Genomic DNA, 114,258 nt, shown 5'->3' with positions numbered 1-114,258 from the left:
GCGATGACGACACCGATGACGACCTGCTGCCAGAACGCGGAGACGGACAGCAGGTTGAGGCCGTTGCGCAGCACCGCGAGGATCAGCGCGCCGATCAGCGTGCCCGACGCCTTGCCGGTACCGCCCGCGAGCGAGGCACCGCCGATGACGACGGCGGCGATGGCGTCCAGTTCGTAGCCCTGCGCGGCCTGCGGCTGCGCGGAGGAGAGCCGGGAGGCCAGCACGATGCCCGCGGCGGCGGCGAACAGGCCGGAGAAGGCGTAGATGGCGAGCTTCTGCCGCTTGACCCGCAGCCCGGACAGCCGCGCGGCCTCCTCGTTGCCGCCGATGGCGTACATGGAGCGGCCGATGTAGGTCCGCCCGAGGACGAACGCGGTGATCAGCCCCATCACGATCATCACCAGCACCGGCACCGGCAGCCACCCGCCGAGCGTGTCCCCGAGGTGCGAGACCGACTCCGGGAAGGCGATGGGCGAGCCCTGCGAGATGACCAGCGACAGACCGCGCCCGACCGACAGCATGGCGAGCGTCGCGATGAACGGCGGCAGCTTCCCGTACGAGATCAGGAAACCGTTCACCAGACCGCAGGCGATGCCCGTCGCGACGGACAGCAGTACCGCGAGGGCGACCGGTATCCCGGCCTCGGTGGCGCTCCAGGCCAGCACGGTGGCCGACAGCGCGGCGACCGAGCCGACCGACAGGTCGATGCCCGCCGAGACGATGACGAAGGTGACACCGAAGGCGAGGATCGCCGTCACGGCGGCCTGGACGCCGACGTTGAGCAGGTTGTCGGCGGTCAGGAAGTCCCCGGAGAGCGCCGACATGGCGACGACGAGGACGATCAGCGCGGTCAGCGCGCCGTTCTCCAGCAGCAGGCGGCGCACACCGCCCGAGGCGCCCTGCGCGCCCGGCTTGCTCTTGAGCGTGTCAGTGGCCACCGGTGGCCTCCGTTCCGTTGCTGTGGGGGGAGTCGCTGTCGGGAGAGTCGCCGTGGGCGGACTCGCTGCCGGCGGAATCGCTGTGGGGCGTACTGACGGCGAGCGCCATCACGGCGTCCTGCGTGGCCTGTCCGGCGGGCAGTTCCCCGGCCACGCGCCCCTGCGCCATGACCACCACGCGATCGCTCATGCCGAGTACCTCGGGCAGATCGCTGGAGATCATGAGCACGGCGGCACCGGCGGCCGTCAGTTCGTTGACGAGCTGGTAGATCTCGACCTTGGCGCCGACGTCGATGCCGCGCGTCGGCTCGTCGAGGATGAGCACCTTGGTGTCCGCCAGCAGCCACTTGCCGATGACGACCTTCTGCTGGTTGCCGCCGGAGAGGGTGCGCACGTGCTGGCCGAGACCGGCCATCCGCACACCGAGCTGCCCGGCGATCCGCTCCGCCGACGCGTGCCGGCCCTTGAGGTCGACGAGCCCCGCGCGGGAGGTGGTCCGCAGGGTGACGAGCCCGAGGTTCTCCTCGACCGACGCGTCCAGGACGAGACCCTGGCCCTTGCGGTCCTCGGGTACCAGCCCGATCCCGGCGGCCATGGCGGCGTTCACGTCGTGCCGCCGCAGCGGCGCGCCCGCGACGTGCACGGTCCCGGCGTCGTAGGGGTCGGCGCCGAACACCGCGCGCACCACCTCGGTCCGCCCGGCGCCGACGAGGCCCGCGATGCCGACGACCTCACCGGCCCGCACCTCGAAGCCGACGTCGTGGAAGACACCGTCCCGGGTGAGCCCCTCCACCTTGAGCAGGGCCTCACCGGTGTCGGTGCGTTCACGCGGGTACTGCTGCTCGATCGACCGCCCGACCATGAGCCGTACCAGCTCGTCCTCGGGGGTGGAGGCGGGCACCTGGCCGACGCTGCGCCCGTCCCGTATGACGGTGACGCGGTCGCCGAGGGCGGCGATCTCCTCCAGGTGGTGCGTGATGAACACGATCCCGACGCCGTCCTCGCGCAGCCGCCGCACGATGGCGAACAGCTTCTCGACCTCCTCGGAGGTCAGCACGGCGGTCGGCTCGTCCATGATGAGCACGCGCGCCTTCAGGCTGAGCGCCTTGGCGATCTCGACCATCTGGAGCCGCGCGATGCCGAGTTCCCGCACGCGCGTGCGGGGCGACACGCTCAGGCCGACCCGCTTCAGCAGCACCTCGGCGTCGGCGTCCATCTTCTTCCGGTCGATCATTCCCAGGCGGCGCGGCTGCCGCCCCAGGAAGATGTTCTCGGCGACCGTCAGATCGGGGACGAGGTTGAACTCCTGGTAGATGGTGGCGATCCCGAGGCGCTCGGAGTCCTGCGCACCGTGGATGCGCACCTCCTCGCCACCGGCCAGGATCCGTCCGGCGTCGGGGGTGTAGGCGCCGGAGAGCATCTTGATGAGGGTGCTCTTGCCCGCGCCGTTCTCACCGAGCAGCACGTGCACCTCGCCCCGGCGCAGGTCGAAGTCGACGCTGTCGAGCGCGACCACGCCGGGGAAGGTCTTGCGGATGCCCTCGATGCGCAGCAACTCGTCCGGACTGCGGCTGCTCACGGCGTACTCCTTCGTACGGGGGACGGGTGTTCCTGTGAATTCGCCTCACCGCAGGAGCGGCGGACGACGAGCCGCGCGGGGAGGGTGACGGACTCGCCGGTCCGCCCCTCGATCCGGTCGACTAGCGCGCGGACGGCGGCCCGCCCGAGATCGCCCGTGGGCTGGGCGATGGCGGTGACCGGCGGATCGGTGTGCACGAACCACGGGATGTCGTCGAACGCGGCCAGCGCGATGTCCTCGGGGACCCGAAGACCCCGCGCCCGTACGGCGTCCAGCGCGCCGAGCGCCATCAGGTTGTCGGCGGCGAAGACGACCTCGGGCGGCTCGGGCAGGTCGAGGAAGCCCTCGGTGACCCGGCGGCCGCTGTCGGCCTGGAAGTCGCCCTGCCCGATGTAGGCGCCGGGGAGGGGCAGCTCGTACGCGCCGAGCGCCTCGCGGAAGGCGTCGACGCGCTCGCGTCCGGTGGTGGTGGCGGCGGGCCCGGCGATGATCGCGAGCCGGCGGTGCCCGAGCCCGTACAGGTGGGCGACGAGGTCCCGTACGGCGGCCCGCCCGTCCGACCTGACGACGGGGACGTCCACGCCGGGGATCCACCGGTCGACGAAGACCATGGGCGTCCCGGCCCGCGCGGCGGCCAGCATGTGCGGGGAGCCGCCGTCGGTGGGGGAGACGAGGAGCCCGTCGATCCGGCGGTCCAGCAGCGTCGTCACGTGATGGTCCTGGAGATCGGGCCGCTCGTCGGCGTTGCCGATGATGACGCTGTAGCCGAGGGCGCGGGCCTCCTCCTCGACGGAGCGGGCCAGTTCCGTGAAGTACGGGTTCATGACGTCGCTGATGACCAGGCCGAGGGTGCGGGTCTGGTCGGTGCGCAGGGACCGGGCGACGGCGTTCGGGCGGTAGCCCAGCGTCTCGACCGCGGCCAGTACGCGGCGGCGCGCGGCGGCGCTGACCGACGGGTGGCCGTTGAGCGCGCGCGAGACCGTCGCGACGGAGACGCCCGCCTCGGCGGCGACGTCCTTGATGCTCGCCATCGCCGTTTCCACCTCCTCGTGGAATCGATTACACGGAGGATTGGAAACGATTACAGGAGCTTGGGGCAAGGGGTGGTGCCGCGCCGAGACCCAATCGTGACCGGGTCTCGGCGCGGCTGCCGGGAGCCTCGGCGGCCTCCTCAGCGCTTGAGCGTGAAGGTGAAGTCGCCGCTGAGTCTGGCGCCCAGCCGGACGGCCGAGACGGCCTTCCCCTCCGCGGCCAGCCTTTCGACCTCGGCCCGGGAGAGACCGCACCCTTCGGCGATCAGCCGCACCGGCCGGACGGGGATCGGGGCGGCGAAGCGGACCGAGACGTCGATCACCTCGCGGTCCAGGTGGTCCGGCCCGCCGGTGTCGAGGCGCCAGGCGCCGGCCCAGTCGAGGGCGACGCGATTACGGCGCCGGACGCCCGGATCCTGGAGCAACTCCGCCGCCAGCGCGGGGTCGTTGCCGTGCAGCCGGTCCAGCAGCCCGGGCCGCACGGAGCGCACGCGCGTGCGCTCGAAGACCGTGAGCTTCGCGGTGTCCCCGCAGATGGTGCAGAGCACGAGGAGCCAGGCGTCGATGAGCTTGTGGTGGGCGTTGGCGCGGAACTTGCCGTTCGCCCGGAAGCGCCCGCCCCCGCACGCGTGGCAGCGGCGGAGGGCGAGCGGCAGGCAGGTGGGCATGACAACCCAGTCGTTGAGCACAGGAGTACACCGGTTTCAGTGTGAGAAGTCCGCAGCGGAAAGCAGCACGGCGCACAGGTGCGACGCGCGACAGATCAGCACTCGGGGTGTCTCACGCGGTGTACAACGGCCCGCCCTTCACCGGACGACTCGGTCCGGCAGGAGGGTAGTTGTGCACGGCGGCGCCGCTCCACCGGTTTTCGCCGGGGGAGCGGCGCCGCCGTCCGGGTCCGTCAGTCGAAGGCCGCGTCGAACATGCCGGCCTCGTAGGAGCCGCCCGCCTGGTGGGTGATCACGGCGAGCCGGTTGGCCGCGTTGATCATGGCGACGAGGCAGACCAGCGTGGCGATCTGGTCGTCGTCGTAGTGCTTGCGCACCTGGGCCCAGGTCTCGTCGGACACGCCCTGGTGGGCGTCGGCGAGCCGGGTGCCCTCCTCGGCGAGGGCCAGCGCCGCCCGCTCGGCCTCGGTGAACACGGTGGACTCGCGCCAGGCCGCGACCAGGTGGAGCCGGACCGCGCTCTCCCCGGCGGCCGTGGCCTCCTTGGTGTGCATGTCGATGCAGTGCCCGCAGCCGTTGATCTGGCTGGCCCGCAGCGCGACCAGCTCCTGCGTCGACTTCGGCAGCGACGCCTGCTGGAGCAGCGGCGCAAAGCCCGCGAACCGCTTGGCGAACCGGCCGCCGATCTCGTTCTCGAACAGGTTGAATCGGGTTTCCATGACCCCGTCCTCACTCTCGGTGCCGCGTTGACGCACACAAGACGCCGCCGCCCCGGACCCTGTGACGGGGCGCGGGTGTGACGTGGAACACCGGCCGGGGATGTCACAGACCGGCGGTGGCCGGCGTCCTGTGCGCGTGACACCGTCGAAGGCGAACGAGCGGGAGCAACTGGTCATGAGCGAGTACGGCAGCCACGAACAGGACGCGACGACCGGGGCGGGCGCCGGGGACGGACGCACGGACCCCGCCACCGAGGCCTTCGTCGCCCACCGCAACCTCCTCTTCACCGTCGCCTACGAGATGCTCGGCTCGGCCGCCGACGCCGAGGACGTCCTGCAGGAGACCTGGTTGCGCTGGGCGGGAGTCGATCTCGGCTCGGTGCGCGACCGGCGCGCATACCTGGTCCGGATCACCACGCGCCAGGCACTGACCCGGCTGCGCACGCTCGGCCGCCGCAAGGAGTCCTACGTCGGCGAGTGGCTGCCCGAGCCCTTGCTCACCACGCCCGACGTGGCCGAGGACGTCGAGCTGGCCGACAGCGTCTCGATGGCGATGATGCTGGTCATGGAGACGCTCACGCCGACCGAGCGGGCGGTGTTCGTGCTGCGCGAGGTGTTCGCCCTGGAGTACGACGAGATCGCCGAGGCCGTCGACAAGACCCCGGCCGCGGTCCGTCAGACCGCGCACCGGGCCCGCGCGCACGTGGCGGCCCGCCGGCCGCGCGGCGCCGTCCCCCGGGCGAAGGCCCGGGACGCGCTCGCCGCGTTCCAGCGGGCGGTCGAGACGGGGGACCTCCAGGGCCTGCTCGACATCCTCGCTCCGGACGTCGTCCTGCTGGGCGACGGCGGCGGCATCAAGCAGGCGGTTCTGCGACCCGTCCTGGGCGCCGACAAGGTGGCCCGTCTGATGCTCGGCGGCCTGGTCAAGCTGCCCGTCGCGATGTCGATGCAGCCGGCCCAGGTCAACGGCCACCCGGCCCTGGTCATCCGCCTCGACGGCGAACTGGACACGGTGATGGCGGTGCGCTTCGACGACGGCCGCATCTCCGGCCTGTACGCGGTGCGCAACCCCGAGAAGCTGACGCGCATGGAACGGGAAACCGCCCTGCACCGCTGACCGGGCGCCGGCCCCTACTGGGGCTGGGGCAGCGTGTCCCCGGTCTCCAGCACGGCGCCTCACGCACCGCAAAGTCCACCTTCACGCCCCCGCCACGACCACGGCACCCGGGACGTCCCCGGCCGGTCAGGACAGCACGGGGCTCGTGCCGCCTGCGCTCGATCCTGAGGCCGGTGAGGTCGTCGCCGGTCAGCAGGGCGAAACTCACGGCAACGCGAGCTTCTCCTACGACGCGGGCTCCCGGGGCAAGGCGCTCATCGTCGCGGTCATCTGCCGGGGCACCGGTACCGTCAAGGTCTCGGTGCCGGTGCTGGGAACGGGCTTCCCGCTCGAGTGCAGCACGGCGGAGCCCGCCGTGACCTACAACCAACTCGTCATGAACGCCGCCCACAAGGCCGGCACGGTGGCGGTCACGGCCCCGTCGACCGTGACCTGGGCCCTCACGGTCGGCCGCGGCGATGCCGCTGAACAGGAACCCTTCACCACGGGGTGACGTCCGCCATCCGCACGGCACACCGACGGCTGGTCCGCTCGATGGGACCGGCCGTCGGTGTGCGTACCTGACGCCCGCAGTCAGCCGCGGCCGGCGCCCTCCTCGATGGGGCGTCTCTCGGACGGGCACAGCACGGGCCCCGTTTCCGGCATCCCCTCGACTGGTGCCGGTGCTGACTCCTTGGCCCGCTCCCGTTCGTGAGTGGGAAGGCCGCGTGCGGCTACGCGCCGCGCGGGGCTTCACGCAGGTCCGTTCAGGCACATCTCCGGTGAGCCGGCCACGCCGGTCAAGCTCGGCGGTACGTGTGCAGCGGCGTCCTTGTCGGCGACAGCCGCGAAACGGTTGGCGACGCCGGCCGCGATGAACGCCCAGACCGTCCTCGAAGAGGAGCAGGTGTCGCAGGTCACGGCGGTCCAGGCGGCAGTGAAACGGGTGTCCGGTCAGCGGTCCATCCACGCCGGCAGCCATACGTCGTCCGGGGTGCGCTGCCTTGAAGAGCGCAGATGGTCGCGCAGTGCGGTCAGCACGGGGTGCCGGTCTCCGGTCCGGGACAGCAGCATGTGCGCGTACACCGGGGTCGGTTCGCGCAACGGGATGCGGCGCAGGTCGTGGGTCTGGGGCCACAGGTACCGGTCCCCGCTGCCGACGAGGGTGGCCAGCGAGGCCAACATCGGCCGGATCGCGGGCGGCCTCACCGGGTGGCCGCCCGCCCGCGCTTCCTGCCACACGGCTTGAGGTGGCCCATCGCAGGGCTGAAGCCGGCAGCGCCCGGCTACGACCGCTCCCGGGAACCTGTGGACGACCTCACTCCCCGGTGGCCCGCGCGAAGGTCATGAACGCCGCGCCGCTGTCGAGCACGGTGTGGCCGGTGAGGTGCCAGCCGCGCGGATCGAACGTGGCCTTGTCGGAGAAGAGCGGGATTCCGGCGCCGATGGTCAGCGGTGCCATCTTGAGGATGAGCCGGTCGATCTCGCCGTACAGGGCGCCGGCCAGTTCCGCGCCGCCGATCAGCCAGATGTCCTTGCCGTCCTCCCGCTTCAGCTGCCGCACCTTGTCCACGGGGTCGCCGGCGACCAGTTCGACGGCCGGGTCCGGGCTCTCGGTGAGGGTCCGGGAGAAGACCAGGTGACGCAGGTGGGGGTAGGCGTCGGTGATGCCCGCCTTGAGGCCGATCTCGTAGCTGCGCCGTCCTTCCAGGACGGTGTCGAAGTGCGTGCCGGGCGCGGTGACGGACAGCGCCGCCCGGGCCTGGACGGGCAAGGTCTCCGGGTACTCCGTCACCAGGTGCCGGATGTAGTCCTCGGGGATCGGCCAGAAGCCGTCCGAGCCCGTGGGGTCGGCGCCGTCCGGGCCCGCGATGAAACCGTCCAGCGTGGTGGCGATGTAGTACACGAGCTTTCGCACGCGGTGCTCCTTCGTTCGGGTCTGCGCGATCGGATCGGAATCAGGAGGGGTCCGGTGCGGCCCATTCGACGAGCTGGACGACGACCCCGTTGGGGTCGGTGACCTGGAACAGGCGCTCTCCCCACGGCTCTTCGCGCAGCGGCATCGTGATGTCGACGCCCTCGGAGCGCAGTCGCTTCTCCTCCGCTTCGAGGCCGGTGACCGTGAAGGCGAGGATCAGTCCGTCGGCGTGCCGGTCACGCTGGTCGGGCGGCAGGACGTCGATGCCCCGCCGGAGCAGGACGATGTCGACGGCGGCATCGTCACGGGTGAGGGAGACGAATCCCTCGGCCGCGGCCTGCTCCTGGTAGCCGAGGTGCTCGGTGAAGAAGCGGCGGGAGGCCGCGACGTCTTCGACCGTGAGCGAAACGGTGGAGGCGGTGATCCTCAAGCGGGGTTCCTTCCCTGGAGGGCTGATCTTACGTCGGTAGTAAGATTACTTCCATACGCTCAATGCTGTAAACCTATTTTTGCTACGGAGGTAAGATTCGCCTCATGGAGACGAGGACGAGCCACCCGGCGAGTGCCACCGCAGCCGACGCCACCGCCCCACCGGGCCTGCGCGAGGCGAAGAAGCAGGAGACGCGACAGCTGATCTCCGACCACGCGACCCGGCTCTTCATCGAGCAGGGCTTCGAGGACACCACCATCGCCGAGATCGCGGCGGCGGCCCGCGTCGCGAAGAAGACGGTGACCAACTACTTCGCGCGCAAGGAGGACTTGGCCCTCGACCACCAGGACGAGTTCAGCGCCACGCTGGCGCGCACCGTGGCCTCCCGCCGCCCCGGGGAGTCCGCCCTCGCGGCGCTTCGCCGTGCCTTCGACGCCTCTGTCGCGGGGCGGGACCCGGTCGCCGGATTCGCGGGCCCCGAGTTCTCCCGCATGGTCGACGACAGCCCCACGTTGTCGGCGTGCCTGCGCACCCTGCACGACCGGCGCGAGCAGGCGCTGGCCGAGGCCCTCGCCGAGGCCGTCGGCGCACGTCCGGACGACATGACCGTCCGCACCGTCGCCGCGCTGCTCGGCGCCGTGCACCGCGTCCTGTTCCAGCGCATCCAGGACCTCACCCTGGCCGGGCACACACACGACGAGATCGCCAAGACCGTCGCGAAGGAAGCGGCACGCGCCTTCGGCCTTCTCGAACCGGCCATCCACGACTACGCGATCGCCTGAGGCCGGGAGCGCCGACCACTCGGCCTGTCAGTGGCTCCCGGTAGCCTCCTTCCAGGACTCGGAACGGGGACGCGAAGGGGCAGGTGGGGCGGTGTCCGGCGCGGGAAGTGGTGCGGACCGGGGGAGCCGGCCGGGCCTCGCCGAAGTCACCGGCGTCCTGGAACGCATCACGTACGCCAACGAGGAGAACGGCTACACGGTCGCCCGTGTCGACACCGGCCGCGGCGCCGGTGACCTGCTCACCGTCGTCGGTGCGCTGCTCGGTGCGCAGGCCGGGGAGTCCCTGCGGATGGAGGGACGCTGGGGGTCGCATCCCCAGTACGGCAAGCAGTTCCACGTGGAGAACTACACGACCCTCCTGCCGGCCACGATCCAGGGCATCCGGCGCTACCTCGGTTCGGGCCTGGTCAAGGGCATCGGGCCGGTCTTCGCCGACCGGATCACACAGCACTTCGGGCTGGACACGCTCACCATCATCGAGGAGGAGCCCAAGCGGCTCATCGAGGTCCCCGGCCTCGGACCCAAGCGGACCAAGAAGATCGCCGACGCCTGGGAGGAGCAGAAGGCGATCAAGGAGGTCATGGTCTTCCTCCAGACCGTCGAGGTGTCGACGTCGATCGCGGTCCGCATCTACAAGAAGTACGGCGACGCCTCCATCTCCGTCGTGAAGAACCAGCCGTACCGCCTGGCCGCCGACGTGTGGGGCATCGGCTTCCTGACCGCCGACAAGATCGCCCAGTCCGTCGGCATCCCGCACGACAGCCCGGACCGGGTGAAGGCGGGGCTGCAGTACGCGCTCTCGCAGGCGACCGACCAGGGGCACTGCTATCTCCCCGAGGAGAGGCTCATCGCCGACGCGGTGAAGCTGCTCCAGGTGGACACCGGCCTCGTCATCGAGTGCCTCGCCGAACTGGCGGCCGAGCCGGCGGAGGACGGCGACGACCCCGGCGTGGTGCGGGAGCGGATCCCCGACCCGGAGGGCGGCGACCCCGTCACCGCCGTCTACCTCGTCCCGTTCCACCGCGCCGAGCTGTCCCTCTCCGCGCAGCTGCTGCGCCTCCTGCGCACCGACGAGGACCGGATGCCCGGCTTCCGGGACGTGGCCTGGGACAAGGCGCTCGGCTGGCTCGGCACCCGCACCGGCGCCGACCTCGCGCCCGAGCAGGAGGCGGCCGTGAAGCTGGCGCTCACCGAGAAGGTCGCCGTCCTCACCGGCGGACCCGGCTGCGGCAAGTCCTTCACCGTCCGCTCGATCGTCGAGCTGGCCCGCGCCAAGAAGGCGAAGGTGGTGCTCGCCGCCCCGACCGGCCGGGCCGCCAAGCGCCTCGCCGAGCTGACCGGCGCCGAGGCGTCGACCGTGCACCGCCTGCTGGAGCTGAAGCCGGGCGGCGACGCCGCCTACGACCGGGACCGGCCGCTCGACGCCGACCTCGTCGTGGTCGACGAGGCCTCCATGCTCGACCTGCTCCTCGCCAACAAGCTGGTGAAGGCCGTGCCGCCGGGCGCGCACCTGCTCTTCGTCGGTGACGTCGACCAGCTGCCCAGCGTCGGCGCGGGGGAGGTGCTGCGGGACCTGCTCGCCGACGGCGGCCCCGTCCCGGCCGTCCGGCTCACCCGCGTGTTCCGGCAGGCGCAGCAGTCGGGCGTGGTCACCAACGCCCACCGCATCAACGGTGGGCAGCACCCCGTCACCGACGGCATGAAGGACTTCTTCCTCTTCGTCGAGGACGACACGGAGGAGGCCGGCCGCCTCACCGTGGACGTCGCCGCCCGCCGCATCCCCGCCAAGTTCGGCCTCGACCCGCGCCGGGACGTGCAGGTCCTCGCTCCCATGCACCGCGGACCGGCCGGCGCGGGCACGCTGAACGGACTGCTCCAGCAGGCCGTCACCCCGGGCCGCCCCGACGTGCCGGAGAAGCGGTTCGGCGGCCGTGTCTTCCGGGTCGGCGACAAGGTCACCCAGATTCGCAACAATTACGAGAAGGGTGAGAACGGCGTCTTCAACGGCACCGTCGGCGTGGTCACCTCACTCGACCCGGTGGACCAGCGCCTCACCGTACTGACGGACGAGGACGAGGAGGTTCCGTACGAATTCGACGAACTGGACGAACTGGCCCACGCCTACGCGGTGACCATCCATCGTTCCCAGGGGAGCGAGTACCCGGCGGTCGTCATCCCCGTGACCACCGGCGCCTGGATGATGCTCCAGCGGAACCTGCTGTACACGGCGGTCACCCGGGCCAAGAAGCTGGTCGTCCTCGTCGGTTCCCGCAAGGCGATCGGACAGGCGGTGCGCACGGTCTCGGCCGGACGGCGCTGTACGGCGCTCGACTTCCGGCTGGCGGGCCCTCGCCCTTGAAACCTTCCGGCAAACCTCCTGGCCCGTGTGAAAAAAATGATCGATCAAACGAGTCGCAAAGGTCACAGAGCACTTCCGGAAGGAGGAAAGAGGGGGCAGGATGAGCAAGTTGGCGGCACTGAGTGCCGCCGATAGGCCCGATGGTCGACCCCGAGTGCACTCTCCTGAGCCAAGTGGGGGATGGTAGAGACAGTCAGGGCACCTCGAAGATGAGGCACTACGTCGGTGAGGGAAGACGTGAGCGAGCACACCAACAACTCGGTAGTACTGCGGTACGGCGACGACGAGTACACCTACCCGGTGATCGACAGCACCGTCGGTGACAAGGGCTTCGACATCGGGAAGCTCCGCGCCCAGACCGGTCTGGTGACGCTGGACAGCGGCTACGGCAACACCGCCGCCTATAAATCCGCCGTTACCTATCTGGACGGCGAGGCCGGCATCCTCCGGTACCGCGGCTACCCGATCGAGCAGCTGGCCGAGCGCTCCTCCTTCGTGGAGGTCGCCTACCTGCTGATCAACGGCGAGCTGCCCACCGTCGACGAGCTGACCTCGTTCAAGAACGAGATCACGCAGCACACCCTGCTGCACGAGGACGTCAAGAACTTCTACAAGGGCTTCCCGCGCGACGCCCACCCGATGGCCATGCTGTCGTCGGTGGTCTCGGCCCTGTCGACCTTCTACCAGGACAGCCATAACCCGTTCGACGAGCGCCAGCGCAACCTTTCCACCATCCGGCTGCTCGCCAAGCTTCCGACGATCGCGGCCTACGCGTACAAGAAGTCGATCGGCCACCCGTTCGTCTACCCGCGCAACGACCTCGGCTACGTCGAGAACTTCCTGCGGATGACCTTCTCCGTCCCGGCGCAGGAGTACGAGCTCGACCCGACCGTCGTCTCCGCCCTGGACAAGCTGCTGATCCTGCACGCGGACCACGAGCAGAACTGTTCGACCTCCACGGTCCGCCTGGTCGGCTCCTCGCAGGCGAACATGTTCGCCTCGATCTCCGCCGGCATCAACGCGCTCTGGGGCCCGCTGCACGGCGGCGCCAACCAGTCGGTGCTGGAGATGCTGGAGGGCATCCGCGACGCCGGCGGCGACGTCGACTCCTTCATCCGCAAGGTGAAGAACAAGGAGGACGGCGTCCGCCTGATGGGCTTCGGCCACCGGGTCTACAAGAACTTCGACCCGCGCGCCAAGATCATCAAGGCCGCCGCGCACGACGTGCTCTCCGCCCTCGGCAAGTCCGACGAGCTGCTGGACATCGCCCTGAAGCTGGAGGAGCACGCGCTCTCCGACGACTACTTCGTCTCGCGCAGCCTCTACCCGAACGTCGACTTCTACACCGGTCTGATCTACCGGGCCATGGGCTTCCCGACCGAGATGTTCACGGTCCTGTTCGCCCTCGGCCGCCTTCCGGGCTGGATCGCCCAGTGGCACGAGATGATCAAGGAGCCGGGTTCTCGCATCGGCCGCCCGCGCCAGATCTACACCGGCGTCGTCGAGCGCGACTTCGTCCCGGTCGAGGAGCGCTGAGCCGCAAGGCACCCCCGCACGCGCACCAGGAGAGTCCCGCACCGCCCAGAGCGGTACGGGACTCTCTCGTGTCCGGAGTGTGCGCGCACCGGGACGTCCCTGTCCCGGAACAGCAGAAGGCGCCCTGGCGCCGGTCCCCCCACGGGCCGACGATCCAGGGCGCCTTCCCATGTCCCGGTGCGGATTCCCCCCACGGGATCCGGCCGGGCGTCTGTGAGGACAGCGCCTGAATTCGCTGTGTCGTGCTCGTACGTGTCATGCGTTCGTACGTGTCGTGCGGTCTGCCGGGACAGCGCACGCCCGGGAGGGCCGCTCAAAGCTTCCCGGTGTACGTGTCCCGGCAACGCAGCTCTGGGAAAGTCCCCCAAGACATCCCCAGATGCCAGGTGGCGCCCCCCAAGACGCTCCCTGACATCGCCAACTTAGACCTTCGAACCCCTTCGATGGTTACGTTCGCATCACTGTGATCTGCGTCTCTTGCATATGCCGCATATGTCCCTTACAGGCGCAAGGGCCCCGATACGTCGACCGGGACTCCAGCGTAAGGAAGATGCGCGAGCCTTGTGAAGAGCTTATGTGAGGTACGTGCCGGACTCCAGAGGGGCCACCGCATCGAGACCTCAGTGAAACGCCCGCAGCCGCAGGCTGTTGGTGACCACGAACACCGAGGAGAAGGCCATCGCCGCCCCCGCGATCATCGGGTTCAGCAGCCCGGCGGCGGCCAGCGGCAGCGCGGCCACGTTGTAGCCGAAGGCCCACACGAGGTTTCCCCTGATCGTCGTGAGGGTCCGCCGGGACAGCCGGATCGCGTCCGCCGCCACCCGCAGGTCGCCGCGGACCAGCGTCAGGTCGCCCGCCTCGATCGCCGCGTCCGTCCCCGTGCCCATCGCCAGCCCCAGATCGGCGGTGGCCAGCGCGGCCGCGTCGTTGACGCCGTCCCCGACCATGGCGACCGTACGGCCCTCGGCCCGCAGCCGCTCCACCACGGCGACCTTCTCCTCGGGCAGCACCTCGGCGATCACCTCGTCGATGCCGACGGCGGCGGCGACGGACTCGGCGACGCGCCGGTTGTCGCCGGTCAGCAGCACGGGCGTGAGGCCCAGCCGCCGCAGCTCGGCCACCGCCTCGGCGCTGGTCTCCTTGACCGCGTCCGCCACGGCGAGGACCCCGCGCGCCGCGCCGTCCCAGCCGACCACGACGGCCGTACGGCCCCTGCTCTCGGCCTCGTCCCTGGCGCGGGCCACCTCGGGCGGCAGCTCGTCGTGGAGGCGCCCCACGGTCACCTCACGGCCCTCCACGCGACCGCGCACGCCGCGCCCGGGGACGTTCACGAAGTCCCCGACGTCCGGCAGCGGGCCGACCCGCTCCTCGGCGCCGGCCGCCACGGCGCGGGCGACCGGATGCTCGGAGGCGTGCTCGACGGCGCCCGCGAGCCGCAGCACCTCCTCCTCGCCGGTGCCCTCGGCGGCGTACACCTCGTGCAGGGACATCCGGCCGGTGGTGACGGTGCCGGTCTTGTCCAGGACGACCGTGTCGACCCGCCGGGTGGACTCCAGGACCTCGGGCCCCTTGATGAGGATGCCGAGCTGGGCGCCCCGGCCGGTGCCCACCATCAGAGCGGTCGGCGTGGCCAGACCCAGCGCGCACGGGCAGGCGATGATCAGTACGGCGACGGCCGCGGTGAACGCGGCGACGGTGTCCCCGGTCGCCCCCAGCCACCCGCCGAAGGTGGCGGCCGCGATCAGCAGCACGACGGGCACGAAGACCCCGGACACCCGGTCGGCCAGCCGCTGCACCTCGGCCTTGCCGCTCTGCGCGTCCTCCACGAGCCGCGCCATCCGGGCCAGCTGGGTGTCCGCGCCGACCCGGGTCGCCTCGACCACCAGCCGGCCCCCGGCGTTGACCGTGGCGCCCGTGACGGCGTCGCCGACGCCCACGTCGGCCGGGACGGACTCGCCGGTCAGCAGTGAGGCGTCCACCGCCGAGGCGCCCTCGGTCACCGTCCCGTCGGTGGCGATCTTCTCGCCCGGCCGGACGACGAACCGGTCGCCCACCGCCAGCCGGGCCACCGGTATCCGCACCTCGCGGCCCTCGCGCAGGACGGCGACGTCCTTCGCGCCCAGCTCCATCAGCGCCCGCAGCGCGGCCCCGGCCCGGCGCTTGGAGCGGGCCTCCAGCCAGCGCCCGAGCAGGAGGAAGACGGTGACCCCGGCGGCGGCCTCCAGGTAGATCGCGGAGGCGCCGTCGGTGCGGGAGACGGTGAGGTCGAAGCCGTGCCGCATGCCCGGCATGCCCGCGTCCCCGAAGAACAGCGCCCACAGCGACCACCCGAACGCCGCGAGCGTGCCGAGCGAGACCAGCGTGTCCATGGTGGCCGCACCGTGCCGGACGTTGGTCCAGGCGGCGCGGTGGAAGGGCAGCCCGCCCCAGACGACGACCGGCGCGGCCAGGGTGAGCGAGAGCCACTGCCAGTTGTCGAACTGGAGCACCGGGACCATCGCGAGCAGCACCACGGGGGCGGCGAGCAGGGCGGAGACGATCAGGCGTCCGCGCAGTGCGGCCGACTCGGGATCGGCGGCGGGCCCGGACGCCGCCGCGCCCTCGGGACTCTCGGGCTCCGGCGGCGGCGCGGGCTCCTCGGCGGTGTACCCGGTGCGTACGACGGTGGTGATCAGGTCGGCGACGCTGGTGGTCGCCGGGTGGGTGATCCGGGCCTTCTCGGTCGCGTAGTTCACCGTGGCGGTGACGCCGTCCATGCGGTTGAGCTTCTTCTCGACCCGGGCCGCGCAGGCGGCGCAGGTCATCCCGCCGATGAGCAGCTCGACCTCGGCGAGGTCGGGTTCGGCGGCCTGGGCGGTCGTGGCGGTGTCCGCGGTGGTGCTGGTCATGGTCCGGGCTCCAGACGGGCCGGCCGGACCGTGCGCGGCCCGGCCGGAGGGACGGTGGCTGCTGCGGGGCGCCGGGGCGCCGGTGCTAGGCCCGGCCGACGAGCTCGAAGCCGGCCTCGTCCACGGCGGCGCGTACGGCGTCGTCGTCCAGCGGTGCCCCAGAGGCGACGGTGACCTCGCCCGTGGACGCGACGGCCTGTACCGAGGTGACGCCCGCGATCTCGGAGATCTCGCCGGAGACGGCTCCCTCGCAGTGTCCGCAACTCATTCCGCTCACCTTGTAGACGGTGGTGACGGAGCCCTGGGTGTCGGTCTGGGCGGTCATGTCGTTACTCCTCGTCGGGGTGTGCACGGCGGTACCCGTGGTCCGCGTGGACCACTTACCCCCACTGTACCCCTAGGGGGTATAGAAGCGGACCTCGCCCGGGCTCACCCGGCCTCACCCGTCACCCGCGACGCCTCCGTGCGCGGCCCACTCGTGGTCGAGGACCGCCATCAGGACGTCGTCCACCCACACGCCGTCGCGCAGGGCCGCCTCCCGGCGTATCCCCTCCACCACGAAACCGGCCTTCTCGTACACCCGGCGGGCCCGCTGGTTGTGGGCGTAGACCTCCAGCTGGACGCGGTGCAGGCCGACCCGCTCGAAGGCGTGGCCGACGATGAGCCGGGTCGCCTCGCTGCCCAGACCCCGGCCGCGGCCCTGGGCCCCGATGAGGGTGCGGAAGGTGCAGCTGCGGGCGGCCGGGTCCCAGTCGTACAGGACGACCTCGCCGACGAGTTCGCCGGTCGCGCGGTCGGTGACGGCGAGGTCCAGGCGGTCGGGGTCGGCGGTGCGCACGCCGTACCATGAGCGCAGCCGTTCCCGGGTGATCTCGGTGCCGGGCTCGAACGTGAAGCGGACGACCTCGGGGTCGTTGACGATCTCCCACATCACGTCCGCGTCCCGCGCGGTGAACGGCCGCAGGACGGTCCGCTCGCCGGTGAGGACGGGTTTCGCTGAGAAGTCCATGAGCGGCACTGTGCCCCACGCGGCGGTGGGGCACAGAACGGTTTTCTCCCGCGCGGCCCGGCCCCGCTACCGGTTCCGGTTGCGCGGCCGGGACGCCACCCAGGCCCGGATCGTGTCCGCGTACCAGTAGGGCTTGCCGCCCTCCACGTGGTCGGGCGGCGGCAGCAGTCCGTGCTTGCGGTAGGACCGCACGGTGTCGGGCTGCACCCGGATGTGGGCCGCGATGTCCTTGTAGGACCAGAGCCTTCGGTCGGTCACTAGTCGCACCTCCCCGCGCGCGCCGCGGCGGTGGCCGGGGACGGCCACCGGGGGGAGCCGGGCACTGCGCTGGCGATCACCAAGCGTGTGCCGGGTGAACGACTGGGAGTGATGGCCGGAGAGGGTCCGTGCGCGCTTGTGACGGAAGGTCCGTGGGGGCGCGACAGTTGTGACACGACGGTGGTACTTGTGACACGGTCGTGGCCGGCTCAGTAATATCCGCCGCTTTTCGGCTTGTTGGGAAACAGCGGGCGGGGGCCCCTTTCCAACTGCGTTCGAGCGGCGAGGGGGCCTGAAGACTAGTGCCCGAGGGTGGCATCGAAGGCGGTACCCATAACTCTGCTGGGATCCCTTGCGTTTCACGGGGTGCGGGTGAGTGCCCGCGCATCGTCAGGAAGGCAAAAACCCATGGGACTGGCTACCCGAAACGGTGTACTCGCCGCCGCTGCGTCCGGCGTGATGGCGCTGGCACTACCGGTGTCCTCCGCCCTCGCGGCCGACGGAGCCGGCGCCGACGCTGCGGCGGGCGGCTCGCCCGGGCTGCTCTCCGGCAACGCCATCCAGGTCCCGGTGGAGGTGCCGGTGAACATCTGCGGCAACACGGTGGACGTCGCGGGGTTGCTCAACCCGGCCGCGGGCAACTCCTGCGCGAACAAGAACGGCGCGAAGACCGGTAGTTCGCGGGGCGGCAACGGATCGGCCGCCTCCAGCGGCAGTTCCCAGGAGAACGGCGGAGAGGCGGCCTCCAGCGGGGCGTCGGCTCAGAGCCACACCGCCGATTCGCCCGGGCTGCTCTCCGGCAACGGTCTTCAACTCCCGGTCGACCTGCCGGTGAACGTGTCCGGGAACAGTGTCAGTGTGGTCGGCCTGGGCAACCCGGTCTTCGGAAACGAGTCGGTCAACGGCCGCGACGACCAGGCCCGCCCGACCCCGAACACCCCGGCCCCGAAGCCTGCCGCCCCGGAGCGTGCGGTCCCGGGCAACCCGGCCCCGGAGACGCCGGTCCACGCCTGGACACAGCCCGGCTCCGAGTCGGCCGCGCCCGTGCTGGCTCACACCGGAGCGGACCTCACGGTCGGCGCCGTCGCCGGGAGTGCCGCGCTTCTCATCGCGGGTGGTGTCCTGTACCGCCGCTTCCGCCCGGACCCCACCCGCTGACCCGGACGCAGCACCGAATGGGCACCGGAAGGGATGTCGAATCCTTCCGGTGCCCATGGCGTGTTGCGGCCGCACTGACCCCGGCGCTTGGCCGGGGGAGACGTCAGAGCGCCTGGCTGTTGCAGCCCATGTCGGAACCGAGGTGGTTCTGCTGTGCGCCCGGGTTGCCTTCGCCGTTCAGGATGTTGCCCGCCAGGCCGGTGAGGGCGCCGACGCTGCCGAGCACCTCGATGTTCATGTCGTGCGAACGGCACTCGGTGCCCTGCGTGATGTCGAGGTCGCTGCCCCAGTCATTGGCGACGGCAGTGGTGGCGCTGAGGGCACCGACGCTACCGAGCAGGGCGCTCACGAGGACTGCCTTCTGGAACGTACGCATGGGTTCTCCGTTGGTCGAGCGGATGGGGTGTCAGAACAGAGGAGTGACGATTGCGGGCGGCTGCGCCGGAGGGCCGTCAGCCGAGTCGGGGGAGCCCCAGCTGGCCGAGCGGGGGCGCCGCGACCTGTCCGAGGCCGACCGGCGACAGCTGCGGTGCGTCCGCCGGCGAGATGTGCGGGTTGAGGATCGGGTTCACCTGGGGGTTCACCTGCGGGTTCAACTGGGGGGCGACCTGCGTCGGGGGCTCTGCCCCGAAGCCTTGGGGCATGGCCACCTGGGGGGCGACCTGCGGCATCACCTGTGGCACGACCTGCGGCACGACCTGCGGCTGCGTGGGGGCGGCCTGGGGCGCCTGCACGGGAGCCGCCTGCATGGGGGCCGCCTGCGGCTGGTAGGGCGAGGTGGAGGCCTGTGCCGTCCCCTGCGAGGAGGCCGCGGCGTAGGCGTGACCCGTCTGCTGGGGTGCCGGCTGAGCGTACGGCTGGGGTGCCGGCTGCGGTGCTGGCTGGGCGTACGGCTGGGGTGCCGGCTGAGGCGCCGGCTGAGCGTACGGCTGGGGTGCCGGCTGGGCGTACGGCTGAGGCGCCGGCTGCGGTGCTGGCTGGGCGTACGGCTGAGGCGCCGGCTGGGGTGCCGGCTGAGCGTACGGCTGGGCGGTGGCCTGAGCCGTTCCCTGCGTCCCGGCCGCGGCGTAGGGGCCGCTCGGCTGGGGCGGCGGGGCGGCGTGCGTGGCCGGGTAGTCAGGAGCCGATGCTGGAGTGGCACCGACTTGTCCGACGGGTGCGGCGTGGCTGGCGCCGGCGCCGGCGGCGGTCAGACCGCCGGCTGCTGCCACCACGAGCGCGACCTTGTGAAGCTTGCGCATGAAACCCTCGGCCCTTCGATACCTGAACTGGAAATCCACTGAATTCAGCGCGTCACGCGTGCAGTTCGGCGCGGTACTCGCACCGCATCGTCAGCAGCGGTCACAGTGAGCAGCACACGGACTTTGCGTCGGAGTCAGCAGCGAATCCCCTTCTCCCCTGCTCAGGTCCACGGCCGCTGCCCTCCCCACGGGGAACGAGGGTTTCCTCGTCCTGGTCACGGCACATGGAAGTCCGTCACCCATTTGCCGCTGTTTGAAAAGGAGTTGGTGGCAGGCCCGTGCGCCTTTGCGTCAAACGGGTGACGGCAGCGCGTCACCCGTATCCGGGCTCTCGCCCACCTCGTTCCGCACGGGGCAGGAACGACGGTTCATCGCAACCGTCCAAGGCAGCAGAGCAGCTCAACTGCACTGCCGCATCCGGCATTTCGCCAAGTCCGTGCACAGGTCAATGAAGGGCCAAAGGATTTCATGCGCAAGCTTCACCACGTCGCGCTCATCGTCGCAGCGGCCGGCGGTCTGACCGCCGCCGGGGCCGGCCCCAGCGCCGCTGTGACTCCGGTCGGCCACAACGGGGCTGTGCCGACGCCGGTTTCGCAGCCGGACGCCCAGGCAGCCTCGGCCAGTTCGGCGCAGGCGTCCGTGCAGTCGTACGGCTCGCCGGCGCCGCAGCAGGCGGCTCCCCAGCGAGGTACCACGGTCAGCCCGCAGGTCAACCCTCAGCTGAACCCGCAGATCAGCCCCCAGGTTTCTCCGCAGGCCCCGCAGCCGAAGCAGGGTGGTCCGGTGCAACAGGCCAACCTGTTCCGTCCGTCCCAGGAGTGCAGCCCGCAGAACCTGCTCGCCGCCAATGTGCCGGTCGCGCTGCTCGCCGCCTCCCAGACCCGGGGCGTCGACTGCACCCAGGCCAACAGCCAGGCGAACTCCCTGGCCAGCGCGCAGGCGCAGTAGGGCAGTCGGCGGCCGGGCGTCGGGGGCCCGGCAGTGCGCGATACGTCTTTTGGGTGCATTTACCACTTCGCATCCAAAACGGCGCGTCGTTGCACTTTTTGTTCTTATGTCGCATTAATCTCCTGTAACTGTACAAAGTCGATCTCTCCCGGATCGCACCCACTCACCTCACCGGAGATGAAATGCGCAAGCTTCGCAACGTTGCCGTCCTGGTCGCCGCGCTCGGCAGCATCGGGCTCGTGGGCGGCACGGCCCACGCCGACCAGGGCCATGGCGGCGAGGGCGACAAGTTCAAGATCTCGCAGAGCTCCCAGTGCCGGTCGCACGACCTGAACCTCGACGTCCTCGGCCAGGTCGGCATCCTCAACGGCCTGCTGGGCAACGGCCTCAACGGCGAGGGCAACCCGGGCGCCCAGTCCACGCACCTCGGCTCCACCATGGGCTGCAACAACAGCGCCTTCTGACCTTCCGGGCCGACGCCACGGCGTCGGTCGGCGAACGGTCCCGGCACCGGGCCCTCAGGGCAGGGCGCCGGGACCGTTTTCGCATCGGCCTTCGCTGCCGTAGTAAAGCCGATTGTTCTCCACCTCACTCCACCGGAGATGACATGCACAACCTCCGCATGGCCGCCGTCCTCGTCGCCGCGTTCGGGAGCGCTGGGCTCCTGGGTGTCGGCACAGCCCATGCCGACCAGGGCGGCAACGGCGGTTACACCATCAGCCAGAGCAGCAGCTGTGGGTCGCACGACAGCAACATCGACATCCTCGGTCAGGTGGGCATCGGCAACGGCCTGGGCGGCAACCTGCTGAACGGCGAGGGCAACCCGGGCGCGCAGCAGACTTCCCTGGGCTCGACGATGGGCTGCAACAACGCGGTCGGCGGCTGAAGGCCGGCCCACAGACGTGGGCTGCGGGCGTCCCGGTTACGGGGCGCCCGCTTTTGCATGGGCGGAGCGCCCCTTTGGCGCCGGCGCTCGTTCGCGTCGCCATGGCTGCGGGGGGGGGCAAAGAAAATGCCGGGCCGGGAATGATCCCGGCCCGGCATTCGCCGGCAGCGCTCATGCGAAGTGCGGCTTCTTGAACCCCTTCGGCAGCTTCGCCGTGTTGGAGCAGTCCACCACCGGCCCGGCGCCGGCCGACCCTCCGTCGCCGAGCAGCTGGTGCTCCTGGAACACCACGTTCGGCCGGTCGATCGTCGAGCAGCGCTGATCCTGCCTGAGGACGTGCTCGCCGTCCTTGTCGACGCGAGTCTCGCTCTTGCGGACGCAGACCCCGTCCCTGCTCTCGCAGTCACCGGCGCCTCCGTCCGCGTACGCGTGCCCGGCGCCGGCACAGAGGGCGGCGAGACTTCCGACGATCCCCGAGATGACGGCGATCTTCCGCGGAGTGAACATGTGCTGCATTCCTTTACCGGATAGGGCCCGGGCGCTGGTTGCCGTTGACCGGTGTGCGCCCGGGCCCGTGAAGGTGTCGGAACCGATCAGTCGGCGCCTGGACGCGCTGTCAGCTGCGACCGGCGGCCGAATTGGCCGCAGCCCGGACGCGCGCACTGATCAACCGTGGCGTGTCCGGGCTGCGTTCGCCACGGGCCGGTGAGCCCGTGGCGGCACCGAGAGTATGAACTCCCGGTAACGTCTTTACTGGCCTTCGCCCTCGTGGCCGTACTGCTCGGGCCCGGCGTGCCGCTCCTGCTCCGGCGCGGCCTGCGGCTCAGCCTGAGGTGCGGCCTGAGGCTCAGCCTGCGGCGCGGCCTGAGGCTCAGCCTGCGGCGCGGCCTGAGGTGCGGCCTCAGGCTGAGCCGGCGGCGCGAAGTAGTAACCGCCGCTGACCGCCAGCGCGTTGGCCGACGAGTTGGCCACGGCGGTGACCGGCGCGGGCGCGTCGCCCTCACCGGCGAAGCTGGCCCCGGCACCGAACGCCGACAGCCCCGCAACCGCCATGGCTACGACCGCGGCACGCTGAAACTTACGCATGAGTGACCTTTCCGTACTCGGGCACGAAGCCCGGCTTGACTACTGAGCGTTAGCCTATACACGCATTTCGTCATATGTCGGGATCTGTGCCTTACGCGCCGTGTCGACCCATGCGTCGTGTCGCCCGCTCAGGCGCGATGCCTGCCGGAAGGGTCACCCATGCAGGACTTGGGACTGCAGGCCGAACGGTCCCTGTCCGCTCTCGACCTCGTCGGTCGCTCCCGTGGTGGTGGGGGAACAGGTCACCTTGGGCCCCAGTTGCAGCTGCCCCTGGCCCAGGGCGGCAGGCAACGTGAGGGGCTGCACCGGCGTGCACGTCTCCTGGTGGGGGACTTCACCGTCCTCGGAGAGCTGGCCGTGGATCCGCTGACTGCAGGTGAAGCCACCCAAGAGGTCGCGAGTGCAGGCTCCCGGGTCCTTCGCGGCGTGCGCGTGGGCGAGGCCGGCGCAGGCCATGGCGAGGCCGCCGGCGAGCACCGTGACCGCCGTCATCTTCTTCCCGCTGAACATGTGATGCGCTTTCCTTCGTAGGAGTGCCCCGGTGTGCCCGGACACCGGGCGGGCCGGGCTCAGCCGGAGAAGTCGTTGTTGTACTGGTCGCAGGTCGTGTCCAGGGTCCCGGCGATGCCGAGCACGCCGATCGGGATGTCGTTCTGGGACACCGTCTGCGGGCTGCACTCCTGGTAGGGGCGGTAGAGGTCGTACACCTTCGGCGCGTTGTCGGAGGTGTCGGCGACGGCGGTGCCGGCGCCGGCGGCGGACAGGCCACCCGCCGCCGCCACTGCTGCGATCACGACATGCTGAAGCTTGCGCATAAGACCCTCGGATTTCCGCTCGTACAGAGAGGCTGATTGCCTACCGTGACTGGCCGAACGCTATCAGTAATCAAGGGCCTTCCATGCCGCCCGTCCCTCTCGGGAGACAACGAATTGACGGTGTCACCGGGTGGCGGTAAATCCCCGTATTAAAAGCTGGGTTGCTCTGCAGTAGATGCATTCACATCGTGTGAATTGACTGTCACGTGCGTCCTGGCGCCGCACCAACACCGCTCAAAGACAGTGGCGTTGTGTCAACGGGGCGCCGGCTGGGCGGCGGAGAGGCGTCATGTGTGGGCACGGACGCGATCACGTCCCGCAGCCTCTCGACGTACCGGCGCACGTTCTTGTAAGCGATGTCGGTGTCCGGGTAGCGGCAGGCGAACCACAGCCCTTCGTGCAGCCGGTTGACCCATACGCACACCTGGTCGCCGTACGAAACCCTGATCAGCCCGTACGCCTTGCTCTCGGTCCAGCGGGACGATCCGGGGAGCAGGCGGGCATCCACGTACGACACGATCGAGTACAAGTCGGGCGAGGTCGGGCGGAAATCCGCGCCCAGCAGCGGCAGTACCCGGGCCAGCGGAATGCGCGCCAGCGACCGGTTGGCCCGCAACTCGGCGCGAACCGTCTCCAGCGCCCCGCGGAAGTCCCGCGCCGCGGGCACCTCGATGGGCGCGCCACCGACGTACCAGCCCACCGAATCCGACCACGCCGACTTCAGCCGGGTATGGAACGGCACGACCGTGCGGTAGACGGGTTCGCCGCCGAGCTCGTGGACGATCAGACTCGTCGCGGCCAGGATCCCCACCAGGCTGCCGCCGTAGGGCCGGCAGTACGCCTCGAACGCCGCGGCCGCGTTCGCGTCGACGAGCGGCTCACACACCAGTTTCTGCGCAGGCAGCACATCACCGGGCCGCAGGCCGAGGTCGACGGGGAACGCCGGCAGCCGCCCACCGCATCGGCCGATGAATTCCCGCCAGCGCGCGACGATCGCATGGGTGTCGCCGATCCCGTCCGCGTCCCTCCGCTCCTGCCGGCAGAAATCTACATAGCTCCCCCTCGGCATCCCGGCCACGGGCCGCCCCGTGAGACCCGCCGTGTACAGCTCGTGGATCTCCTCCGGAATGCGCTGCAGGGAGTAGGCATCCACGTTCGTGTGATCGAAAGCCATGTACACGCTCGTGGAATCGTCCCGGACGACCGCGGTGTAAATCAGGTTCGGCCAGCGAAGCGCGTCCGCTGCCGTGTCGAATCGGTTCTGCAGATAGCGGACCAGCGCGCCCGCGTCCGCGAAGTCACCGACCACCTCGCGCCGCAGCGAAACATCGCCCTCGCGCAGCGTGAACCGCTGCATCTCGTCACCGGCCCACCTGAAGCCGCTGCGCAGCGTCTCATGGCGCAGCGTCCAGCCCCGCAACGCCCGCTCCAGCACATCGAGATCCACCCGGCCCGGCAGATCGAACGCCGCCCCCAGCCACGTCGGCACGAACAACCCACCCTCACGCACCGACCGCGCTGTCCTGATGTGCGACTCCTGGATGTACGCCGGCGGCCGCGGGTCCGGCGCCAGTGACGCCATGGCCCCCACGGTCGCCTCACTGAATGTGAACTCGACCAGCCGCCCCGGCCGCACCTCACACCGCTGAATGTCGCAAACTCGCATGACGGCGTCTCCATTCGCAGAAGACACCAGCTTGATCAAGGCGGCGCCCCGTACACGCGACGACCACTGTGTCGCCCGCATTCCAGTACAACGAGCGACGCTCCGAACAACGAGCCGAATCGTCCGCGGCGAGCGCCCACGGTGCCCCGCCCTGCCGTACGCCCGCGACATGTGTCTACGCCCGCACCCAAACCGCAGACACTGTGTCGGGCGCGTGGGAAGGCCCACGCCTGGTGAGATGGAGACATGGCCGAGACCGCGACCGGACCGTCCGTGGTCAAAGGCCCTGAGCTGTACGAACGGCACGTCTGTACCCGTCGCCGCCATCTGTGAAGGAGTTCTCGGTCATGACGAACATCGTCAACCACTGGATCGGCGGCAAGTCCGCCGAAGGCGCCTCGGGCACGTACGGGCCGGTGACCGACCCGGCCACCGGCGCGGTCACCACCAAGGTCGCCTTCGCCTCGGTCGACGAGGTGGACGCCGCGGTCGCCGCCGCCAAGGAGGCGTACCTGACCTGGGGCCAGTCCTCGCTGGCGCAGCGCACCTCGATCCTCTTCAAGTTCCGGTCGCTGCTGGACGCGCACCGCGACGACATCGCCGCGCTGATCACCGCCGAGCACGGCAAGGTGCACTCCGACGCGCTCGGCGAGGTCGCCCGCGGACTGGAGATCGTCGACCTGGCCTGCGGCATCAACGTGCAGCTCAAGGGCGAGCTGTCCACCGAGGTCGCGACCCGCGTCGACGTGTCCTCGATCCGCCAGCCGCTCGGTGTGGTCGCCGGCATCACGCCGTTCAACTTCCCGGCCATGGTGCCGATGTGGATGTTCCCGCTCGCCATCGCCTGCGGCAACACCTTCGTGCTCAAGCCGAGCGAGAAGGACCCGTCGGCGGCCGTCAAGATCGCCGAGCTGCTGTCCGAGGCCGGGCTGCCGGACGGCGTCTTCAACGTCGTGCACGGCGACAAGGTGGCCGTGGACCGACTCCTGGAGCACCCGGACGTCAAGGCCGTCTCCTTCGTCGGCTCGACCCCGATCGCCCGCTACATCCACACCACCGCCTCCGCCAACGGCAAGCGCGTGCAGGCGCTCGGCGGCGCCAAGAACCACATGCTGGTGCTGCCCGACGCCGACCTCGACGCGGCGGCCGACGCGGCCGTGAGCGCGGCCTACGGCTCCGCGGGCGAGCGCTGCATGGCGATCTCCGCGGTCGTCGCGGTCGGCGCCGTCGGCGACGAACTGGTCGAGAAGATCCGCGAGCGCGCGGAGAAGATCAAGATCGGCCCCGGCAACGACCCGACGTCCGAGATGGGCCCGCTCATCACCAAGGCGCACCGCGACAAGGTCGCCTCCTACGTCGAGGGCGCGGCGGCCGAGGGCTGCGAGGTCGTCCTGGACGGCACCGGTCACACGGTCGACGGCCACGAGGACGGCCACTGGATCGGCATCTCCCTGCTCGACCGGGTGCCGACCACGGCGAAGGCGTACCAGGACGAGATCTTCGGCCCGGTGCTGTGCGTGCTGCGCGCGGACACCTACGAGGAGGGCGTCGCCCTCATCAACGCCTCGCCGTTCGGCAACGGCACCGCGATCTTCACCCGGGACGGCGGCGCGGCCCGCCGCTTCCAGCTGGAGATCGAGGCCGGCATGGTCGGCGTGAACGTCCCGATCCCGGTCCCCGTGGGCTACCACTCCTTCGGCGGCTGGAAGGACTCGCTCTTCGGCGACCACCACGTCTACGGCAACGACGGCACGCACTTCTACACCCGCGGCAAGGTCGTCACCACCCGCTGGCCGGACCCGGCCGACGCCCCCGCCGGCGTGGACCTGGGCTTCCCGCGCAACCACTGAGGCACTCCCCGGGAAAGCCCGGGGGAAGCCCCGTACGGCCGTCCGTTATTCGGACGGCCGTATTTTTTTCCCTCCGTCCGCAACGGATCCCGCGCACCCGGTATGGCCGCTGGGCCTATGCATCTGATGCCGTTTTCGAAAGCTTTGCGCGTCTCAGACGACGGATTCCGTAGATGAACAGCCATTGACGCACTGGTTTCCGTCGGTATTCCATCTTGCCGCGGGAGCGAACCGGAGGCGGTGGCGCTCCGCCGCGCACCGTGCCGCACGAGTCGATCGGAAACCGCGTATGACCGACACGCTCCGTCCCGCCCAGACCGCCGCGACGGCACCCGAGGACCTCGGGGACCATCCGGACCGGTCGCGGACGCTGAAGCGGTCCATCGGGGTCGTCGGCGGCACGCTCCTCACGCTCTCCTGCGTGACCCCCGCCTCCACGCTGTTCGTGGTGGTCCCCGACCTGTTCGGCTCGCTCGGCACCGCCACCGCGCTGACCATCGCCGTCGGCTCCCTCCTCTGCGTCGCCGTGGCGTTCTGCTACTCGGAGCTGGGCACCCTCATCCCCAGCGCGGGCGGCGAGTACGCCATGGTGTCGACCCTCGCCGGTCGGCTGGCGGGCTGGCTGGTCTTCGTGCTGTCCCTGCTGGTCGTCATGATCGTGCCGCCGGTGATCGCGATGGGCACGGCCGACTACCTCGCCCCGGTCGTGCACCTCGACCCGTCCCTCGCGGGCGCGGGCGTCATGGCGCTGGCCACCCTCGCCGGCCTGCTCGACCTGCGGGCCAACGCCTGGATCACCGGCGTCTTCCTCGTCCTGGAGGTCATCGCCGCGGCCGTCGTCGCGGTGCTGGGCTTCGCCCACGGCGAGCGCGGCCTCGGCAGCCTCGCCTCCATGGAGGTGGGCGGCGCGGACGGCGGCGCGGACCCCGTGACGGGGATGCTGGTCGTCTCCGGGCTCGCCATCGCCCTCTTCGTCACCCAGGGCTTCTCCACCGCGGTCTACCTCTCCGAGGAGTTGGAGGACCCGCGCCGCAACGTCGCCCGCACCGTGCTCGCCACGCTCGGCATCTCCGCCGTGATCATCCTCGTCCCGGTCGTCGCCATCACCCTCGGCGCCTCCGACCTCGCGGAGCTGACCGGCGGCGACATCGGTGCCATGGTCACCGCCTGGTCCAACTCCGCCGTCGGCACCTTCGTCAGCCTCTGCGTGGCCCTCGCCATCATCAACGCCGGCATCGTGATGGTCATCCAGAACTCGCGCGTCCTGTTCGCCTCCGCCCGCGACAAGGCGTGGCCCGCGCCGGTCAACCGGCTCTTCGCCAGGCTCGGCCGGTTCGGCTCCCCGTGGGTCGCCACCCTCGCCGTCGGCGTGCCCGGCGCCGCCCTGTGCTTCGTCGACCTGGACACCCTGTACGGCGTCACCGGTGTCTCCGTCACCGGCATGTACCTGCTCGTGGCGGTCGCCGCCCTGCTCGCCCGGCGCGGCGTCCACCGGCACGCGCACGCGTGGCGCATGCCCCTGTGGCCGGCGGTGCCCCTCCTGCTCGTCGCGGTCCTCGCCTACGTCCTGACCCAGCAGGAGGCGGCCCACCTGCTGTGGACCGGGGGCATCACGGCCGTCGCCACCCTGTACTGGGCCCTGTACCTGCGCCCGCGCCGGGACACCCGCTGGCTGGTCTCCGTCCCCGACGACGTAGGGGACCCCGCCGGGCCGTGACCCGGCCTACCGCGCCCGCGGTACGCGCCACCGCGCCCGTACGTCCCTGGGAGGGGCGGTGGTTCACCCCCGGGAGGGCCTCGGTTGTCGGCGGCTGCCCGTACCGTTGACGCATGGATCTTCGACTGCCCCGCGTGCGAGGGCTGCTACGGGGGCCGCGGCGGATACTCTCCGCCGCGGCCGCCGTCGTCGTGCTCGCCGGTGCCGGGACCTGGACGGCCGTCGCCGGCGACGACCCGCCCCCGGTGCACCGCGCCGACCGGGTCGTGGAAGTGGGCGACGGAGTGCGCCTGGACACCTCGTACTTCACGGCCGGCTCCGACGGCCGTCGCCCCGCGGTCCTGCTCGCGCACGGCTTCGGCGGCAGCAAGGCCGACGTCCGGGACCAGGCGGAGCGCCTCGCCCAGGACGGGTACGCGGTCCTGACGTGGTCGGCGCGCGGCTTCGGCAGGTCGACCGGGAAGATCGGGCTCAACGCCCCGGACGGCGAGGTCGCCGACGTGTCCCGGCTGATCGACTGGCTCGCCGGGCGGCCCGAGGTCCGGCTGGACGGCAAGGGCGACCCCCGCGTGGGCATGGCCGGGGGCTCCTACGGCGGCGCCGTCGCGCTGCTCGCCGCCGGGCACGACGACCGCGTGGACGCCATCGCCCCCGCCATCACGTACTGGAACCTGGCGGACGCCCTCTTCCCGAACGGCGTCTTCAAGAAGCTCTGGGCCGGCATCTTCGTCAACATGGGCGGCGGCTGCGAGAAGTTCGAGCCCGCGCTCTGCCGCATGTACCAGCGCGTCGCCGAGAAGGGGGAGCCGGACGCCGCGGCGGTGAAGCTCCTCCAGGCGCGCAGCCCGCAGGCCGTCGGCGACCGGATCGACGTACCCACACTGCTGGCCCAGGGCCAGACCGACTCGCTCTTCCCGCTCGGCCAGGCCGACGCCGCCGCCAAGGCGATCCGCGCCAACGGCGCCCCCGTGGACGTCGACTGGGTCTCGGGCGGCCACGACGGCGGCGACATGGAGACCGACCGCGTCGAGGCCCGCACCGACGCGTGGTTCGACCGCTACCTGAAGGGCGACGAGTCGGCCGGCACCGGCCCCGCCTTCCGCGTCTCCCGCACCGTCGGCACCGGCAGCGGCGACGGCGAGCCCCGCCTGGAGGGCGTGAGCGCCGACTCCTACCCCGGCCTCGGCCGCGAGCCGCGCGCGATCGAACTGCGCGGACGCGAGCAGACCTTCGAGAACCCGGCGGGCGCCGCCCCGCCCGCCGTCTCCGCCCTGCCCGGCATCGGCGGCTCCGGCGGTCTCTCCCAGCTCTCCTCGCTCGGCGTCGGCATCTCCCTCGACTTCCCCGGCCAGTACGCGGCCTTCGAGTCGGCGCCCCTGCGCGAGGACCTCCAGATCACCGGCTCGCCCACCGCGACCGTCCGCGTGCAGTCCACCGCCGAGGACGCCGTGCTCTTCGCCAAGGTGTACGACGTCGGCCCCGGCGGCGCCCAGCAGGTGCTCCCCTCGCAACTGGTCACGCCGCTGCAGGTGGCTGACGCCAGGGCCGGCAAGGACGTGACGGTCACCCTGCCCGCCGTCGACCACGAGGTGGAGCGCGGCCACAAGCTGCGCCTGGTCCTCGCCTCCACCGACCTCGGCTACGCCTCACCGGCCGCCCCCGCCACCTACACCGTCTCCCTCGAGGGCGGCCTGTCGGTACCGACTGCCCTCGGTGACACCGGTGCGACGGCCGGGCTGCCCGCCTGGGTCTGGTGGGCGCCCCTCGCGGGAGCCGCCGTCGCCGCGGCCCTGCTGCTGACCGCCCGTCGCCGCACCTCGGCCCCGCCCCCCGACCCCGCGCTGGCCGACGTACCCCTCCAGATCACCGGCCTGACCAAGCGGTACACCAAGTCCGCCGACCGGTACGCCGTACGGGACCTGTCCTTCCGCGTGGAGAAGGGCCAGGTGCTCGGCCTCCTCGGACCGAACGGCGCGGGCAAGACGACGACCCTGCGCATGCTGATGGGCCTGATCGCGCCGGACGGCGGCGACATCCGCGTCTTCGGCCACGCCATCGCGCCCGGCGCACCGGTGCTCTCCCGGGTCGGCGCCTTCGTCGAGGGCGCGGGCTTCCTGCCCCACCTGTCCGGCCGGGAGAACCTGGAGCTGTACTGGCGGGCCACCGGACGCCCGGCCGAGGACGCCCACCTCGACGAGGCCCTGGAGATCGCCGGCCTCGGCGACGCGCTCGCCCGCGCGGTGCGCACCTACTCCCAGGGCATGCGCCAGCGCCTGGCCATCGCCCAGGCCATGCTGGGCCTGCCCGACCTGCTGATCCTGGACGAGCCGACCAACGGCCTCGACCCGCCCCAGATCCGCGAGATGCGCGAGGTGATGATCCGCTACGCGGCGGCCGGACGCACCGTCATCGTCTCCAGCCACCTGCTGTCCGAGGTCGAACAGAGCTGCACCCACCTGGTGGTGATGGACCACGGCCGGCTCGTGCAGGCCGGTCCGGTCGGCGAGATCGTCGGCTCCGGGGACACCCTGCTGGTCGGCACCCGCACGCGCGTGGACGCGCCCCTCGCCGAGAAGGTCGCCGCGCTGCCCGGAGTGGCCTCGGCGGCCGTCACCGACGGCGGCCTCCTGGTCCGCCTCGACTCCACCGGCACCGCCCGCGACCTCATCCCCGAACTCGTCCGCCTGGACGTGCCCGTGGAGTCGGTGGGCCCCCACCGGCGCCTTGAGGACGCCTTCCTCACCCTGATCGGAGACTCGGCATGAGCACGCTGGCCGACCGCGCCGAGCCCACCGGCGCCCAGGAGGTCGCCGAGGGCTACCGCGCGGGCCGCACGCTGCCCGTCCGGGTCGAAATGGTCCGGCAGCTGAAGCGGCGGCGCACCCTCGTCATGGGCGGCATCCTCTTCGCCCTCCCGTTCGTGCTCCTCGTCGCCTTCCGGATCGGCGGCGAGCCGGGCGGGTCGAACAACCAGGTCAGCCTGATGGACTCGGCCACCGCGTCGGGGGCGAACTTCGCCGCGGTGAACCTGTTCGCCTCCGCGGGCTTCCTGCTCGTCGTGCCCGTCGCCCTGTTCTTCGGGGACACGGTCGCCTCCGAGGCCGGCTGGTCCTCCCTGCGCTACCTGCTCGCCGCGCCGGTACCCCGCGCCCGCCTGCTCTGGTCCAAGCTGGTCGTCGCCCTCACCCTCAGCCTCGCCGCGATCGTCCTGCTGCCCCTGGTCGCCCTCGCCGTCGGCACCGCCGCCTACGGCTGGGGCCCGCTGGAACTGCCCACCGGCGGCAGCCTGCCCACCGGCACCGCCGCCGAGCGCCTCGCCCTCACGGTGGCGTACGTCTTCGTCTCGCAACTGGTCACCGCCGCGCTGGCGTTCTGGCTCTCCACCAAGACGGACGCCCCGCTCGGCGCGGTCGGCGGCGCGGTCGGCCTGACCATCATCGGCAACGTCCTGGACGAGGTGACCGCCCTCGGCGACTGGCGCGACTTCCTGCCCGCCCACTGGCAGTACGCCTGGCTGGACACGGTCCGCCCCGAGCTGGACTGGACCCGCCTGATCCAGGGCACCTCGCTCTCGGTGACGTACGCGCTGGTCCTGTTCGCCCTGGCCTTCAGGAACTTCTCCCGCAAGGACGTGGTCTCCTAGGCCGACAGGCCCGGCCGTACTTCGGTCCGGTCACCGGAGGGTCACCCACCGGTCTCGCCGGCACGCCGCCGTGCCCACTTCGAGACGCACCCGTGACGCCCCGTCCCGCACGTTCCGCCCCGCTCCGCCGTCACAGTCACGTACGTCGGTCAACGGAACCAGGGGGTAGGGACGATGAAGCGGTACCGGACACGAAGGCCGGTCGGCGCGCTGCTCGCGCTCACGGCGGCGGGCGGCCTGCTGCTCACCGGCTGCGGGGGAGGGGACGACGCGGCCCAGGGGGCGAAGGACACCGCCGCCGACTCACGGGGCGGCGGCTACGCGCCCGCGCCCGACGGCCCACGCGGCGGCACATCCACCGGGGAGGCCGGGGAGACGGAAGGCAACGGCGACTCCCGGGAGGTCGCCCCCGACCCCGATCACCTCTCCACCTTCGCCCTCGACGTGGACACCGCCTCCTACGGCTACGCCCGCCGCACCCTCTCCGAGGGCCGGCTGCCCGACCCGTCGACGGTCCGGCCCGAGGAGTTCGTCAACAGCTTCCGCCAGGACTACGACCGTCCCGACGGCGACGGCTTCACGGTGAGCGTGGACGGCGCCCGCACCGAGGAGGAGGACTGGTCGCTGGTCCGCGTGGGCCTCGCCACCCGCACCGCCGAGCAGCGCGGCGAACGCCCGCCCGCCGCACTGACGTTCGTCATCGACGTCTCCGGCTCGATGGGTGAGCCCGGCCGTCTGGACCTCGCCCAGGATTCCCTCGCCACCATGACCGACCAGCTGCGCGACGACGACTCGGTCGCGCTCGTCACCTTCAGCGACGAGGCCGAGACGGTGCTGCCGATGACCCGGCTCGGCGATCACCGCGGCCGGGTCCACGACGCGATCGACAGCCTGGAGCCGACCGAGTCCACCAACCTCGGCGCGGGCGTCGAGACCGGCTACGACACCGCCGTCGAGGGCCGCCGCGGGGGCGCCACCAACCGCGTCGTCCTCGTCTCCGACGCCCTGGCCAACACCGGTGACACCGACGCGGACACCATCCTCGAACGCATCGCGGACGAGCGCCGCGAGCACGGCATCACCCTCTTCGGGGTCGGCGTCGGCAGCGACTACGGCGACGCCCTGATGGAACGCCTCGCCGACAAGGGCGACGGCCACACCACGTACGTCTCGGACGCCGAGGACGCCCGCGAGGTCTTCTGCGAGCAACTCCCGCGCCACATCGAGCTGACCGCCCGCGACGCCAAGGCCCAGGTCGCCTTCGACCCGGAGACGGTCGCCGAGTTCCGCCTCGTCGGCTACGACAACCGGCAGGTGCCCGACGAGGACTTCCGCGACGACCGCGTCGACGGCGGCGAGGTGGGCCCCGGCCACACCGTCACCGCGCTGTACGCCGTGCGCACCCGGCCCGGCGCCGACGGACACCTCGCGACGGCCACCGTCCGCTGGCTCGACCCCGACAGCCGGACCCCGCACGAGGAGTCCGGCGACGTGGAGACCGACGCCCTCGGCGACTCGGTCTGGGAGGCGGACCGTGGCCTGCGGGTCACCGCGACCGCCGCGTACTTCGCGGACGCGCTCCGGTCCTCGTCCTCCTCGTCCTCCTCGTCCTCCTACGACGGCGACACCCGACACGGCTCCCTGCCGGGCGCGCCCGGCCTCGGTGAACTCGCCGAGCGCGCCGGCTCTCTGGCCGGCCGTACCGAGGACGAGGACGTCCGGCGACTGGCCGAGGCGATCGGCACGGCGAACCGGCTGACCTGAGGCGCCTCGGTCCGGCCGCACCCATTGACCTATGCTTACTCTTGAGTAAGTTTACTCAGGAGTAAGCAAGTCTGGGTGCGCACGACACAACGCCAGCCGATCAGCGACCGGGAGCCGACATGGGCGTACGCAAGGACCTGAAACGGGCGAGAAACCGCGGTGGCCCGGTGTCCCGCGCGAGCACCGAGACCGTCAGGGACGCCTACGGTGCCGTCCGCGAGGCCCGCACCGCACCCCTCGCGCCCCGTCCCGCCACCGGCAGCACCGCCGACATCCCGTTCACCAACGCCGCCGAGGCCCCCGACGCGGTGGTCCTGCGTCGCGAGGAGAACGGCGCCTGGCGGCCCGTCACCGCGGCCGGGTTCGCCCGCGAGGTGACCGCGGTGGCCAAGGGCCTGATCGCGGCCGGCCTGGAACCGGGCGGACGGGTCGCCGTCATGTCCCGCACCCGCTACGAGTGGACCGTCCTGGACTTCGCGATCTGGGCGGCCGGCGGCCAGACCGTCCCCGTCTACGCCACCTCCTCCGCCGACCAGGTCGAGTGGATCGTCCGCGACTCGGGCGCCCGGCACCTCGTCACCGAGACCGCCGCCAACACCGCCGCCGTCCTGGCCGGCACCGCCGCCCACCCCGAACGCCCGCGCGTCTGGGAACTCGACGCGGGCGCGCTCGCCGACCTCACCGCCCTCGGCCTGGGCGTGAGCGACGAGGAGGTCACCAAACGCCGCACCGCCCTGACCCCGGACGCGGTGGCGACCGTCTGCTACACCTCCGGCACTACCGGCCGCCCCAAGGGCTGCGTCCTCACCCACGCCAACCTGCACGCCGAGGCCGCCAACACGGTCGAGCTGCTGCACCCGATCTTCAAGGAGGTCACCGGCCAGACCGCCTCGACGCTCCTCTTCCTGCCGCTCGCCCACATCCTGGGCCGCACGATCCAGATCGCCTGCCTGCTGGCCCGCATCGAGATCGGTCACTTCCCGAGCATCAGGCCCGACGAACTGCGCCCCGCGCTCAAGTCGTTCCGCCCCACCTTCCTGGTCGGCGTCCCGTACCTCTTCGAGAAGATCCACGACACCGGCCGGGCGACCGCCGAGAAGATCGGCCGCGGCGCCTCCTTCGAGCGCGCCCACCGCCTCGCCGTCCGCTTCGGCGGCGCCCACCTGGAACGCTTCCTCGGCCGCGGCAAGGGCCCCGCCCTCGGCCTGTGGGCCGGCTGGGCCCTGTACGACCTGCTGGTCTACCGGCGGGTGCGGGCCGAACTGGGCGGCCGCATGCGCTACGCCATCAGCGGCGGCTCCCCGCTCGACCGCGACCTCAACCTCTTCTTCTACGCCGCCGGAATCATGGTCTACGAGGGCTACGGCCTCACCGAGACCACCGCCGCCGCCACCATCGTCCCGCCGCTCGGCCCCCGTCCCGGCACCGTCGGTCCGCCCGTCCCCGGTACCTCCGTGCGCATCGCGGACGACGGCGAGGTGCTCGTCAAGGGCGGCATCGTCTTCGGCGCCTACCGGGGCAACCCGGAGGCCACCGACGCGGCCCTCACCGACGGCTGGTTCGCCACCGGCGACCTCGGCTCCCTCGACGACGACGGCTACCTCACCATCACCGGCCGCAAGAAGGACCTGCTGGTCACCTCCGGCGGCAAGAACGTCTCCCCGGCCGTCCTGGAGGACCGCCTGCGCAGCCGCCCGCCCGTCGCGCAGTGCCTCGTCGTCGGCGACAACCGCCCGTTCGTCGGCGCCCTGATCACCCTCGACCCGGACGCCGTCGCCCACTGGCTGTCGGTGCGCAAGCTGCCCGCCGACACCCCGATGTCCGAGGTCGTACGGGACGAGAGGATGCGGGCCGATGTCCAGAAGGCCGTGGACCACGCCAACGCGGCGGTCTCCCGGGCCGAGTCGATCCGCGCCTTCCGGCTGGTCGAGGGCGAGTTCACCGAGGAGAACGGGCTGCTGACCCCGTCGCTGAAGGTGAAGCGGCACGCGGCCGTCGCGGCGTACGCGGACGACATCGAGGCCCTGTACGCGCCGCCCGGGCGCTGACACGCGAAAGGGGCGGACCGCCGTTGTGCCCGGCGGCCCGCCCCTCGGCCGATGTCAGCCCTTGCCGCCCTCGCCGTTCGCCGACAGGATCGACACGTCCTCCAGCAGGTGGGCCAGCGCACCGTCGCGCTTGGTCTGCGTGGAGTTCTCCGCGCACTGCTGGTTCAGGTCGTCCGACAGGACCGGGATGTCCTGGATCGGGACCAGTCCGACGACGCTGACCGGGATGTCGCTGACCGCGATGCACGGCTTGTTGAACGACCCCTGGATGAGCGCCATCTGCGGGCTCATGTTGCCGTGGGTCGCCGAGTTGCCGAAGTACTGCGAGGCCCCGTTCCCGTTGGCCGAGACGGGCCCGCTGTCGTCGCCGATCGCCATCGCCTGCGGGGCCGCGGCAGCGGAGGCGCCCATGACGGAGGCGGCGATCGCCGCGTAGGCGGCTACCTTCTTGATCACTGGCCAGTCCTTTCTGAGGAAACCCCGTCCACCGGAGCGCCCTGGTCAACTCCACGAGTCCGGCCGGGTTTCTCCCGTTCACTCGGTCGGCGGACACGGGAAGTCTGTACGGCTCCTTGATTCCACCGGTATTCCGGCGATCCGAGTGACCTGTTCCGGGATCCGGTGGGGGCCCAACCGGGTGAACGCCCGAAACCAATCATCGCGCACCGGGTTGATGAGGCCGTAGGACAGTGCGTCGCTACGACGAAAGGAACACGAAGTGCTCAAGAAGGCAATGGTCGCCGCGGCGGCTGCCGCTTCTGTGATCGGCATGTCGGCTGCGGCCGCTCCTCAGGCTCTTGCCATCGGGGACGACAACGGGCCGTCCGTGGCCAACGGCAACGGCGCCAAGTCGGCGTTCGGCAACTCGGCGACCAAGGGCGACATGAGCCCGCAGCTGTCGCTGGTCGAGGGCACGCTGAACAAGCCGTGCCTGGGCGTCGAGGACATCAACGCCGCCGTCATTAACCTCGTGCCGGTCCAGGACATCAACGTCCTGTCGGACGACCTGAACCAGCAGTGCGCGGACAACTCCACGCAGGCCAAGCGGGACGGCGCCCTGTCGCACGTCCTGGAGGACCTGTCGGTTCTGTCGGCGAACGGCGAGGGCCGGGACTGAGTCCCCTCCCGCCCAGCCCGGGTGGCCCGCTGACTTCCCCGTGGGCCGCCCGGTCGTTCCGGGGCCGGGGTTTCGCCGAGAAGCGGTTGACGTCGTCGCTCTTCTGGGGGAATGGCCGGGCCGTGTCGTGAGGCATCCGAGTGAATTTCGGGGTGTCCCACGTTCGGTAGTTGCTCCGGCCGTCAATTCCTCGTTTGCAGGCTGCAGGTCATGGTGCGAGCCGTCAATGCTGTGCTCGCGCGGCTTTTCGGCCGCCATTCAGGCATGACCGCAGAGAAGGGAAATTTCATGAAGAAAACCGCTGCCGTCGTCGCGGGCGCGATCATGGCTCTCGGCATGGCCGCCCCGGCCTTCGCCGACGCCGACGCCAAGGGCGCCGCGATCGGCTCCCCGGGCGTCCTGTCCGGCAACGTCGTCCAGGTTCCCGTCCACGTTCCCGTCAACGTGTGCGGCAACAGCATCAACGTCGTTGGTCTGCTGAACCCGGCGTTCGGCAACGAGTGCGAGAACGACTGACGTCGTTCCGCACCGACCGGCTGCGTCACGGCCGGCCTTGGCCAGCTTGTTTTGGTTCGGGGCCGGCTCTTCCCCTTTCCGCAGCCTGTCCTCCGGATGGTTCTCCAGCCACCTCTACAAGCAGGAAGACAACGAGAGTGCGACAGACTCTGAGCAGGGGGATGGTCGCGGCTGCCGCCGCGACGGGCATCCTTTCCCTGTGCGGCAGCCCCGCCCTGGCCGACTCGCAAGCGGACGGAGCCGCCAAGAACTCGCCGGGCGTCGCGTCCGGCAACGCCCTCCAGGCCCCGGTCGACGTACCGGTGAACGTCTGCGGCAACACGGTCGACGTGATCGCGGCGCTCAACCCCGCCTTCGGCAACGAGTGCGAGAACGACTCGGACGAGCACAAGAAGAGCGGCTCCGGCGAGGACACGTCCGTCCCGTCCGACACCGACGCATCCGACACCGACGCTTCCGGCACCGGTGGGAGCGGCGCCGACGCGAGCGGCACCGCCGTGGGTTCGCCGGGCGTCGGCTCCGGCAACGCCGTGCAGCTCCCGATCGAGGTGCCGGTCAACCTCTGCGGCAACACGGTCGACGTGATCGCCGCGCTCAACCCGGTCTTCGGCAACGAGTGCGAGAACCGCTCGGAGGAGCCCCCCGGCTACGGCGAGGAGGAGCCGCCGCCCCCCACCACCCCGCCCACGGACGAGGAGGAGCCGCCCCCGCCGCCGAGCGAGGAGGAGCCCCCGCCGCCCGCCGAGGAGGAGAAGACTCCGCCCGCCCCGCAGACGGAGCAGCCGCCCGTCCTGGCCGAGACCGGCAGTGAGGGCACGCTGGGCGCCGCGGCCGCGGGTGCCGTGCTGATCGCCGGCGGAGCGATTCTGTACCGCAGGGGCCGGGCCTCCGCCACGCGCTGACCCCCGCTCCACCCCGACGCCCCCGGTCGGCCCGCATGGGCCACCGGGGGCGTCGTCGTGGCCGAGTCCCGCGTCAGTGGCTGCCCGCCCGGTCGCCCCCCGGGTGGTCCGGCTGTCCCGCACGGTCGGCCCGCGGGGCACCCGCCTGGCGAACCACGCGGGCGCGGGCAGGGGCCTCGTTCGCCGGGCGCGCGCGCCGGCTGCGCGCGCGGTCCAGCACCCGGCCGGTCACGTGGCGTCCCCACAGGGTCCACAGGGCCCGGCCCGGCGCCCGGTCGTCGGGGGCGTGCCAGGCCAGCTCCCGCCCGCCGGGCATCGGCCGCAGCGCGCTCAGCGGCGCGTAGTTCTCCACCACGAAGGTCCGCCCCGGCCGCGGCACCCCGTCCGGCAGGGCCCGGTCGGTCAGGTCCAGGTGCAGGGCCCGTACGACGTCCAGCCCGGCGGAGTCGGTGAAGAGCCGGAACTGCGCGCCGGGACGCGGGTTGAAGTCGAGCAGGTGGTAGCCGCCCGTCGCACCGCAGCGGCGGAAGTCGAGGTCGAAGACGCCCCGGTAGCCCAGCTCGCCGGTGACCCGCTCGGCCAGCGCCTGCACCTGCGGGTTGGGCGTCCAGCGGCCCACCGCGGTCAGACCGGCACCGCGCGGCCTGGCCCGGGTCTTGCGGCCCGGCCCGCCCGCCCGGACCGTGCCCGAGCGGTCGGCGTACCCGTGGAAGAACCAGTCGCGGTCCGGCCCCGGCGGCAGGAACGCCTGGAGCAGCAGCCGGCTCCCCGCCTCCTCGGCCCGCCGGTACAGCTCCCCGGCCTCCCGTGCCGAGCGCACCAGCACCGTGCTGCGCAGCCCGCCGCCCGGGGGCACCAGCCAGGGACGGCTCCACTTCGCCACCACCGGCAGACCCAGCCGCCACGCGGCCCGCGCCGCCTCCGCCGGTCCGTCCGGGACCAGTGTCTCGGGGTGCGGCACGCCCAGGGAGGCGCACACCCCGGCCAGCTCCGCCTTGTCGGCGACCCGTCCGGGCAGGTCGCCCGGCTGGTCCGGCAGCAGAAACGCCGGCGCCAGCTCGGCCCGCGCCCGGCCCACCGCCACGGCACACGCGTCGTCCATCGGAATCAGTACGGCCGGACGCTCGATCCGTGCCGCCACCCGGCGCAGGGCCGCCGTGATGTCGGCGGGCGACGCGCCGGGCGGCGGGGGAGTGTGCAGCTCCGTCACGTAGCGGGAGGTCCGGACGGGGCTGCGCGCGCAGTCCGCGACGACGTGCACGTCCACTCCCGCCCGACCGAGCGAACGCACGGCGCCCAGCGTTCCGTGGTGAAAGGGATTCCGGTCGGTCCGCAACAGAACGGCGGGGACGCGGGTGTCGAACAGCGACACGGGAAACTTCCTTCGTCTTCGAATCGGTTCACCGGTGCGGGCGATCGGCGCACTCGAAAGCCGTAGCGGCGGTGGCGTGATGGCATTTCATATGACTGAGTGTCAGTGACGGAGCGGAATTCACGGCGAGGAATGGAGCCGGTATGGCCGTACGGCATTCACGGAACCGGTCCACGCGGCCGGCGGGCATCGCGGCGGCGGTCGCACTGGCGGCGCTGGTGGCCGCGGCGGGCCCCACGGCCGCCGTCGAACCGACCCCGCCGGCACCCGCGCCCGCGGTCCCGGCACCCGGAGCCCCGGCGAAGAAGCCCGCCGCCGCCCCCGCGTTCGGCGCGTACCTGGACTACGGTCCGCGCGGCGTGGCCCGGATGGCCGGCCTCAGCCAGTGGCTGGGCGACGCAGAACTGCGCGTCGGCCACACCTATCTGCCCGGCGACCGATGGAGCAACATCGAGGGCGCCCCCACCTTCCTCGACGCATGGGCCGACTGGCGCACCCGCAAGGCGGACCGGATGTTCGTCCTCAACGTGCCCATGATGGAACGCAACGAGGAGGGGGTCGGCGACGACGAGGTGCGCGCACTGCTGCGCCGGGGCGCCGCCGGGGAGTTCGACCACCACTACCGCGCCCTCGCCGAACGGCTCGTCGAACTCAAGGTCCCGGACACGGTCCTGGTGCTCGGCTGGGAGATGAACGGCATCACCTACACCCACCGGTGCGGGCCGGACCCGGAGGCCTGGAAGACGTACTGGAAGCGGATCGTCACCACCATGCGGGCGGTGCCCGGCCAGAAGTTCCGGTTCGACTACACGCCGAGCCGCGGCCGGGACGCCGTCCCCTGGACGACGTGCTATCCGGGGGACGAGACGGTCGACATCATCGGCATGGACTCCTACGACCAGCCGCGCGGAATGAAGTTCGACGAACAGGTGAAGGAACCCTACGGACTCCAGGCGCACGTCGATTTCGCGAAGAAGCACGGAAAGCCCATCTCCTATCCGGAATGGGGACTGTTCCGCAACGGCGACAACGCCGAGTACATGCGGCGCATGCTGGCCTGGATGGACGAGCACAAGCCCGTCTACAACACGGTCACCGACTACTGCCCGCACGGCGTGTGGCAGTGCGACGACAATCCCCGCTCCACCGCCGTCTACCGGTCCGTGCTCTTCGGCCGCACCGACGAGCCCGCACCCGGGACCCCGGAGCCCACCGCGCCCGCGACGCCCACCACGCCGCCCGTGCCCGCGGTGCCGGAGACCACTCCGCGACCGCCGGCCGGCTGCTCGCCGCTGGAACTGGGCGACTGGGTCGAGTACTGGCTCGGCGGGAAGCTCTGCATGCGCCTCGACTGGTACTCGCGCGACAAGTAGCCGTACGCGCCGGTGGCGGCCGGGCTCGTCAGGTGCCGCCGCCACCGTCGCCCTCCTTCCGCTCCGGGCGCCGCAACAGCGCCTTGCCCCGCCGTCGCGCGGCGGCGTCACCGAGGGCCGCCGCGAGCAGCGGGGCGGTGCGCCGGCGGGCCAGCAGCAGCCGCTGGTTCGACACCGCGTCCGGGCGCCAGTGGTGCTTGTAGGGCTCGTTGCCCCGCAGCAGGCTGAGCGTGCCGCGCCCCGGCTGCCGGGTGTGCTCGGCGCACGCGTCCAGCAGCATCACCGCCACGTCCGCCCTGCGCTCCCGCAGCCGGGGGTGGGCGCCGTACAGGTAGCCGCCGGCCAGTCCGCGCGACAGCAGCGTCACGTCCACGGCCACCACCTCGTCGTCCATCCGGAACTCGGTGACCACCGCGTCCCCGGCGCACACCATCGGCCGTACCGCCCGCACCAGGTGGTCGCGGAACCGCGGCTTGAGGTGCTCGCCGGTCACCTTCCGGTCCTGCCACTGCAGCCGGTGCAGTTCGAGCAGCCGCCGCAGTGCCGCGTCGACCTCGTCGGGCAGGACCGTCCGGCTCTTGACGCCGAGCGAGTCCAGCCGGCGCAGCTGGGCACGGACCCGCTGGCGGGCCTTGGCCGAGGGCAGCCGGGCGACCAGTTCGTCCATCGGGAGGGCGGGCAGCTCCAGGCAGAGCGAGTCGGCCAGTCGGCGGCGGGGACCGCGCCAGCGCTCGTAGACCCGTTCGGCGGCGGCGCCCGGCCGTACCTCGCGCAGGTCGACCAGTGCGGTGCGCGCGGCGCGGGACAGGCCCTCGGTGAGCGCGGCCACCGCGTCCGGGCCGCGCTCGTCGTCCAGGAGGACGTCGCCGTAGTCGGAGATCGCCCCGCCCAGCGGCACCAGGGCGGGCACCGGACGCCGTACGAGCGTCAGCGGTGCGGCGGCGACCAGGTCGCGGCCGTCGCGGGCCAGCACCAGCCGCAGCCGGCCGCGCGCGCCGTACGAACGCCACCACGCGTGCAGCCAGGCGTGGCTCTGGAACGGGGTCGCGGACGCGCACCGGGCGTGGAGACGCGCCCACTGCGGCGCCAGGTCGGCGAAGTGCGCCTCGTCGGTGACCAGTTCGGTCGTGCAGCCGGCCGGGGGCGCGGTCGTGCGCGCCCTCGTGTCCGTCACAGCTGCCCGCGGACGCCGGCCGCCGAGGCGGGTCCGGGCACGGCCGCCGTCGCACGGCCGCCGTCCGCTGCGGCACGGCGCGGGCGGGCCAGCAGCGCCAGCCCGCCGAGCAGCCCGCCCGCGCTCGCGCCCACCAGGCCGGTCACCGCGGCGGACGCGGAGGACGTCTCGGTCGGCTTGGTGGCCCGTGCGAACTGCCGCAGCTCCACGTGGGTGTCGTCGACGGAGGCCGCCGCGTGCTGCGTCAGCGCGCGGGCGACCGCGTTGGCCATGTCGGCGGCCTCCTCCGGGTCGGCGGAGGTGGCCGTCACGGAGACCATCGGCGCGTCCGGCGAGGTGGCCGTGCGCACGCTCTCCTCCAACCGGGCCATCGGCACGTCCGCCCACATCTGCGCGTCCCCGAGCACCGCGAGCTGCGTGGCGACCCGCCCGTAGGCCTGCGCGAAGCCCAGCGCGGACGCCGGGTCGGACTTGTCGGTGGGGACGGCGACGACGTAGCCGGTCGCCGTGTACTGCGGGGTGGTGAGCAGGCCGTAGCCGGCGCCGAGCAGCCCGCCGGCCAGGACACCGGCCGCCAGCGGCGACCAGGGCGGCAGCGACCGCAGGCGGTTCCGGACGCGGTGCAGGGCGGCCCGTGCGCGGCGCGGGCGGGCGGGCGGCCCGGCCTCGGGCTCCGCCGAGGGCTGGGCCGGGGACTGGGTGAGGGGCTCGGTCATGTGGAACTGACTCCCTGGGGTGCCGGGGACAACGGGTGCGTGAGGGTGGTCGCGTACACGTCCATCAGCCGGGCGGCGCTGCGGGTGACGCAGTAGTGGCGGGCGGCCTCGGGAACCGTGCGCGGCCCGGGACCGGGCCCGGCGCCGGTCCGGACCTCGGCGAGAGCGCGGGCGAAGTCCCCGGCGCCGCCGGTGACCCGCCGGGCGGTGGGCGCGTGCCCGGACGGCAGGTCCTCGATCGCCGGGCAGGACGCGTACAGCACCGGCAGCCCCGACGCGAGGCCCTCCACGACCGCCAGGCCGAAGGCCTCCTCCGGCGAGGGCGACGCGAGGACGTCCATCGCGGCGGCCAGCGAGGGCAGGTCGGGCCCGGGGGAGCCGTCGGGGACGTAGGGGCGTTCGCCGGTGAGCAGGACGCGGTCGGCGACCCCGGCCTCGCGGGCGGTGCGGCGCAGCACGTGCTCCTCGGGGCCGCCGCCGACCAGCAGCAGCCAGCAGTCGTCCGGGAGTTCGGCCAGGGCCCGGACCAGGACGTCGAACCGCTTGGCCGAGGTCAGCCGGCCGACGCCGCCGATCACGTACGCGCCCTCCGGCAGACCCAGGCGGCGGCGGGTGCGCAGGCGCTGGACCGGATCGAATCGGAAGCGGGCCAGGTCGATGCCGTTGGGCACCACCTCGATGCGGGGCGCGGGCACCCCCCACCGCTTCAGCCGGTCGGCGACGGTGGGGGAGACGGCGACGGTGGCGCTGCCCAGCCGCTCCCCGGCCAGGTACAGGGCGCGGACGCCCGGGGTGAGCGGGCGGCCCTCCATCTGGGAGTCGCCGAGGGAATGTTCGGTGGCGACGACGGCGCGTACCCCGGCCAGTCGGGCCGCGAGCCGTCCGTACAGGCAGGCGCGGTAGAGGTGGGTGTGCACCAGGTCGTAGCCGCCGGCGCGGATGAGGCGGGCCAGCCGGGGCAGCGCGGCCAGGTCGCGGTTGCCGGTCATGCCGAGGTGGACGACCCGGATGCCGTCGGCCAGCAGTCCGTCGGCGACCGGGCCGGGGTTGGTGAGCGTCACGACGTCGCAGTCGACCGGCAGATGCCGCAGCAGCAGCCGGAGTTGCTGCTCGGCGCCGCCCACGCCGAGACCGGTGATGATGTGCAGCGCCTTGAGGTCCGGCACGTCAGACCCCCGCCACGGGACGGCGGCGCAGACGGTGCAGCCGCGTCTTCAGCAGCAGCCGCACGGACGTGTCGTTCTGCCCCACGTGCACCCGCGGCAGCGCGTACGGGCCGGTCAGCGGACCGGGGTCGATGGCGCAGGCGTAGCCGTACCCGGCGGTGCGCACGGCGTCGGCGGCGCGGGCGTCGACGGTGCCGTACGGGTAGCAGAAGCCGGTGACGGGAGCGCCGGTCAACTCCGTGAGCAGCGCCCGGCTCTCGGCGGTCTCGGCGCTCAGCGCGGCGTCGTCCGCCCGGGTCAGGTCGATGTGGGTGAGTCCGTGCGAGCCGATCTCGACGCCCTCGGCGGAGGCGTACCGGATGCCGTCGGCGGTCAGCAGTGGCTTGCGCGGGCCCAGCGGGTCCCAGGCGTTGATCCCGCCGAGCCGTCCCGGCAGGACGAACAGGGTGGCTCCGCACCCCCAGCGGCGCAGGCACGGCAGGGCGTGCTCGACGAAGTCGGCGTACCCGTCGTCGAAGGTCAGCCCCACCAGGTCCCGGCCCTCGCCGCGGGCCCGGGCGGCGAGCAGTTCGCTCATCGACACACCGCGCAGCCCGCGCCGCCGCAGCCAGCCGAGCTGCGCGTCCAGCCGGCCGGGCGTGACCGTGACGCGGTACGGGTCGTCCGTGGCGTCGCCGACGGAGTGGTACATCGCCACCCAGGGGACGGAGCCGGGGCGCGGACGGGCGCCGGTACGGGTGTCAACGGGATCTACGGAAGCCGAAGCGGCCATGCGGAATCCTTCGTGTGACGGAGCGGACGGACAGGAGGGCGGGGCGCACGCCCTGGACGCCCAGCACCAGGCCGAGCAGGGCGAAGACACCGCCGACGGTCACGACGCCCGCGGTGAGCGCGAGGGCCGCGCGGACGCCGGTGGAGAGGATGGGGGAGGTGGCGAGGCCGGTCACCGCGCCCGCGGCCCACGCGCCCGCGCCGGTCGCCGCGGCGGCCGCCAGCACCGGCCGGGCCAGGTCGCCCAGGACCCGCCGGACCCGGACCGGGACGCTGCGCGGACCCATCCCGGCGAGCAGCAGGGCCCCGGTGACGGTGATGCCGGCGGCGTTGGCGGCGGCGATGCCGGTCACGCCCCACGGGCCGACGGCCCAGGCGCCGACGCCGGCGGTGGCCGCGATGCCGACGGCCATCGCGCCGAGCGGGTACCAGGAGGCGCGGCCCGCCGAGAAGTAGGACCGGGCCAGCGCGCCCACCACGGTCTGCCCGAGCAGTCCGAGGGCGTACACGCGCATGACGCCCGCGGTCGTCGCCGTGTCGGCCGCCGTGAAGGCGCCGCGCTGGAAGAGCAGTTCGATGATCTGCGGTGCGCAGGCCACCACCGTGGCGGCGCCCAGCAGCACCAGGCAGGCCGCCAGCGCCACGTCCCGCTCGACCCGCTCGCGGGCCCGTTCGGTGTCGCCGTCGGCCATGGCGCGGGCCACCACCGGGAAGGTGACCGTGCACAGCATCAGCGACAGCGTCATCGGGATCTGCGCCACCTTCTGCGCGTAGTTCAGGTGCGAGATGGCACCGGCGGGGAGCCCGGAGGCGAGGAAGCGCTCGATGAGGATCTGCGACTGCCGGCACACCGCGAAGAGCAGCACGGTGGTGAACAGGGCGAGGGCGAGCGGACGGGCCGGGTCCCCGGCGTCCGCGAGCCGCTCGCCCGTGTCGCGGCGCCGCAACTGCCGCAGCAGCGACGGCATCTGCGCCGCCACCATCAGCAGACCGCCCGCCGCGACCCCCACCGCCGCCGACCGCACCCCCCAGCGCCCGCCGAGCACGAACATCGCCGTGATGATGCCGGTGTTGTAGGCGACGTAGATCGCCGCGGGCGCCAGGAACCGGCGGTGCGCCCGCAGCGCCGCGCTGCAGTACCCGGCGAGCCCGAAGCTGACGACGCAGGTGGCGGTGAGCCGGGTGCAGTCCACGGCCAGGGCGTGATCGTCCAGGCCCGGCGCGAGGGCCCGGACCAGGGCGGGAGCGCAGACGACGACCAGCGCGCCGACCACGACGAAGGCCGGCAGCAGCCGGGGCAGGGTGGCGGCGACCAGTTCGCGGACCGGGTCGCCCAGGGCGCCCCGCGCGCGGCGGGCCAGGGCCAGGCTGAACATCGGGACCAGCGCGAAGGCCAGCCCGTCCTCGATCAGCAGCGTCGCCGCGAACTCCGGCACCGTCCACGCCACCAGGAAGGCGTCCGTCTCGCTGCCCGCCCCGAACAGCCGGGCCAGCGCCTGGTCCCGGGCCAGCCCGAGCACCGACCCGGCCACCGACAGCACGGCGGTGAGCAGCGCGGCCCGGGCCAGGAAACTCCGGGAGGACCGGGTCTCGGCCACCGCGGCGTCCGGATCGGGCGGGGCGGTCCGGGCCGGCGGGACCGACGTCCCGTCCGCCGCGCGCGGCGGGGTCGTCCTCACCGCTCCGCCACCCGCTCACTCGTCGCGGACCCGAGCGCCCACCAGGCCGCCAGCCCGAGGCAGACCGCCGTCAGTACCGTCGAGGGCCCGCCGATGTCGGCGTACGCGAAGTCGGTCAACTGCCACACCAGCAGCCCGCAGGCGACCAGCCCGCAGTCCTGCCCTGCCGCCCCGGCCCGCCGTACGGCACGCAGCCTCCGCAGCCCCAGGACGAGCAGCGCCAGCCAGCTCCCGGCGAGCGCGAGCAGCCCGAGCAGGCCCTGTTCGGCCAGCACCAGGAGGTACATGTTGTGCGGGGACAGCAGCGGCTGCCGTTGGTAACCGGCACCGGCGCCGTCGGTCTCGCTGCCCGAGGACAGCGCCAGGGAGGCGTGCGAGTCGCGGTGTTCGGGGAACCCCTTCAGCCCCACGCCGGTCAGCGGCCGCTCGCGCCACATCCCGGCCGCCGCCGCCCACATCGTGTAGCGGTCGGTCACCGACTGGTCGGGGGCGTCGGTGACCTGCGTGATGCTGCCGACCCGCTCCTGGAGCATCGCCGTACCCACACCCAGCCCGCCCACCAGCACGACGCCCGCCGCGACCGCCGCCGCGCCCACCGCCAGCGCACGGCGCGCTCCGGACAGCAGGAGCTGCGCCGCGCAGGTCACCGCCGTCGCGATCCACGCGCCCCGGCTGAACGACAGGGCGAGCGGCAGCAGCAGGGCGAGCGCGCACCCGGCGGCGAGCAGCCGGTGCCGCACCGGCGTACGCCCCAGCGCCAGACCGACCGCGCAGACCAGGCCCAGGGAGACCACGGACGCCATTCCCATCACGTCCTGCGCCCCGAAGGTGCCCACCGCCCGGATCGGCTCGCCCTGGTAGGAGGCACCGGTCCCGGTCACGTACTGGTGCACGCCGACCGCCCCCTGCCACACCGCGAGGCCCACCATCGCCCAGGCGAGCAGCCGTACGTCGTCCCGTTTCCGCAGGAGCAGCAGGACGGCGGCGGGGACGAGGACGAAGACCTGGAGGTACCGGCCCAGCCCCTCGAGCCCCGCCCCCGGCGAGACGGCGCCCACGGCGGCGACGGCCGGGCCCAGCACCGGCAGGCCCAGCACCACGGCCGCCCTGCGGGTCAGGGGGCGCCGCCGGTCCCGTACCAGCCGAAGCGCGCAGTACAGCACCACCAACGCGGAGACCGCGTCGGCCGGATGCGCGTCCCCGATGCCGCCCCCGCCGTCCGGCGCGACCGGCAGGGCGAGCAGCGCGACCACCGCGACCACGGCCAGTACGGGCGGCAGCCGCCGCACGCGCGCCGTCGGCCACAGGGGAAGGGCTTGAGCCACCTGGGTCAGCTCCCCGTGGGACGCACGAGCGCGACGGCGGTGCGCAGCAGGATGCAGACGTCCTGCCACAGCGACCAGTCGTCGATGTAGGCGTTGTCGAAGCGGGCCCGGTCCTCGATGGAGGTGTCGCCGCGCAGTCCGCTGATCTGGGCCAGGCCCGTGATGCCCGCGGGGGCCCGGTGCCGGGCCGCGTAGCCGGGGTAGGTCTGGCTGAACTGGGCAACGAAGAAGGGTCGTTCGGGGCGCGGGCCGACCAGGCTCATGTCGCCCCGGAAGACGTTCCACAACTGGAGCAGCTCGTCCAGCGAGGTGCGCCGCAGGAAGCGGCAGAACCACGGCATCCGGCGCTCGTCCGCCACGCTCCACCGGGTCGCCGACTCGTGCTCGTCGGCCGGGCGGTGGGTGCGGAACTTCAGCAGCGTGAACGGTCTGCCGTCCTGGCCGATGCGCTCCTGCCGGAACAGCACGCCGGGCCCGCCGACCATCCGCAGCACCGTCGCGCAGGTCAGCAGCACGGGGCTGAGCAGGAGCAGGAGCAGCCCGGACACGGTCACGTCCAGCACCCGCTTGCCGGCGCCGGCCGGTCGCCGGGCGCCCGGCTCCAGGCGTCGGCGGGAGAACCCGGCGAGCCGTTCCCGGCCGTCCCGCGCGGGGAGGTCCGCGTCCAGCTCCCACACCACGCAGCCGGACTCCGCCAGCGCCCGCAGCAGCGGTTCCTGCCGGGTGCGTACGGAGGGGTGGACGGTCAGGATGTCGCGTACCCCGTTCTGCACGACCGCCCGCCGCACCTCCTCGCCGGTGGACAGCACGGGCAGACCGCTGGTGCCGCCGGGTTCGTCGGTGACGACGCCGACGGGACGGACCCCGCAGCGGGGGTGGCGCAGCAGCGCCGAGGCCACCCGCTGCGCGGTCGTGGCGGGACCGACGACCAGGGCCGCGTACGGACGGTTCGCCAGCGCCGTACGGTGCCGCCGGTGCACGGCGCCCCGCCCGGCGCAGCCCGTGGCCGCGTGCAGCAGGAAGCCGAGGAGCAGGGTGGGCGCGGACAGCGCCTGCGGCGGGTCGTACGCCGCGACGAGTGCCGCCAGCGCCAGCCAGACCACCGCGATCCGCCCGCAGAGGGCGGGCAGGTCGTCCAGCACCCCCGTGGGCCGCCGGGCGGGGTCCGGGCGCGGGCGCAGCAGCAGCGAGGCACCGACCAGCAGTGCCGTCAGCAGCGGTTGGTACGGGGTGCCGGTCAGGGCCAGCGACCCCGGCAGCGCCGCCGTGCCGTCCGCGACGAGCAGCGGCAGGGGTGAGTCCGGCCGCGACGCGGTGCGCCCGGCGGGCAGCCGGAAGCCGGCGGGGCGGGTACGCGGCGGCAGGACCGCGACGGGGGACGGGCCTAGGTCGTGCGCCTGGCCGGCGGGGGTGGGGACGGTGCTTTCCGCGGTCACGGGTGGGTGGACTCCCTGCACTCGATGGGCACGACGGCCGGCCGGCCCATGGCTGTGGACCGGTCGTCGGGGAGGAGACGGGGGGCGTCGGACGGTCCGCCGCGGCGGAGGGGCGGGTCTGCGGTGGCCGGGTCGTCCTGCGGGAGGGACGGGTCCGGGGCTGCCGGGTCGTCGTGCGGAAGGGGCAGGTCCGCGCCTGCCGTCCCGCAGTCGTCGGCGACGTGCGTCCCGGTCGTCCGTGCGCCCCCCAGAAGGGCGCCGTACACCGCCGCGACCGCCGCGGCCGTGTGCCGTACGTCGTGCGCGGACCGCACGTGCGCGTGTCCCCGGCGGCCGAGCGACGCGCGCAGCGGCGCGTCGAGCAGCAGGGCCGCGACCGCGCCGGCCAGCGTCGCGGGTTCCTCGGGCGGCACCAGGCAGTGGGGCTCCAGAGCGGGTGGCAGACCCTCGCGGGCCCCGTCCACGTCCGTCACCACCACGGGCCGCCCGCAGGCCATCGCCTCCAGCGGGGCCAGCGCCATTCCCTCCCAGCGCGACGGCAGGACGACCAGGTCGGCGGCCCGGTACCAGGCGGCGACGTCGTCCACACCGCCCGCGAAGACCACCGACGTCCGGGCGCCGTCCAGGAAGCCGTACGCCGAGGCCCGTGCGGTGAGCGGACCGCGGTCCGGGCCGTCGCCGACCAGGACCAGCCGGGCGTCCGGCACCCGCGCGAGGACGGTGCGCCACGCGGCCAGCAGGACGTCCTGGCCCTTCTGCCGGCACAGGCGCCCCACGCAGACCACCAACGGGGCGTCCGGGCCGATGCCGTGCCGGAACCGCACGCCGTCGGGATCGGTCGGGTCCTCGGGCGTTCCCCCCGTGGGGAAGCGGTTGGTGTCGATGCCGTTGGGGATCACCGTCCAGCGTCCGCGGACCCCGGCCCGTACCCCGCGCCACCGCTCCGCCTCGCTCACGCACACCGTCCGCGCCGCCCATCGCGCGCCCCACCGCTCCCAGTACAGAGCGAGCGCCCCGGCGGGGCCGCCGACCGCCTCGAACGACCAGGCGTGCGGCTGGAAAACGGTCGGGATCCGCCCCCGCACCGCGAGCCGCGCCGCGAGACCGGCCTTCGCGCTGTGCGCGTGCACCAGGTCCGGGCGCACGGCCCCGGCCACCCGGGCGAGCCGGCGCACCTCCGGCACGAGTGCCGGGCCCGGCGAGCGGGTGGCCGGCCAGTGGTGTACGTCGGCGCCCAGGGCATGGAGGCGGTCCGCGAGGTGCCCGTCGGGGCAGGCGACCGCGACATCGAGTCCGGCGGCGAGCTGGGCCCGCGTCAGGTCGGTCACGACCCGGGCGACCCCGCCGTCCACCGGTTGGGTGACATGCAGAACCCGTGGCCGGGAGCCGGTCGGTGCCAGGTGCATGCGCGTTTCCTCGTTCACGGAGACTGCTCGGGACGTGCGGGAACGCGTCTGACGGCGGGGCGTCGGCCGCGACCCGGCGTACGCCGGCGCACGCCGCGTCCCGCTGCCAAACGAGCCGGAAACCGGCAGGTCACCGCCGCGTCGGGAGTTCTCGGAGAGTGCCTTCGGCCGATGTCCCTGGGTGGTGCGACGGGGAGGCGTCGATGGAGTGGGGAACGAAGTGGGACTCTAGTCGCTATCCGTACTAATACGGTGAAAGCGGTTAAGTGTGTTGGATTTGTGAATACCGGTCTTTCTCCAGATCACCCCTTTGGCGGCACAACCCACGTGGATGCCACGCGTTGACACTGCGCCGGGCAGCCGCCCGGATGTGTGTGACAACCCCAAGGAGCACTTCTCCATGTCGCGTATTGCGAAGGGCCTGGCCCTGACCTCCGTCGCCGCCGCCGCGGTGGCGGGCACCGCCGGTGTCGCCGCTGCCGACAGCGGCGCGAAGGCCGCCGCCGCCCACTCCCCGGGCGTCCTGTCCGGCAACGTGGTGCAGGTCCCGGTCCACATCCCGGTCAACGTCTGCGGCAACACCGTCGACGTCATCGGCCTGCTGAACCCGGCGTTCGGCAACGAGTGCGAGAACGACTGACCAGGCTCGCGCCTTTCCGTACCGGCCGTCCGTACCGCGGTTCCTCCGCGACCGGGCGGCCGGTCCGCGTTTTCGTGCGGACGGCGGAGCGCTGCCCCGAATGGGGGGTGCGGACGCCGACACGGTGTGCGGACCTTGACAGGGCGTCTCACCAGGTAAGACGCAGGCGACGGGAAATCCGGGCGAGTACGTGCGGTCACCGATCGGTTGCAGAGCGCCAGGGGCGCTTTCACGGTGGGCACAAGATCCGACGCACCACCGAAAGGAACCCCCCATGCGTCTGCCCGCACGACGAATCGCCACCACCGCTCTCTGCGCCGGCGTGCTGATCGGCCTCTCGGGGCCGGCGGTGATGGCGGCCGATGGCGAATCGGCCCGGGAACGCACCCACGCGGTGTCCCAGGCACCCCTGCCCGACCTGGCGGAACTGCAGAGCCAGGTCGCCGACCTGGCCGGCCTGGGCGGAGTGCTCACGCCCGTCACCGACCTGCTCAACGCCGTACTCAAGGCCGACAACGGCCGGCTCCCCGCCGCCGACGCCGACCAGTTCGCCGCCGCCGTCAAGGACGCGCTCGCCAAGGCCGAAGCGGCCGGCGCGGACGCCGACGACGCGGACGCGGACGACACGGTGAACCTGCCCGGCACGACCACCCCGGCCCAGCCGCCGGCCGTGACCGCGCCGCAGGCCGGGAACCCGGTCACGCTGCCGGCGCCCGTCGTGGCGGAGGACCAGACCGCGGCGGCGACCGACCTGACGGCCACCGCCTACGCCGACCTCCAGAAGCGGATCGACGCACTGGTCAAGGCCACCACCGCCGGCAACGCCGAGCAGGTGAGCCCGGCCGTCGACGAGGTGATGACCGGCATCGTCAACGTCGTCGCCGCCACGCTCGTCGGCAACGGCATGCCCGCCGCGGACCTGGCCGGTCTGCCCGCCCTCCCGGCGGCCCCGGAGGCCACCACGCCGGAAGCCGCGGCCCCGGCGAACCCGCTGCCGGCCAACCCCTCCTGACGCCCCGCGCGTCCCCGGGCCGTCGCGTCACCCTCTTCCGGGGTGGCGCGACGGCCCCTTCTGTATTTCCGCCTTTCTGTCCTTCTGCCTTTCGAGGGTCCGGAGATCTCATATGTCTTCCGGACGGTGGAGTTTCCGTGCCCGGTACAGGTCGTTGGAGAGGGCGTCAGTATTTCCTCCGGTGACACGCGTCGCCGAAGAAAGGAACACGATGAAGTCCCTCAAGGCCGCCGCGGTCGTCGCCGGTTCCCTGGTCGTCGCCGGCTCCGCCGTGCCCGCGTTCGCCCACGACGCCGACACCGCCCGGTCCATGCCCACCAGCCTCAACGGCGCCGTGAACGCGCTGACCGCCGAGCCCATCGACGTCATGCCGCTCAAGCACCAGTCGAAGGCGCTCGACACCGAGAACAAGGACTCCGTGCTGCACACCGTGAAGGGTGCGACCACCGACCTGAACTCGAAGAGCCGGCGGCTCGGGGGCCTCCCGCTGGGCGGCTGAGCCCCGGGCCGATTTCCGCGTGCGCTCTTCCCGCCCGTTCCTCCCGCCTTCCCGCCTTCCCGCATTCTCGAAAGGGACCGTGCCTGACATGAAGTCGACCACCAGACGAACCCTGGCCGCCGTCGTCACCGGAGTGGCGGCAGCCGTGGGCGTGTCCGCGGCCCCCGCCGTCGCGGCCGACGCGGTCCCCGTGCCCGTGCCCCTGGGCGGCGCGGAGACGGCCCTCGGCATGGAACTGCCGGAGGTGGCCGGCGAACTGCCCGTGCCGACGGTGGGCGCACCCGAGGGGCCGCGCTACGTCGAGGGCCGGCTGCTGCCGGAGCGGACACTGCCGCAGTTGCCGGTGCACGGCGGGCTGCCGGGCGCCGACCTGCGCCAGCCCGTGCCGCACGTCCTCGGCGACAACTTCGACCATGCCGCCTTGGACGCCCCCGCCGCCGAGCTGCGCACCCTGGCACCCGGTCTGTCCCCGGACGCGCCGCTCACCGCGCCGCGCGCCGACGCCTTCGGCCTGCCGGCGGCCAAGCTCCCGGAGGCCGGCGTGGCGGCCCCCGTCGTCCAGACGGTCCCCGTGGCCGACCTGGGCGTCGGACCGGGGCTCTAGCCCGCTCGGCCTGGCACGCGCCTGGGCCGTCCGTGCTCCGACTGGCCCCGCGAGCGGTGACCGAGTGGCCCGTCGGCCGGTTAGTGGTGCGGACCACCGGAACCGGACGAGGAGCGAGCCATGGCCGTTGACGCGGGCGCGGCAACGAGCGACGCCGAGCAGGAGCAGGAGCAGGAGCAGGAGCAGGAGCAGGATCGCGGGGCGGAGAGCCGGGCGAGAGGCGGCCCGGCGCGAGGCACTCGGCGGCAGCTGGTGCGAGGGCTGCTCGCCCCGGCTCTCGCGGTCACCCTGACGCCGCTGGTCGCCGCCTCCCGCCCCGAGCCGCACACCGCCGGGCCGGCAGGGAGCGGCGCCTTCGACGAGACCTACCGGGGGCGCCGGATCCGCGGCGTCTGGTCCGCCGCGGGGCGCGCCGTCGGCGCCGGCACCTGGCACGTCACCGTGGACGGCCGCCCGCTGCACCTGATGCGGCGGGCCGACGGCAGCTGGCTGACCATGATCGACCACTACCGCTCGTACCCCACCCCCCTTTCCGCGGCCCGCCGCGCCGTCGACGAACTCGGCCCCGGCGAGCACCTGCGCGGCACGCCGGCCGCCGAGGGGCACGACCCCCACGGGCACGACCACCGCTCCGGGGGACGGCATGGCGTACACGCGTAGGGACGTCAGCACGCTGACCCGCACCGAGCGGCGACGGTTCGTCAAGGCGCTGCTGGAGATCAAACGGCGCGGCGAGTACGACGAGTTCGTCCGCATCCACATCGACTACTACGTCTCGGACGGCGAGGACGGGCTGCGTACGGCGCACATGGCGCCCTCCTTCCTGCCCTGGCACCGCAGGTTCCTGCTGGACCTGGAGCAGGCGCTGCGCCGGGTCGACTCGTCGGTCACCGTGCCGTACTGGGACTGGACGAAGAACCGCAGCACCACGGCCCCGCCCTGGACCGCCGACTTCCTGGGCGGCACCGGGCGACGCTCCGACCACCGGGTCACCACCGGGCCGTTCGCGTACGCCGAGGGCAACTGGACGCTGAAGGTGAACGTCACCGACACCGAGTACCTCACCCGGGACCTCGGGCGGGCCGGTGATCCCCTCAAGCTCCCCGCCAGGAGCGACCTGGAGTGGGCCCTCGACGACCCGGTGTACGACACCGCGCCCTACGACTCCACGGTCCGCAAGGGGTTCCGCAACAAGCTGGAGGGGTGGGGGACGGGCCGCGGCAGCGTCTCCTGGCGCAACCACAACCGGGTGCACCGGTGGGTCGGCGGGGCCATGGTCGGCGGCGCCTCCGTCAACGACCCGGTGTTCTGGCTGCACCACGCCTTCGTCGACCTCCAGTGGTCCCGCTGGCAGGCCCGTCACCGGGGCGCCCGCTACCTGCCCGCGAACCCGCCCGGCCGGGGCAACGCGCAGCGCGGACGGATCGTCGCCCGGCACGAGCGGATGCCGCCGTGGAACGTGACCCCGGACGAGCTGGAGGACGTCGGCCGGATCTACCGTTACGCCTGACGGATCTACCGTTACGCCTGACGGATCAACCGGTGTACCTGAGGGATCCACGGGAAGAGCCCCGGCCGGGACGGCCGGGGCTCTTCGGGTGCCTACGGGACTCAGCCGCCGTAGCCGCCGCTCTTCTTGCTGTGCTTCTTGCCGTTCTTGTCGCTGGTGTCCTTCTTCTTGTCGCTGGTGTCCTTCTTGTCGTCGTCGCCGTTCTCGCAGGCGTTGCCGAACGCCGGGTTGAGCAGAGCGAGGATGTTGACGGTGTTGCCGCACAGGTTCACCGGCACGTGCACCGGGACCTGGATGACGTTGCCGGACAGGACGCCGGGCGAGCCGATGGCAGCGCCTTCGGCGCCCGCGTCCGCCATGGCCAGGCCGGTGCCGCTGAGCACCACGGCGCCGGCGCCGAGAGCGACGCCGGCAGCCTTCGCGATGCGAGACATCACGTTTCTCCTTCTGACTCGGGGTACACGGCGACAGGACGCGCCGCCGCGCGGCCGGTTCAACGCACCTGGTCGAAGCGGGTCACGGGGAGAATGTGAGGATCACCCTTTTTGCAGAGAGGCAAGGGACGGCGAGGGAGGGCGGGCGGCGGCGGAAAACCAGTGCCGCTCCCGAGCGGACGTCCACTAGCCTCCCCGCCATGTCGAACGACCTGCCCGACGCGTCCATCGATCCCTCTGATCCCTCCGGGCCGTCCGCGCTCGCCGCGCTGCCCGGCCTCTTCTCCGAGGAGAGCAGGGTGCGCGCCTTCGCCGCCGTCGCCCTGGGTGCCGGCGGCAGCGCGGAGGTGGCCCGGATGGCCGGACTGTCCGCGAAGGAGACGGCGGGCGCGCTGCGCCGACTGCGGGAGCAGGGCGTGGTGGTGCCCGGGGACGGCGGTGAACTCGTCGTCGCCCGCCACCGATTCAGGGAGCTGGCCCGCGCGGCCCGCCCTGCGGCGGACCCGGCCGGTGCCCCCGTACCGGCGGCCGACGGCGACCGCACCGGCATGATCCTTCGGACCTTCGTGAAGGACGGGCGCCTGGTCCGCCTCCCCGCCCGCTGGACGCGCAAGAAGGTGGTGCTGCGGCACATCGCCGAGCGGACCTTCGCCCCCGGGGTGGAGTACCCGGAGCGCACCGTCGACCAGAAGCTGCGGGTGTGGTGCGAGGACGGCGAGGTCGACCATGTGACGCTCCGGCGCCATCTGGTGGACTTCGGACACCTGCGCCGGAGCGGCGGAATCTACGCGCGCCCGGCGGAATCCGACCGGGTGGGAACCGCCTGAGCGTCTGGAGCGGGGGTCACGGGCAGGCGGCGTACGGGGGAGCCGTCGAGGTGGGCCCGGATCGCCTCCACGGCCTGGCCGTAGTACGTGGCGTAGTTGGCCTGTGAGACGTAGCCCAGGTGGGGCGTCGCGAGCAGGCGCGGGGCGGTGCGCATCGGGTGGCCGGCGGGCAGCGGCTCGGTGTCGAAGACGTCGACGCCCGCGCCGGCGATCCGGCCCTCGTGCAGCGCGGCGAGGAGGGCGTCCTGGTCGACGATCGCCGCGCGCGAGGTGTTGATCAGATAGGCCGTCGGCTTGAGCAGGGCCAGTTCGGCGGGGCCGAGCAGGCCGCGGGTGCGGTCGCCGAGCGCCAGGTGGACGGAGACGAAGTCGGCGTCGCGCAGCAGCGCCTCCTTGGAGGGGGCGAGTTCGACGCCCACCTCGTCGGCGCGCTCCCGGGTGAGGTTCCGGCTCCACGCGCTCACCCCCATGCCGAAGGCGAGGCCGACCCCGGCCACCCGGCTGCCGATCTTGCCCAGGCCGAGCAGGCCCAGGCGGCGGCCGTGCAGGTCGGCGCCCACCGTCTGCTGCCAGGGGCCGCCCTCGCGCAGCCCGTTGCCCTCCCGCACGATGCCGCGGGCCAGGCCGAGGATCAGCGCCCAGGTCAGTTCGACGGGCGGGGCCGAGGAGGAGGCCGTGCCGCACACGGTGACGCCGTGCGCCTCGGCGGCGGCGTAGTCGATCACGCTGTTGCGCATGCCGGAGGCGACGATGAGCCGCAGCCGGGGCAGCCGGGCGATCAGCGACGCGGGGAAGGCCACGCGCTCGCGCAGCGTGACCACGATGTCGAAACCGGCGAGGGCGGCGGCTAGAGCGTCCTCGTCGCCGAAATGGGTGTCGAAGGACACGACGTCCACGTCGTCGGCGACCGGGGACCAGTCGGCGATCTCGGTCGCCACCCGCTGGAAGTCGTCGAGTACGGCGCAACGCAGTCGCACGTGGTCCGGTCCCCCTCGCCAAACGGGCAGTGGCGCCCCCGGCAGGACTCGAACCTGCGGCCAAGCGCTTAGAAGGCGCCTGCTCTATCCACTGAGCTACGGGGGCCTGGTGTGGTGGCCTCGTTCGTGGTGCCCGGGTGTGGGCGGGTCCGTGACGTTGCCGGGGACAAGGATAGGGCTCCCGGCTCCATGTCCCTGATGCTTCCCCTCCGTGGCTCGATGTGGAGGTTCGGTGAAGCGGTTCTGATAATCGCAGGCAGGTGCGAATCGTGCATCGCTTTTGGCCGCTCGCGCATCGGGTGTTGTCCACTCGTTATGCCTGGACTGCGCTCACGTCCCAGTAGTGGCTTCCGTCCGGAGTGTCCGGTCGGCGCGCAGACATGCTCATATGCTTCAGAATTCCCCTAAAATTGGGCATTCTTCACATGTGGTGACCTTGGACGTACGGCCTCAGCTGCTCGACGCACTCTCCGCGCTGCGCGACCGTGTCGCGGCCGCACGCTTCCCGCTGCCCCTGGCGGGTGCGCCACGCGCGCGTGCCAACCGCGACGAGCTGCTCGCCCAGCTCGACGACTACCTGATGCCCCGGCTGAAGGACCCCGAAGCGCCCCTGCTGGCCGTGGTGGGAGGGTCCACCGGCGCCGGCAAGTCCACCCTGGTGAACTCCCTCGTGGGGCAGCGGGTCAGCGAGGCCGGCGTGCTGCGGCCCACGACCCGCACGCCGGTGCTGGTGTGCCATCCGGAGGACCACCACTGGTTCAGCGGGATGCGGGTGCTGCCCGACCTCACGCGCGTGTGGGTGCCGCACCGGGAACCGGACGACGACCTGCTCCTGCCCGGCGAGAACCCCGCGCGTGTGCTGCGTGTGGAGACCGCCGACACCCTGCCGCCGGGCATCGCCCTCCTGGACGCGCCCGACGTCGACTCCCTCGTGGCCGACAACCGCGTCCTGGCGGCCGAGCTGATCTGCGCCGCCGACATCTGGGTGATGGTCACCACGGCCGCCCGGTACGCCGACGCGGTGCCCTGGCACCTGCTGCGCACCGCCAAGGAGTACGACGCCACCCTGGTCACCGTCCTCGACCGGGTGCCGCACCAGGTGGTGGCCGAGGTGTCCCGGCAGTACGGGGCCCTGCTCACCAAGGCCGGTCTCGGCGACGTACCCCGCTTCACCGTGCCCGAGCTGCCCGAATCGGCCTGGGGCGGCGGGCTGTTGCCGGCCAGCGCCGTGGCGCCGCTGCGGTCCTGGCTCGTCCACCGGGCCCAGGACCTGGAGGCCCGGCACCACACCATGGCCCGTACGGCGCACGGCATCCTGGACTCGCTCAAGTCCCGGATGCCCGAGCTGGCCGGCGCCACCGCGGCGCAGTACGCCGCCGCGCTGCGGCTCACCGCCGCCGTCGAGGGGGCGTACGACGGTGAGCACGCGCGCGTGCGGGGGCGGTTGCAGGCGGGCGCCGTACTCGCCGGGGACGCCCTGAAGCGCTGGCGGGCCTTCCCCCTCGACTGCTCCCCGGAGGAGCTCCTCGACTCCCTGGTGGAGAGCCTGAGCGCCCTGCTGCTGTGCGCCGTCACCGCCGCCGACGAGCGAGTCGACGAGGCGTGGCGGGGCGAACCGGCCGCGGCCGCTCCGGAACTCGCGCGCCACGACCCCACGCCGGAGAGCGCCGAGCACCGGATCGGGCTGGCCGTACGGCGGTGGCGGCGGGAGCTGGAGGAGTACGCCGAGGACGAGGTCCGCGAGCTGGACCGGAACCTCGCCCCGGATCCCGGGGTGGTGGCCGGGCTGGTCGCCACCGTGCTGCTCGGCGGGCGACGCGCGCGGGTCGCCGGGGAGCGGCTCGCCGAGCGGCTCGGCGCCCACGGCGCGCTGCGGCTGCGCGACCGGGGCGGACGGCTGCTCGACGAACACGTCGACCGCGTCCTGCACGTCGAGCGCGAGCGCCGGCTGGCGCCGCTCGACGGGCTGGAGGTGCATCCCGAGCCACAGGCCGAACTCATCGCCGCGCTGTCCGTACTGCAGAAGGAGAGGTGACCGGTGACCGCCGTCACTGACCAGGACCCCACCGAGCACACCGACCACACCACCCAGGAGGCGGACCGGACGGGGCAGTCCGGCGACCCGGAGCCCGGGGACGGCCGGGACCCGGAGGGCCCCACCGAGCCGGAGACCACGCGTGCGGACGGCGCCGAGGGCGCGTCCGAGGAGCCGGCGCGGGGGGCGTGGCTGCGGCGGCGCGCTGGCCGTACGGGGGGCGTGGCCGACGCGGAGGGGGCGGGTGGGGCCGAGGGTGCGGGGCGGGCTGAGCCTGCGGGACGGGCTGAGCGCGCCGGAGAGAAGGAACGTGAGGAAGGGAAGGAACGTGAGGGAGGGAAGGGACGTGCGAGAGGGACGGAACGTGCGGGAAGGGTCGAGCGGGCGGGAGGGGACGAGCGAGCGGCGAGGGCCGAGCGTGTCGCCGGTGGCTCGTCCGGCTCGGGTGGTCCGTTCGGCTCCAGTGGTTCCTCCGGCTCCAGTGGTTCCTCCGGGTCCGGCTCGGGTGGCGCTTCCGGGGACGGGGAGGGTGCCTGGGGTGACGGGCTGATCGCGCGGCGGGTGGACGAGAACGGTGGCACGGAGCAGTACGCGGTGCTGCCCAGCAGGCCCGCCGCCACCTCGGCCGCCCTGATGCCGCTCGCCTACGACGGACAGCTCAGGTCCCGGCTGGACGCCCTGCGCGAGCTGGTCGGCCTCTCCCGGACCCGGCTCGACGGCGGGACCCTCGCCGAGGCGGGACGGGTCCTCGACGAGGCCGCCGCGCGGCGCAGGCTCTCCGGGCAGCACACCGTCGTCGCCATCGCGGGTGCGACCGGCAGCGGCAAGTCGCAGCTGTTCAACACCCTCGCCGGGGTGACGATCTCCGAGACGGGCGTCCGCCGGCCGACCACCGCCGCGCCCATCGCGTGCAGTTGGAGCGACGGCGCCGCCAGCCTCCTGGACCGCCTCGGCATCCCCGGCCGCCTGCGCCGCCGTCCGATCCAGCACCCCGACTCCGAGTCACCGCTGCGCGGGCTGGTCCTGATCGACCTGCCCGACCACGACTCGGCGGCCGTCCAGCACCGCGAGCAGGTGGACCGCGTCCTGGAGCTGGTCGACGCCGTCATCTGGGTCGTCGACCCGGAGAAGTACGCCGACGCGGTCCTCCACGAGCGCTATCTGCGGCCGATGGCGGGCCACGCGGAGGTCACCCTCGTCGTCCTCAACCAGATCGACCGGCTGCCCGGCGAGGCCGCCGAACAGGTCCTCGACGACCTGCGTCGCCTGCTCGACGAGGACGGCATCGCGCTGGGGGAGTACGGCGAACCCGGCGCGACCGTGCTCGCCCTGTCCGCCCTCACCGGGGAGGGCATCGGCGAGCTGCGTGAGGTGCTCGGCCAGTTCGTCGCCGAGCGGCAGGCCCCGGCGCGCCGCATCGCTGCCGACGTGGACGGCGCCGCCCGGCGCCTGCGCTCCGTGTACGTCACCGGGCGGCGGACCGGCCTCAGCGAGGAGGCCCGGGAGGAGTTCTCCGACCGGCTCGCCGACGCGGTGGGCGCCACCGCGGCGGGCGACGCGGCCGAGCGGGCCTGGCTGCGCAACGCCAACCGGGCGTGCGGTACGCCCTGGCTGCGGCTGTGGCGGTGGTACCACGAGCGGCGTGAACCGGCCACGGGGCGGTTCCAGCTGCGCGCCCAGCCGGACGAGGAGGCCACCGCGCGGCAGCGCGTCGAGCAGGCGGTGCGCACGGTCGCCGAGCGGGCGTCGGCCGGACTGCCGGCGCCGTGGGCGCAGGCGATGCGCGAGGCGGCCGTGCGCGGCGCCCAGGGGCTGCCCGAGGCCCTGGACGAGCTGGCGGAGCGCACCGGGCTGCCGCCGGGGCGCCCACCGCGGCCGGGCTGGTGGCCGGTGGCCGTGCTGGCCCAGGCGTCCATGACCCTGATCCAGGTGGTGGGCGGCCTGTGGCTGCTGGGCCAGATCGTCGGCTTCATGCCGCCGAACCTGGGCGTGCCCGTGCTGCTGATGCTGGCGGGCATCATCGGCGGTCCCCTCATCGAGTGGGCCTGCCGCATGGCGGCGCGCGGGCCGGCCCGTCGCTACGGCCACGAGGCGGAACGCCTGTTGCGGGAGGCGGCCGCCGGGTGCGGCCGGGCCAGGGTGCTGGATCCGCTGGCGGCGGAACTGCTGCGGTACCGGGAAGTGCGGGAGCAGTACGGGCGGGTCACGGGGGTGGGGACCGCGGTGAGGTAGGCGCGGATCGGCGACTCCGACGCCGACTCGGACTTCGGACTTCGGAGCCGATCGGCGATTCCGACCTCGGAGCGGATCGGCGACTTTCACCCGCACGGGTGACGGAGTTCTCCACAGGCGGGACGACGGTCCACAGCCCTCGGCGGGCCGGGCGCGGGCCGGGGCAGTCTGGCCTCGCGGCGGTCGTGACGAACGCGGTCGCCGGACGCAGCCGTACGGGACGGGCCCGTGCGGGAGGGAGGACTCGCGATGAACGAGACGATGATCTGCGCGGTGGGCAACGTGGCCACGCAGCCGGTCTTCCGGGACCTGGCGAACGGGCCGTCGGCGCGCTTCCGGCTCGCGGTCACCGCGCGCTACTGGGACCGCGAGAAGAGCGCCTGGACGGACGGCCACACCAACTTCTTCACCGTGTGGGCCAATCGGCAGCTCGCCGCCAACGCCTCGGCGTCGCTGGCGGTGGGCGACCCCGTCGTCGTCCAGGGCCGGCTGAAGGTCCGTACGGACGTGCGCGAGGGGCAGAACTGGACCTCGGCGGACATCGACGCGGTGGCGATCGGCCACGATCTCGCGCGCGGCACGGCCGCGTTCAGGCGCACCGGGAAGGCGGAGGCGCCGGAGGTCTCGGCCTCTCCGCCGCGGCCGGAGCCCAACTGGGAGACACCGGTGGGGGAGTCGGCCGCCACGGACCTCGAACAACGCCCGGAGCCGGCCGCCGTGGCCTGACACGGGTGGTCCGCCGGAACTGACCGGAGTAGGGGCTTATCGACCCATGCGCCCGGACGAATCCGGGTGGATTTGTCGATAAGTCCTGCTCACAGGGCCGGTCGGCGATAACGATTCCGATTCGGATCACCGCGTGGGCGAACATCACCCGGGGTCACGGTCCGTCAGGTCCTTAGGATGCCGAACGAGCCCTGTGGGGCTGCTGATTCTGCTGGTGGGACCGTTCCCCCCACGCCAACGGGTCCTGCTCGAAGGGGAATTTGGTGTTTTCTTCGCTCGCTGCACCGTCTCTGCCCGGCCGGAGGGCGGCGCGTACCGCCGCCACGGCCCTGGTGTCCGCTGCCGCCGTCGCCGGTCTGGTGACCGGTGCGGGACCGGCCGCCGCCCAGGACGGAGCGGGGGGTCAGGGCGGGGCGACGGCCACCATAGGCGGGCTCAAGACGCACGGCACCGCGGTCATCCACGGGGAGGGCGGCGGCCAGGAGGTGCCGGCCGGCCTCTTCGAGATGTCCGTCGAGGGCGGCGGGATGCTGCAGACGTACTGCGTCGACGTCCAGAACCCGACGCAGAGGGACGCCAAGTACTACGAGACGCCGTGGAGCGGCACCTCGCTGGGCACCAACAAGGACGCCGGCCGCATCCGTTGGATCCTGGACAACTCCTACCCCCAGGTCAACGACCTCGCCGAGCTCGCGAAGAAGGCGGGTGTCCGCGGCGGGCTCACCGAGCAGGATGCGGCGGCCGGCACCCAGGTGGCCATCTGGCGCTACTCCGACCACACGGACGTCGAGGCGACCGACCCGCAGGCCGAGCGGCTCGCCGACTACCTGGAGGAGAACGCCCGCGGCCTCACCGAGCCCGCGGCCTCGCTCACCCTGGACCCGCCCGCGGTCTCGGGCCGTCCCGGCGAGCGGATCGGTCCGGTGACCGTCCACACCAACGCGGGCGGCGCGACGGTGACGCCCCCGGTGGACGCCACCACCAGCGGCGTGCGGATCGTCGACAAGAAGGGTGAGCCGGTCACCGAGGTCACCGACGGCACCCAGATCTTCTTCGACGTGCCCGAGGACGCGGAGGCCGGTACGTCCGAGCTGACCGTCCAGGCGTCGACCACCGTGCCGGTCGGCCGGGCCTTCGCCTCCGAGAGCCGCAGCCAGACCCAGATCCTGGCGGGCTCCAGCGAGTCCACGGTCGCGGCGACGGCCACGGCCACCTGGGCCGGCCAGGGGGCGATACCCGCCCTGTCCGCCGAGAAGAACTGCGCCGAGGGCGGCTTGGACATCACCGCCGTCAACAAGGGCGACGAGCCGTTCACCTTCTCGCTGCTCGACGCCGAGTACACCATCGCGGCGGGTGAGACCCGCACGGTGACCGTCCCGCTGCCGGAGGACCGGCCCTACGACTTCACCATCCGCGGCCCGGCCGGTTTCGAACAGCGCTTCTCCGGCGTCCTCGACTGCCGCACCCAGGGCGCCGCGACGGGCGACACCACCCAGACCCTCGGTGAACCGGTCCCCGCCACGGCCGTCACCCCCACCCCGAACGCCAACCTCGCGGAGACCGGCAGCTCCGGGACGACCCCGCTGATCGGCGGCGCGGCGATCGGCCTGGTGGTCATCGGCGGTGCGGTGCTGGTGTTCCTCCGGAAGAAGAACGAGGGGTGACCGTCTGGGGCCCAGGCTCCAGACCTCCGCCGGAGTCCCCGGCTGCCGCGTGCGCGTGGCGCCGGGGACTTTTTCGGAAGGCTTGACGAGACGAACCGTATCGTCTAGTTTTATGGGCGTGCCAGTTGGCGGAGGAAGCTTCCGGCTCCCGCCGTACCGCCGTCGTCACCGCCACCGCCCACTCCTGCTCCCTCCCGCCAAAGGACCGCCCTTGCGCCCTGCTCCCTCCGTCACCACCGTGAACGCCGCCCCCGCCCGCCCCGCGTCTCAGATCGCCCTCGCCGACGTCACCAAGCGCTACGGCGACCGAGTCGTCCTGGACCGCGTGTCCCTCACCGTCCGACCGGGCGAGAGGGTCGGCATCGTCGGGGACAACGGCTCGGGCAAATCCACGCTGCTGCGGCTGCTCGCCGGACAGGAGCCGGTCGACAACGGCACCCTGACCGTGACGGCGCCGGGCGGCATCGGCCATCTCGCCCAGACCCTCGACCTGCCCGGCACGGCGAGCGTGGGCGACGCGGTGGACCACGTACTGCGCGATCTGCGCGCCCTGGAACGCCGTATCCGGACCGCGGAGACCACACTGGGCACGGCCGGCCCCGACGCCTTCGAGGAGTACGCGGCGCTGCTGGCCGAGTACGAGGCACGGGGCGGGCAGGGAGCGGACCGGCGTGTGAAGGTGATCCTGCGCCGCCTCGGTGAGCGCGCCCCGCTCGACCGCGCGCGTCCACTCGGCACCCTCTCCGGAGGGCAGCGCTCCCGCCTCGCGCTCGCCGCGACGCTGGCCTCCGAACCCGAACTGCTCCTGCTCGACGAACCGACCAACGACCTGGACGACGAGGCCGTGGCCTGGCTCGAAGCCCGCCTGCGCCGTCACCGGGGCACGGTGATCGCGGCCACGCACGACCGGGCGTTCCTGGAGCGCGTCACCGGCACCGTGCTGGAGGTGGACCAGGACCGGCGCACGGTACGCCGCTACGGCAACGGATACGACGGTTACCTCACCGCCAAGGCGGCGGCCCGGGCGCGCTGGGCGTGGGAGCACGAGCAGTGGCGCGACGAGGTCGCCCGGCAGCGCGCCCTGGCGGACTCCGGCATCGGCATGCTGTCCGAGATCCCCCGCAAGGGCCCGTGGGCCTTCAGCGGCGCCGGCGCCTTCCGGGCACGCTCGCGGTCCCACGGCGCCCAGAGCCGCATCCGCAACGCGCGCGAGCGCTTGCAGCGGCTCACGGAGCACCCCGTACCACCACCGCCGCAACCCCTCCGCTTCACGGCTCGAGTCGAAGGCGCGCCGGTCAAGGAGGAGCCGGCGACCGCAACCCACCTCGAAGGGGTGCGAGTCGAGAGCCGCCTCTCCCTCCCGCACCTGACACTCGCCCCCGGCGACCGACTGCTCGTCACCGGCCCCAACGGCGCCGGCAAGAGCACCTTGCTCCGCGTACTGGCAGGAGAGCTGACACCCGACGCGGGCACCGTCCGCCGCCCGCGCAGGATCGGCCACCTGCGCCAACAGTGCGCCCCCGAATCCGCCTTCGACGCCCGCACCCTCCTCGCGGCCTACGCGGCCGGCCGCCCGGGCCACTCCGACGAACACGCAGACGCGCTGCTCGCGCTGGGCCTGTTCCACCCCACGGACCTGTCCGTCGCCGTACGCGACCTGTCCGTCGGACAACGCCGAAAGCTCGAACTCGCCCGACTGGTCACGTCCGGCCCCCTCGACCTGCTCCTGCTCGACGAACCGACGAACCACCTCTCCCCGTCCCTGATGGAGGAGATCGAGGCGGCCCTGGCCCACTACACCGGCACCCTCGTGGTGGTGACCCACGACCGACTCCTGCGCGAGCGCTTCCAGGGCAGACGGCTGGACCTGTCCGCGGCCGACCACTGACCAGGCGTCAGCGCAGGTCGAGGAGCCAGTTCTGGCCGACGAGATCATGACCGAAGCTGTGATGGGGTTCCTCGTCCGCCAGACGGAAACCGAAGCGCTGGTAGATCTTGCGGGCGGCCACCAGGACGTCGTTGGTCCACAGCGTCACCCGCCGCACCCTGGCCCTCGCGGTCCTCCGCGGCGCCCTCCTCGACCTCCTCGCCACCGACGACGAGCCCCGGGTCGGCGCGGCGGTCCGGCGGCAGGCCGTCCTGCTGGGCGGCGGAGTCCCCGGCTGGCTCGGCGTCGAGGCGTTCGTCGGCGTCAGGCCGATCCCCACGAGTCGAGCCAACCGGCCAGTGCCGAGAAGTCGGCGTCCGTGAGGCCTCTCGCCGGGGCGACGTGATGGAGGAGCGAGGGCCCAGGGTGTTGGGCTGCCACCCACAGACGGTCCATGTCACCGATCTCGTCGTCGACCCAGATGAACGGTCGGCGGGCGGCCCACTCGACCAGGTGGGGCGTCTTCCAGTGGAGGCCGCGTGGGCCGGCCACGTCACCGTCGGCCGGCCACGGCACCACCGGCAGACGCGGCAGGCCGACGAGCGGGGCGACGATCGCGTTCGCGTCCTCTCCCCACGTCGTCGCCCACACCAGGTCGCACCCCAACGCCCTGAGGCGCTGCCCGATCCCGGGGACGAGGCGATCGAGGAGCGGATGCCCCTCGGCCGGAGCGGTGACGGATGCTTGCGCGCGGCCGGGCGACGAGCCGAACGGGATGAGCGGGCCGTCCACGTCGAGGAAGAGGAGGGGGCGCGCCGGTGCGCTTGTCACATCGCCACCCTAGTTCGGCAGGGCGCGAAACCCCAGGTCAGCACCCCGCCGGGGAACGCGTTTCCTCCCAGGGGTGGCGGTCGGGCAAGATGGGGTGTTACTTACCGCGAGAGGGCACGAAAAGGCCCCTCACCAGCGGTTTCCTCGCCGATGAGGGGCCGTGTCAGGCGGCTTGGGCCGTCTCTGGGCCGTCGACCGTTGCTGGAGCGCTTCGGTGACCCGATGAGGGCGGCTCCCCAGCGATGCTTCCCAGGCCGAGGTCGGTGCGCATCACGGTGCGCATCCCCTCCCAGCGCTCCCAAAGGCGAACGAAGTCTGTTCGTATGTCGTTGAAGGACCCATCCGGCTCCGGATTGCCCTCCTCCAGACACATGGTTCGCCGGTAGACGTCAGACAGCGCCGTCGTCATCCCGTCTAGCTCGACGAGCACCGCAGGCGAGGCGACCATCTGCGCCTCAGCGAAGACGGAGTGGTGGTCGCGTCGAGCCTCCTCGACCAGCTCACGAGCATCTGGCGTGACAGACCCCTTGTGCACATCCCACAGGAAGTTCATGAGATGGGTTCGGTAACGCCGGAAAGATGCGTTGACTTGCATGTAGCCATCGCGACGACGGTTCAGCTCTGCTACTTGCTGCTCACGATGCCACTGAGCTTCGGTCGCCTGCTGTTGACGCGCGAACTCTTGCGACTGCACGCGAGCCATGTGACGTTGCGAAAGGACGGAGGCAATCAGCGTGCCCGTGACACCAACCACCGCAGCGGCTAAGCCGATGAGTGCGCTTCCCATGTGACCCCCTGGCTTGAACAGATACGCCAACGGCATCCTGCCCGCCGGATGGTGACTGCGAAGCCTTGGCGGCCCACCGGCATTGACTCTCACTTTGGTGTACGCGATAGAGGGCATGAGAGGGCCCATCACCAGTAGCTTTCCCGCCGATGAGGGGCCGTCTCAGGCAGCCTGGACCGTCTCTGGGCCCGCGTGAGCGTGACCGGCGGCCCGGTACATCTCGGAGATGGCTTTCCGGGTCCGCGTCTCGCTGGACGGCATCAAGTGCGTGTAGACCCGGAGGGTGAACCCAGGGTCGCTGTGCCCGAGGTAGGCTCAGAGCCTTGATGCTCTCCCCGGCGTCCAGGAGGACCGAGGCGTAGAAGTGCCGGAGCGCGTGCATGCCGTGCTCTCGGGCGGCGGCATAGCGCTTGCCCTTCTCGGGGACCGGGATGATGCCGGCGGAGGCGAGAGCGGGCTTCCAGGACTGGTCGTTGAACGCCTGGCTCCAGATGGCTGCGCCGATACCGCTAGTGAAGAGGAGCCGGTGAGTGACCTTGGGACCGGTCGGGGTCAGCCAGGGCAGGGTGACGTCCACGGGCGGGAAGGCCGCCATGTGCTCGCGGAGCGCGGTTGACACCTCCGGGTCGAGGGGGACGTCACGGAGCTTGCCTCGCTTCGGCGGGGCGAAGACGAGTGTGCCGCGTACCTTCTTGACCTGCTGGCGGACGTAGAGCCAGCCGAGGTCGCCGATGTTGTCGACGGCCAGACCGAAGATCTCCCCCTGTCGGAGTCCGCATCCGGCGCCCAGGTCAACCATGGTCCGGTACCGTTCGGGCAGGCCAGTCCGCACGCCGAAGACCTGCTTAGCGGACCAGGGATGGACGCGTGACGGCGCGGGACGAGGTGCCTTGACCGATCGAGCCCGGCAGGGGTTCGAGGCCAGGAGCCGGTCATCCACGGCCGCATTGAGTACCGAGGACACCGCGTCGAAGATGAGGCGCCGATACTGAGCAGACGCCACGGCGTCTTCGAGTTGGCGGTTCCAATCGCGGATGTGCTCGGGCTGGAACGAGCCGATCGGGCGTGTACCGAGATACGGCAGGGCGTGGAGGCGCAACCTGCCTTCGACGGCGGCCCGGCTCGTGAGGTCGGTTGTAAGCGCGGCGAGCCAGCGGTCCGCGTACTCCCGGAAGGTGACACGGGCCGCCCGCGGGTCGATGTACTGCCCGCGCGCCATGTCAGCTTCGATGTTGGTCAGCCAGGCGTCAGCCAAGCGCTTCTGCTTGTCCGGGAAGCTCTTGGACTTCTCGGTGCCGTCGGGTCCGATGTAGCGGGCCCGGTAGCGCATGCCCGATCCGTGGCGGTCGGTCTTGACCCTGCGAGTCTTGCCGTCTGCGCCTACCTCAGTCCGATACCAGCGGTCCTGGATGTGGCCGGCCATCAGGCAGCCTCCCCAAGCTGCGAGTCGACCCAGTACCGCACGTCGTTCGGGTCGAAGCGGAGGTGCCGGCCGACGCGGAAGCCGCGGGGACCGGTGCGCTTGCGTCGCCACTGGTAGACCGTCTCGACGCTGGGCAGCTCGAACATCTCGACCAGGTCCTCAGGGGTCAGGAACCGGGGCGGCAGCTCTGAGGGCATGGTCAGCACTTCCCTTCGTTGGCGAGTTGGTCGCGCAGGGCTTCGCGTGCGGTTTCTCGGTTGAGCTGTAGGTCCCGGGCGATGGTGGCGGCGAGGGCGGATTCACCCGGGCTGTGGCCGTGTCCGGCGTACTGCCAGTCGGTGAGGACGAGGACGGTGTCCGGCTCGCGGTCCTCCAGGGCGAAGGCGGCGTGTTCCTGGGCGGCGCGGTAGTCGGCGCGGGCCTGGCGGAGGGCGCCGAGGGTGGTGGAGTAGCGGCGGGACTTGGAGGAGAAGTGGCCGCGGAAGCCGAGCATGTGAGCCCAGGCCCAGAGACGCCGTTCGGGATACAGGCGGTCCAGGTCCCGGCATGCGGTGATGAGTCGGCGGGTGTGGTCCGGGACCTGGTAGCGGTCGAGTTCCGCGAGTTCGCCGAAGCGGCGGTCAAGCGTGCCGGTGTTCTCGGCGGCTTTGGTGGAGTACTTGGCAACGTAGGAAGCGACGGCCTGTTCGGTGATGTCGGAGCCGTCACCGAAGGCCTTCACCGGACGCACGTCGAGCTGTGTGCCCCAGCGGAAGGACCGGGCCGGTTGGTCCCCGGCGGCCGGGACGGAGACGGACGTGTAGGAGTGCGCCGCAGCGGCATGGATGGCGTCGGCGAGGAGGCCGACCGTTGCCCAGGGAGGCGGGGGCGTTCCTGGTCCGTCCGGTCCGTCGAGCCGGATCACCGCATGGAAGTGCAGGGCCCCACGCTTCTGGAATTCGGCGACCTTGCCGTAGGAGACGCGCAGTCGGTCGGCGAGTTCTCGGCGGCTGAGGCCGGCGCGGGCGGCGAGTTCGCGACGCAGGCGAGTGGTGAAGCGCTGCCAGAGCTGTCCGGCGTGGTTGTTGAACAGGACGGCGCCCGCGTAGTCGTACGTAGCGGGGTCGAGGGCAGTCCCCAGCTCTGAGGCGTCCAGGGCGTGCTGGGTGCCGCAGCGGCAGGTGCCGTGGTCGGGCCGGTTGTGGACCGGGCCGAAGGAGGGGGCCGTGAGCGTGGCGAACACGCGCGGGTGATCCCTGACCGTGCTGGGGATGTCTCGGCGGTCGTCTCCGGCCAGGCCCGCGCGGATGAGGTGGTAGGTGTCGCCCGCGTAGGTCCAGGCGCAGGAGGGGCAGCGGGAGGCGCGGCGGTTGCCGCAGGCGAGGCGGAGGCGTCCACCGGGCTCAACGGCGGTCGTGTAGTGGTGCAGGGTCTCGCCGGTGGTCTTGTCCTTGTGGAGGGTCCAACCGGTGAGGTGGACGGGGTCGGAGCAACCGCCGGTGCGGCGGACCTGGTCTTCCCAGCGGGTGTAGTCGGGGGCGGAGGCGACGCGGAGGAGGTCGCCGAGGGTGGTCGGGTCGAGCAGCGGGGCATGCGCGGTCGGGGCGCGGTGCGCCATGCTGGGTGCTTCCTTCCGGTTGTGAGATCGGTTGGGGACGGCGCCCGGGCGGCGGATGCTTGGCGGTATCGAGGCCGCCCGGGTGCCGGTCAGCGTCGTTTGGCGTCGGCGTGGACGAGGGAGCGGATCACCAGGGCGCAGACGGCGACCGAGGCGCCGGTGATGGCGACGGCCAGGAGCATCGAAACGAGAACGGCGCCGACGACCAGGACGACGGCCGTTCCGCCGCCGACGAGAGCGAGGGCGGTGCCGGGGGTGAGCTGCACCGTGGGCCGGGACGGCGCAGGAGCGACCGGAGCAGGAGGCGGAACCTGCGCACTCGGTACGACGGCGGTCGGCGCGACGACCACGGGCGGCGTGATGTGGCCGGCGGGCGTGGGGTTGGTCGGGATCTTCGGGCGGAGCATCGGTGTTCTCCCTTCGGGTCGTGCTACTTCACGAAGCCGTTGACGACGGGGGCCAGCACGCTGTCTGCGATGAGGAAGCCGCCGAGGAGCAGTACGGCGATGAGCCACCAGGGCGGGCGGATGAGCTTGACGCCGAGGTAGCCGACGGCGAGGAGCGCGAGCCAGAGCGGGACGTCCATCGGGTGGCCTCCTAGCTGACGCGGCAGCGGTGGGTGCGGGCGGCGAGTTGTGCGGCGGACTGGCTGGAGTAGTCGGCGGACCAGCCGCAGCGGTCGTTGGTGCACACGGCGGCGTGTTTGGTCTGGCCTCGGCGGTCGCGGTGGGTGCCGATCTGCACGGGGCCGATCCGCATGACGGAGTGGAAGAAGTCGCGGGCGGGCATGTCAGCCGGTCTCCTGTCGGGGTGCGGTCGGGTCAGGTGAGTTGAGCGGCGATGGCGTCGGCGAGGTGAGGCGGGACGCCGAGTCGGGCGCGGAGGGTGTCGGTGTCGATCGGGGTGCCGGTGCGGGCGTGGTGGTCGTCGGCGACTTTGCGGGCGTGGTCGACGAGGGCGGCAGGGACCGGCACGGCCGTGGGCAGAGCAGGAGCTTCCTCGATCTGCGGGACGGCGGAAGGTTCGGGCGCCGGGCCCGGCTCAGCGGCGGCCGTTTCGGGCGCAGGGTCCGGAGTCGGGTCGGAGGGTGCCGGCGGAGCCGGGGAAGGTTCTGCGGGTGAGTGGGCGAGGAGGGTTCCGCCCATGAAGGCCAGGGCGGGCCAGGCCGCGACGAGGATGCGTAGCCAAGGCGGGACGTCGCTCAGGTCGAGGAGCCCGGCGGTGGCGACGTTGGCGCCGAGGGAGGCGACGAGGGCGATGAGGAACCAGCACCAGGCCAGCCGGGACGGCCCGTCGGCACGCAGCCGTCGCCAGGCGGCGACCAGGAGCAGGTCGACCGAGACGGGGTAGGCCCAGGCTTTCCAGCCGGTCTGTCCGGCAGCGGCGGCGAGGTCGTGGAGGTGGGCGAAGGACAGCGCCCCGGCGATGACGGCCTGGACGAGTACGGCGTCGATGCGGAGAGCGGGGCGGGCCATCACGGCTCCTTCCTGTGATCAGGCATGGCGGGGGTAGGGACGCGGCGCGAAGGACGGTCGCGCCGACCGTGGGAGGGGGTGGGTCAGGCGGTGGCGGGCGCTGTCTTGGACAGCGGCACGCGGGCCGAGGGCAGCGGAGCAACCGCGGGCCGGAAGGGCGCGAGGGCGGGCAGCTCGGGGGTGCGGTCGGCGTGCTTGTTGCAGACGTTCACGGCCTGGCGCAGCGTGGTGTGCGGGGCGCGGATGCGGTGCCAGCCGCCGGTGGAGTCCCCGGCGATGGCGATTCCGCGTGTCTCGGCGGGAATCTGGATGGCGGCGAGGACGGCGTCCGGGGCGATGTCGCCGAAGGCCATGTTCGCGGATGTCTCGTCGTTGACGCGGTGGGCGGTGCGGCCGGTGAGCTGGGCGCGGAGCATGGTGATGCCCTTGCCGAGTTCGGAGCCGAAGCGCTGCCCGCAGATCTCCAGGTAGACGCCGGCCGCGCGGCCGAGCTGGGCGAGGCGGACCAGGGCGGTGATGATCCGGTCCCGGCGCTTCTCTTCCTCCTTGCTGGCGAAGAGCGCGAGTTCGGCGACCTCGTCGACCAGGACGACGACCGGCACAGGCCGCAGGTTCTCGGGCAGGTCCCAGATGTCGGCGGCGATCTCCGCATCCGGCACGGCGACGCTGATCCGCTGTTCGGCGCGGATGAGCTGATACACGTCCTGCATGTGGGACACCAGCGCCTCCAGCAACTCCAGCGCGGTATCCGGGTTGTCGGCCAGCGCGGAGAACCGGCGGGCCAGCGGGAACAGCTCGACCCCTTGCTTGCAGTCGATGCCGACCAGCGCGACGTGGTGCGGGGCGAGCCCGGCGACGAGGTTGCGCTGATAGACGGACTTGCCGGACTCCGTAGCCCCGAGGGTCAGACCGTGCGGGACGGCGCGGTAGTCGCGGTAGTGCACCGAGCCGTCCTCCCGCAGCGCGACCGGAACGCACATCGGCCGGGTGTTGGTCCTGGCCGGCATCTGCACCCGCTTGAGCACGTCGTAGCCGGTCATCCGGATCTCGACCACACCGGAGCGCAGCTCACGGGAGGTGACGCCGTACATCCCGAAGGAATGGCGCAGCCGGTCCGAGGCGGCGACGACGTCGAAGGCATCCTGTCCCGGGCGGAGTTTGAGCCGCAGGACCAGGCCGGTGTGGGTGGGCCGCAGCCGCAGGATGCGCGGCGCGCGGAACTCCGGTGCCGGGCGGTTGGTCATCCGGGCCAGCATGAGGCGCCAGCGCGAGGGCGGGACCGTCAGCCCGCAGGCCTCCATGACGGAGGCGTAGCGGACCAGGACGCGCACGACAGCGAAGGTGACCCCGAAGGTCATCCAGTACCAGGCGGGACGCCGCCACCGCAGGAGACCCGCAGCGGCGACGACCACCAGCAGTAAGACCGTCGGCCACGTCATGGCTCAGGCCGCCTTCGAGCCCGTGCCCGTGGTGGCCAGCGAGGTGACGGCGACCGCGCGGAAGGCGATGCCGTGCCGCTTCTGGCCGTTGAACTCGTTCTCCCACGGCCGGGCGACCAGCCCCGTGAGCGCGGCCGGGGTGCCCATGGTCAGGTCACCGGAGATGCCGGTCTCCGGGACGGTCACGGACAGGATCTCGACTTCGTCGTTGGCCGCGAACATCACGTCCACGGTCATCAGCTTCGCGCCGGTCTCGGCGTCGGTGGCGATCTCGCCGGTACGGCGGTCACGCACCTTGGGCTGCGGGGTCTTGGCGACCATCACGGTCGCGGCGGAGGTGTCGACGGGGATCTGACGCACAGCAGAACACTCCTCTACAGATGCCGAACTCCGTCACTCATGTATATGAGTGACATGAAGAAGAGTGCATCACTCCTGTACATGAGTCAACCCGCCGCGACATCGAAGTCACGACGGGTTGCGAGAAGTTGAGCGAGCGTCAGTCGGCGGCAGGGATCCGGTACTCGAAAACGAACTGGTCAGCCGCCATGAGCGTGTCGCAGACCTCCACCACGACTCCGGCGGTCGTACGGGCCTCCCGGATCAGGTGAACCACGGGCGCACCCGGACTCAGCGCCAACTCGGAGGCTTCCGCCTTGGAGGCTGGCCGCGCTTGCAGCGTCTCGACGAACTCGGCGAACTCATGCCCGTGATCTTCGAGTCGGGCGTAGATGCCACCGCCACCGGGGTTCTCGGCGAACAGCTCCGGGATGTCCTTGACGACGTCCCACGGAAGGTAGGAGGAGGCCGTCTCGACCGGGGTGCCGTTGCGGAAGTAGAGCCGCCGCCGGGCAAGCACCTGAGTACCGGCCGAGACGCCGAGACGCCGGGCGGCATCCGCGGGAGCCTCCATGGGCCCGATGTAGAGGACGCTCACCTTGGCAGTGGCTCCGGACTGCGCGGACTCCGCGAGGTACGCGGCCTTGCCACCCTGGCGAAGCGAACGCCGGAAGCGGTCGGAGGAACGGTGCCGCACCGGCGGCCGGTCCTTCACGATCGAGCCCTTGCCGTGCCGGGTCTCGACGAGCCCGCTCGCCCGCACCTCGACCATGGCCTTGCGGATCGTGCCCCCGGACACGCCGTAGCGGTCCACCAGCTCCGATTCACTCGGCACCATGTCACCGGGCTTGAGCACACCCGCCCGGATCTGCTGCACGATCTCGTCCGCGATCTGCACGTACCGAGGCCCGGACCTGCCCCCCTCTACCGCAGTTCCCATAGTCCTTCTCTGCCTCCTATGCTCCTGTACATGAGTCAACCACAGGAAGCAACGTCGACGCCCCTGCACTCCGTATCCGTCGCCGGAGTCGTCGTGCGCGAAGACGGCCGCCTCCTGGCCATCCGCCGAGCCGACAACGGCACCTGGGAACTCCCCGGCGGCGTACTCGAACTCAACGAGACCCCAGAAGCCGGCGTAGCCCGCGAAGTCTGGGAAGAGACCGGCATCCACGTCGAGGTCGACGAACTCACCGGCGTCTACAAGAACACCACCCGAGGCATCGTCGCCCTGGTCTTCCGCTGCAAGCCCTCCGGCGGCACCGAACGCACCTCAAGCGAGTCAACAGCCGTCTCCTGGCTCACACCCGACCAGGTCAGCGACCGCATGGCCGAGGTCTACGCGATCAGACTCCTGGACGCCCTAGACGGGGCTGGCCCCCACGTACGAAGCCACGACGGCAAGCACCTCATCCCTGTCGGGTCCCAGTTGATGCCTGACGTTCGGGTCTCACCTGATGCTTGACGGTGGGCCTAGACAACATCGGAAATTTTGTGGGGCTTATTGGCTTTCACGTTACGGACCGGGATGTCGGTGGTGCGCCGGATGACTCGGATCTGGCCGTCGAGGTCGACGGTGATCGTGGTGTCCGAGACGTGGACGGTCACGGTCTGGCCTGCGTAGGGGCGGCCGAGGGAGACGGTCTGGCGGCAGACCATGACCGTGCCCACCGCGCTGACCTTCCGCTGCACCCGGACCGGCTCGACACGGGGCCGGGGCGGCGGGCCGGCAGGCCGCAGACCCCGCAGCCTGCGGACTTCCTCGCCGGTCAGCGGGTTGGGCCGCACTCGCAGCAGTTCCCGTGAGGACGGATCGAAGAACGACAGCGTCTCGTCGTCGATGCGGACACCCACCTGGCGGCCGCCGAGGATCTCCGCCGCCAGCACCTGGTGGCCGCCCAGGCCCACCAGGCCGCTGTTGTTCACGACCCGGTCCACCTCGAACGCGGCCCCGTCACTGTCACCGGCGGGAAGCGGCGGAGGGCCGGCCGCACGACCGCCCCGGGCCGCCAGCCGCCCCAGATCCACCACCGACAGATGCGACCGCACCGTCTTGATCCGCGCCCCCGCGATCAGCACGTGGATCACTCGCGTGTCCGCCCAGAACGTCACCGTCAGCCCCGCCCGTGACGGACCCAGCCAGAACTGCTTGCCCGCGACCTGCAGATTCCCACTTGCCGGCACCACCCGCTCGAACTCCACCGCCCCTGCCTCATCCACCCGCATCACGCCGGGAACGGGGACAGGGGCAGGCTCCGCCTCGACCGGGTCCGCCACCGCGGTGGGTGGCGTCCGCTGCTGTGGCACCAGCCCCAGCACCCCAGGCACCCGCAGCCCCAGCACGGCCCGCTCCTCCTCGGGCACCGGGGCGAACCGGTCAGCAGGAGACTGCATGTCCAGGGCCTGATGCGGCCGCACCGAGTTGTACTCCCGAACCCACGCGTCCAGCGCCGCCTGGGCCTCTTCGACGCTCTCGAAAGCCGGGCAGTCATCCAGGAGTTCACGCCGCAGCGTCTGATGGAAACGCTCGACCTTGCCCGTCGTGGTCGGCGAGGCCGGCTGGGTCAGCCGGTGCGCGATCCCGTTCTCCCGGCAGATCCGGTCGAACAGCACCTCACCCCCGTGCCCGAACCGGTCGGTGAACTGCTTGCCGTTGTCGGTCAGTACCTCCTCCGGCACCCCGAACGCCTCCAACGCCCCGGCGAACGCCGAACAGACCGCCCGGCCCGTCGCCCGCTCCACCACCGACGCGATCACGCAGTACCGGGAATGGTCATCCACCCCGGTCACGACCTTCGCCTCGGACAACTCACCCGTCACCGGGTCGACGAGCATCACCCCGCCGACGATGTCCATCTGCCACAACTGCATCGGACGGTCCCGCTGCCAACGCTTGTAATCCGACCGCTTCCGGCGCCGCACCCCCGGCTCCACCAGCCCATGCCGGACCAGAATCCGATACACGGTCATCCGCGACGGCACCGGCGCAACGGCCCCGGACCGCTCCAGCACGAACGCGATCCGCCGCGGACCCCACCGGGGATGCTCCCGCCGCAGCTCACAGACGGCAGCCTCCACCTCGGCAGAAGCCTGATGCGGACACGACCCCGGCCTACGCGAACGGTCCGCCAACCCAGACAGGCCCGAGGCCTGATACCGGGTCTTCCACCCGCTGACCGTCTGCCTGGACACCCCCAGCGACGCGGCGACCTCCGTCACCGTCGCACCCGCCAGCACCGCAAGCACGGCCCGATACCTCTGCTCGACAACCGACAACTCCACCAGCGCCAATCCCGGCCTCCCCACACGCACCGCAACGACGCGCACAGAAAAGCCGAACACGGCCACTGTCAACCATCAGCTGGGACCGAACTGTCAAGCATCTACCGGGACCGGACACAAGCACCTCATCCCAGCGGGATAAGACTTTCCCTACTTCATCAAGGCGGCTCGCTCCGCTCACCGCGCGCGGCCCGCCCTCCGGCCGGGGCCTACGCTCCTGTCTCCGCCCCGCTCCCGCCCGGCCGGAGGGCGGGCCGCGCGCAAGGAGATTGGCAGCCTGTTGACCAGAGGCACATCCAGCTCAACGCTTTACGTTGACTCGCTGCGAACCGCCTGACGGATTCGTAGATCAGCGCCCCGGCTTCCTGCCAGCCCACTGAAGTGATGCGCGGACTCCTCATGCTGGCGCAATACGGAAGCGACAGCTGCGGCAGCTTCCCCACTCAGCGACTCCAGCCAGGACCTAACCCTCTTTTGCGCGGACCACTGGTCCCATGCCGCATCCCAAATGCACATGGCGTCTACAGCATCCTCAAGAACGTCCCAATGGTGCCGGTTCGCAGCGTAGGAAGCGACGTCGCATAGCCACGTCACTACTGTTGCGGCTTCACCGAACTCCACTCTCCGAGTGTCATCTCCATCGACGTGGCCTGCCAGCGCACGAAAGATGACGTGCGCTTGCGCCGAGTCCCGTGCCAGGATTCGCCCGGCTTGACTCACCCTAAGACGGATCAATTCCTCGACATACAGAGAGTAGTCCCCGGTATGATCCGTTAGGAGAGCGAGCAGCGCGCTAGCAGCACCCGTTTCGCCTTTGTTTGCGGTTTCGATCAACGCAGCAGCACGGGTTATCGGATCCACGGGCTCCTCGGCCAACTCTTCCTCAATCAGGGACATCAACTCGAGAATGCTCTGAGGTCTCAGCGCAGGGTCTTGATTGGTCGCTCGCCTCACTATATTGCGCCAAGGGCCAGGGCTCGAAGGAAGCAAGGGAAGATTGGCGAGTGGCTCTTGCCCAGTGAGAGCCCAAGCGATCACCCTGCCGATGCTGTAAATGTCGCTCGCAAAGGTCGCCTCATGAGGATTGACTGATAACTCCGGAGCGGAAAAACCCAACGTACCGATAGAAGTGCCCGTTCTGCCAACTTTCGTCGTCGCACCGCGGGGTCGCCGGACGATACCCCAATCAGCGAGCGTCCAGCGGTTGTCGAGGTGGAGGATATTTGAGGGCTTGATGTCGCGATGCAGCCAGCCCTCCTCATGCGCTACAGACAACACTGAAGCAAGAGCGTCGACCAGTGCGCGCAGCTCATCAGAATCGTTCTGCAGAACAGCTTGGCAAGCTTCAGCTGTTTTATCAGCCAGGGGCATGACGAACCATTTGCAGTCAGTCCCATGGTCCAAGATCGGTACAGCATTCGGGTGTCCGTCGAGGGCGAGGCCGATCTCAATCTCTCGCCTCATGCGGGCTACTTGACGCTCAGACGGATACTTCTGACGCAGCTTCTTCAGAGCTACTGCGATCTTGGTGTCCTTATGTACGGCCTCAAAGACATCTGCTTGCCCAGAGTCGAGAATCGGGAATCGTGCACATCGGTAATCACTCCTGTCACCACGCGCCCTGCTGCGTATAACGGCGCATGAGCCATGACCTACGCTCGGAATTTCCCCACTCTCGGGAGTACCAAGATCGACAGGCCTGATACGGTCAGGCAAAGAGGCTTCATCATTCACTATGTCGATCCGAAAATCGGAACCCAGGAAGGGGAGATTGAGCGCCCGATACTCGGCCTCCTTAGCTGATGCATGCTGGACAAGTTCTAGTGAGGGACGGTGCGGCACCATGAGCACGTAACGTGTAATTTTTACGTTCCCGAGAAGCCTTGAGAACTCATCCTGATGATCCATCAACTTGATCAGACCAGTGGACAGCTTGGCCCGTTGTTTCTCGTAGCGCTCCCTGACAGTCATAGGCTCATGAGGTGCGTAGCATCGGAAAACGAAGCCGTCGCAGGTAAACGCCTCGATACCGAGATCCCCTCTGCTAATTACAGGAATCACCTGAACCTGATCAGCACCGTAACGTCTGCGAAGGAGGAAAATGCATCGTTGTTCCCATTCATCCCCGCTCCAATTGGCTACCGCGTGCAATCGGTCCCCTCCATCTCGGTGTCCATCGGTAAGCCAGGACTCGGCTAGGCTCCCTGTCGGCCTAACAGGCCGACGCTCACTGTCTTGCTGCCGCCCTGCGGCTCAACCCGATGGCGTGGTTGAGGCCGGTGGGGGTACAGCGAGGCATACGCGCGCGTGGTCGGTGGGCGCAGCCGCCATCGTGGCTGACTTTCGTCGGCTGAGGTTCGTTACCACCCTTCATAAGACGGCGTGCAGGTTGACCGAGCCTAGTAATCCATAGGATCATCACCCGACGCCGGCTGGATCAGCCGTTTGTTGCCAAGATCGATGACATTCGCTTGTGCTGCGCCAAGCATCGTGGAAAGCGCGGTCACTGAAGCAGCAGACGTGGCGATGACCTGATCACCAACATCAGAGCAACGAGCGAGTCTACGCAGCGTCGCTCTGAAATGATCCTCGTCGAGTTCATGCTGGCGAGGCTCATCGAGCATCAGAAAGCCTGGATGTTGCGTCCCGAGAGAATTTGCCACCTCACGAATACCATTGAGATAAGCAATCTTCGTGCGCACCACGTCGCTTGCACTCGCATCCGTGTCAAGGTTTAGACCTTCTCGCTCCGGACGCAGCGTCTCCTCATCAATGCTCACCAAAGTTGCACCGTAGCTACTGAACCCGAAGTCAGTTAGCTGCTCTCTAACCACTCTTTGCAGCATGTCGCGGCGCCGGTCATCTTCCCGGGGCGTGACATTGGGTAGATCAGAGAGCTTAGAGCGCACCTCAAAGATGGAGTTCGCCAGGTCTTGCATTTCCGCGAGTAGATCGTCAACCGCATCTCGGACGCGATTGAAATCAGAAAGCCGCACCTCCGCAGCGACACGCCTTGCAATGTCACCAGAGCTGGGAAAGTCCTCAGGTGCAACCAAGTCTTCCTGAAGCGCCTTGATCTCCGTTCGGCAGACATCCACGGCTCTTTGAATTGCCCGATATGATGCTCGGCTTTCGGTCGCAGCCTCTTGAGCCTGCCGTCGCATCTCCTCGAATGTCCGAGCCTGGGAGGAAAGCAACGAGATCGTAGCGTCGACATCCAGCACTGGGCCCACTTGGCCGGCCTCTACGTTTGCTAGAGGCTGGTGGCAGGTTGGGCATTCGGCGTCGTCGATTTCAAGCACACCACTCGAGGCACCGAGTCTCAGCAGAGTCTTGATGTCCTGGTTTTTGACCTTCTCATCTGCCAGTGCATTTATCCTGCTATCCAGGATCACGACTTGCTTCTCGTTGAGCGTGAGATTCTGTTCCACAATCTTCGCTGTTGTGGATAGACGCGTAAGCTCCCTTTGTTGCTCTGCAAGTCGTTCTTGAATCAAGCCCTGTCCGACTTCAACCACCTGCGAGGGCTCTGACGGAGCGGCAGCTTCCTGGAGATGTCGCAGAACCTCTTCGTCGCTACGCCATTCTTCATCCACGAGAACTTGCAATCTCGCCTCACTTGTTACTGTGGGACGAGTAGGCCTTGAGCCGGTCCGGCTTCGAGCTCCGACTGGCAATTCTGGCAATCCTACAACCCTGCCACCAGCCGCAGCGGCTGTTGCTTCAACGGCAGCTAGTTTGCTTCCCCACTCGCTGCGCAGTTTCTTAATCTTGTCTTCGAGACGATACCGCTCCGCTGCGGTTTCAGGACCAGTGAAGCCAAGAAGGAACTCTGCAGCGCGGCGAGTCGGTTCGCGCAGCTGATATTGCGTGACTGGTCGAGGCCCTGCCGACCCCCATGCTCGCTGATCGGCATACAAGAAGGGGAAAATGATCTCCGGGTAGAGGAGAGCCTCTCCGCCCGTATACTTTGGAATGGCAGGCAATTGCCAGCCTAGATAGGAGGCCAGAAAACGATGGAATCCCCTCGGATTCTTAGCTGCCCCCGACTCCCGTACAAAGAATTCTTCCTGCCGCTGCCCGGTAGGGTCCCCTGTAATAGCAGGCCCATGCCACACCCGAACCAGGTTCGGTTGCACTCGGCTGTTCTTGACGGCTCTCTGTGCCGTGATAATTCCGTTTTCATTCTCTAATTCCACCGCACACCAGCTAGAGTGCACGGCGATTGCACGCTCGGGTTCTCCGTAGGAAATCTGCGTCGTCAGGGCACTGCCGAGCGAAGTGCCCGCGCTAGGGCCAAACATGGATTCGAGACCCAAGGCGTAAACGACAGCCTGCAGGGATTGTGTTTTCCCGCGACTGTTACTCGCCCGCAAGATATTCAAGCCCGACTCGAAAACAATAGTCGCACCTGCTGGCCCAGCCGCGCTCCTGACTCGAAGTTTGACTGCTCGAATCTTGGTCTTCATCTATGCCCATCCCCTAAAAACACTACAGGCTGCGCGCAAGCCGTCGGGAGATCGCCGCATCACTGAGCTTCCCAAATTGGTGCAGATAGTCTTTCTCGGCCCTCATCAATTCGTCGTCTGCCACAATCTGCTGCGCGAATAGAGCTCCGGGCGGCTGAAGCGTCACGCGGGAGTTGTTCGCGCCAGTCAGGCGGATCATTCCGCGAATCAGGCCAACATTGAGAGCGACGGAAAGGTTGGGGTCGGATCTTTGGGTGACTGTATTGGCATACCTCGTGCCCAACCACCAGGACACCAGCATCTGGCCGCTGCGACGACTCTGAAGCGACCAGGTAAATAGCTGGAGATTCTCAATGCTGGCGCTATTTCGATTGAAAGAGTTGAGCACCAAGGCAACCTGGGCAAGTTTATAAGTGACTCGGGCATCCGCTGGAATCGGCCGAGGTTGACTCCGAAACGCAATCCGTGCGTGCACGAGCTCGTCATTCGCACCCAAGAAGCCAGCGGTAGTCATTGAGCTCCCCCTAGGATGCTAGTTCTTCGTAGAAGTCAAGCGGGCACTTCATGAGCCAATCAGCGACCTGCCCTTGAGCCAAGGTGCGAGAGTCACTGGAAGAAGTGTCGGGAGCGCACTTCTTCACTCGTTGCTCCGTCTCAATCAGAACCTTTTGCAGCTGAGTAGCTGCACGGCTTTCGTCTAGGACGAATTCCATTACCAAACGCTGCTCCAAGTCATCCAACTCAGACTCAAGCAACGCGTGAATCTCCGTGTAATGATCTTTAATGTATGCGCGAAACTCCTGGCTATTCAGATATGAGTAGAGCAAGCGCCGTACATAGTCATTTCTGCGCGACTCATCGCGCAGACTGTGAACCTTTGCAAGCTTCTCTCGCATCTTATCCACATCCCCACTCTCTACGGAGCTATAGTCCGGCTCCGCAAGGGGTGGCAGGTGCATGCGGGCAAGCTGCGCGTTAACCACCTTCTTATAGCTAAACTCGTAATCTTCCATCGTCTGGCAAATGACATGGATATCGGGATCGGCATACGTCAAGTCCGCTTCACGGACCCTCTTGGTCTGGCTTGCACAATGAGCTGCGAGGTCCTTGCTGTCGATGTAGGGGCACAAAATAATCCATCGACTAATCTTGACATGCTCCCCGAAGAGCTTTTTCAGCTTGTCGGAGTTACTGATGAACTTGCCAACGTCAACAGTCGTTTTCGCCCGCTGCTTTTCGTAACGCTTTGATGTCGTCAGTGGCTCATCCGGGCTGTAGCACTGAAACAAGTGACCGCTTAGCGTGTACGCCTCAAGACCATGATCACCCCCCTTGTCGGGGACCACGACGAGATCGGTGCCGTGGTGCACCCTGAGTACCCGTGTGCACAAGTCCTGCCACTCTGCGCCACTGAGGCCGATCAAGCCATGCATGCTCTGATCCACAATCATGAAAGTAGCTGGCCACGTGAGGGGTTGTCTCGGGTGTCAGCCAAATCGCCTGCTCACTGTCCGGGTTTGCGTACATACACTGGGTGTGGACGGGGCTTCGAAGAAGCTTCACTCTGCTCCGAGCGAGCCGGCAGCGGCACCGTCAGCCGCTCTGAGGGTGGGTGAACGCTGTCGCATGGCCTATGCGTGTACTGACTCCGGCTCGTCGATCATCCGGAAGCCCGTCACCTGCGCATGGACGCTGAAGCGCAAGGGCCTCCGGAGCCGTGTTCGCAGGCTCAGTCCCACCAGGCATCAGATGCAGGCCGTCAGGAGATGCTGATGACGGAGCTGATCGGCCGGGCACGCTGGTCCGGTGATGACGCGGCTGCTCATCTTGACTACCGGACTTCCGTCGAGACTGGGTCAAGAAAGAAGAGGCACTGGTCCGCGTTGAACTCGCCCACCTTCGCGACGAAGCGGAACTTGTCGCCTGTGCCGACGGTGGCGGGAATCTTCTTGCCGGTCAGTCTCAGGTCAAAGGCGCTGACGTCCTGGTACTTGAAGGCCGGGCCGGCCGTCGTGTTCGGTCCCTTGTCGCCTGGGCCCAGGAGGAAGTCGTAGCGGGTGTCGTAGTTACCGTGGGGCGCCATGTTCACGATCGAGCCGTTGAACGCGACCGTCTTGCCCTCGTGCTTGGTCGCGAAGTTCAGGTTCGCGTCGTCGCACGAGTCCGCCTTCAGTAGCGCCGCGAATTCCGGGTTGTTCTGAGACGTGATCATCTCAGCGGCAGCCGAATCGGCCACGGTCGGAGTCGGCGTCGCGGCAGGCTTCTGGCTCGCGGCGGCCGTCGACTTGTCCGACTCGTCCTTCCTATCGCCTCCGCCGCTGAGTGCAGAGGCAGTGCCGATGACGATGGTCAGGGTCACGAGGACGCCGGCAACCGCGCCGATTAGGAGCCACGGCTGCGGCTTCTTCGGTCGGCGGAAGTTCAGGGTGGAGCGAAGCGGGCCCTGGGCCTGTTCCGCGAGCTCCCAGCCGTCCTTCTGCATCTTCGAGATCACCAAGCCGTCGGTGCCGCGAACTGTCTGCACGGTCTTGTACTCGTACTTGATGTCGTCGGCCATGCGGTTTAGTGCCCCCCAAGTGGACTGCTCATATCAACTGCCTCGCGAGCATATGGGACTCCGCGAGGAACTCGGCATCACCTGTTGAGCCTGGTGCCGGCCGTCATCGTCGTTGGGTGGAGACGGGTGGCTGCCAGGCTGGGAGCCCGCACCACAACCGCACCAGACCCAGCGGGGAACGACGGGAGTCACGGTGAAATCTGCCCAGCCGCGGAGACCGGAGCCCAGCCGTACGCCCAGGTCAGCTCCCCAAAATGACCCATAGTTCCGCAGCTTCCCAAGCTGAGGGCTCACGGTCAGAAGCCCACGGCATCTGAACTGCATCAGCCCCGTGGGCTTCTTCAGGACCGCTGGATAGCAAGCGCTGACCAGTTGGCGGGATTCCCTCCCTCTGCGTGTCAAGGAACGTCGATGCAGGTAACCGCTCTTGGTGGCTTCTTTAGGGGCGGGGTCCGTCGACCGCCAAGAGGTGACCGCGGCTGGTCGCGACGCGGAGAACGTCCCGGAGAGCCCCGCTCAGCTCCTTCGCCAAGCGCCGCATCTCGTCAAGGGCCACATCCCGGTCGTTGAGGGTTTCGGAGGCTTCCTCCAGTAGCGCGGCCGCCGTGCCGAGTTGGACTGCCTCGATGTTGTCCGCCAGGCGGGACATGTAGCTGCCTCGTTCATCGGTGCTCAGGTAGCAGGGCTTGCCTTCCGGGCCCGACCACGGGAGGAGTCGCAGTTCGTTCGGTGCTGTCACCCCCTGCTCTGCCTTTCGTCGATTTCGTGGTGGGTGGTGAACACGGCGTCGACTCGATCCCCCGGGAAGGCCAGAAGCGTGGCTTCGACGACGCGGCCCGTGGAGTCGGTGGCGATGCGAGTGATGGATAGGACGACTGACGCGATGCCGATCCGGAGGGCCGAGGCTTCGTCCGGTGTCGGGAAGCGAGCGCTCACCGTCTCTCGGGCAGCAGTCGGGGGTGGAGCGAGGAAGGCGAACCTTCTGGCTGCCTCTCTGGATGTGGAGGCGTCGTCGAGTGCTTCGGGCGGGACCAGGTCGTGCGGCATGTAGACGCGCGCCAGGCCGTGTGGTGACACACCTTCGCGGCTGAGGCAGGTGAACTCCACGACGGGGCTGCCCGTGGGCACCTTCAACAAGGTCGCCAAGTGCGCTTGTGCCTGAACCGCGGTGCTGCGGATGGTGACGCGCAAGTCCGGTTCGGCGGCGGTCCACGGGTCCAGGGTGCCCCAGCCGCCGATGTACATGATCTTGCGGTAAGGGCGTCGGACGAAGTTGCCTTTGCCGTGGATCTTCTCGACGAGGCCTTCCCTCTGGAGCACGGCGAGTGCTCTTCGCAGCGTCACCGTGCTGATCCCGTATCGGTCGGCGAGGGCAGCCTCGGATGGAAGGCGTTCGCTCGGCAGGATGCGGCCGGCTGTGATCTGCTGCCGGAGGTCGTCGGCGATGTCGAGGTGGCGTGAGCGCATGGAGCCGGTCACCGCCTTCTCAGCATTCGCACGGCGACGAGCCGGGTACGCGCATGTATGGTCAGCAGTTCGCCCGACTCGAAGACCAGTTGCTTCGCTCCCTGGGGGAGTTGGAAGAGGTCTCTCACCCGGAAGGCATGGCCGCCGAGTTGGATGATGTCGCCGCGCTGCACGGTGGTCGCGGTGACCTCGATGTTGGAGACCAGCGCACCGCCGGGGGCATACGCCCTCACTGCGTCACCCCCAAGGCTGCGGACGGGTCAACGCCCGAGTGGCACGGGCAGTCGCACGCCTCGCAGATCACCGGGATGCCAGCCGGGACCGGCTTCGGGGAGGCGTCTGCGCAGATGTGATGGGTACCGATCCGGCATGCAGTCGAGCGATAGGCAACGGGCGAGGCGTCTGCGATGTGCGGTTGTCGACGATGCGGCATCAGTGCGCCCCCGTCAGTGCTGACCAGGCGTCCGCCGAGAGGTGAGGGGCGATGACCATCGCACGTGTCCGGACGCGTCCTTCCATCGCCAGGACGTACGGGCGGACCAGGGCCACGTCGTCCTCTCCTCTGAGCAGGGTTAGGTGCGATGCCGCGTCGTCGCCTGTGTGGCCCAAGCCGGGGGGCGACGTGCCATCGGGCCTACGAGAGCCGGGAAGAGGTGGAGGAGGAAAGGCGGGCACTAACGGCCGGCGGTGCCTGCCCCTTGGAGAGTTGCGCACCCTAGTGAGAGAGAAGGCGCGGCGGATACGGTTGAGCACGCTGTTCAGCTCCTATCGCTGATGGCTCGGTCCCCCGACATCGCCCGTCGTGGGGGCCGCTTTGCGTACGACCGCCCATAAGGTGCGGTCGTTCAAGCTGGTGGCCAGGAGCCCGAATCGGTCGGCCTCAGCCACCACGTCCAGGACCTCCCGCCATGACTCGGCGGAGAGCGTGTCCGGCACCTCCGCTTCCATCGATGTGTGCTGGTGCTGTTCCTCCACTCGCGTGGAAAGCCCGAGGGCGGACAGTCGGGCGGCGATGGCCGCCGCGCTAACTTCCGAAGCGGGCACAGGGCAGCCTCCGTCATCCAGCGATCACTTTGAGTGAAGCTAGTTAACTAGATTAGAGCTAGTGGACTAGATTTTCCATATGCCTGAGCAGCCGCCCTATCTCCGCATCGCCGACGAGCTCCGGCGGCGGATCGCGGAGCACCTGTGGGAGCCAGGAGACCGCCTGCCTTCCCGCGCGCAGATCGGCCAGGAGTGCGGTGTCGGTGAGAACGTGGTCCGTCGGGCGCAGGAGCTGCTGATCTCCCAAGGTGTGCTGGAGGGCCGAGCCGGGTCGGGTACCTACGTCGCCGAGCCCCGGCAGCGGGTCCGCGTGGTGCGGTCATCGGCGCGCGAGCAGCCGAGCGGGTCGCCCTTCCGGGCCGACATGAAGGCCGTGGGCAGGCAAGGGGACTGGGAGAGCCGGACGGACGCCAAGGTGCCGGCGCCCGCAGACATCGCGGCGCGTCTCGGGGTCGACGACGGTGAGCTGTGCGTGCGGACGGTGTACGAGTTCCTGGCGGACGGCAGGCCAGTGCAACTGTCGACGAGTTGGGAGCCGTACGACCTCACAGCCGGCACTCTCGTCGTTCTTCCTGAGGGAGGGCCGCATGCTGGAGCGGGCGTCGTGAACCGTATGGCCGCGATCGGCATCACGGTCAGCCATGCCGTGGAGCAGCCGGAGCCGAGGCAGGCGTCCGCCGAGGAGGCGTCGCTACTCGGCATCCAGAAAGCCGCACTCGTTACGCACATCCGGCGGACCTACTACAGCGACGAAGGTCGGCCCGTTGAGACGGCGGACATTGTGGTGCCCGCGGCTCACTGCGAGATCGTCTACGAGATCCCGATCAGCCGTTAGTCGCGTAGCGCGGTGCCGGGCTTGCTTGGCTCAGGGCAGGGGCCAAGCCGGCGACCTCAGCCGAGGTCGGCCCAGGGCCCGCTGGTCTCGGCCTTTGAGATCCACAGCTGAGGCTGACTCGTACGGCAGTACTCCTGCGCCTGGTCGTCCCAGGGGAACCGGCCTTCCTTGTCAGGCCAGAACAGTTGCATGACCGGAAGCGGAGGGGCCTGGTAGAAGTCGAGGCCGGCGCCGATGAAGTCCCGGTACCAGCTCGGGTGCACCCGCCGGACGGCCACCGAGAAGCCGTTCAGGATGTCGTCGCGCCGCTGGTCGGATTGCAGAGGGTGGCCGTTGCGGATCTCTCGTCCCGCGACGTTGAGGACGGACATCATCGTCTCGACCCGCAGGCCGAAGACGCAGACCTCAGGGCTGCGCAAGGTGTGCCACAGGCCGATCGAGTAGGCCCAGTCCGCCGGCGCCTCTTCCCCGACTCCGACGCCCATCACGTGCCAGCCGTGGTCGGTGACGTTCGCGGCTATGCGTCCGTCGCGTTCGTCCAAGGCCGGGGCTTCGGCAGGGGGCGCGCACAGGAGGCAGGAGCAAGGGGAGTCGTCCACCCGAGGAAGGTTACGACGTCCTTGATCACGGCCACTGCTGGGCCGTCCCTGGGCCGTGCGAGGGTGCCCGAGGCCGATCGACGGCGACCGACAGTGACAGGTGAGGCTCCGGGGGCATCCAGGAAAGGCCAGGTCAGGAGCCCCGCAGGGAACGCGTTTCCTCCCAGGGGTGGCGGTGCGGCAAGATGGGGTGTATCTGCCCACTGCCTGATTCAAGCTGCCGGACGGTTTCTCTTGGCTGAGTACATTTACACCATGCGCAAGGCGCGCAAAGCGCACGGCGACAAGGTGATCCTCGATGACGTCACCCTGAGCTTCCTGCCCGGCGCGAAGATCGGCGTGGTCGGGCCGAACGGTGCCGGTAAGTCGACCGTGCTGAAGATCATGGCCGGGCTGGAGCAGCCGTCCAACGGTGACGCGTTCCTGTCGCCGGGCTACACGGTCGGCATCCTGCTGCAGGAGCCCCCGCTGAGCGAGGACAAGAACGTCCTGGAGAACGTCCAGGAGGGTGTCGCCGAGGTCAAGGGCAAGCTCGACCGGTTCAACGAGATCGCCGAGCAGATGGCCACCGACTACTCGGACGCGCTGCTCGAGGAGATGGGCAAGCTCCAGGAGGAGCTCGACCACGCCAACGCCTGGGACCTCGACGCCCAGCTGGAGCAGGCCATGGACGCGCTGGGCTGCCCGCCCGGCGACTGGCCCGTCGCCAACCTCTCCGGCGGTGAGAAGCGCCGCGTCGCGCTGTGCAAGCTGCTGCTCGAGGCGCCCGACCTGCTGCTGCTCGACGAGCCCACCAACCACCTCGACGCCGAGTCGGTGAACTGGCTGGAGCAGCACCTCGCCAAGTACGAGGGCACCGTCGTGGCCGTGACCCACGACCGGTACTTCCTGGACAACGTCGCCGGCTGGATCTGCGAGGTCGACCGCGGCCGGCTGCACGGCTACGAGGGCAACTACTCCAAGTACCTGGAGACCAAGCAGACCCGCCTCAAGGTCGAGGGCCAGAAGGACGCCAAGCGGGCCAAGCGGCTGAAGGACGAGCTGGAGTGGGTGCGGTCGAACGCCAAGGGGCGGCAGGCCAAGTCCAAGGCGCGTCTCGCGCGGTACGAGGAGATGGCCGCCGAGGCCGACAAGATGCGGAAGCTGGACTTCGAGGAGATCCAGATCCCGCCGGGCCCGCGCCTGGGCAACGTCGTCGTCGAGGTCAACAACCTCAGCAAGGCCTTCGGCGAGAAGGTGCTCATCGACGATCTGTCGTTCACGCTGCCGCGCAACGGGATCGTCGGGGTCATCGGCCCCAACGGTGCCGGCAAGACCACCCTGTTCAAGATGATCCAGGGCTTCGAGGAGCCGGACTCCGGGCAGATCAAGGTCGGCGACACCGTCAAGATCTCCTACGTCGACCAGAGCCGCGAGAACATCGACCCCAAGAAGACGCTGTGGGCCGTGGTCAGCGACGAGCTGGACTACATCAACGTCGGCCAGGTCGAGATGCCGAGCCGGGCGTACGTCTCCGCCTTCGGGTTCAAGGGGCCGGACCAGCAGAAGGCGGCCGGGGTGCTCTCCGGCGGTGAGCGCAACCGGCTCAACCTCGCGCTCACCCTCAAGCAGGGCGGCAACCTGCTGCTCCTCGACGAGCCGACCAACGACCTCGACGTCGAGACCCTCAGCAGCCTGGAGAACGCCCTCCTCGAGTTCCCCGGGTGCGCCGTGGTCGTCTCCCACGACCGGTGGTTCCTCGACCGGGTCGCCACGCACATCCTCGCCTACGAGGGCGAGTCCAAGTGGTTCTGGTTCGAGGGCAACTTCGAGTCGTACGAGAAGAACAAGGTCGAGCGGCTCGGCGCGGACGCCGCACGTCCGCACCGCGCCACCTACAAGAAGCTGACCCGGGGCTGATCGATCTTGCGGCACATCTACCGCTGCCCGCTGCGCTGGGCGGACATGGACGCGTACGGCCACGTCAACAACGTGGTCTTCCTCCGCTACCTGGAGGAGGCACGCATCGACTTCCTGTTCCGCCCGGAGAAGGACTTCAAGCAGGGGTCTGTGGTGGCGCGCCACGAGATCGACTACAAGCGGCAGCTCGTCCACCGGCACCACCCGGTCGACATCGAGCTGTGGGTCACGGAGATAAGGGCGGCCTCCTTCACGCTCACCTACGAGGTCAAGGACGGGGACGTGGTCTACGTCCGCGCCTCGACCGTGATCGTGCCGTTCGACTTCCAGACGCAGATGCCCCGCCGCATCACCGCTGAGGAACGGGAGTTCCTGCGGGAGTACACGGACGACAAGGAGGAGGCCGTCGCCGCATGACGGTGCTCCATCTGGCCGACGAGGGGGAGGCCGCGGATCTCGCGGCCTTCCTCTCCCGGCTGCTCCACTACGACCGTTCGGCCGCCGTCCGTCTCCAGGCGGCCGGTACGGCTCTCGCGGTCTTCGGCCGGCCTCCCTCCTTCGAGGTGCTGGCCGTGCGCGCCGTACGGCTGGCCAAGCCCTACGAGAACGGACTCGACGTCACGCTGGACGTGACCGTTTCCGCCGGTGAGCTGCTGGAGACGGTTGACGAGCAGTCGGCCACCGCCGGTGTGCCCGGTGCGGTGACCGGGCCGCCGTGGGCCGGGGTGCTGCCCCCGCGCGGCGGCTGGCGGCCCGAGCCCGGACTGCCCGCACCGGACGCCCTGCGCGCGCTGGTCGCCGCCGCGGTGGCGGAGTTCCGTTCCCGCACGGGGGAGTTGGCGGCCGAGGCGCGTACCCGGGCCGAGCTGGACCGGATCGGCCGCGACATCTGGTCCCGGACGGTCGGCGACACCGGGCTGCCGGTACGGGCCGTGCACGCGGCCCAGTCACTGGGGTTCCTGCGGCCCGGGGCTCGGTCCGCCGAGGACGCGCCGGGTCTGTTCTCCTCGGGCGCCTGGCTTCGGCTCCGTACGCCCTACGGGTCCGTCGCGCTGCGCCGGGCGGGCACCGGCGCCCTCGGCATCAGCGTGCGCTGAGCCGCCCCCACCGTCTCCCGGGGCGGCGCCCCCACCGTCTCCCGGGGCGGTTCAGTCCCGGTCGCTGTCGTCGGGGCGTACGGCGATGTGGTCCGCCTCCAGTTCCAGGGCGACGCGGTCGCGCATGCCGAGGGCCGCGGTGTAGTCGGCGGGCAGCTGGAGCCGTCCGGCGCGGTCGAGCATGGCGTACTCGCGGGCCACCACCGTCTCGTGGCCGGTCGCGGCGTCCACCTCGCTGCGGCGCAGGACCTCCGTGGAGGTGCGGCCGTCGCGGATGGCCACCGTGCGGCGGACCTCGCCCGCCACCGCCTGGTCGTGGGTGACGATGACGATGGTGGTGCCCAGACGCTCGTTCGCGGTCCGGAACGCGGCGAAGATCTGTTCCGCCGTGTGGGAGTCCAGCTCGCCCGTGGGCTCGTCGGCGAGCAGCACCGAGGGCGCGCCCGCGAGGGCCACCGCGATGGCGACGCGTTGCTGCTGACCGCCGGACATCTCCCGCGGGCGGCGCTCGCGGCAGTCGGCGACGTCCAGCAGCTCCAGCAGCTCCAGGGACCGCTCGGCACGGGCCCGTCGGCCGGTCCGGCCGCGTGCGCCCGCCAACTGCATCGGCAGGGCCACGTTCTGGGCCGCCGTCAGGTACGGCAGCAGGTTGCGTGAGGTCTGCTGCCAGACGAAGCCGACCACCTCGCGGCGGTAGGCGAGGCGGTCCTTCGCGGTCATCGTGAGCAGGTCGCGGTCCGCCACCCGGGCCGCCCCGGCGGTGGGGGTGTCCAGTCCGGCGAGGATGTTCATCAGCGTGGACTTGCCGCTGCCCGAGGCACCGACGAGGGCCATCAACTCGCCCTCGCGGACCAGCAGGTCGAGGCCCTGGAGGGCCTGCACCTCCACGCCGTCCGCGCTGAAGATCCGGACCAGGCGGTCGCAGGTGATCAGCGCGTCGTGGCCGTAGGCGGGCCGGTCGCGGGACGCGGTGGCGCGGTCGGCCAGGTCGGCGAGGGTCGGGTTCGTCGTCATCGTGCCTCCTGCGCGGATGCGGCTCGTCGTCCAGGGGTGCCGGTGGGGGAGCGGTCCTTCAGACCCGCCGGGGATGCCCTCACCGCGCGTCCCCCGCCCTCAGTTCGGTGACCGACCCGCGCCGGCCCGACCACCACGCCTGCACCCCGGCGACGCCCACCGCCACCACCAGCACCGCGACCGCCGGCAGGGCCAGCGACCACGGGTCGGTGCGCAGTTCGGCGCGGCCCACCGGGGACGCGGCACCCGCCAGGGCGATCGTGGTCAGGTCGAGGCCGGGGGCGAGCAGACGGATCGCCGCCCAGCCGGTCAGGGCCCCTCCCGCGGCGGCCAGCACGGCCTGGGGGAGGGACTCCAGGACGAGCAGGCGGCGGCCCTGCGCCCGGGTGAGGCCCATGGTGCGCAGCCGGGCCAGCAGGGCGGCGCGTTCGGGGGCGGCGCGCAGCAGGGAGAGCAGCAGGGCGAGGACGGCGTAGCCGGTGCCCGCGACGACGGCACCGGCGTAGACGCGCTCGGCGCCGGACTGGAGGGGCGAGTCGACGTACCGGTCCCGCTCCTCGGACCGCAGCTTCACCGCACTGGCCTCGGCACCGGCGTCGTCACCCGCCGCACGGCGCAGCGCGCCCGCGTCCACCGGGTCGCCGGTCAGCAGCAGTACGGTCGGGCGCGCCGCCTCGGCGGAGAGTCCGGCCCGGTCCACGACCAGGAAGTCCTCACCGGAGACGGCGGGGGTGCGGTCGCGGACGAGGGCGATCCGGACCGTGACCGAGGTGCCGTCCTCCACGCGGATCCGGAACCGCCCGGTGCCGAACCGTTCGGCGAGGGACGGCGAGGCCAGCGCCCGCAGCGGCTCCTCGGAACCGCCGCGCCGCCTCAGCTCCTCCGCCTCGAAGGCCCCCAGCCCGGTCTCCGCCGCGAGCCGCGCGTAGGCGGCCGGGTCCACACCGGCCACCGGCAGGGTCTGGCGGCCGTCCGGGCCCTTGGCCTGGTAGCCCAGTCCGACCTCGACCACGTCCCGGACGCCGGAGGTGCCGCGCACGCGGTCGGGCAGGCCGTCCTGGAGCGGCCCGGTCTCCTCGATGCGGGCGTCGGCGCCGACGGTGAGCAGCGCCGCCCGGTCGCGGGCGTCCGTCACCCCGGCGAGGACCGAGCCGCCGAACGCGGCCGTGGTGAGCGCGGTCAGCAGGGCGAGGAGCGGCAGCACCGCCGAGACCGACGTACGGCCCGAGCGGGCCAGCGCCAGGTGGCCCACCGCGCCGCGCAGGCGTCCCGCCGGGCGGGCGAGGTGGCGCAGGGGCAGAGGGTACAGGCGCACGAGCACCAGCGCGGCGATCACCCCGACCAGTACCGGTGCCGCCGACACCAGGTCCCCGCCGGTGCCGGACGCGCCGCGCCGACGCAGGGTCTCGACCGCGCCGAGCGCCAGGGCGACGGCGGTGAGTTCGGCGACCGTACGCCGCCGGGACGGACGGGCGGAGGCCACGTCCCGGCGGCCGTCGTGGACCCGTACGGCGCGGTGCGCGACGGCCGCGCGCAGGGGCAGCGCGGCGCAGGCCACGGTGGTGACCGCGACGGCCGCCCAGACGGCGGGGGCGAGCCGGCCACCGGGCAGCGCGAACAGGGCGGCGGCGAGGCCGAGGGCGCCCGCGGGCAGCGCGACCACGGCGGTCTCGGTGAACAGCCGCCCCGCGACGCCCCGCAGGGAGGCGCCGCGGGCCCGCAGCAGGGCGAGTTCGGCGCGGCGGCGGTCGGCTGCCAGGCCGCCCGCCATCAGTAGCACGACCCCCGCGACCGTGCCGGCCCCGGCGGCGGCGACCGCGACCAGCGGGCCGATGCCCGACCGCAGTCCGTCGAAGGCGAGGGCCGTCTCGTCCAGGTCCGTGCTGACGTCCGCCAGCGGGTCGACCCCCGAACGCACCTCGCGCAGGCCCGGCCCGGACTCCAGGGCGGCGACGGCCGAGGTCAGCCCGTCCACGTCGTGGGCGTGCAGCGCGTCGGTCTCGGGGGCCAGCTGCCAGTAGCGGACGGGGGCCCCGGCCGTGCCCAGCAGGGCGGGACCGGCGTCCGGGGCGAGCAGCAGCGTGCCCAGCCAGTAGCGTTCGCGGTCCGCGCCCGCCGCCCCCGGCACCGTCATCAGCGACGGCTCGCGCAGCACGGACTGGGTGGACCAGTAGGCGCCGTCGGGGTCGCGCGGGGCGAGGACGCCGGTGATCCGGACGGTGAGCGGGGCGCGTTCGACGCCGGGCACGTGCAGGACGGAGCCCACCTTGATGCGCAGCGTGCGGGCCGTCTCGGTGGTGACGGCCGCCTCCAGCGCGCCGGTCGCGGCGGTCACCGGGGCGCCGGTCACGGCCGGCAGGCGGCCGGAGTCGATCCGGGCGTGGTCGCCGAGGCCGTGCTGGGCGGCGAAGTAGAACTGGGCCGGCAGGCCGCTCGGCTGCGGCAGCCAGGGTTCCGGCACCGGGAGACCGTCGGTGGTGCGCACCCCGTACGTCGACTGCGCCCGGTCGACGGCGAGCGGAGCGCGGCGGTCCACGGCGGCGACCGCCTTGGCGTACCGCCGGCCCAGCGGGTCCGGGCGCAGCGACTCCTCCCGCTCTCGCGGCGAGAGACCGAAGTCGGGCTGCGGGGCGACCACCAGCACGCTGGTCCGGTCGGGGCGGGCCTGCGCCAGAGCCCGGTCGAGGCCGGCGTCCGCGTACCGGTCCAGTGCCCTCGGGAAGGCGGCGGCCAGACACGCGGTCAGCGCCACCAGTACCGCGAGGGCCCAGGCGGCACCGGGCGCGGCCCGAAGCCGGGTGCGGACCCAGGGAGCGCTCACCGGTCTCAACGCGCCTCACCTCTCCGTCGTCCCTGTCCCGTGACGCGCGCTCGCGCGGTGGACGCGGTGGACGGGGCGCTCGCGCGGGTGGCGGCCCCCGCGGCGGGGCTAACGTGGATCACCGCGCCTCACCTCCCTGCTCGCGCAGCGCCGACGCCGGGTCCGTGCGGCGCAGGGCCAGGGCCGCCGTGACCAGGAGGGGCGTGACGGCGACACCAGCAAGGAGGAGGGCGACCCGGCCGGCGGGCAGGGCGACCAGCACGTCCGGGACCGGGTGGGTGGCCTGCGGGGTGAGCACGATCAAGGGGATCACCGCCCGGGTCAGCACCGCGCCCAGGGCCGTGCCCACCAGCAGGGCCAGGACCAGCAGCACCGCCTGCTCGACGGCGACCGTGCGGGCCAGCCGACGGCGCGGGGCGCCCAGGGCGCGCAGGATCGCGAACTCGGCGCCGCGTTCCCGCAGCGACCCCGTCGCGCTCACCGCGAACCCGACCGCCGCGAGCGCCGCCGCCACCCCGGCCGCCGCCGTGAAGGCCGCCTCCGGACCGGCGCCGAACGGGTCGTCGCGCAGGCCCGCGGCCAGTTCGTCGCGCACGACGACCTGCGAGGGCTCCAGGTCCGGGAAGGCGCGCAGCGCCGTGACGACCCCGCTCGTGCCGCCGGGTTCCGGACGCAGCCACCACTCGGTGGGGGCGAGGGCCTCGCCGTGCTTCACCTGGAGCACCCGGTTCACGGACGGCAGGTCGAGCAGCAGGGCGCCGCCGTCCTTCGTCGGGGCAGTCGGGGTCGTCGCGTCGGGCGCGGCCGTGGTCGGCAGGGCGCGGACCGAGCGCACGATCCGCACCGGGAGGCTGTGGCCGTCGAGCGGGACGTCCACGCTCTGTCCGACGCGGGCGCCCGCCGAGTCGAGGTACCGGTCGGTCGCGACGGCCGTGAGCCGCGGCGGCGCGGGCTGTACGACGTCCAGGCGCAGCGTCACCGTCGACGGCAGGCCGAACAGGTCGGCGGGCAGGTACCCGGTGCCGTACTCCACCGAAGGGGGCCCGGACGGGGCGAGCCGGGGCTTGGTCGGACTGGTGTCCGCGTCCGGTGACGAAGCCGACCCGTCGCCGCGCGCCGAGGCGGTCCAGGAGCGGGGCAGGGCCGGGCGCCGCACGGTCCCGTCGGCCGCCGTGGCGGTCAGCTCCGTCAGCGTCAGGCGGTGCCGTTCCGCACGGCCGGCCGGCTGGGCCGTGACCAGTTCCACGCCGGTCACGGTGAGCGGGCCGCCCGGGGAGACGTCCAGCTCCAGCGTGTGGCGGCGGCCGTCCGCGGGCAGCTCGCCGGCCGGCAGCCGGAAGGGGACGCCGTAGCGGTCCCGCACGGTGACCGTCACGTCCGCCGGTCCCGTGGCGCTCTCCCCGCCGCCGCCCGGGCCGCCGCGCAGGGTGGCGGTCACCCCCAGCCGTACCGTGCCTGCGGGCACCTGCGCGCCCGCCGCCGGCTCCTCGGTGCCCAGCGGGGGCAGCAGGGTCCCGGCCGGTTCGTCGGACAGGTCCGGGCGCAGCAGCAGTGTGCCCGCCGCGCGCCCGGTGTCCAGCGCCAGGACCGTCGCCGTGCGGTCGGCGGACAACTGCAGCGTGGAGCGCGCCGCGGGGGCCACCTCCCGTACGCCCTCCACGTCCGCGTAGGTCTCGGTGCGGCCCGGGCCCACCGAACCGGTGGCCAGGACCCGCACCGAGGCCCCGGCCTGGAAGTCCGCCTGATCGTCCTGCGAGCGCTCCCAGGAGGTGCCCTGGCCGATCGCGAGCATGCCCAGGGCCACCGCGAGCACCAGCAGCAGCACCGGACCGGCGCCGCGCATCGGCCGGCGGCTGAGCTGCCAGCCCGCCAGCGCCGAGGTCAGCCCGCGCCCGCCGGCCGCCCGCCGCTCGGCCAGCCGCGCCACCGGCGGCAGCAGCCGCAGCGTCAGCACCGTCCCCGCCAGCAGGGCCAGCGCGGGCGCCGCCACGAGCAGCGGGTCGATGCCGAGGGCCCCGGAGCCGTCGCCGCTCACCGCGCCCGAGGTCTGCCGGGACAGCTGCCAGTAGGCGACGCCCGCGACCACCAGCAGCCCGACGTCGGCACCGGCGCGCAGCGGGGCGGGCAGCGCGCGGACGCGGCCCCCGGCGTTCAGCGAGGAGGCCAGGGCCGGAAGCGTCACCGCCAGCGCGCACCCGAGGGCCGCCGCACCCGCCGTCAGCCACACCCAGCCGCCGCCCCAGCCCGGTACCTCGAGCCGCAGCCCGATCCGGTCCAGCGACCCCTGGCCGGCCAGCAGCCGGGTCAGCGGCCCGGCGAGCAGCGGCGCGAGGAGCAGCGCCGGGACGGCCAGCAGCAGCGCCTCCAGCGCGGCCAGCGACCCCAGCCGCGCCCGGGAGGCGCCGCGCGCCCGCAGCAGCCGCCGCTCGGCCGCGCGCTCGGCGCTCAGCAGCCGGGCCACCAGCAGCAGCGCGCACCCGGCGAGCAGGGCCAGCTGGAGGGCGACGACCAGCAGCGTGGAGCGGGAGACCAGCAGGGAGCGGTCGAGCCGGTCGAGCACCTCGGGCAGGGAGGTGGTCGCCGCGGTGGAGCCGCTGAGGACCGGGCGTCCGCGCAGCCACGCCATGCCGCCCCGGGCAGCCTCCCGCAGCTCGTCCGTCCGCCCGGCCGTCACCGAGGAGAAGTCGGCCGTCGCCAGCCACCCCGAGGGCCCCGCGCTCACCGCGCCCCCGGCCGGCACCCCGGGGGCGGCGAGCAGCGGGCCGTACGTCGTGAAGCCGCCCTTCTTGACGCCGCGCCCGGCGAGGTCGTCCAGCCGCCAGTAGGGGGCCGCGGCGTCGGCGGGCCGGTACAGGCCGGTGACCTCGACGACCACGTCCGGGCCGTCGAACCGGTCGGCGAGGCTGAGCCGGGCTCCGGGCCGGAGGTCCAGCCGCTCGGCGGCGGCCGTCGGCAGCGCGGCCTCGACGGCCCCGCCGCCGCCCTTCCGCGGCAGCCGGCCCTCGGTGACGCGCACCTGCGCCGGGTCCAGAGCCGCGAAGTAGGTCAGGTCCGGGTCGTCCGAGCGCTCGCCGGGCGGCCGCAGCGTGCCGGGCAGGCTGTACGCCCCCGACCGCGCCATCTCCCGGACGGTGACCGGCAGTCCGCCGAAGGTGTCCCGGGCGCCCTCGCGCACGGTGCGGTCGGCCTTCTCGCGCCCCTCCTCGGGCACGTCCGCCTTGACGACCAGCGCGGTGTCCGCCGCGTTGCGGGGATCGGCCAGGGCGTGGCGCAGGGCCGCGTCGCCGACCGCGCCCGAATAGGCGGTCAGGGTCGTCAGGACCGCGGTGGTGAGCAGCACGGTGAGCAGGGCGGCGGCGAGCAGCAGGCGGTGCGCCCGCGCGCGCAGCAGCACGAACCCCGCGAATCCCCCGTACCCCGCCACCCGGCCCCCCGCCGATGTCGTCCAGACCTCTCGGCGATGCTGTCAGAGGGCGAGGTACGGAAGTAAGCGCCTGGGGCTCGGACTTGACCGGATCGTGACCGGAATCCGGCGTCGAGCGACCGGAATCCGCCCGTCACCCGTCCCGGGCACCCATGGACGGACCGGTCAGCCGGCGGTGTTGACCATCGAGGCCGCCGCGTACGTCAGGTACTTCCACAGCGTCTGCTCGTGCTCCTCGGAGAGCCCCAGCTCGTCGACGGCGACGCGCATGTGCTTCAGCCAGGCGTCGTGCGCCGCCTGGTCCACGGCGAAGGGAGCGTGGCGCATCCGCAGCCGCGGATGCCCCCGGTTCTCGCTGTACGTCGTAGGTCCGCCCCAGTACTGCATGAGGAAGAGCGTGAAGCGCTCCTCGGCCGGACCCAGGTCCTCCTCCGGGTACATCGGCCGCAGGATCGGATCCTCGGCGACACCCTGGTAGAAACGGTGGACGAGTCGGCGGAAGGTCTCCTCCCCGCCGACCTGCTCGTAGAAGGTCTGCTCCTGAAGCGTGCCGCGCCGAATCTCATTCACGTCGTCCATGGTCTCAGACGCCTGGACATAGGACTTCGGACTTAGGCCCCCCGGCCCGGGCCCGTACTGTGGAGGCATGGGCGGGCACGAGGACCTGGACCGCCTCGCGGCCTCGGCGCGGGCGGAGCTGGTGCGGGAGATCGAGCTGAGCGGCGCCTGGTCGGCCGACCCGGTCTGGCGGGAGGCGTTCCGGACGGTCCCGCGCCACCTCTTCGTGCCGTACTACTACGTCGGCGTCCAGGGCGGCTACGAACGCCGGTGGGGCGAGGACCCCGACCGGGACGCCCGGGAGCGCTGGGTGCGCGGCGCGTACGCCGACGCCCCGCTGGCGACCCGGATGCGCGACGGCGAACTGGTCTCCTCCAGCAGCCAGCCCTCGCTGATGGCGATGATGCTGGCGGAACTGCAGGTGAGGGACGGCGACCGGGTCCTGGAGATCGGCGCCGGCACCGGCTACAACGCCGCCCTGCTCGCCCACCGGCTCGGCGACGACGACCTCGTCACCACCGTCGACCTGGAACCGGAGATCACCGAGTCGGCCCGCCGGCACCTGGCCGCCGCCGGGTACCGTCCGGCCGTCGTCACCGGCGACGGCGCCCGCGGGGTGCCCGAGCGCGCCCCCTACGACCGGATCCTCGCCACCTGCTCGCTGGCCTCGGTGCCGCACGCCTGGCTGGCCCAGTGCCGTCCCGGCGGCAGGATCCTGACCCCGCTTGCCACCGGGCTGGTCGTCCTCACCGTCCACGACCCGGCGCACGCCGAGGGGCGCTTCCTGCACACGCCCGCGTACTTCGTGCCGCTGCGCGGCGCGGACGCCTCCGCGCCGCGGCCGCAGGGCCTGGGCGGGGTGCCGCGCCGGGCCCGGGAGAACGACCTGTTCCGCTTCCTGCTGGCGCTGAGCCGGGGCAGCCTCGACCCGCAGGAGGCGTACGCGCTCTGGGACCGCGAGGACGCTCCGCACCGCGAGCGCTTCGGCATCACCCTCAGCGGCGCGCGGGCCTGGGCGTGGCTGGACGACCCCGAGGGCCCGTACGCCTGGCCCTTCACCTGACGGACGGGCCCCGCCGGGTCAGCCCCGGCGGATCGTGATCGTCGTCCAGGCGCCGACGTGCACCCGGTCGCCGTCCTGGAGCGGCACCGGCACGAAGGGCTGGATCGGCTCCTCGCCGCCGTTGACCGTCGTGCCGTTCGTCGAGTTCTGGTCGACGACCGCCCAGCTGCCGTCCGGCTGCTGCACCAGCACCGCGTGCTGGTGCGAGACGCCCGGGTCCTCCGGCGGTACCGCCAGATCGATGTCCGGGGTGTCACCGGTGGAGTGCCGGCGGCGCCCGATGGTGATCTGGTTGCCGGTGAGCGTGCGCTGCTGCTCGGGCGAGTACGCGGGCAGGTTCAGCCCCGCGGCCTCGGGGCCCGAGCGGTGCATCATCGCCATGAAGTAGTCGCGGTCCGGGCCGATGGTCGCCGACCAGGTCGCCGGCTGCGCGAAGCCCTGGCCGGGCGGGGTCTGGGCGGCACCCGTCTGCGGGTAGCCGTAGCCGCCCTGCGGGGCACCCGGGCCGCCGGGGCCGGTGGGCGACGGCGGCGCCTGGGTGGCACCGGTCTGCGGGAAGCCGTAACCGCCCTGCGGGGCACCCGGGCCGCCGGGGCCGGTGGGCGACGGCGGCGCCTGGGTGGCACCCGTCTGCGGGTAGCCGTAACCGCCCTGTGGAGCACCCGGGCCGCCGGGACCGGTCGAGGACGGCGGCGAGAGCACCCAGTCGTCGTCACCGCTGCCGAAGGCCGGGCCGCCCTGCTGCGGGCGGTTGGTCTCCTGCGGGAAGGCCGGCGGAGCCGGCGGACCCGACTGGTACGACTGCGGGCCGCCTCCCGGGCCACCGGGACCGGCCGCGGGCGGAACGGGCCCGGGCGGCGGCGGAACCGGCCGCGACGGGTCACCACCGAACGGGGGCGGGGCCGGAGGGCCGGAGGGGGCGTTCTGGCCGCCGGGGCCGTTGGGCCCGCCAGGGCCGCCGGGGCCGTTGGGGCCACCCGGACCATTGGGTCCACCGGGACCGCCGAAACCACCGGGGCCGCCCGGACCGTGAGGACCGTTGGGGCCGCCCGGACCGCCCGGACCGCCCGGACCGCCCGGACCGCCGAAACCGCCGGGGCCGTTGGGACCACCCTGGCCACCGAAACCACCGGGACCGTTCGGCTCGCCGGGACCGTCGGGACGACCCGGGCCGCCGGGGCCGCCCGGACCACCGGGCCCGAACGGGCCCGCGGGGCCGTTCGGACCACCAGGAGCACCGGGGCCACCGGGCCCGCCCGGGCCACCCGCGGGACCGCCGGGGCCGCCAGGACCCCCACCGGGGCCACCGGGCCCGCCCGGACCCCCGCGCCCCGACGGGTCGCCGCCGAACGGCGGGCCCGGCGGGATCGGCTCGGCGGGGCGGTTCATCTGGGACGGGCGCGAGCCCTGGTAGCCGTACGCGTCACCGCCGCCGTACGACGGACCACCCGGCGGCTGCTGGAAGGGCGCCGGGCCGCCGGGGGCCGGCGGGCGCGGGGCGGCCGGGGTGTACGAGGTGGCCGTGTTGGTGAGGAAGTTCCACCGGCACTCCTCGCAGAAGGGCGCGCCGCCCTCCCGGGGCGTACGGCACTGAGGGCACAGCTGCGGCTCGCCGCCGGGGCCGCCGGGACCACCGCCCGGACCGCCGGGCGGCGGGAAGCCGTAGCCGCCGCCGGGGGGCGGTGGCGGCGGAGGAGGCGGCACGGCACCGGCCATGCGGTGACCGCAGACCTCGCACCAGTCGTCGGAACCCGACTGGTGTCCGTTCGGGCAGGTCGGCATGTCGGGGCTTCCCTCTCTTGCGGGCGTGTCGCGCGGATGGTCCTGCGTCACTTCTTCACACGAACGGTCTTGGTCGACCGGGTCTCGAGAGTCATCTCGTCGGCCTCCTCCACCTTCGCTTTCAGTCGCACAGTACCCGCCGCCGCGTCCACCACGTCCACCACCTTCGCAAGCAGTTTCGCCGTATCGCCGTTTCCGGATACCCCCGCGAGCTGAACCGCGCGGCCCAGTTTGGCCGTTGCTCCATCGATGTCGCCCGCTTTGCGTAGATCCAGCCCTTGTTGGATGACTTGGGCCAGTTCGGCCTGCCCGGTGTAGTGGGCGACCTGCGGGTTGATGGACGTGGAGGCGGTCATGTCGTCCGTCCACACGGCCCGTACGAGACCCTGCGCGCCGAGGCTCTGAACCGTGCCGTCGGGCTCCGGGATGACCAGCGAGACGCGGGCGGCCAGCATCTCGCGGCCCAGCTCCGCGGCCGGTACCTGCACGCAGACGTGGTAGTCGCGGGACTCGTCGCCCCAGGAACCGGTGGGGTAGTCCCCGGCCCGCGGTCCCGCCTCGGAGCGGCGGCCGGTCAGTTCCTCGACCGTGGGCGCGACCTGCTTGACGAACTTCACGGTGGTGCCGACCGGGGTCCACAGGCGCAGCGCCACGTCCGCGACCTCCTTGCCCATGGCCGTCTCCATCATCTGCGTGAAGTCGGCGGCCAGGCCCGCCGGATCGGCGACGATGTCGGCCGTGCCGAGCAGGGCGGAGGCGATCCCTGTGACTTCTTTCACTTCCCAGTCGGTGCCCACGCCGCGTGCGTCACAGGTGAACCGCCCGGCGCAGGCGTCGAGCGCCGCCTTGAGGTCCTCCGGCGACTCGTGCTCGTTGCGGCCGTCGGTGAGCAGGATGGCGTGCCGGATGGCGACGTCCGCGGTGGACAGCAGCCGGTCGGCCAGCCGCAGCCAGGTGCCGATGGCGGTGCCGCCGCCCGCGCCGAGGCTGCGCAGCGCCTGCTTCGCCTGCGCCCGGGTGGCGGCGTCGGCGACCGCGAGCCGTCCGCCGCCCGGGTAGACCTCCTTGGCCACGTGGGTGCCGCCGACCACCGCGAAGTGCACGCCGTCGCGCAGGGTGTCGATCGCGGCGGCCGTCGCGTCACGGGCGTTGCGCATCTTGGTCGGCGGGTAGTCCATCGAGCCCGAGCAGTCGACCAGCAACGCCACGGCCGCCGACGGGCCCTGGCCCGGCGAGTACAGGTGGGGCGCGGCGACCGCGCTCCCGACCGTGCCGCCGCCGGTGGCGGTGACCGTCACGATGGCGTTGACCTCGGTGCCGCCCTCGGGCAGGTACTCGTTCTGGTAGACGTCCACCGCGAACTGCGGCACGTTCGACTTCGAGAAATTGGCCATGCCGGATCGCATCCCCCTCTACGTCCCCACGGAGGTGGGGCATTGGCTGCTGGCGCGGACCGCCCCCTGCGGCCCGCGAGGCCACCCCGCGCGCGTACCCCTACCCGTACGGGGGCCTCAGGCCGATCCTGCCCCCTGCGGCACGGCCGGGAACGGCACGAGGGCCACTGTTACGTTGTCGTGGCCCCCGCCGTCCAGGGCGTGGCCGACCAGGACGCGGGCGCCGTGCAGCGGGCGGGTGGCGGCGTCGAGGGGCATGGCGTCGGCCATCTCCTCGGCGGACTCCGCGTAGTTCCACAGGCCGTCCGTGCAGACCACGACCACGCCGGGACGGTCCGGCTTGAAGGACGCGGTGTGCGGCTCCAGTTCGTAGGCGTCGGCGCCCAGCCAGCCGGTGATCGCGTGGGCGCGTTCGTCGGCGTACGCCTCGGCCTCGTTCATCAGGCCGGCGGCGACCATCTGCGCGGCCCACGAGTCGTCCTCGGTGAGCCGGGCGGGCGGGGTGGTGCGGTCGGCCGGCACCCAGTAGACGCGGCTGTCGCCGACCCAGCCGACGACCAGCAGGCCGGCGGTGACCACGGCGCCGACCAGGGTGCAGGCGGGCGCGTTCTGGTGGGGGCCCTGTTCGCGGGCGGTGGCGGGCTCGTCGGCCAGCGCGTTGACGGCGTGCGAGGCGGCGAGGATGGCGTCGTGCATGGCCTGTTGGGGGTGCGTGCCGCGCGGCAGGGCGGTCAGCAGCAGCTCGCCGGCCGCCCGGGACGCGGCGAGCGAGGCGTCGTCGGGGCGGGTCGCGGAGGACACGCCGTCGCAGACGATCGCGACGCTCGCGGGGGCGCCGTCGGGCAGCGCGGTGCAGCCCACCGAGAACGCGTCCTCGTTGCGGTGGTGGCGCAGGCCGCGGTCGCTGACCGCCGCGACGGGGCCCGACTCCTGCTCCATGTGGTCGCGTTCGCGAGGCTGGGCGTGCCCGCAGTTCTCGCAGTAGCCGTCGTCGTCGACGCGGCCCGCGCGGCAGGCCACGCACACCTTGACACCGGCGGCCGGAGCCGCGGCCGGGGCGGCGGGCGCGGCCGGTTCGGCTCGCTGCTCGGCGTGCGGCGCCGCTCCGGCGGTCAGCCGCGGGTCGGGCGCCTGCAACGGGTACTCCTCGGGTTCGCGGGGCCGGTCGAAGCGCACCCCGGGCGCGGGCGGCGCCGCCGGGGCCGGTGGGGCAGCCGGGGGCGGCGGCAGCGGGGAGCCGCCCGATTCGGTGCCCGGCAGTTCGGCGGCCGCGTGCACGGGGACGGGACGGCCGTTGCCGTCCGAGTCCCGGGCCGCGGGCCAGTCCACGCCGTCCGGCGCGGGCGCCGGGGCGGGCACCGCGCCGCCGACGGCGACGGTCGGGTGGTCATCGGGCCGCGGGGGCACGGCGGACAGGTCGTATCCGCACGCACCGCAGAAACGGTCACCCGACTCGAGGGGCTCCTCGCAGCTCGGGCACTTGGACACAGCGGCCTGCTGGGGCATCTGCGACATCAACTACACCCACGTCCGGGGGCGGTAACGATTTGCACGTTCCACCAGGTCGATCCTCTCCTCGCCGTCCCGCGCCAGCCGGGCCAGCGTGCGGTACGAACGCTCCAGGCCGAAGCGCAGGCCGCGTTCGTCCAGGGCGCTGCCGAGCAGCGTCCGTCCTCCGGCGGCGGGAGGGACGGAACCCCGACCTCCGGAGAGTACCCAGTCCAGCGCGCAACCGAGGACCTCGGCCGACAGTTGCTCGCGCCGCGCCGGATCCAGACCGTACACGTCCAGGGCCTCGACCTGCCGGGCGGCGGCCGTCAGGTCGTCCAGGAAGACCACGTCGCCGGCGCCCGCCGTACGCCGCCGCAGCCGGGCCCGGACGGCCGCGACCCGCGCGGCCGTGCAGTGCACCGACGACTCCGGCACCGACTCCAGCGTCCGTACGGCACCGGTCCGGTCGCCGCCGGCCAGCTGCACCCGGGCCAGGCCGAACGCGGCGCTCACATGGCTCGGGTCGGTCGACCACACCAGGCGGTAGTACTCGGCGGCGTTGTCGAGCTGTCCCAGCACCTCCGCGCACAGGCCGAGCGCCAGCTTGGGCGCGGTCTCGCCGGGGAAGGCGTCGTAGATCGCGTCGAAGGCCAGCGCGGCGTCCTCGTGTCCCCCGGTCACCAGTGCGGCCAGCCCGCGGTACCAGACCACCCGCCAGTCGTCGGGCCGTTCGCCCTCCAGCGTCTCCAGGGCCGTCAGCGCGCCGGGCGCGTCGCCGTTCTCCAGCCGGGCCCTGACCTGCCGCAGCCGGGTCTCGGTCGACGGCGCCGGGGCGGCGGCCAGCGCGGTCAGCAGCTCGCCCGGCGCGGACGCCATGAGCCCGGCCAGAAAGCCCGCGTTGGGGTCGCCCGCGTCGACCCGGGGGACCGGCAGGGCGAGGGACGCGGTGGGCGCGTCGGCGTCCTTGACCAGCCCGGAGGTGCCGCCGTCGAGCCCGCCGACCGCGCTCACCGCGCCCGGCAGCGACGCGCTCGCGCCCCCGCCGGGGGCCGAGCCCGTCGCGCCGCCCGTACCGGAGCCCGGCGTGGCCCCCGCGACCGTCCCGCCCGGCGCTCCCACCGCCGGTCCCGTCCCGCCCGGCAGCTCGGTCGCGGACCCCGGGCCGCCCGGCAGGGACCCACCCGCGCCGGAGCCGCGCCCTCGCGCGCGGACCGTCGTCCGGGCGCCCAGCCGCGACACCTCCCCGTCCAGCCGGGGGAACAGCTCCGTGTCCGTCACCCGGACCTCGGGCCCGAAGAGCGTGGAGAGCGCGGGCCGGGCACGCCCGGTCTGGAGCGAGACCACCTCGCGCAGCACACCCGTCAGCTGCTCCGCCATCTCCTGAGCGGAGGCGAACCTGCGGGCCGGGTCCGGGTCGGTGGCGCGCACCAGCAGCCGGTAGAAGGACTCGTACTGCCGGAACACCTCGATGGTGTCGGGGTCGGGCAGCGAGTCGGCGTAGACGGTGGTGTACCCCTGGAAGTCGAACGTCAGCACGGCCAGGGTGCGTCCCACGGTGTACAGGTCGGAGGCCACCGACGGGCCCACGTCGGCCACCTCCGGCGCCTGGTACCCCACCGTGCCGTAGATCGCCGACTCGTCGTCGTCCATGCGGCGGACCGCGCCCATGTCGATGAGCTTGAGCTGGTCCTCGGTCTGGATGGCGTTGTCGACCTTGAAGTCGCAGTACAGCAGCTTGCGGCTGTGCAGGTGGCCGAGCGCCTCCAGCGCCTCGATGCCGTACGCGCAGGCCTGCTCCACCGGCAGCGGGTCGCGTCTGCCCGCTGGGGAGCGGCGGGCGTTGGCGATCTCCTTGAGCGACTTGCCGCCCACGTACTCCATGACGATGTAGCCGTCGAGGGAGCCGGTGCGCTGGTCGAGGTGCTCGACGAAGTTGTAGATCCGCACGATGTTGGCGTGCTCGATCTCGGCGAGGAACCGCCGCTCGGAGATCGCCGCCTCCATCGCGTCCTGGTCGCCGGTGTCCAGCAGGCCCTTGAGGACCACCCAGCGGTCGGAGACGGCCTTGTCGACGGCGAGGTAGATCCAGCCCAGCCCGCCGTGCGCGAGGCAGCCCACCACCTCGTACTGTCCGTGCACGACGTCGCCGGTCTTCAGCTTGGGCACGAACGAGTACGGGTGGCCGCACTTGGTGCAGAAGCCCTCCGTACGGCCCGGCCGCTCGCCGCGGGAGCGCCCGACCGGCCCCCCGCAGTCCGAGCGCGAGCAGAACCGCTTCCGCTCCGGCACCTCCGGACGCTCCATGACCATCTCGCGCGGGTCGGGCCGCGGGATCGCCGGGACCTCGACGAGTCCGGCCCCCAGGCGCCCCCGCGCGGTGGAACCGGCGCCCGAACCGGAACTGCGCACCGACACCGAACGCCCCGTGGACCGTCCCGACACGGCCCGCGAGAGCCGCCCCGACACCGAGCGCCGGGACTTCGACGAGCGAGACGAGCGAGACGAGCGAGACGAGCGCGACGACTGCGACGACGTACGCGAACTGCGGGCGCTGGAGCGCGAGCCGGCGCTGCCCGCCGAACCGCGCGAGCCCCGGCCGCCGCCGGTGACGCCCGTCGGGGTCGAGCCGACCATGCCGTTCGACGCGACGACCGGCGCGAGGCCGCAGGTGTCGCAGTACAACTCGCCGCCGCCCATGTCCTCGTAGGTCCCGCCACAGCCGGGACGCTGACACGTCCGCCCTGCCTCACTCATGACGCTGCCTCCCCCTCGTCGCTCATACGCCGGGCCCCGTCCGGTCCACCGGCCCGCCCTGCCCGGGCACGCGCCGCGGGGAGCCCAGCGTCTCGGCGGCCGCGTGCTGGTAGCGCAGCACGGCCTGCTCGGCGACGCGCAGGTCGCAGGGCGCGCTCCACAGCATGCGGCGCGCCTTCTCGTACTTCTCCGCCAGCTCCGGGTCCTCGGCGAAGCCGAGGCGGGCCACCTTGGCCTTGTAGGCGTCGAGCCGTCCGCGCAGCTCGGCGCGGACCGCCAGCGGTGCGGTGACCGCGGTCAACGACTCGCGGGCGCGCAGCAGTTCGTCCTCCGCCTTCTCCTCCAGGGACTCCAGGAGCGGGGACAGCCGGTGCCACTGCGCGTGCCTGCGGTACTCGGCGGCCGCCGCCAGCTGCTCCTGGAGCGCGATCGGCGGTCCGCCGACCACCGGCACCTCCGTCGCGGCGATCTTCGCCAGCACCTCGCCGCGCGCGGTGCGCGCCTCGGCGAGCGTGCGGTCCGCGCGGGAGAGCACGTCCCGCAGCCGCACGATGCGCTGCTCGGCGTCCTGGCGGACGGCCAGCACGGCGTCGATCTCGCGGCGCACCTCCTCCAGGGCGCGCGCCTCACGGTCGTACACCGTCGTGTCGGGACGGCCGCCGCCGGGCGCCGAACTGCCCTCCGCGGGCAGCCAGAAGGCCAGCGGGTCGGACACCACCCGCTCGCGCAGCCGCGTCAGGGTGCGGGTGATCCGCTCCAGGTCGTCGCCGGACGGGTGCTCGCCGGGGCGCACGCCCACGGAGTGCGCGAGCTTGCGGGTGCGCTGGAGCTCGGCGGCGAGTAAATCGATCCGGGCGGGCAGCGCCGACCACACCGCGTCGGCGGCGACCACCATGTCCAGGGAGGTCGCGTACAGCTGGTTCATCCGCTCCACCAGCGCCGCCAGTGAATAGCGCTCGCTGAGCCGTCCGGGACCGCCGTCCGGGGCGGGCGCCTGGGCGAGGGCCGCCGCGCTGCCGGCCACGGTGACGGCCTCGCCGCGCAGCAGCTCCGTCAGCTCCGCCAGGTCCTCGCGGCTGGACCAGCGGCGCCGGGAGCGGATCTCCCGGGCGGTGCGCAGCGCGCCGGTGTACGCGTCGAAGTAGGACCACAGCAGCGTGATCGACGCCTCCGCGGTACTCCAGCGCTCGACGGTGACGCCGGTCAGCTCGGCGCCTTCGAGGAGTCTGCGGCCCGCGTGGTCCTGGAGGGCGAGCAGCGAGGTCTCCACCGCCTCGTGCTCCGCGCCGAGCCGCGCCAGCGCACGGTCCACCTCGTCCCGGTCCATCACCGGCCCGGTGGGTCCCGTGTCGCCCATCGATCACCCTTCGCTGTCGCGGACTTGTGCTCTTTGCCTGTACGGCGGCCGTTCAGCTCTTGCGCAGGTACTCCGGGGCCGGCGGCTCCGACTGCGCCGGGTCGTCGCCCATGGTCGGGGACAGCCACTCGTCGTACGAGTTCTGCCAGCCGTCGGTCCGGTCGGCGCGCCACTCCTCCAGGATCCGGTTGACCCGGCGTACCAGATCGTCGGCGTCCTTCTTCATCGCCACGCCGTAGTACTCGGTGGTGAAGGGGTCGCCCTTCAGCTGCACCGTCGGGTCCTGCGCGGCCTGGCTCGCGGCGAGCGCGCCGTCGGTGACCACCGCGTCGACCTCGCCGAGCTGGAGCCGCACCAGACAGTCGAGTTGGTTGGGCACGGTGGTGCCGAGGTCGGCGTCGGCGGCGAGCCGGCCGTCCTTCCGGTCCTGCTCCAGTGTGCTCAGCGCGGTGGAACCGGCCGCCGTGCAGATGCTCCTGCCGGCCAGCGTGTCGTCGTACCCGGTGATCGGGGACGACTTGGGGGCGAGCAGCTGCTGGCCGGTGCGGAAGTAGGGGGCGGAGAAGGCGACCTTCTCCAGGCGGGCGCAGTTGATGGTCATGGTGCGGACCACCATGTCGACCCGGCCGTCCTGGATCGCCGGCTCGCGCTGGTTGGTGGGTATGGCCTTGAACTGCACGGCGTCCGCGTCGCCGAGGATGTCCTCCGCGATGCGGTGCGCCAGGTCGATGTCGAAGCCCTCCAGCTCGGCGTCGCCGCCGCTGTTCGGGTCGCGGTAGCCCCAGCGGTAGCTGTTCTGGTCGACGCCGACGATCAGCTTGCGCTTCTCGCCCTCGCGGCCCCGGATCTCGTCGATGGTGGGGCCGTCGGCCCCGGACGGGGCGAGGGTCTGCTTCTCCGGGTCCGGGCACTCCTGCGCGGCCCGGGCCTGGCCGCCGTGGGCGATGCCGTGGCCGTCGTAGGCGCCGCCGCCCTCGCCGTGCGAGCGGACCAACGGCAGGAGCAGGGCGAACAGCACCGCGAGGGCGCAGGCGAAGGCCATCGCGCCCACCCCGCCCCAGCCCTTCAGTCCGGTCCGCAATCGCCACGCACGCATCCTCACGCCCCCTGCGCCTCCTTCCAAGGGTGTTCCCTCCCACCGGCCGCCTGCCGCGCGCGCCGCCTCACCGGTACTCCGACAGCCTGCGTCCGATGCCCAGCAGCGCGCCGGCCGCGCCCAGTCCCGCCAGTATCCCCGCGCCCTCGGGCAGGAGGGTCATCGCGTCCAGTCCGTCGCCGGCCGACCGCTCGAACTCGTCCTTCTCGTGCGCGAGCGCGGTGGCCAGCGAGTCGTCCACGCCGTCGAAGCACTCGACGGTGGCGCCCTCGCCGCCTATCACCAGGTCCAGTGCCTGCTGGTAGTTGCCGTAGTCGTCCTGCTCACGGGCCGAGGCGTGGCGCTTCTTCCACTCCGTCATGTTGCCGTTCGCCGCGTCCACGGGGGACTCGCCCGCCTTGTCGTCGGCGAGCCTTCCCGCCTCGGCGAGCGCCTCGCCGAGGGCGTCCATGTTCTTCCCGAAGGCCAGGTCGTAGGAGTCGTACGTCTTCTCGCCCACCTTGGTGGTCTCCGCGCCGCGGGACACCAGCGTGAGGTTCTCGTTGCCGCGGGCCTTGAGGGAGGCGATGCGGGCCTCGTTGAGCGCGTTCAGCGAGCGGACGCCGTGCTCGTAGGAGTCGGTCAGGTTGGACCGGGCGACGCTGTGGCCGACGACCAGCCAGAGCATGACGATCGTGGCGGTGGCGGTGGCGGCGACCAGGCCGTGGTTGAGGACCCGGTTGGTGCGCCGGTAGTTGCGCTGCTGCGCCCAGGCCAGCGCGGCGAGCACGACGACGCCGAGGGCGATCGCGGCCCAGGGGTAGGGCTTGGCGTCGCCGTAGTCGGCGCTCAGCCGGCCGTTCTCCGTCTTGTAGAGGTCCTCCGCCGCGGGGAGCATCTCCTTCTGCATCTTCTCGTTGGCGTAGCGCAGGTAGGCGCCGCCGACCGGGAAGCCCTGCCGGTTGTAGGTGCGGGCGCGCTCGACCAGGCCCTTGTACTCGGGCAGCAGCCGGTTCAGCCTGGCGATGGTCTTCGCGGCCGGCGACTCGGGGTCGGAGTTGGCGGCGGCGGTGACGAGACCTTCGGCGGCGGCCCTGATGCCGTTGTCGTACCGGTCGCGGGAGTCCTTGGTCTCCTGGCCGCCGGCGAGGAAGCCGCTGGAGGCCGCCGTGTTGGCCTCGGCCAGGGAGCGGTAGATGCCGGCGGCGGCGGAGCTGAGGGGCTGGCTGCGGGTCAGCACGTCGTCGGCCGCGGCGGACCGGCCGTTCATCTGCCAGGCGGTGACGGCGCCGAAGGCGACGACCAGCGCGGCGAGCAGCGCGCCGATGATGCGCAGCCGCCCGGGCTCGGTGACCGCCGCCGCGCGCAACCGGTCCACGCCCTCGGCGAAGGCGGTGCGCCGCGGTGGGGCGGGCGGCTGCGGGGGAGCCGCGGGTGCGCCGCCGGACGGGCCCCGTTCGGGCGCCGGAGGGCCGGACTGCGGCGGCACGGCGGGCGGCGCGGGCACGCCGAAGCCCCGCGGTGCCGCGCTGCCCTTCGGCGGTCGAGTCACTCCTGACCTCCCCCATGGTCATCCGTCGCCGCAAGTATCGCTGCCCGCACCGACATTCGCACCGGCCTTCACCCGATCCGGATTCGATCGGGGTGCAACGCACCACCCCTGCCCATGAACACGCCGGCGGAACCGGTTCGGTTCCCCGAGCCGGTCCCGCCGGCCGTCCGGCGCGGTGTCAGGCGCGGTGTCAGGCCGCGAACCGCTCCCGCACCCGCGCACGGGCCCCGGCCGCCGCGCCCACCCCGTCCAGACCCAGCAGCGCCGCGCCCAGCACCGGCCGCGCGGTCACCACCGTGGGGACGGCCTTGGGGGCGCGGGCCGCCAGCAGCTCCCGTATCCGGTCGTCGAGTTGCGGATGGCGTGCCGCCAGGACGCTGCCGCCGAGCAGGACCGGCGCCGGTTCGGACAGCAGGTCCAGACGGGTCAGCGCGACCGTCGCCATCGCCACCACCTCGTCGGCCTGCCGGTCCACGACCGACCGGGCGAGCGGATCGCCGGCCGCCGCCGTGGCGAACAGCACGGGGGTCAGCTCGTGGCGCCGGGCGGGCTCGACGTGCCGCAGGTGCAGGGCCTCGATGAGGGCGTACATCGAGTCGAGCCCGAAGTGCGCCGGCAGGGCCCGGGCCAGTTCCGTGGGCCCGCCCCGGCCGTCCTCCGCGCGCGCCGCGTGCCACAGCGCCTCCTCGGCCAGCCCCCAGCCGCCGCCCCAGTCGCCGGACAGGCGCCCGATGGCCGGGAAGCGGGCGGTGCGCCCGTCGGGGCGCATGCCGACGCAGTTGACGCCGGCCCCGCACACGACGGCGACGCCGAGCGGCTCGTCGACACCCGCCCGCAGGATCGCGAAGGTGTCGTTGCGGACGTCGACACGCGCGCCCCACGCGCGCGCGTGCAGCGCGGCGGCCAGTTGCTCCTCCTCCACGGGCAGGTCGGCGTTGGCCAGGCACGCCGACACGTGCTCGACGGAGCCGACACCGGCCGCCGCGAAGGCCCGCGCCACCGCCTCCGCCAGGGTGTCCACGGCCCGTTCGACGCCCACCGCGGGCGGCCGGAAGGGGCCGCCGCGGGCCGTGGCCAGTACCTCCCCGTCCGCCGTCACCACGGCGACGTCGGTCTTGCTGTTGCCCGCGTCGACGGCGAGGACGCTCGCGGTCAGGCCCACGCCAGGTGCTCCCGGTTGTGTGCGATCAGCCGGTCGGTGAGCCGCTCGGCGTACCCGAACTGGCCGACGAGGGGGTGGGCGAGCAGCGCCCGGAAGACCCGGTCCCGGCCGCCGCGCAGGGCGGCGTCCAGGGCGAGGTCCTCGTACGCGGTCACGTTCGCCATCAGGCCCGCGTACAGCGGGTCCACGGCCGCCACCGGCAGCGGGGCGGCACCCTTGGCGCCCACCGCGGCCGGCACCTCGATCACGGCGTCGTCGGGCAGGAAGGGCAGCGTGCCCCGGTTGTACGTGTTGACCACCTGGTACGGGGAGCCGGCACCGCCGAGCAGGGCGGCGGCCAGGTCGACGGCGGCCTCCGAGTAGTAGGCGCCGCCGCGCTTGGCGAGCAGGGCGGGCTTCTCGTCCAGGGCCGGATCGCCGTACATCTCCAGCAGTTGCCGCTCCATCTCCGCCACCTCGGCGGCCCGTGAGGGCTTGGTGCGCAGTTCGTCCACGACCTCGTCGTGCGCGTAGTAGTAGCGCAGGTAGTAGGAGGGGACGACGCCGAGGCGGTCCAGGAGCGGGCGGGGCAGGCGGAGGTCGGCGGCGACCGCGTCCCCGTGGTCGGCGAGCAGCCGGGGCAGGACGTCCTCGCCCTCGGGGCCGCCGAGCCGGACGCCGGTCTCCCAGGTGAGGTGGTTGAGGCCCACGTGGTCGAGGTGGACGTCGGCGGGTGTCACGCCGAGCAGCGCGGCGAACTTGCGCTGGAGCCCGATCGCCACGTTGCACAGGCCGACCGCCCGGTGCCCCGCCTGGAGCAGGGCCCGGGTCACGATGCCGACCGGGTTGGTGAAGTCGATGATCCAGGCGTCCGGGTTGGCCCGCCGGACCCGCTCGGCGATGTCCAGCACCACCGGCACCGTGCGCAGCGCCTTGGCCAGGCCGCCCGCCCCCGTCGTCTCCTGGCCGACGCAGCCGCACTCCAGCGGCCAGGTCTCGTCCTGCTCGCGGGCCGCCTGGCCGCCGACGCGCAACTGGAGCAGTACGGCGTCGGCGCCCTCCACGGCCGCGTCCAGGTCGGAGGTGGTGACGACCCGGCCGTCGTGTCCCTGCCGGGCGAGGATGCGGCGGGCGAGGCCGCCCACCAGCTCCAGCCGGTCCGCCGCCGGGTCGACGAGGACCAGTTCCCCGACCGGCAGGGTGTCCCGCAACCGGGCGAAGCCGTCGATCAGTTCGGGCGTGTAGGTCGAACCGCCGCCGACCACGGTGAGTTTCATGCAGTCATCAACCCTTTACTCCGGTCAGTGTGACGCCCTCGACGAACGCCTTCTGCGCGAAGAAGAACACGAGGATCACGGGGGCCATGACCAGCACGGTCGCGGCCATGGTGAGGTTCCAGTCGGTGTGGTGGGCGCCCTTGAATGACTCCAGGCCGTAGGAGAGGGTCCAGGCGCCGGGGTTCTCGGAGGCGTAGATCTGCGGGCCGAAGTAGTCGTTCCAGGCGTAGAAGAACTGGAAGAGGGCCACCGCCGCGATGCCCGGTTTCGCCATCGGCAGGACGACCTTCAGCAGGGTGCGCAGCTCCCCGCAGCCGTCGACCTTGGCCGCGTCCAGGTACTCGTCCGGGATGGTCAGCAGGAACTGGCGCAGCAGGAAGATGGAGAACGCGTCGCCGAACGCCA

At 71.8% G+C, this 114,258-nt stretch carries 106 protein-coding genes, 1 tRNA gene and 1 pseudogene (2 of these 108 cut by a window edge); 38 read left to right on the top strand and 70 right to left on the bottom strand.

The annotated features are described in order from the left end of the window. The 5 genes from OIE75_RS13165 to OIE75_RS13145 form a co-directional block, all read right to left on the bottom strand. A protein-coding gene (locus OIE75_RS13165) for an ABC transporter permease/substrate-binding protein (protein WP_307012244.1) crosses the window boundary here: on the bottom strand, positions 1-938 show its 5' portion. The gene continues 1,018 nt to the left of window position 1, outside the view; only the first 938 of its 1,956 coding nucleotides appear in the window; it begins with the start codon at positions 936-938; its stop codon lies beyond the left edge, outside the window. Continuing rightward, positions 928-2,517 carry a sugar ABC transporter ATP-binding protein gene (locus OIE75_RS13160; protein WP_329470970.1) on the bottom strand — a complete coding sequence of 530 codons (1,590 nt, stop codon included), beginning with the start codon at positions 2,515-2,517 and terminating at the stop codon, positions 928-930. Before OIE75_RS13160 ends, OIE75_RS13165 begins: the two co-directional genes overlap by 11 nt. Then, positions 2,514-3,548 carry a LacI family DNA-binding transcriptional regulator gene (locus tag OIE75_RS13155; RefSeq protein ID WP_329470968.1) on the bottom strand — a complete coding sequence of 345 codons (1,035 nt, stop codon included), beginning with the start codon at positions 3,546-3,548 and terminating at the stop codon, positions 2,514-2,516. The genes OIE75_RS13160 and OIE75_RS13155 overlap by 4 nt, the downstream gene beginning before the upstream one ends. A gap of 140 nt (positions 3,549-3,688) precedes the next feature. Continuing rightward, on the bottom strand, positions 3,689-4,216 hold the full coding sequence (locus OIE75_RS13150) for a DUF1062 domain-containing protein (protein WP_329470966.1): 528 nt from the start codon (positions 4,214-4,216) through the stop codon (positions 3,689-3,691). Between the two features lie 233 nt (positions 4,217-4,449). After that, positions 4,450-4,935 (bottom strand): carboxymuconolactone decarboxylase family protein, encoded by a 486-nt coding sequence (locus tag OIE75_RS13145; RefSeq protein WP_307012235.1) that lies wholly within the window; start codon positions 4,933-4,935, stop codon positions 4,450-4,452. 130 nt (positions 4,936-5,065) lie between these two features. Between OIE75_RS13145 and OIE75_RS13140 the strand changes: the two genes are divergently transcribed. Continuing rightward, entirely contained in the window at positions 5,066-6,052 is a 987-nt protein-coding gene (locus OIE75_RS13140; RefSeq protein ID WP_329470963.1) for an RNA polymerase sigma-70 factor, read from the top strand. A gap of 145 nt (positions 6,053-6,197) precedes the next feature. Next, entirely contained in the window at positions 6,198-6,545 is a 348-nt protein-coding gene (locus OIE75_RS13135; RefSeq protein WP_329470962.1) for a hypothetical protein, read from the top strand. A 440-nt stretch (positions 6,546-6,985) separates the two neighbouring features. Here OIE75_RS13135 and OIE75_RS13130 read toward each other — a convergent pair whose 3' ends face one another. The 3 genes from OIE75_RS13130 to OIE75_RS13120 all read right to left on the bottom strand — a co-directional run bounded on the left by OIE75_RS13130 (position 6,986) and on the right by OIE75_RS13120 (position 8,379). Then, positions 6,986-7,216, bottom strand: a complete 231-nt coding sequence (locus OIE75_RS13130) for a hypothetical protein (RefSeq protein WP_443078346.1) — start codon at positions 7,214-7,216, stop codon at positions 6,986-6,988. Positions 7,217-7,349: 133 nt separating this feature from the next. Continuing rightward, positions 7,350-7,949 carry a dihydrofolate reductase family protein gene (locus tag OIE75_RS13125; RefSeq protein ID WP_307012228.1) on the bottom strand — a complete coding sequence of 200 codons (600 nt, stop codon included), beginning with the start codon at positions 7,947-7,949 and terminating at the stop codon, positions 7,350-7,352. 40 nt (positions 7,950-7,989) lie between these two features. After that, a complete protein-coding gene (locus tag OIE75_RS13120) occupies positions 7,990-8,379 on the bottom strand; it encodes a VOC family protein (RefSeq protein WP_307012226.1) in 390 nt (129 codons plus the stop codon). A gap of 104 nt (positions 8,380-8,483) precedes the next feature. Between OIE75_RS13120 and OIE75_RS13115 the strand changes: the two genes are divergently transcribed. From OIE75_RS13115 to OIE75_RS13105, 3 genes are all read left to right on the top strand, one after another. Next, positions 8,484-9,161, top strand: a complete 678-nt coding sequence (locus tag OIE75_RS13115) for a TetR/AcrR family transcriptional regulator (RefSeq protein ID WP_307012224.1) — start codon at positions 8,484-8,486, stop codon at positions 9,159-9,161. A 91-nt stretch (positions 9,162-9,252) separates the two neighbouring features. Beyond that, positions 9,253-11,520 (top strand): SF1B family DNA helicase RecD2, encoded by a 2,268-nt coding sequence (gene recD2, locus OIE75_RS13110; RefSeq protein WP_307012223.1) that lies wholly within the window; start codon positions 9,253-9,255, stop codon positions 11,518-11,520. Between the two features lie 237 nt (positions 11,521-11,757). After that, on the top strand, positions 11,758-13,056 hold the full coding sequence (locus OIE75_RS13105; RefSeq protein ID WP_307012222.1) for a citrate synthase: 1,299 nt from the start codon (positions 11,758-11,760) through the stop codon (positions 13,054-13,056). A gap of 620 nt (positions 13,057-13,676) precedes the next feature. On the opposite strand, the gene OIE75_RS13100 is transcribed toward OIE75_RS13105, so the two are convergent. The 4 genes from OIE75_RS13100 to OIE75_RS13085 all read right to left on the bottom strand — a co-directional run bounded on the left by OIE75_RS13100 (position 13,677) and on the right by OIE75_RS13085 (position 17,211). After that, positions 13,677-15,944 carry a heavy metal translocating P-type ATPase gene (locus OIE75_RS13100; protein ID WP_329470959.1) on the bottom strand — a complete coding sequence of 756 codons (2,268 nt, stop codon included), beginning with the start codon at positions 15,942-15,944 and terminating at the stop codon, positions 13,677-13,679. An 85-nt stretch (positions 15,945-16,029) separates the two neighbouring features. Next, positions 16,030-16,269 (bottom strand): heavy-metal-associated domain-containing protein, encoded by a 240-nt coding sequence (locus OIE75_RS13095; RefSeq protein ID WP_122620018.1) that lies wholly within the window; start codon positions 16,267-16,269, stop codon positions 16,030-16,032. 114 nt (positions 16,270-16,383) lie between these two features. Continuing rightward, positions 16,384-16,953: a GNAT family N-acetyltransferase gene (locus OIE75_RS13090; RefSeq protein WP_329470957.1), complete on the bottom strand. Its 570-nt coding sequence runs from the start codon at positions 16,951-16,953 to the stop codon at positions 16,384-16,386. Between the two features lie 66 nt (positions 16,954-17,019). Continuing rightward, positions 17,020-17,211, bottom strand: a complete 192-nt coding sequence (locus OIE75_RS13085; protein WP_161326861.1) for a helix-turn-helix transcriptional regulator — start codon at positions 17,209-17,211, stop codon at positions 17,020-17,022. Between the two features lie 408 nt (positions 17,212-17,619). Between OIE75_RS13085 and OIE75_RS13080 the strand changes: the two genes are divergently transcribed. After that, positions 17,620-18,369 (top strand): chaplin, encoded by a 750-nt coding sequence (locus OIE75_RS13080; RefSeq protein ID WP_329470955.1) that lies wholly within the window; start codon positions 17,620-17,622, stop codon positions 18,367-18,369. A gap of 103 nt (positions 18,370-18,472) precedes the next feature. Here OIE75_RS13080 and OIE75_RS13075 read toward each other — a convergent pair whose 3' ends face one another. Then, positions 18,473-18,745 carry a hypothetical protein gene (locus OIE75_RS13075; protein WP_122620022.1) on the bottom strand — a complete coding sequence of 91 codons (273 nt, stop codon included), beginning with the start codon at positions 18,743-18,745 and terminating at the stop codon, positions 18,473-18,475. A 76-nt stretch (positions 18,746-18,821) separates the two neighbouring features. Continuing rightward, positions 18,822-19,610, bottom strand: a complete 789-nt coding sequence (locus tag OIE75_RS13070; protein ID WP_329470953.1) for a hypothetical protein — start codon at positions 19,608-19,610, stop codon at positions 18,822-18,824. A 468-nt stretch (positions 19,611-20,078) separates the two neighbouring features. Between OIE75_RS13070 and OIE75_RS13065 the strand changes: the two genes are divergently transcribed. From OIE75_RS13065 to OIE75_RS13055, 3 genes are all read left to right on the top strand, one after another. Next, positions 20,079-20,558: a hypothetical protein gene (locus OIE75_RS13065; RefSeq protein ID WP_307012212.1), complete on the top strand. Its 480-nt coding sequence runs from the start codon at positions 20,079-20,081 to the stop codon at positions 20,556-20,558. Between the two features lie 182 nt (positions 20,559-20,740). Next, positions 20,741-21,022 carry a hypothetical protein gene (locus OIE75_RS13060; protein WP_234960250.1) on the top strand — a complete coding sequence of 94 codons (282 nt, stop codon included), beginning with the start codon at positions 20,741-20,743 and terminating at the stop codon, positions 21,020-21,022. Positions 21,023-21,165: 143 nt separating this feature from the next. Further along, complete coding sequence (locus OIE75_RS13055; RefSeq protein WP_307012210.1) at positions 21,166-21,444, top strand: hypothetical protein; 279 nt, start codon at positions 21,166-21,168, stop codon at positions 21,442-21,444. Between the two features lie 171 nt (positions 21,445-21,615). Here OIE75_RS13055 and OIE75_RS13050 read toward each other — a convergent pair whose 3' ends face one another. From OIE75_RS13050 to OIE75_RS13030, 5 genes are all read right to left on the bottom strand, one after another. Continuing rightward, positions 21,616-21,951, bottom strand: a complete 336-nt coding sequence (locus OIE75_RS13050; protein WP_329470950.1) for a hypothetical protein — start codon at positions 21,949-21,951, stop codon at positions 21,616-21,618. A 243-nt stretch (positions 21,952-22,194) separates the two neighbouring features. Then, positions 22,195-22,530 (bottom strand): hypothetical protein, encoded by a 336-nt coding sequence (locus OIE75_RS13045; protein WP_329470948.1) that lies wholly within the window; start codon positions 22,528-22,530, stop codon positions 22,195-22,197. A gap of 153 nt (positions 22,531-22,683) precedes the next feature. Beyond that, positions 22,684-23,040, bottom strand: a complete 357-nt coding sequence (locus tag OIE75_RS13040; RefSeq protein ID WP_307012204.1) for a hypothetical protein — start codon at positions 23,038-23,040, stop codon at positions 22,684-22,686. A 59-nt stretch (positions 23,041-23,099) separates the two neighbouring features. Further along, positions 23,100-23,324 (bottom strand): hypothetical protein, encoded by a 225-nt coding sequence (locus tag OIE75_RS13035; protein ID WP_307012202.1) that lies wholly within the window; start codon positions 23,322-23,324, stop codon positions 23,100-23,102. Between the two features lie 223 nt (positions 23,325-23,547). After that, complete coding sequence (locus OIE75_RS13030) at positions 23,548-25,011, bottom strand: condensation domain-containing protein (protein WP_329473980.1); 1,464 nt, start codon at positions 25,009-25,011, stop codon at positions 23,548-23,550. 347 nt (positions 25,012-25,358) lie between these two features. Between OIE75_RS13030 and mmsA the strand changes: the two genes are divergently transcribed. The 6 genes from mmsA (at position 25,359) to OIE75_RS13000 (ending at position 36,033) form a co-directional block, all read left to right on the top strand. After that, a complete protein-coding gene (gene mmsA, locus OIE75_RS13025) occupies positions 25,359-26,861 on the top strand; it encodes a CoA-acylating methylmalonate-semialdehyde dehydrogenase (RefSeq protein WP_307012200.1) in 1,503 nt (500 codons plus the stop codon). A gap of 289 nt (positions 26,862-27,150) precedes the next feature. Beyond that, the gene (locus OIE75_RS13020) at positions 27,151-28,578 is read left to right on the top strand and encodes an APC family permease (protein WP_329470945.1); all 1,428 of its coding nucleotides are present in this window, start codon (positions 27,151-27,153) and stop codon (positions 28,576-28,578) included. Between the two features lie 113 nt (positions 28,579-28,691). Next, complete coding sequence (locus OIE75_RS13015; RefSeq protein ID WP_329470944.1) at positions 28,692-31,343, top strand: alpha/beta fold hydrolase; 2,652 nt, start codon at positions 28,692-28,694, stop codon at positions 31,341-31,343. Further along, positions 31,340-32,221, top strand: coding sequence for an ABC transporter permease (locus OIE75_RS13010; protein WP_122620033.1), 882 nt, complete (start codon positions 31,340-31,342; stop codon positions 32,219-32,221). The genes OIE75_RS13015 and OIE75_RS13010 overlap by 4 nt, the downstream gene beginning before the upstream one ends. Positions 32,222-32,395: 174 nt before the next feature. Continuing rightward, a complete protein-coding gene (locus OIE75_RS13005) occupies positions 32,396-33,985 on the top strand; it encodes a vWA domain-containing protein (RefSeq protein ID WP_329470942.1) in 1,590 nt (529 codons plus the stop codon). A 119-nt stretch (positions 33,986-34,104) separates the two neighbouring features. Beyond that, positions 34,105-36,033, top strand: a complete 1,929-nt coding sequence (locus OIE75_RS13000) for an AMP-dependent synthetase/ligase (RefSeq protein WP_329470940.1) — start codon at positions 34,105-34,107, stop codon at positions 36,031-36,033. 54 nt (positions 36,034-36,087) lie between these two features. Here OIE75_RS13000 and rdlB read toward each other — a convergent pair whose 3' ends face one another. Beyond that, positions 36,088-36,489, bottom strand: a complete 402-nt coding sequence (gene rdlB / locus OIE75_RS12995) for a rodlin RdlB (protein WP_307012189.1) — start codon at positions 36,487-36,489, stop codon at positions 36,088-36,090. A 262-nt stretch (positions 36,490-36,751) separates the two neighbouring features. Between rdlB and rdlA the strand changes: the two genes are divergently transcribed. From rdlA to OIE75_RS12980, 3 genes are all read left to right on the top strand, one after another. Further along, complete coding sequence (rdlA, locus tag OIE75_RS12990; protein ID WP_307012187.1) at positions 36,752-37,150, top strand: rodlin RdlA; 399 nt, start codon at positions 36,752-36,754, stop codon at positions 37,148-37,150. Positions 37,151-37,438: 288 nt separating this feature from the next. Beyond that, positions 37,439-37,666 carry a chaplin ChpD gene (gene chpD, locus OIE75_RS12985; RefSeq protein WP_307012185.1) on the top strand — a complete coding sequence of 76 codons (228 nt, stop codon included), beginning with the start codon at positions 37,439-37,441 and terminating at the stop codon, positions 37,664-37,666. 161 nt (positions 37,667-37,827) lie between these two features. Then, a complete protein-coding gene (locus OIE75_RS12980) occupies positions 37,828-38,568 on the top strand; it encodes a chaplin (protein ID WP_329473979.1) in 741 nt (246 codons plus the stop codon). Positions 38,569-38,641: 73 nt separating this feature from the next. Here the strand turns inward: OIE75_RS12980 and OIE75_RS12975 are convergent, their stop codons facing one another. Further along, complete coding sequence (locus OIE75_RS12975) at positions 38,642-39,940, bottom strand: carboxylate--amine ligase (RefSeq protein WP_307012183.1); 1,299 nt, start codon at positions 39,938-39,940, stop codon at positions 38,642-38,644. A 143-nt stretch (positions 39,941-40,083) separates the two neighbouring features. Between OIE75_RS12975 and OIE75_RS12970 the strand changes: the two genes are divergently transcribed. Beyond that, entirely contained in the window at positions 40,084-41,313 is a 1,230-nt protein-coding gene (locus OIE75_RS12970) for a glycoside hydrolase family 26 protein (protein ID WP_307012180.1), read from the top strand. Positions 41,314-41,341: 28 nt separating this feature from the next. Here the strand turns inward: OIE75_RS12970 and OIE75_RS12965 are convergent, their stop codons facing one another. Genes OIE75_RS12965 through OIE75_RS12930 form a run of 8 tightly spaced genes read right to left on the bottom strand, consistent with a single transcriptional unit; the run spans position 41,342 to position 50,986 of the window. Beyond that, positions 41,342-42,487: a GNAT family N-acetyltransferase gene (locus OIE75_RS12965; protein WP_307012178.1), complete on the bottom strand. Its 1,146-nt coding sequence runs from the start codon at positions 42,485-42,487 to the stop codon at positions 41,342-41,344. Further along, entirely contained in the window at positions 42,484-43,203 is a 720-nt protein-coding gene (locus tag OIE75_RS12960; RefSeq protein ID WP_329470936.1) for a lipopolysaccharide biosynthesis protein, read from the bottom strand. Before OIE75_RS12960 ends, OIE75_RS12965 begins: the two co-directional genes overlap by 4 nt. Beyond that, the gene (locus OIE75_RS12955) at positions 43,200-44,369 is read right to left on the bottom strand and encodes a glycosyltransferase (protein WP_329470935.1); all 1,170 of its coding nucleotides are present in this window, start codon (positions 44,367-44,369) and stop codon (positions 43,200-43,202) included. The genes OIE75_RS12960 and OIE75_RS12955 overlap by 4 nt, the downstream gene beginning before the upstream one ends. 1 nt (position 44,370) lies before the next feature. Then, complete coding sequence (locus OIE75_RS12950) at positions 44,371-45,060, bottom strand: polysaccharide deacetylase family protein (protein ID WP_329473978.1); 690 nt, start codon at positions 45,058-45,060, stop codon at positions 44,371-44,373. A 49-nt stretch (positions 45,061-45,109) separates the two neighbouring features. Beyond that, positions 45,110-46,819 (bottom strand): murein biosynthesis integral membrane protein MurJ, encoded by a 1,710-nt coding sequence (gene murJ / locus OIE75_RS12945; RefSeq protein WP_329470934.1) that lies wholly within the window; start codon positions 46,817-46,819, stop codon positions 45,110-45,112. After that, a complete protein-coding gene (locus OIE75_RS12940) occupies positions 46,816-48,144 on the bottom strand; it encodes an O-antigen ligase family protein (protein WP_329470932.1) in 1,329 nt (442 codons plus the stop codon). The genes murJ and OIE75_RS12940 overlap by 4 nt, the downstream gene beginning before the upstream one ends. 5 nt (positions 48,145-48,149) lie before the next feature. Further along, positions 48,150-49,580, bottom strand: coding sequence for an exopolysaccharide biosynthesis polyprenyl glycosylphosphotransferase (locus OIE75_RS12935; RefSeq protein WP_307012172.1), 1,431 nt, complete (start codon positions 49,578-49,580; stop codon positions 48,150-48,152). Then, complete coding sequence (locus OIE75_RS12930) at positions 49,577-50,986, bottom strand: glycosyltransferase (RefSeq protein ID WP_329470930.1); 1,410 nt, start codon at positions 50,984-50,986, stop codon at positions 49,577-49,579. Before OIE75_RS12930 ends, OIE75_RS12935 begins: the two co-directional genes overlap by 4 nt. Positions 50,987-51,386: 400 nt before the next feature. Between OIE75_RS12930 and chpG the strand changes: the two genes are divergently transcribed. The 6 genes from chpG (at position 51,387) to OIE75_RS12900 (ending at position 55,251) form a co-directional block, all read left to right on the top strand. After that, complete coding sequence (gene chpG / locus OIE75_RS12925) at positions 51,387-51,626, top strand: chaplin ChpG (RefSeq protein WP_122620046.1); 240 nt, start codon at positions 51,387-51,389, stop codon at positions 51,624-51,626. 274 nt (positions 51,627-51,900) lie between these two features. Next, positions 51,901-52,638 carry a hypothetical protein gene (locus tag OIE75_RS12920; RefSeq protein WP_307012169.1) on the top strand — a complete coding sequence of 246 codons (738 nt, stop codon included), beginning with the start codon at positions 51,901-51,903 and terminating at the stop codon, positions 52,636-52,638. A 211-nt stretch (positions 52,639-52,849) separates the two neighbouring features. Then, entirely contained in the window at positions 52,850-53,137 is a 288-nt protein-coding gene (locus OIE75_RS12915) for a hypothetical protein (RefSeq protein ID WP_307012168.1), read from the top strand. Between the two features lie 88 nt (positions 53,138-53,225). Continuing rightward, entirely contained in the window at positions 53,226-53,741 is a 516-nt protein-coding gene (locus tag OIE75_RS12910; RefSeq protein ID WP_329470927.1) for a hypothetical protein, read from the top strand. A gap of 120 nt (positions 53,742-53,861) precedes the next feature. After that, positions 53,862-54,401, top strand: a complete 540-nt coding sequence (locus OIE75_RS12905) for a tyrosinase family oxidase copper chaperone (protein ID WP_329470925.1) — start codon at positions 53,862-53,864, stop codon at positions 54,399-54,401. Then, positions 54,385-55,251: a tyrosinase family protein gene (locus tag OIE75_RS12900; protein WP_329470923.1), complete on the top strand. Its 867-nt coding sequence runs from the start codon at positions 54,385-54,387 to the stop codon at positions 55,249-55,251. Before OIE75_RS12905 ends, OIE75_RS12900 begins: the two co-directional genes overlap by 17 nt. Before the next feature lie 101 nt (positions 55,252-55,352). On the opposite strand, the gene OIE75_RS12895 is transcribed toward OIE75_RS12900, so the two are convergent. Next, positions 55,353-55,685 carry a chaplin gene (locus OIE75_RS12895; protein WP_307012161.1) on the bottom strand — a complete coding sequence of 111 codons (333 nt, stop codon included), beginning with the start codon at positions 55,683-55,685 and terminating at the stop codon, positions 55,353-55,355. A gap of 200 nt (positions 55,686-55,885) precedes the next feature. On the opposite strand from OIE75_RS12895, the gene OIE75_RS12890 reads away from it, so the two are divergent. Then, positions 55,886-56,512, top strand: coding sequence for a DUF2087 domain-containing protein (locus OIE75_RS12890; protein WP_329470921.1), 627 nt, complete (start codon positions 55,886-55,888; stop codon positions 56,510-56,512). Here the strand turns inward: OIE75_RS12890 and OIE75_RS12885 are convergent. Both OIE75_RS12885 and OIE75_RS12880 read right to left on the bottom strand, forming a co-directional pair. Further along, positions 56,470-57,489: a D-2-hydroxyacid dehydrogenase family protein gene (locus tag OIE75_RS12885; RefSeq protein ID WP_329470920.1), complete on the bottom strand. Its 1,020-nt coding sequence runs from the start codon at positions 57,487-57,489 to the stop codon at positions 56,470-56,472. The genes OIE75_RS12890 and OIE75_RS12885 overlap by 43 nt on opposite strands. 30 nt (positions 57,490-57,519) lie before the next feature. After that, a tRNA-Arg gene (locus OIE75_RS12880) sits at positions 57,520-57,595 on the bottom strand. Positions 57,596-57,916: 321 nt separating this feature from the next. Between OIE75_RS12880 and OIE75_RS12875 the strand changes: the two genes are divergently transcribed. The 5 genes from OIE75_RS12875 (at position 57,917) to abc-f (ending at position 66,034) form a co-directional block, all read left to right on the top strand. Further along, the gene (locus OIE75_RS12875) at positions 57,917-59,524 is read left to right on the top strand and encodes a dynamin family protein (RefSeq protein ID WP_307012157.1); all 1,608 of its coding nucleotides are present in this window, start codon (positions 57,917-57,919) and stop codon (positions 59,522-59,524) included. 3 nt (positions 59,525-59,527) lie between these two features. Then, positions 59,528-61,756: a YfjP family GTPase gene (locus OIE75_RS12870; protein ID WP_329470917.1), complete on the top strand. Its 2,229-nt coding sequence runs from the start codon at positions 59,528-59,530 to the stop codon at positions 61,754-61,756. 249 nt (positions 61,757-62,005) lie between these two features. Then, complete coding sequence (locus OIE75_RS12865) at positions 62,006-62,482, top strand: single-stranded DNA-binding protein (RefSeq protein ID WP_329470916.1); 477 nt, start codon at positions 62,006-62,008, stop codon at positions 62,480-62,482. Positions 62,483-62,745: 263 nt separating this feature from the next. Further along, on the top strand, positions 62,746-64,146 hold the full coding sequence (locus OIE75_RS12860; protein WP_329470914.1) for a Cys-Gln thioester bond-forming surface protein: 1,401 nt from the start codon (positions 62,746-62,748) through the stop codon (positions 64,144-64,146). Positions 64,147-64,384: 238 nt separating this feature from the next. After that, the gene (gene abc-f / locus OIE75_RS12855) at positions 64,385-66,034 is read left to right on the top strand and encodes a ribosomal protection-like ABC-F family protein (protein WP_329473977.1); all 1,650 of its coding nucleotides are present in this window, start codon (positions 64,385-64,387) and stop codon (positions 66,032-66,034) included. A 7-nt stretch (positions 66,035-66,041) separates the two neighbouring features. Here the strand turns inward: abc-f and OIE75_RS12850 are convergent, their stop codons facing one another. The 13 genes and pseudogenes from OIE75_RS12850 to OIE75_RS12790 form a co-directional block, all read right to left on the bottom strand. Continuing rightward, the gene (locus OIE75_RS12850; RefSeq protein ID WP_329470912.1) at positions 66,042-66,182 is read right to left on the bottom strand and encodes a hypothetical protein; all 141 of its coding nucleotides are present in this window, start codon (positions 66,180-66,182) and stop codon (positions 66,042-66,044) included. Positions 66,183-66,337: 155 nt separating this feature from the next. Then, on the bottom strand, positions 66,338-66,844 hold the full coding sequence (locus OIE75_RS12845) for an HAD domain-containing protein (protein ID WP_307012148.1): 507 nt from the start codon (positions 66,842-66,844) through the stop codon (positions 66,338-66,340). Between the two features lie 163 nt (positions 66,845-67,007). Beyond that, positions 67,008-67,631, bottom strand: a complete 624-nt coding sequence (locus OIE75_RS12840; RefSeq protein WP_329470911.1) for a hypothetical protein — start codon at positions 67,629-67,631, stop codon at positions 67,008-67,010. Positions 67,632-67,793: 162 nt separating this feature from the next. Next, positions 67,794-69,054: pseudogene (locus OIE75_RS12835) on the bottom strand (tyrosine-type recombinase/integrase). Next, positions 69,054-69,251: a helix-turn-helix transcriptional regulator gene (locus OIE75_RS12830; RefSeq protein WP_329470910.1), complete on the bottom strand. Its 198-nt coding sequence runs from the start codon at positions 69,249-69,251 to the stop codon at positions 69,054-69,056. The pseudogene OIE75_RS12835 and the gene OIE75_RS12830 overlap by 1 nt, the downstream one beginning before the upstream one ends. Positions 69,252-69,253: 2 nt before the next feature. Further along, the gene (gene repSA / locus OIE75_RS12825) at positions 69,254-70,651 is read right to left on the bottom strand and encodes a replication initiator protein RepSA (protein WP_329470908.1); all 1,398 of its coding nucleotides are present in this window, start codon (positions 70,649-70,651) and stop codon (positions 69,254-69,256) included. An 89-nt stretch (positions 70,652-70,740) separates the two neighbouring features. Beyond that, on the bottom strand, positions 70,741-71,058 hold the full coding sequence (locus tag OIE75_RS12820) for a SpdD-like protein (protein ID WP_164278066.1): 318 nt from the start codon (positions 71,056-71,058) through the stop codon (positions 70,741-70,743). Positions 71,059-71,081: 23 nt separating this feature from the next. Next, complete coding sequence (locus OIE75_RS12815; protein ID WP_003950175.1) at positions 71,082-71,237, bottom strand: hypothetical protein; 156 nt, start codon at positions 71,235-71,237, stop codon at positions 71,082-71,084. Positions 71,238-71,248: 11 nt separating this feature from the next. Further along, a complete protein-coding gene (locus OIE75_RS12810) occupies positions 71,249-71,440 on the bottom strand; it encodes a mobile element transfer protein (protein ID WP_007388789.1) in 192 nt (63 codons plus the stop codon). A gap of 32 nt (positions 71,441-71,472) precedes the next feature. Then, positions 71,473-72,126 (bottom strand): DUF2637 domain-containing protein, encoded by a 654-nt coding sequence (locus OIE75_RS12805; RefSeq protein ID WP_329470905.1) that lies wholly within the window; start codon positions 72,124-72,126, stop codon positions 71,473-71,475. An 83-nt stretch (positions 72,127-72,209) separates the two neighbouring features. Beyond that, positions 72,210-73,565 carry an FtsK/SpoIIIE domain-containing protein gene (locus OIE75_RS12800; protein WP_329470904.1) on the bottom strand — a complete coding sequence of 452 codons (1,356 nt, stop codon included), beginning with the start codon at positions 73,563-73,565 and terminating at the stop codon, positions 72,210-72,212. A gap of 3 nt (positions 73,566-73,568) precedes the next feature. After that, positions 73,569-73,925: an SCO3933 family regulatory protein gene (locus tag OIE75_RS12795; protein WP_003950171.1), complete on the bottom strand. Its 357-nt coding sequence runs from the start codon at positions 73,923-73,925 to the stop codon at positions 73,569-73,571. A gap of 139 nt (positions 73,926-74,064) precedes the next feature. Continuing rightward, positions 74,065-74,844: a GntR family transcriptional regulator gene (locus OIE75_RS12790; protein ID WP_329470902.1), complete on the bottom strand. Its 780-nt coding sequence runs from the start codon at positions 74,842-74,844 to the stop codon at positions 74,065-74,067. An 18-nt stretch (positions 74,845-74,862) separates the two neighbouring features. Here OIE75_RS12790 and OIE75_RS12785 point away from each other — a divergent pair, with 18 nt between their 5' ends. Continuing rightward, positions 74,863-75,366 carry an NUDIX hydrolase gene (locus OIE75_RS12785; RefSeq protein WP_329470901.1) on the top strand — a complete coding sequence of 168 codons (504 nt, stop codon included), beginning with the start codon at positions 74,863-74,865 and terminating at the stop codon, positions 75,364-75,366. An 8-nt stretch (positions 75,367-75,374) separates the two neighbouring features. Here the strand turns inward: OIE75_RS12785 and OIE75_RS12780 are convergent, their stop codons facing one another. From OIE75_RS12780 to OIE75_RS12735, 10 genes are all read right to left on the bottom strand, one after another. After that, positions 75,375-77,192, bottom strand: coding sequence for an IS481 family transposase (locus tag OIE75_RS12780; RefSeq protein ID WP_329470900.1), 1,818 nt, complete (start codon positions 77,190-77,192; stop codon positions 75,375-75,377). 300 nt (positions 77,193-77,492) lie between these two features. Next, on the bottom strand, positions 77,493-79,154 hold the full coding sequence (locus tag OIE75_RS12775) for a serine/threonine-protein kinase (protein ID WP_329470899.1): 1,662 nt from the start codon (positions 79,152-79,154) through the stop codon (positions 77,493-77,495). Between the two features lie 428 nt (positions 79,155-79,582). Next, complete coding sequence (locus OIE75_RS12770; protein ID WP_329470898.1) at positions 79,583-81,652, bottom strand: hypothetical protein; 2,070 nt, start codon at positions 81,650-81,652, stop codon at positions 79,583-79,585. A gap of 22 nt (positions 81,653-81,674) precedes the next feature. Further along, positions 81,675-82,043: a hypothetical protein gene (locus OIE75_RS12765; protein ID WP_329470897.1), complete on the bottom strand. Its 369-nt coding sequence runs from the start codon at positions 82,041-82,043 to the stop codon at positions 81,675-81,677. 133 nt (positions 82,044-82,176) lie between these two features. Further along, complete coding sequence (locus OIE75_RS12760) at positions 82,177-83,097, bottom strand: hypothetical protein (RefSeq protein ID WP_329470896.1); 921 nt, start codon at positions 83,095-83,097, stop codon at positions 82,177-82,179. Between the two features lie 386 nt (positions 83,098-83,483). Further along, the gene (locus OIE75_RS12755) at positions 83,484-84,209 is read right to left on the bottom strand and encodes a DUF4839 domain-containing protein (RefSeq protein WP_329470894.1); all 726 of its coding nucleotides are present in this window, start codon (positions 84,207-84,209) and stop codon (positions 83,484-83,486) included. A 439-nt stretch (positions 84,210-84,648) separates the two neighbouring features. Continuing rightward, positions 84,649-84,948 (bottom strand): hypothetical protein, encoded by a 300-nt coding sequence (locus tag OIE75_RS12750; RefSeq protein WP_329470892.1) that lies wholly within the window; start codon positions 84,946-84,948, stop codon positions 84,649-84,651. Next, complete coding sequence (locus OIE75_RS12745; RefSeq protein WP_329473975.1) at positions 84,945-85,676, bottom strand: GntR family transcriptional regulator; 732 nt, start codon at positions 85,674-85,676, stop codon at positions 84,945-84,947. Before OIE75_RS12745 ends, OIE75_RS12750 begins: the two co-directional genes overlap by 4 nt. An 8-nt stretch (positions 85,677-85,684) precedes the next feature. Beyond that, complete coding sequence (locus OIE75_RS12740; RefSeq protein ID WP_329470890.1) at positions 85,685-85,909, bottom strand: hypothetical protein; 225 nt, start codon at positions 85,907-85,909, stop codon at positions 85,685-85,687. Positions 85,910-86,441: 532 nt separating this feature from the next. After that, complete coding sequence (locus OIE75_RS12735; RefSeq protein ID WP_329470888.1) at positions 86,442-86,720, bottom strand: hypothetical protein; 279 nt, start codon at positions 86,718-86,720, stop codon at positions 86,442-86,444. 79 nt (positions 86,721-86,799) lie between these two features. On the opposite strand from OIE75_RS12735, the gene OIE75_RS12730 reads away from it, so the two are divergent. Further along, positions 86,800-87,555: a GntR family transcriptional regulator gene (locus OIE75_RS12730; protein ID WP_329470887.1), complete on the top strand. Its 756-nt coding sequence runs from the start codon at positions 86,800-86,802 to the stop codon at positions 87,553-87,555. Positions 87,556-87,611: 56 nt separating this feature from the next. Here OIE75_RS12730 and OIE75_RS12725 read toward each other — a convergent pair whose 3' ends face one another. Continuing rightward, a complete protein-coding gene (locus OIE75_RS12725) occupies positions 87,612-88,154 on the bottom strand; it encodes a DUF4262 domain-containing protein (protein ID WP_329470885.1) in 543 nt (180 codons plus the stop codon). Between the two features lie 234 nt (positions 88,155-88,388). On the opposite strand from OIE75_RS12725, the gene ettA reads away from it, so the two are divergent. Genes ettA through OIE75_RS12710 form a run of 3 tightly spaced genes read left to right on the top strand, consistent with a single transcriptional unit; the run spans position 88,389 to position 91,150 of the window. After that, positions 88,389-90,053: an energy-dependent translational throttle protein EttA gene (gene ettA, locus OIE75_RS12720; protein ID WP_307012147.1), complete on the top strand. Its 1,665-nt coding sequence runs from the start codon at positions 88,389-88,391 to the stop codon at positions 90,051-90,053. 6 nt (positions 90,054-90,059) lie between these two features. Next, positions 90,060-90,470 carry an acyl-CoA thioesterase gene (locus tag OIE75_RS12715; protein WP_125494004.1) on the top strand — a complete coding sequence of 137 codons (411 nt, stop codon included), beginning with the start codon at positions 90,060-90,062 and terminating at the stop codon, positions 90,468-90,470. Further along, positions 90,467-91,150 carry a hypothetical protein gene (locus tag OIE75_RS12710; protein ID WP_307012146.1) on the top strand — a complete coding sequence of 228 codons (684 nt, stop codon included), beginning with the start codon at positions 90,467-90,469 and terminating at the stop codon, positions 91,148-91,150. The genes OIE75_RS12715 and OIE75_RS12710 overlap by 4 nt, the downstream gene beginning before the upstream one ends. Positions 91,151-91,201: 51 nt before the next feature. On the opposite strand, the gene OIE75_RS12705 is transcribed toward OIE75_RS12710, so the two are convergent. The 4 genes from OIE75_RS12705 to OIE75_RS12690 form a co-directional block, all read right to left on the bottom strand. Beyond that, positions 91,202-92,164, bottom strand: a complete 963-nt coding sequence (locus OIE75_RS12705) for an ABC transporter ATP-binding protein (protein ID WP_307012145.1) — start codon at positions 92,162-92,164, stop codon at positions 91,202-91,204. A gap of 79 nt (positions 92,165-92,243) precedes the next feature. Next, positions 92,244-94,994: an FtsX-like permease family protein gene (locus OIE75_RS12700; protein WP_329470881.1), complete on the bottom strand. Its 2,751-nt coding sequence runs from the start codon at positions 94,992-94,994 to the stop codon at positions 92,244-92,246. Positions 94,995-95,103: 109 nt separating this feature from the next. Beyond that, entirely contained in the window at positions 95,104-98,409 is a 3,306-nt protein-coding gene (locus OIE75_RS12695; protein ID WP_329470879.1) for an FtsX-like permease family protein, read from the bottom strand. Positions 98,410-98,574: 165 nt separating this feature from the next. After that, on the bottom strand, positions 98,575-98,988 hold the full coding sequence (locus OIE75_RS12690) for a globin (RefSeq protein WP_122620074.1): 414 nt from the start codon (positions 98,986-98,988) through the stop codon (positions 98,575-98,577). A gap of 67 nt (positions 98,989-99,055) precedes the next feature. Between OIE75_RS12690 and OIE75_RS12685 the strand changes: the two genes are divergently transcribed. Then, positions 99,056-100,030, top strand: coding sequence for a methyltransferase domain-containing protein (locus OIE75_RS12685; RefSeq protein ID WP_329470877.1), 975 nt, complete (start codon positions 99,056-99,058; stop codon positions 100,028-100,030). A gap of 18 nt (positions 100,031-100,048) precedes the next feature. Here OIE75_RS12685 and OIE75_RS12680 read toward each other — a convergent pair whose 3' ends face one another. The 4 genes from OIE75_RS12680 to OIE75_RS12665 all read right to left on the bottom strand — a co-directional run bounded on the left by OIE75_RS12680 (position 100,049) and on the right by OIE75_RS12665 (position 107,112). After that, positions 100,049-101,812, bottom strand: coding sequence for an FHA domain-containing protein (locus tag OIE75_RS12680; RefSeq protein ID WP_329470876.1), 1,764 nt, complete (start codon positions 101,810-101,812; stop codon positions 100,049-100,051). 47 nt (positions 101,813-101,859) lie between these two features. Beyond that, positions 101,860-103,206 carry a vWA domain-containing protein gene (locus OIE75_RS12675; RefSeq protein ID WP_329470874.1) on the bottom strand — a complete coding sequence of 449 codons (1,347 nt, stop codon included), beginning with the start codon at positions 103,204-103,206 and terminating at the stop codon, positions 101,860-101,862. Positions 103,207-103,323: 117 nt separating this feature from the next. After that, positions 103,324-104,721: a PP2C family serine/threonine-protein phosphatase gene (locus OIE75_RS12670; RefSeq protein ID WP_329470872.1), complete on the bottom strand. Its 1,398-nt coding sequence runs from the start codon at positions 104,719-104,721 to the stop codon at positions 103,324-103,326. 3 nt (positions 104,722-104,724) lie between these two features. Further along, positions 104,725-107,112: a tetratricopeptide repeat protein gene (locus tag OIE75_RS12665; protein ID WP_443078341.1), complete on the bottom strand. Its 2,388-nt coding sequence runs from the start codon at positions 107,110-107,112 to the stop codon at positions 104,725-104,727. A gap of 10 nt (positions 107,113-107,122) precedes the next feature. Between OIE75_RS12665 and OIE75_RS41435 the strand changes: the two genes are divergently transcribed. After that, positions 107,123-107,404 (top strand): hypothetical protein, encoded by a 282-nt coding sequence (locus OIE75_RS41435; RefSeq protein WP_443078340.1) that lies wholly within the window; start codon positions 107,123-107,125, stop codon positions 107,402-107,404. A gap of 69 nt (positions 107,405-107,473) precedes the next feature. On the opposite strand, the gene OIE75_RS12660 is transcribed toward OIE75_RS41435, so the two are convergent. From OIE75_RS12660 to OIE75_RS12635, 6 genes are all read right to left on the bottom strand, one after another. Beyond that, entirely contained in the window at positions 107,474-108,808 is a 1,335-nt protein-coding gene (locus tag OIE75_RS12660) for a hypothetical protein (RefSeq protein ID WP_307012136.1), read from the bottom strand. Between the two features lie 52 nt (positions 108,809-108,860). Further along, positions 108,861-109,904 (bottom strand): glutamate ABC transporter substrate-binding protein, encoded by a 1,044-nt coding sequence (locus OIE75_RS12655; protein WP_329473974.1) that lies wholly within the window; start codon positions 109,902-109,904, stop codon positions 108,861-108,863. Between the two features lie 67 nt (positions 109,905-109,971). Beyond that, entirely contained in the window at positions 109,972-111,435 is a 1,464-nt protein-coding gene (locus OIE75_RS12650) for a hypothetical protein (protein ID WP_307012135.1), read from the bottom strand. A 190-nt stretch (positions 111,436-111,625) separates the two neighbouring features. Beyond that, a complete protein-coding gene (locus tag OIE75_RS12645; RefSeq protein WP_307012134.1) occupies positions 111,626-112,597 on the bottom strand; it encodes an N-acetylglucosamine kinase in 972 nt (323 codons plus the stop codon). Further along, positions 112,588-113,853, bottom strand: a complete 1,266-nt coding sequence (locus OIE75_RS12640; protein ID WP_307012132.1) for a 6-phospho-beta-glucosidase — start codon at positions 113,851-113,853, stop codon at positions 112,588-112,590. Before OIE75_RS12640 ends, OIE75_RS12645 begins: the two co-directional genes overlap by 10 nt. Before the next feature lie 7 nt (positions 113,854-113,860). Then, on the bottom strand, positions 113,861-114,258 hold the final stretch of the coding sequence (locus OIE75_RS12635; RefSeq protein ID WP_307012130.1) for a carbohydrate ABC transporter permease. Its footprint extends 496 nt past the window's final position; only the last 398 of its 894 coding nucleotides appear in the window; the start codon falls outside the window, past its right edge; its stop codon occupies positions 113,861-113,863.

The organism is Streptomyces sp. NBC_01723, assembly GCF_036246005.1.
Taxonomy (GTDB): Bacteria; Actinomycetota; Actinomycetes; order Streptomycetales; family Streptomycetaceae; genus Streptomyces.
Note: the sequence above shows the minus strand (reverse complement) of the source record. Positions and strands in the feature narration are given on the sequence as shown.

What these genes read in the sequence shown, in the direction of transcription:
- OIE75_RS13155 (WP_329470968.1), bottom strand. Translation starts at nt 3,548, where the DNA reads ATGGCGAGCATCAAGGACGTCGCCGCCGAGGCGGGCGTCTCCGTCGCG.
- OIE75_RS12690 (WP_122620074.1), bottom strand. Translation starts at nt 98,988, where the DNA reads ATGGACGACGTGAATGAGATTCGGCGCGGCACGCTTCAGGAGCAGACC.
- OIE75_RS13005 (WP_329470942.1), top strand. Translation starts at nt 32,396, where the DNA reads ATGAAGCGGTACCGGACACGAAGGCCGGTCGGCGCGCTGCTCGCGCTC.
- OIE75_RS12970 (WP_307012180.1), top strand. Translation starts at nt 40,084, where the DNA reads ATGGCCGTACGGCATTCACGGAACCGGTCCACGCGGCCGGCGGGCATC.
- OIE75_RS13030 (WP_329473980.1), bottom strand. Translation starts at nt 25,011, where the DNA reads ATGCGAGTTTGCGACATTCAGCGGTGTGAGGTGCGGCCGGGGCGGCTG.
- OIE75_RS12810 (WP_007388789.1), bottom strand. Translation starts at nt 71,440, where the DNA reads ATGCCCGCCCGCGACTTCTTCCACTCCGTCATGCGGATCGGCCCCGTG.
- OIE75_RS12755 (WP_329470894.1), bottom strand. Translation starts at nt 84,209, where the DNA reads ATGGCCGACGACATCAAGTACGAGTACAAGACCGTGCAGACAGTTCGC.
- OIE75_RS12920 (WP_307012169.1), top strand. Translation starts at nt 51,901, where the DNA reads ATGCGTCTGCCCGCACGACGAATCGCCACCACCGCTCTCTGCGCCGGC.
- OIE75_RS12980 (WP_329473979.1), top strand. Translation starts at nt 37,828, where the DNA reads ATGGTCGCGGCTGCCGCCGCGACGGGCATCCTTTCCCTGTGCGGCAGC.
- OIE75_RS12960 (WP_329470936.1), bottom strand. Translation starts at nt 43,203, where the DNA reads ATGACCGAGCCCCTCACCCAGTCCCCGGCCCAGCCCTCGGCGGAGCCC.
- OIE75_RS13000 (WP_329470940.1), top strand. Translation starts at nt 34,105, where the DNA reads ATGGGCGTACGCAAGGACCTGAAACGGGCGAGAAACCGCGGTGGCCCG.
- OIE75_RS12930 (WP_329470930.1), bottom strand. Translation starts at nt 50,986, where the DNA reads ATGCACCTGGCACCGACCGGCTCCCGGCCACGGGTTCTGCATGTCACC.
- OIE75_RS13075 (WP_122620022.1), bottom strand. Translation starts at nt 18,745, where the DNA reads ATGCGTACGTTCCAGAAGGCAGTCCTCGTGAGCGCCCTGCTCGGTAGC.
- mmsA (WP_307012200.1), top strand. Translation starts at nt 25,359, where the DNA reads ATGACGAACATCGTCAACCACTGGATCGGCGGCAAGTCCGCCGAAGGC.
- OIE75_RS12670 (WP_329470872.1), bottom strand. Translation starts at nt 104,721, where the DNA reads ATGTCGCAGATGCCCCAGCAGGCCGCTGTGTCCAAGTGCCCGAGCTGC.
- OIE75_RS12950 (WP_329473978.1), bottom strand. Translation starts at nt 45,060, where the DNA reads ATGTACCACTCCGTCGGCGACGCCACGGACGACCCGTACCGCGTCACG.
- chpG (WP_122620046.1), top strand. Translation starts at nt 51,387, where the DNA reads ATGTCGCGTATTGCGAAGGGCCTGGCCCTGACCTCCGTCGCCGCCGCC.
- OIE75_RS13070 (WP_329470953.1), bottom strand. Translation starts at nt 19,610, where the DNA reads ATGCGCAAGCTTCACAAGGTCGCGCTCGTGGTGGCAGCAGCCGGCGGT.
- OIE75_RS13060 (WP_234960250.1), top strand. Translation starts at nt 20,741, where the DNA reads ATGCGCAAGCTTCGCAACGTTGCCGTCCTGGTCGCCGCGCTCGGCAGC.
- OIE75_RS12730 (WP_329470887.1), top strand. Translation starts at nt 86,800, where the DNA reads ATGCCTGAGCAGCCGCCCTATCTCCGCATCGCCGACGAGCTCCGGCGG.
- OIE75_RS13080 (WP_329470955.1), top strand. Translation starts at nt 17,620, where the DNA reads ATGGGACTGGCTACCCGAAACGGTGTACTCGCCGCCGCTGCGTCCGGC.
- OIE75_RS12890 (WP_329470921.1), top strand. Translation starts at nt 55,886, where the DNA reads ATGTCGAACGACCTGCCCGACGCGTCCATCGATCCCTCTGATCCCTCC.
- OIE75_RS12905 (WP_329470925.1), top strand. Translation starts at nt 53,862, where the DNA reads ATGGCCGTTGACGCGGGCGCGGCAACGAGCGACGCCGAGCAGGAGCAG.
- OIE75_RS12830 (WP_329470910.1), bottom strand. Translation starts at nt 69,251, where the DNA reads ATGCCCTCAGAGCTGCCGCCCCGGTTCCTGACCCCTGAGGACCTGGTC.
- OIE75_RS13015 (WP_329470944.1), top strand. Translation starts at nt 28,692, where the DNA reads ATGGATCTTCGACTGCCCCGCGTGCGAGGGCTGCTACGGGGGCCGCGG.
- repSA (WP_329470908.1), bottom strand. Translation starts at nt 70,651, where the DNA reads ATGGCGCACCGCGCCCCGACCGCGCATGCCCCGCTGCTCGACCCGACC.
- OIE75_RS13095 (WP_122620018.1), bottom strand. Translation starts at nt 16,269, where the DNA reads ATGACCGCCCAGACCGACACCCAGGGCTCCGTCACCACCGTCTACAAG.
- OIE75_RS13100 (WP_329470959.1), bottom strand. Translation starts at nt 15,944, where the DNA reads ATGACCAGCACCACCGCGGACACCGCCACGACCGCCCAGGCCGCCGAA.
- OIE75_RS12745 (WP_329473975.1), bottom strand. Translation starts at nt 85,676, where the DNA reads ATGCGCTCACGCCACCTCGACATCGCCGACGACCTCCGGCAGCAGATC.
- OIE75_RS13020 (WP_329470945.1), top strand. Translation starts at nt 27,151, where the DNA reads ATGACCGACACGCTCCGTCCCGCCCAGACCGCCGCGACGGCACCCGAG.
- OIE75_RS12640 (WP_307012132.1), bottom strand. Translation starts at nt 113,853, where the DNA reads ATGAAACTCACCGTGGTCGGCGGCGGTTCGACCTACACGCCCGAACTG.
- OIE75_RS13090 (WP_329470957.1), bottom strand. Translation starts at nt 16,953, where the DNA reads ATGGACTTCTCAGCGAAACCCGTCCTCACCGGCGAGCGGACCGTCCTG.
- OIE75_RS12770 (WP_329470898.1), bottom strand. Translation starts at nt 81,652, where the DNA reads ATGAAGACCAAGATTCGAGCAGTCAAACTTCGAGTCAGGAGCGCGGCT.
- OIE75_RS13040 (WP_307012204.1), bottom strand. Translation starts at nt 23,040, where the DNA reads ATGTTCAGCGGGAAGAAGATGACGGCGGTCACGGTGCTCGCCGGCGGC.
- OIE75_RS12685 (WP_329470877.1), top strand. Translation starts at nt 99,056, where the DNA reads ATGGGCGGGCACGAGGACCTGGACCGCCTCGCGGCCTCGGCGCGGGCG.
- OIE75_RS12785 (WP_329470901.1), top strand. Translation starts at nt 74,863, where the DNA reads ATGCTCCTGTACATGAGTCAACCACAGGAAGCAACGTCGACGCCCCTG.
- OIE75_RS12910 (WP_329470927.1), top strand. Translation starts at nt 53,226, where the DNA reads ATGAAGTCGACCACCAGACGAACCCTGGCCGCCGTCGTCACCGGAGTG.
- OIE75_RS12840 (WP_329470911.1), bottom strand. Translation starts at nt 67,631, where the DNA reads ATGGGAAGCGCACTCATCGGCTTAGCCGCTGCGGTGGTTGGTGTCACG.
- OIE75_RS12895 (WP_307012161.1), bottom strand. Translation starts at nt 55,685, where the DNA reads ATGTCTCGCATCGCGAAGGCTGCCGGCGTCGCTCTCGGCGCCGGCGCC.
- OIE75_RS12790 (WP_329470902.1), bottom strand. Translation starts at nt 74,844, where the DNA reads ATGGGAACTGCGGTAGAGGGGGGCAGGTCCGGGCCTCGGTACGTGCAG.
- OIE75_RS12705 (WP_307012145.1), bottom strand. Translation starts at nt 92,164, where the DNA reads ATGACGACGAACCCGACCCTCGCCGACCTGGCCGACCGCGCCACCGCG.
- OIE75_RS13115 (WP_307012224.1), top strand. Translation starts at nt 8,484, where the DNA reads ATGGAGACGAGGACGAGCCACCCGGCGAGTGCCACCGCAGCCGACGCC.
- OIE75_RS12655 (WP_329473974.1), bottom strand. Translation starts at nt 109,904, where the DNA reads ATGCGTGCGTGGCGATTGCGGACCGGACTGAAGGGCTGGGGCGGGGTG.
- OIE75_RS12710 (WP_307012146.1), top strand. Translation starts at nt 90,467, where the DNA reads ATGACGGTGCTCCATCTGGCCGACGAGGGGGAGGCCGCGGATCTCGCG.
- OIE75_RS12915 (WP_307012168.1), top strand. Translation starts at nt 52,850, where the DNA reads ATGAAGTCCCTCAAGGCCGCCGCGGTCGTCGCCGGTTCCCTGGTCGTC.
- OIE75_RS12820 (WP_164278066.1), bottom strand. Translation starts at nt 71,058, where the DNA reads ATGCTCCGCCCGAAGATCCCGACCAACCCCACGCCCGCCGGCCACATC.
- OIE75_RS12815 (WP_003950175.1), bottom strand. Translation starts at nt 71,237, where the DNA reads ATGGACGTCCCGCTCTGGCTCGCGCTCCTCGCCGTCGGCTACCTCGGC.
- OIE75_RS13065 (WP_307012212.1), top strand. Translation starts at nt 20,079, where the DNA reads ATGCGCAAGCTTCACCACGTCGCGCTCATCGTCGCAGCGGCCGGCGGT.
- OIE75_RS13145 (WP_307012235.1), bottom strand. Translation starts at nt 4,935, where the DNA reads ATGGAAACCCGATTCAACCTGTTCGAGAACGAGATCGGCGGCCGGTTC.
- chpD (WP_307012185.1), top strand. Translation starts at nt 37,439, where the DNA reads ATGAAGAAAACCGCTGCCGTCGTCGCGGGCGCGATCATGGCTCTCGGC.
- OIE75_RS12805 (WP_329470905.1), bottom strand. Translation starts at nt 72,126, where the DNA reads ATGGCCCGCCCCGCTCTCCGCATCGACGCCGTACTCGTCCAGGCCGTC.
- OIE75_RS13045 (WP_329470948.1), bottom strand. Translation starts at nt 22,530, where the DNA reads ATGCGTAAGTTTCAGCGTGCCGCGGTCGTAGCCATGGCGGTTGCGGGG.
- OIE75_RS12775 (WP_329470899.1), bottom strand. Translation starts at nt 79,154, where the DNA reads ATGACTGTCAGGGAGCGCTACGAGAAACAACGGGCCAAGCTGTCCACT.
- OIE75_RS13150 (WP_329470966.1), bottom strand. Translation starts at nt 4,216, where the DNA reads ATGCCCACCTGCCTGCCGCTCGCCCTCCGCCGCTGCCACGCGTGCGGG.
- OIE75_RS13010 (WP_122620033.1), top strand. Translation starts at nt 31,340, where the DNA reads ATGAGCACGCTGGCCGACCGCGCCGAGCCCACCGGCGCCCAGGAGGTC.
- OIE75_RS12865 (WP_329470916.1), top strand. Translation starts at nt 62,006, where the DNA reads ATGAACGAGACGATGATCTGCGCGGTGGGCAACGTGGCCACGCAGCCG.
- OIE75_RS13055 (WP_307012210.1), top strand. Translation starts at nt 21,166, where the DNA reads ATGCACAACCTCCGCATGGCCGCCGTCCTCGTCGCCGCGTTCGGGAGC.
- OIE75_RS12900 (WP_329470923.1), top strand. Translation starts at nt 54,385, where the DNA reads ATGGCGTACACGCGTAGGGACGTCAGCACGCTGACCCGCACCGAGCGG.
- OIE75_RS13050 (WP_329470950.1), bottom strand. Translation starts at nt 21,951, where the DNA reads ATGTTCACTCCGCGGAAGATCGCCGTCATCTCGGGGATCGTCGGAAGT.
- OIE75_RS13130 (WP_443078346.1), bottom strand. Translation starts at nt 7,216, where the DNA reads ATGTTGGCCTCGCTGGCCACCCTCGTCGGCAGCGGGGACCGGTACCTG.
- OIE75_RS12800 (WP_329470904.1), bottom strand. Translation starts at nt 73,565, where the DNA reads ATGACGTGGCCGACGGTCTTACTGCTGGTGGTCGTCGCCGCTGCGGGT.
- OIE75_RS12675 (WP_329470874.1), bottom strand. Translation starts at nt 103,206, where the DNA reads ATGGCCAATTTCTCGAAGTCGAACGTGCCGCAGTTCGCGGTGGACGTC.
- OIE75_RS12680 (WP_329470876.1), bottom strand. Translation starts at nt 101,812, where the DNA reads ATGCCGACCTGCCCGAACGGACACCAGTCGGGTTCCGACGACTGGTGC.
- OIE75_RS12660 (WP_307012136.1), bottom strand. Translation starts at nt 108,808, where the DNA reads ATGGGCGACACGGGACCCACCGGGCCGGTGATGGACCGGGACGAGGTG.